104 protein-coding genes and 1 pseudogene (2 of these 105 running past the window's edge) are annotated in these 113,796 nt (G+C 65.7%); 36 read left to right on the forward strand and 69 right to left on the reverse strand.

Annotated elements, in window-relative coordinates:
* Positions 1–121, forward strand: the final stretch of a protein-coding gene (locus AC1Z32_RS29760) for an alpha-amylase family protein (RefSeq protein WP_483482416.1). It extends 1,544 nt beyond the left edge of the window; only the last 121 of its 1,665 coding nucleotides appear in the window; its start codon lies beyond the left edge, outside the window; the stop codon is at positions 119–121.
* A gap of 19 nt (positions 122–140) precedes the next feature.
* On the opposite strand, the gene AC1Z32_RS29765 is transcribed toward AC1Z32_RS29760, so the two are convergent.
* Positions 141–3,233, reverse strand: coding sequence for a hypothetical protein (locus tag AC1Z32_RS29765; protein WP_483482417.1), 3,093 nt, complete (start codon positions 3,231–3,233; stop codon positions 141–143).
* A 413-nt stretch (positions 3,234–3,646) separates the two neighbouring features.
* Here AC1Z32_RS29765 and AC1Z32_RS29770 point away from each other — a divergent pair, with 413 nt between their 5' ends.
* Together AC1Z32_RS29770 and AC1Z32_RS29775 are read left to right on the forward strand one after the other, a co-directional pair.
* Positions 3,647–4,399, forward strand: coding sequence for an eCIS core domain-containing protein (locus AC1Z32_RS29770; protein WP_483482418.1), 753 nt, complete (start codon positions 3,647–3,649; stop codon positions 4,397–4,399).
* Between the two features lie 275 nt (positions 4,400–4,674).
* Positions 4,675–5,346, forward strand: a complete 672-nt coding sequence (locus AC1Z32_RS29775) for a glycoside hydrolase family 19 protein (RefSeq protein ID WP_483482419.1) — start codon at positions 4,675–4,677, stop codon at positions 5,344–5,346.
* 33 nt (positions 5,347–5,379) lie between these two features.
* Here the strand turns inward: AC1Z32_RS29775 and AC1Z32_RS29780 are convergent, their stop codons facing one another.
* Genes AC1Z32_RS29780 through AC1Z32_RS29860 form a run of 17 tightly spaced genes read right to left on the reverse strand, consistent with a single transcriptional unit; the run spans position 5,380 to position 24,938 of the window.
* The gene (locus AC1Z32_RS29780) at positions 5,380–7,596 is read right to left on the reverse strand and encodes an ATP-binding protein (RefSeq protein ID WP_483482420.1); all 2,217 of its coding nucleotides are present in this window, start codon (positions 7,594–7,596) and stop codon (positions 5,380–5,382) included.
* A gap of 13 nt (positions 7,597–7,609) precedes the next feature.
* On the reverse strand, positions 7,610–8,617 hold the full coding sequence (locus AC1Z32_RS29785; RefSeq protein ID WP_483482421.1) for a hypothetical protein: 1,008 nt from the start codon (positions 8,615–8,617) through the stop codon (positions 7,610–7,612).
* Complete coding sequence (locus AC1Z32_RS29790; RefSeq protein ID WP_483482422.1) at positions 8,592–9,296, reverse strand: hypothetical protein; 705 nt, start codon at positions 9,294–9,296, stop codon at positions 8,592–8,594. Before AC1Z32_RS29790 ends, AC1Z32_RS29785 begins: the two co-directional genes overlap by 26 nt.
* Complete coding sequence (locus tag AC1Z32_RS29795) at positions 9,289–10,458, reverse strand: hypothetical protein (RefSeq protein WP_483482423.1); 1,170 nt, start codon at positions 10,456–10,458, stop codon at positions 9,289–9,291. Before AC1Z32_RS29795 ends, AC1Z32_RS29790 begins: the two co-directional genes overlap by 8 nt.
* Positions 10,455–13,514 carry a putative baseplate assembly protein gene (locus AC1Z32_RS29800; protein WP_483482424.1) on the reverse strand — a complete coding sequence of 1,020 codons (3,060 nt, stop codon included), beginning with the start codon at positions 13,512–13,514 and terminating at the stop codon, positions 10,455–10,457. Before AC1Z32_RS29800 ends, AC1Z32_RS29795 begins: the two co-directional genes overlap by 4 nt.
* Positions 13,511–13,924, reverse strand: coding sequence for a GPW/gp25 family protein (locus AC1Z32_RS29805; RefSeq protein WP_483482425.1), 414 nt, complete (start codon positions 13,922–13,924; stop codon positions 13,511–13,513). Before AC1Z32_RS29805 ends, AC1Z32_RS29800 begins: the two co-directional genes overlap by 4 nt.
* 22 nt (positions 13,925–13,946) lie before the next feature.
* On the reverse strand, positions 13,947–14,594 hold the full coding sequence (locus AC1Z32_RS29810) for a phage baseplate assembly protein V (protein WP_483482426.1): 648 nt from the start codon (positions 14,592–14,594) through the stop codon (positions 13,947–13,949).
* On the reverse strand, positions 14,591–15,661 hold the full coding sequence (locus AC1Z32_RS29815; protein ID WP_483482427.1) for a phage late control D family protein: 1,071 nt from the start codon (positions 15,659–15,661) through the stop codon (positions 14,591–14,593). The genes AC1Z32_RS29810 and AC1Z32_RS29815 overlap by 4 nt, the downstream gene beginning before the upstream one ends.
* Positions 15,658–16,374 carry a CIS tube protein gene (locus AC1Z32_RS29820; protein WP_483482428.1) on the reverse strand — a complete coding sequence of 239 codons (717 nt, stop codon included), beginning with the start codon at positions 16,372–16,374 and terminating at the stop codon, positions 15,658–15,660. The genes AC1Z32_RS29815 and AC1Z32_RS29820 overlap by 4 nt, the downstream gene beginning before the upstream one ends.
* Positions 16,365–19,502 (reverse strand): hypothetical protein, encoded by a 3,138-nt coding sequence (locus AC1Z32_RS29825; RefSeq protein ID WP_483482429.1) that lies wholly within the window; start codon positions 19,500–19,502, stop codon positions 16,365–16,367. The genes AC1Z32_RS29820 and AC1Z32_RS29825 overlap by 10 nt, the downstream gene beginning before the upstream one ends.
* The gene (locus AC1Z32_RS29830) at positions 19,499–19,957 is read right to left on the reverse strand and encodes a phage tail protein (protein ID WP_483482430.1); all 459 of its coding nucleotides are present in this window, start codon (positions 19,955–19,957) and stop codon (positions 19,499–19,501) included. Before AC1Z32_RS29830 ends, AC1Z32_RS29825 begins: the two co-directional genes overlap by 4 nt.
* A 6-nt stretch (positions 19,958–19,963) precedes the next feature.
* Positions 19,964–20,191, reverse strand: coding sequence for a DUF6760 family protein (locus AC1Z32_RS29835; protein ID WP_483482431.1), 228 nt, complete (start codon positions 20,189–20,191; stop codon positions 19,964–19,966).
* Positions 20,134–20,502: a phage tail assembly protein gene (locus AC1Z32_RS29840; protein WP_483482432.1), complete on the reverse strand. Its 369-nt coding sequence runs from the start codon at positions 20,500–20,502 to the stop codon at positions 20,134–20,136. Before AC1Z32_RS29840 ends, AC1Z32_RS29835 begins: the two co-directional genes overlap by 58 nt.
* Positions 20,499–20,945, reverse strand: coding sequence for a phage tail protein (locus tag AC1Z32_RS29845; protein ID WP_483482433.1), 447 nt, complete (start codon positions 20,943–20,945; stop codon positions 20,499–20,501). The genes AC1Z32_RS29840 and AC1Z32_RS29845 overlap by 4 nt, the downstream gene beginning before the upstream one ends.
* Positions 20,946–20,958: 13 nt before the next feature.
* Positions 20,959–22,260: a phage tail sheath family protein gene (locus AC1Z32_RS29850; protein ID WP_483482434.1), complete on the reverse strand. Its 1,302-nt coding sequence runs from the start codon at positions 22,258–22,260 to the stop codon at positions 20,959–20,961.
* 34 nt (positions 22,261–22,294) lie between these two features.
* On the reverse strand, positions 22,295–24,280 hold the full coding sequence (locus AC1Z32_RS29855; RefSeq protein ID WP_483482435.1) for a phage tail sheath family protein: 1,986 nt from the start codon (positions 24,278–24,280) through the stop codon (positions 22,295–22,297).
* A gap of 31 nt (positions 24,281–24,311) precedes the next feature.
* Positions 24,312–24,938 (reverse strand): Pvc16 family protein, encoded by a 627-nt coding sequence (locus AC1Z32_RS29860; RefSeq protein ID WP_483482436.1) that lies wholly within the window; start codon positions 24,936–24,938, stop codon positions 24,312–24,314.
* A gap of 561 nt (positions 24,939–25,499) precedes the next feature.
* On the opposite strand from AC1Z32_RS29860, the gene AC1Z32_RS29865 reads away from it, so the two are divergent.
* The 9 genes from AC1Z32_RS29865 (at position 25,500) to AC1Z32_RS29905 (ending at position 34,415) form a co-directional block, all read left to right on the forward strand.
* Positions 25,500–27,110, forward strand: coding sequence for an FHA domain-containing protein (locus AC1Z32_RS29865; RefSeq protein ID WP_483482437.1), 1,611 nt, complete (start codon positions 25,500–25,502; stop codon positions 27,108–27,110).
* Positions 27,111–27,177: 67 nt separating this feature from the next.
* A complete protein-coding gene (locus AC1Z32_RS29870) occupies positions 27,178–28,476 on the forward strand; it encodes a PP2C family protein-serine/threonine phosphatase (protein ID WP_483482438.1) in 1,299 nt (432 codons plus the stop codon).
* A 156-nt stretch (positions 28,477–28,632) separates the two neighbouring features.
* Positions 28,633–29,394, forward strand: a complete 762-nt coding sequence (locus AC1Z32_RS29875) for an FHA domain-containing protein (protein WP_483482439.1) — start codon at positions 28,633–28,635, stop codon at positions 29,392–29,394.
* Between the two features lie 10 nt (positions 29,395–29,404).
* Positions 29,405–30,373, forward strand: a complete 969-nt coding sequence (locus tag AC1Z32_RS29880; RefSeq protein WP_483482440.1) for a serine/threonine-protein kinase — start codon at positions 29,405–29,407, stop codon at positions 30,371–30,373.
* A gap of 50 nt (positions 30,374–30,423) precedes the next feature.
* Entirely contained in the window at positions 30,424–31,041 is a 618-nt protein-coding gene (locus AC1Z32_RS29885; protein ID WP_483482441.1) for a hypothetical protein, read from the forward strand.
* Between the two features lie 48 nt (positions 31,042–31,089).
* A complete protein-coding gene (locus tag AC1Z32_RS29890; RefSeq protein WP_483482442.1) occupies positions 31,090–31,521 on the forward strand; it encodes a hypothetical protein in 432 nt (143 codons plus the stop codon).
* A gap of 4 nt (positions 31,522–31,525) precedes the next feature.
* Positions 31,526–32,677 carry a S41 family peptidase gene (locus AC1Z32_RS29895; RefSeq protein ID WP_483482443.1) on the forward strand — a complete coding sequence of 384 codons (1,152 nt, stop codon included), beginning with the start codon at positions 31,526–31,528 and terminating at the stop codon, positions 32,675–32,677.
* Positions 32,678–32,680: 3 nt separating this feature from the next.
* Positions 32,681–34,003, forward strand: a complete 1,323-nt coding sequence (locus tag AC1Z32_RS29900) for a serine/threonine protein kinase (RefSeq protein ID WP_483482444.1) — start codon at positions 32,681–32,683, stop codon at positions 34,001–34,003.
* A 22-nt stretch (positions 34,004–34,025) separates the two neighbouring features.
* Positions 34,026–34,415, forward strand: a complete 390-nt coding sequence (locus tag AC1Z32_RS29905; RefSeq protein WP_483482445.1) for a DUF4280 domain-containing protein — start codon at positions 34,026–34,028, stop codon at positions 34,413–34,415.
* Positions 34,416–34,478: 63 nt separating this feature from the next.
* Here the strand turns inward: AC1Z32_RS29905 and AC1Z32_RS29910 are convergent, their stop codons facing one another.
* Together AC1Z32_RS29910 and AC1Z32_RS29915 are read right to left on the reverse strand one after the other, a co-directional pair.
* A complete protein-coding gene (locus tag AC1Z32_RS29910) occupies positions 34,479–35,786 on the reverse strand; it encodes an NAD(P)/FAD-dependent oxidoreductase (RefSeq protein ID WP_483482446.1) in 1,308 nt (435 codons plus the stop codon).
* Positions 35,787–35,801: 15 nt separating this feature from the next.
* The gene (locus tag AC1Z32_RS29915) at positions 35,802–35,999 is read right to left on the reverse strand and encodes a hypothetical protein (protein ID WP_483482447.1); all 198 of its coding nucleotides are present in this window, start codon (positions 35,997–35,999) and stop codon (positions 35,802–35,804) included.
* A gap of 138 nt (positions 36,000–36,137) precedes the next feature.
* Here AC1Z32_RS29915 and gcvA point away from each other — a divergent pair, with 138 nt between their 5' ends.
* The gene (gene gcvA, locus AC1Z32_RS29920; protein ID WP_483482448.1) at positions 36,138–37,058 is read left to right on the forward strand and encodes a transcriptional regulator GcvA; all 921 of its coding nucleotides are present in this window, start codon (positions 36,138–36,140) and stop codon (positions 37,056–37,058) included.
* A 22-nt stretch (positions 37,059–37,080) separates the two neighbouring features.
* On the opposite strand, the gene dhaK is transcribed toward gcvA, so the two are convergent.
* From dhaK to AC1Z32_RS29935, 3 genes are all read right to left on the reverse strand, one after another.
* A complete protein-coding gene (dhaK, locus tag AC1Z32_RS29925) occupies positions 37,081–38,070 on the reverse strand; it encodes a dihydroxyacetone kinase subunit DhaK (RefSeq protein ID WP_483482449.1) in 990 nt (329 codons plus the stop codon).
* Between the two features lie 21 nt (positions 38,071–38,091).
* Positions 38,092–38,730, reverse strand: a complete 639-nt coding sequence (dhaL, locus tag AC1Z32_RS29930) for a dihydroxyacetone kinase subunit DhaL (RefSeq protein ID WP_483482450.1) — start codon at positions 38,728–38,730, stop codon at positions 38,092–38,094.
* 64 nt (positions 38,731–38,794) lie between these two features.
* Entirely contained in the window at positions 38,795–39,019 is a 225-nt protein-coding gene (locus AC1Z32_RS29935) for a hypothetical protein (protein ID WP_483482451.1), read from the reverse strand.
* Positions 39,020–39,153: 134 nt separating this feature from the next.
* Here AC1Z32_RS29935 and AC1Z32_RS29940 point away from each other — a divergent pair, with 134 nt between their 5' ends.
* A complete protein-coding gene (locus AC1Z32_RS29940) occupies positions 39,154–40,758 on the forward strand; it encodes a Na+/H+ antiporter (RefSeq protein ID WP_483482452.1) in 1,605 nt (534 codons plus the stop codon).
* Positions 40,759–40,775: 17 nt separating this feature from the next.
* Here the strand turns inward: AC1Z32_RS29940 and AC1Z32_RS29945 are convergent, their stop codons facing one another.
* The gene (locus AC1Z32_RS29945) at positions 40,776–42,209 is read right to left on the reverse strand and encodes a hypothetical protein (RefSeq protein WP_483482453.1); all 1,434 of its coding nucleotides are present in this window, start codon (positions 42,207–42,209) and stop codon (positions 40,776–40,778) included.
* A 490-nt stretch (positions 42,210–42,699) separates the two neighbouring features.
* Positions 42,700–43,488 carry a TerC family protein gene (locus AC1Z32_RS29950; RefSeq protein ID WP_483482454.1) on the reverse strand — a complete coding sequence of 263 codons (789 nt, stop codon included), beginning with the start codon at positions 43,486–43,488 and terminating at the stop codon, positions 42,700–42,702.
* Between the two features lie 144 nt (positions 43,489–43,632).
* Between AC1Z32_RS29950 and AC1Z32_RS29955 the strand changes: the two genes are divergently transcribed.
* Positions 43,633–44,514, forward strand: a complete 882-nt coding sequence (locus AC1Z32_RS29955) for a LysR family transcriptional regulator (RefSeq protein WP_483482455.1) — start codon at positions 43,633–43,635, stop codon at positions 44,512–44,514.
* A gap of 73 nt (positions 44,515–44,587) precedes the next feature.
* Entirely contained in the window at positions 44,588–45,031 is a 444-nt protein-coding gene (locus AC1Z32_RS29960; protein ID WP_483482456.1) for an HPF/RaiA family ribosome-associated protein, read from the forward strand.
* Between the two features lie 36 nt (positions 45,032–45,067).
* On the opposite strand, the gene AC1Z32_RS29965 is transcribed toward AC1Z32_RS29960, so the two are convergent.
* Both AC1Z32_RS29965 and AC1Z32_RS29970 read right to left on the reverse strand, forming a co-directional pair.
* The gene (locus tag AC1Z32_RS29965) at positions 45,068–45,376 is read right to left on the reverse strand and encodes a DUF3574 domain-containing protein (RefSeq protein ID WP_483482457.1); all 309 of its coding nucleotides are present in this window, start codon (positions 45,374–45,376) and stop codon (positions 45,068–45,070) included.
* Positions 45,377–45,614: 238 nt separating this feature from the next.
* Positions 45,615–45,854, reverse strand: coding sequence for a hypothetical protein (locus AC1Z32_RS29970; protein WP_483482458.1), 240 nt, complete (start codon positions 45,852–45,854; stop codon positions 45,615–45,617).
* 269 nt (positions 45,855–46,123) lie between these two features.
* Here AC1Z32_RS29970 and AC1Z32_RS29975 point away from each other — a divergent pair, with 269 nt between their 5' ends.
* Positions 46,124–47,128 carry a hypothetical protein gene (locus AC1Z32_RS29975; RefSeq protein WP_483482459.1) on the forward strand — a complete coding sequence of 335 codons (1,005 nt, stop codon included), beginning with the start codon at positions 46,124–46,126 and terminating at the stop codon, positions 47,126–47,128.
* A 1-nt stretch (position 47,129) separates the two neighbouring features.
* On the opposite strand, the gene AC1Z32_RS29980 is transcribed toward AC1Z32_RS29975, so the two are convergent.
* From AC1Z32_RS29980 to AC1Z32_RS30015, 8 genes are all read right to left on the reverse strand, one after another.
* Entirely contained in the window at positions 47,130–49,517 is a 2,388-nt protein-coding gene (locus AC1Z32_RS29980; RefSeq protein ID WP_483482460.1) for a DNA polymerase II, read from the reverse strand.
* A 174-nt stretch (positions 49,518–49,691) separates the two neighbouring features.
* Positions 49,692–50,354, reverse strand: a complete 663-nt coding sequence (gene flhC, locus AC1Z32_RS29985; protein ID WP_483482461.1) for a flagellar transcriptional regulator FlhC — start codon at positions 50,352–50,354, stop codon at positions 49,692–49,694.
* An 18-nt stretch (positions 50,355–50,372) separates the two neighbouring features.
* Positions 50,373–50,690 (reverse strand): flagellar transcriptional regulator FlhD, encoded by a 318-nt coding sequence (gene flhD / locus AC1Z32_RS29990; RefSeq protein WP_014250878.1) that lies wholly within the window; start codon positions 50,688–50,690, stop codon positions 50,373–50,375.
* Between the two features lie 530 nt (positions 50,691–51,220).
* A complete protein-coding gene (locus AC1Z32_RS29995; RefSeq protein ID WP_483482462.1) occupies positions 51,221–52,300 on the reverse strand; it encodes a purine-nucleoside phosphorylase in 1,080 nt (359 codons plus the stop codon).
* An 83-nt stretch (positions 52,301–52,383) separates the two neighbouring features.
* Positions 52,384–54,942, reverse strand: coding sequence for a mechanosensitive ion channel family protein (locus AC1Z32_RS30000; RefSeq protein ID WP_483482463.1), 2,559 nt, complete (start codon positions 54,940–54,942; stop codon positions 52,384–52,386).
* A 160-nt stretch (positions 54,943–55,102) separates the two neighbouring features.
* Positions 55,103–56,029 (reverse strand): cation diffusion facilitator family transporter, encoded by a 927-nt coding sequence (locus tag AC1Z32_RS30005; protein ID WP_483482464.1) that lies wholly within the window; start codon positions 56,027–56,029, stop codon positions 55,103–55,105.
* Between the two features lie 16 nt (positions 56,030–56,045).
* A complete protein-coding gene (selD, locus tag AC1Z32_RS30010) occupies positions 56,046–57,101 on the reverse strand; it encodes a selenide, water dikinase SelD (RefSeq protein ID WP_483482465.1) in 1,056 nt (351 codons plus the stop codon).
* Between the two features lie 44 nt (positions 57,102–57,145).
* The gene (locus AC1Z32_RS30015) at positions 57,146–57,706 is read right to left on the reverse strand and encodes a putative glycolipid-binding domain-containing protein (protein ID WP_483482466.1); all 561 of its coding nucleotides are present in this window, start codon (positions 57,704–57,706) and stop codon (positions 57,146–57,148) included.
* 234 nt (positions 57,707–57,940) lie between these two features.
* Between AC1Z32_RS30015 and AC1Z32_RS30020 the strand changes: the two genes are divergently transcribed.
* The gene (locus AC1Z32_RS30020; RefSeq protein WP_483482467.1) at positions 57,941–58,363 is read left to right on the forward strand and encodes a BspC domain-containing protein; all 423 of its coding nucleotides are present in this window, start codon (positions 57,941–57,943) and stop codon (positions 58,361–58,363) included.
* 3 nt (positions 58,364–58,366) lie between these two features.
* Here AC1Z32_RS30020 and AC1Z32_RS30025 read toward each other — a convergent pair whose 3' ends face one another.
* Positions 58,367–58,891 (reverse strand): RrF2 family transcriptional regulator, encoded by a 525-nt coding sequence (locus tag AC1Z32_RS30025; protein ID WP_483482468.1) that lies wholly within the window; start codon positions 58,889–58,891, stop codon positions 58,367–58,369.
* Positions 58,892–59,299: 408 nt separating this feature from the next.
* Here AC1Z32_RS30025 and AC1Z32_RS30030 point away from each other — a divergent pair, with 408 nt between their 5' ends.
* Positions 59,300–59,518: a hypothetical protein gene (locus AC1Z32_RS30030; protein ID WP_483482469.1), complete on the forward strand. Its 219-nt coding sequence runs from the start codon at positions 59,300–59,302 to the stop codon at positions 59,516–59,518.
* 68 nt (positions 59,519–59,586) lie between these two features.
* On the opposite strand, the gene AC1Z32_RS30035 is transcribed toward AC1Z32_RS30030, so the two are convergent.
* The 6 genes from AC1Z32_RS30035 to AC1Z32_RS30060 all read right to left on the reverse strand — a co-directional run bounded on the left by AC1Z32_RS30035 (position 59,587) and on the right by AC1Z32_RS30060 (position 64,244).
* A protein-coding gene (locus tag AC1Z32_RS30035; protein ID WP_483482470.1) for an IS3 family transposase occupies positions 59,587–60,950 on the reverse strand; the annotation gives its coding sequence in 2 pieces (ribosomal slippage) (positions 59,587–60,479 and positions 60,479–60,950; 1,365 coding nt in all).
* Between the two features lie 90 nt (positions 60,951–61,040).
* A complete protein-coding gene (locus tag AC1Z32_RS30040; RefSeq protein ID WP_483482471.1) occupies positions 61,041–61,832 on the reverse strand; it encodes an anti-sigma factor family protein in 792 nt (263 codons plus the stop codon).
* On the reverse strand, positions 61,829–62,353 hold the full coding sequence (locus AC1Z32_RS30045) for a sigma-70 family RNA polymerase sigma factor (protein ID WP_483482472.1): 525 nt from the start codon (positions 62,351–62,353) through the stop codon (positions 61,829–61,831). Before AC1Z32_RS30045 ends, AC1Z32_RS30040 begins: the two co-directional genes overlap by 4 nt.
* A gap of 55 nt (positions 62,354–62,408) precedes the next feature.
* Complete coding sequence (locus AC1Z32_RS30050; protein ID WP_483482473.1) at positions 62,409–62,549, reverse strand: hypothetical protein; 141 nt, start codon at positions 62,547–62,549, stop codon at positions 62,409–62,411.
* A gap of 129 nt (positions 62,550–62,678) precedes the next feature.
* Entirely contained in the window at positions 62,679–63,059 is a 381-nt protein-coding gene (locus AC1Z32_RS30055; RefSeq protein ID WP_483482474.1) for a COG4315 family predicted lipoprotein, read from the reverse strand.
* Positions 63,060–63,245: 186 nt separating this feature from the next.
* Positions 63,246–64,244: an AraC family transcriptional regulator gene (locus AC1Z32_RS30060; RefSeq protein ID WP_483482475.1), complete on the reverse strand. Its 999-nt coding sequence runs from the start codon at positions 64,242–64,244 to the stop codon at positions 63,246–63,248.
* Positions 64,245–64,460: 216 nt separating this feature from the next.
* Between AC1Z32_RS30060 and AC1Z32_RS30065 the strand changes: the two genes are divergently transcribed.
* Entirely contained in the window at positions 64,461–65,516 is a 1,056-nt protein-coding gene (locus AC1Z32_RS30065) for an aldo/keto reductase (RefSeq protein WP_483482476.1), read from the forward strand.
* Between the two features lie 187 nt (positions 65,517–65,703).
* Positions 65,704–66,885: a 4-hydroxybenzoate 3-monooxygenase gene (locus AC1Z32_RS30070; protein WP_483482477.1), complete on the forward strand. Its 1,182-nt coding sequence runs from the start codon at positions 65,704–65,706 to the stop codon at positions 66,883–66,885.
* A gap of 52 nt (positions 66,886–66,937) precedes the next feature.
* Here AC1Z32_RS30070 and AC1Z32_RS30075 read toward each other — a convergent pair whose 3' ends face one another.
* Positions 66,938–69,196, reverse strand: coding sequence for an amylo-alpha-1,6-glucosidase (locus AC1Z32_RS30075; protein WP_483482478.1), 2,259 nt, complete (start codon positions 69,194–69,196; stop codon positions 66,938–66,940).
* Positions 69,197–69,374: 178 nt separating this feature from the next.
* Between AC1Z32_RS30075 and AC1Z32_RS30080 the strand changes: the two genes are divergently transcribed.
* Positions 69,375–70,169 carry a sulfite exporter TauE/SafE family protein gene (locus AC1Z32_RS30080; protein ID WP_483482479.1) on the forward strand — a complete coding sequence of 265 codons (795 nt, stop codon included), beginning with the start codon at positions 69,375–69,377 and terminating at the stop codon, positions 70,167–70,169.
* A gap of 272 nt (positions 70,170–70,441) precedes the next feature.
* On the forward strand, positions 70,442–72,139 hold the full coding sequence (locus AC1Z32_RS30085; RefSeq protein WP_483482480.1) for an acid phosphatase: 1,698 nt from the start codon (positions 70,442–70,444) through the stop codon (positions 72,137–72,139).
* 3 nt (positions 72,140–72,142) lie between these two features.
* Here the strand turns inward: AC1Z32_RS30085 and AC1Z32_RS30090 are convergent, their stop codons facing one another.
* Positions 72,143–72,535 carry a RidA family protein gene (locus AC1Z32_RS30090; protein WP_483482481.1) on the reverse strand — a complete coding sequence of 131 codons (393 nt, stop codon included), beginning with the start codon at positions 72,533–72,535 and terminating at the stop codon, positions 72,143–72,145.
* A 40-nt stretch (positions 72,536–72,575) separates the two neighbouring features.
* Positions 72,576–73,475, reverse strand: a complete 900-nt coding sequence (locus AC1Z32_RS30095; protein WP_483482482.1) for a LysR family transcriptional regulator — start codon at positions 73,473–73,475, stop codon at positions 72,576–72,578.
* A gap of 108 nt (positions 73,476–73,583) precedes the next feature.
* On the opposite strand from AC1Z32_RS30095, the gene AC1Z32_RS30100 reads away from it, so the two are divergent.
* A complete protein-coding gene (locus AC1Z32_RS30100; RefSeq protein ID WP_483482483.1) occupies positions 73,584–74,480 on the forward strand; it encodes an NAD-dependent epimerase/dehydratase family protein in 897 nt (298 codons plus the stop codon).
* A gap of 57 nt (positions 74,481–74,537) precedes the next feature.
* Here the strand turns inward: AC1Z32_RS30100 and AC1Z32_RS30105 are convergent, their stop codons facing one another.
* The 3 genes from AC1Z32_RS30105 to AC1Z32_RS30115 all read right to left on the reverse strand — a co-directional run bounded on the left by AC1Z32_RS30105 (position 74,538) and on the right by AC1Z32_RS30115 (position 79,899).
* Positions 74,538–75,647 (reverse strand): malate/lactate/ureidoglycolate dehydrogenase, encoded by a 1,110-nt coding sequence (locus AC1Z32_RS30105; RefSeq protein ID WP_483482484.1) that lies wholly within the window; start codon positions 75,645–75,647, stop codon positions 74,538–74,540.
* Between the two features lie 180 nt (positions 75,648–75,827).
* Positions 75,828–77,297 carry a M20 family metallopeptidase gene (locus AC1Z32_RS30110; protein WP_483482485.1) on the reverse strand — a complete coding sequence of 490 codons (1,470 nt, stop codon included), beginning with the start codon at positions 77,295–77,297 and terminating at the stop codon, positions 75,828–75,830.
* Positions 77,298–77,394: 97 nt separating this feature from the next.
* Entirely contained in the window at positions 77,395–79,899 is a 2,505-nt protein-coding gene (locus tag AC1Z32_RS30115; RefSeq protein WP_483482486.1) for a penicillin acylase family protein, read from the reverse strand.
* A gap of 131 nt (positions 79,900–80,030) precedes the next feature.
* Between AC1Z32_RS30115 and AC1Z32_RS30120 the strand changes: the two genes are divergently transcribed.
* Complete coding sequence (locus AC1Z32_RS30120) at positions 80,031–80,255, forward strand: oxidoreductase-like domain-containing protein (protein ID WP_483482487.1); 225 nt, start codon at positions 80,031–80,033, stop codon at positions 80,253–80,255.
* Positions 80,256–80,348: 93 nt separating this feature from the next.
* On the forward strand, positions 80,349–80,858 hold the full coding sequence (locus AC1Z32_RS30125; protein WP_483482488.1) for a DUF1993 domain-containing protein: 510 nt from the start codon (positions 80,349–80,351) through the stop codon (positions 80,856–80,858).
* Here the strand turns inward: AC1Z32_RS30125 and AC1Z32_RS30130 are convergent.
* The 3 genes from AC1Z32_RS30130 to mprF all read right to left on the reverse strand — a co-directional run bounded on the left by AC1Z32_RS30130 (position 80,851) and on the right by mprF (position 85,190).
* Positions 80,851–81,234 carry a VOC family protein gene (locus AC1Z32_RS30130; RefSeq protein ID WP_483482489.1) on the reverse strand — a complete coding sequence of 128 codons (384 nt, stop codon included), beginning with the start codon at positions 81,232–81,234 and terminating at the stop codon, positions 80,851–80,853. The genes AC1Z32_RS30125 and AC1Z32_RS30130 overlap by 8 nt on opposite strands.
* Before the next feature lie 69 nt (positions 81,235–81,303).
* A complete protein-coding gene (locus AC1Z32_RS30135; RefSeq protein ID WP_483482490.1) occupies positions 81,304–82,599 on the reverse strand; it encodes a virulence factor family protein in 1,296 nt (431 codons plus the stop codon).
* Positions 82,596–85,190 carry a bifunctional lysylphosphatidylglycerol flippase/synthetase MprF gene (mprF, locus tag AC1Z32_RS30140; RefSeq protein ID WP_483482491.1) on the reverse strand — a complete coding sequence of 865 codons (2,595 nt, stop codon included), beginning with the start codon at positions 85,188–85,190 and terminating at the stop codon, positions 82,596–82,598. The genes AC1Z32_RS30135 and mprF overlap by 4 nt, the downstream gene beginning before the upstream one ends.
* A gap of 381 nt (positions 85,191–85,571) precedes the next feature.
* Here mprF and AC1Z32_RS30145 point away from each other — a divergent pair, with 381 nt between their 5' ends.
* Entirely contained in the window at positions 85,572–85,913 is a 342-nt protein-coding gene (locus AC1Z32_RS30145; RefSeq protein ID WP_483482492.1) for a hypothetical protein, read from the forward strand.
* Positions 85,914–85,930: 17 nt separating this feature from the next.
* Here the strand turns inward: AC1Z32_RS30145 and AC1Z32_RS30150 are convergent, their stop codons facing one another.
* Together AC1Z32_RS30150 and AC1Z32_RS30155 are read right to left on the reverse strand one after the other, a co-directional pair.
* Positions 85,931–86,452 (reverse strand): hypothetical protein, encoded by a 522-nt coding sequence (locus AC1Z32_RS30150; protein WP_483482493.1) that lies wholly within the window; start codon positions 86,450–86,452, stop codon positions 85,931–85,933.
* Between the two features lie 163 nt (positions 86,453–86,615).
* Entirely contained in the window at positions 86,616–87,311 is a 696-nt protein-coding gene (locus AC1Z32_RS30155; protein ID WP_483482494.1) for a response regulator, read from the reverse strand.
* 196 nt (positions 87,312–87,507) lie between these two features.
* Here AC1Z32_RS30155 and AC1Z32_RS30160 point away from each other — a divergent pair, with 196 nt between their 5' ends.
* Positions 87,508–87,960 carry a histidine kinase gene (locus AC1Z32_RS30160; protein ID WP_483482495.1) on the forward strand — a complete coding sequence of 151 codons (453 nt, stop codon included), beginning with the start codon at positions 87,508–87,510 and terminating at the stop codon, positions 87,958–87,960.
* Between the two features lie 123 nt (positions 87,961–88,083).
* Here the strand turns inward: AC1Z32_RS30160 and AC1Z32_RS30165 are convergent, their stop codons facing one another.
* From AC1Z32_RS30165 to AC1Z32_RS30200, 8 genes are all read right to left on the reverse strand, one after another.
* Positions 88,084–89,019, reverse strand: a complete 936-nt coding sequence (locus AC1Z32_RS30165; protein ID WP_483482496.1) for an aldose epimerase family protein — start codon at positions 89,017–89,019, stop codon at positions 88,084–88,086.
* Between the two features lie 58 nt (positions 89,020–89,077).
* Complete coding sequence (locus tag AC1Z32_RS30170) at positions 89,078–89,986, reverse strand: ABC transporter permease (protein ID WP_483482497.1); 909 nt, start codon at positions 89,984–89,986, stop codon at positions 89,078–89,080.
* A complete protein-coding gene (locus AC1Z32_RS30175) occupies positions 89,986–90,849 on the reverse strand; it encodes an ABC transporter permease (protein ID WP_483482498.1) in 864 nt (287 codons plus the stop codon). Before AC1Z32_RS30175 ends, AC1Z32_RS30170 begins: the two co-directional genes overlap by 1 nt.
* Entirely contained in the window at positions 90,846–91,922 is a 1,077-nt protein-coding gene (locus AC1Z32_RS30180; RefSeq protein ID WP_483482499.1) for an ABC transporter ATP-binding protein, read from the reverse strand. The genes AC1Z32_RS30175 and AC1Z32_RS30180 overlap by 4 nt, the downstream gene beginning before the upstream one ends.
* A gap of 81 nt (positions 91,923–92,003) precedes the next feature.
* Positions 92,004–93,107, reverse strand: coding sequence for an ABC transporter substrate-binding protein (locus AC1Z32_RS30185; RefSeq protein WP_483483344.1), 1,104 nt, complete (start codon positions 93,105–93,107; stop codon positions 92,004–92,006).
* Between the two features lie 425 nt (positions 93,108–93,532).
* A complete protein-coding gene (locus AC1Z32_RS30190; RefSeq protein ID WP_483482500.1) occupies positions 93,533–94,462 on the reverse strand; it encodes a dihydrodipicolinate synthase family protein in 930 nt (309 codons plus the stop codon).
* Positions 94,463–94,594: 132 nt separating this feature from the next.
* Positions 94,595–95,287 (reverse strand): FadR/GntR family transcriptional regulator, encoded by a 693-nt coding sequence (locus AC1Z32_RS30195; RefSeq protein ID WP_483482501.1) that lies wholly within the window; start codon positions 95,285–95,287, stop codon positions 94,595–94,597.
* 172 nt (positions 95,288–95,459) lie between these two features.
* On the reverse strand, positions 95,460–97,556 hold the full coding sequence (locus AC1Z32_RS30200) for a YadA family autotransporter adhesin (RefSeq protein ID WP_483483345.1): 2,097 nt from the start codon (positions 97,554–97,556) through the stop codon (positions 95,460–95,462).
* On the opposite strand from AC1Z32_RS30200, the gene AC1Z32_RS30205 reads away from it, so the two are divergent.
* Positions 97,522–99,780 (forward strand): hypothetical protein, encoded by a 2,259-nt coding sequence (locus tag AC1Z32_RS30205; RefSeq protein ID WP_483483390.1) that lies wholly within the window; start codon positions 97,522–97,524, stop codon positions 99,778–99,780. The two genes, AC1Z32_RS30200 and AC1Z32_RS30205, sit on opposite strands and share 35 nt — an antisense overlap.
* A 470-nt stretch (positions 99,781–100,250) precedes the next feature.
* Here the strand turns inward: AC1Z32_RS30205 and AC1Z32_RS30210 are convergent.
* The 3 genes and pseudogenes from AC1Z32_RS30210 to AC1Z32_RS30220 all read right to left on the reverse strand — a co-directional run.
* Positions 100,251–100,382, reverse strand: a pseudogene (locus AC1Z32_RS30210) (ESPR domain-containing protein); the annotation flags it as partial.
* A gap of 913 nt (positions 100,383–101,295) precedes the next feature.
* Positions 101,296–102,816, reverse strand: coding sequence for a sensor histidine kinase (locus tag AC1Z32_RS30215; protein ID WP_483482502.1), 1,521 nt, complete (start codon positions 102,814–102,816; stop codon positions 101,296–101,298).
* Positions 102,813–103,544 carry a response regulator transcription factor gene (locus AC1Z32_RS30220; protein ID WP_483482504.1) on the reverse strand — a complete coding sequence of 244 codons (732 nt, stop codon included), beginning with the start codon at positions 103,542–103,544 and terminating at the stop codon, positions 102,813–102,815. The genes AC1Z32_RS30215 and AC1Z32_RS30220 overlap by 4 nt, the downstream gene beginning before the upstream one ends.
* A 186-nt stretch (positions 103,545–103,730) precedes the next feature.
* Between AC1Z32_RS30220 and msrB the strand changes: the two genes are divergently transcribed.
* From msrB to msrA, 3 genes are read left to right on the forward strand one after another with little or no spacing between them, the layout of a single operon-like run.
* Complete coding sequence (msrB, locus tag AC1Z32_RS30225) at positions 103,731–104,246, forward strand: peptide-methionine (R)-S-oxide reductase MsrB (RefSeq protein WP_483482505.1); 516 nt, start codon at positions 103,731–103,733, stop codon at positions 104,244–104,246.
* Positions 104,247–104,286: 40 nt separating this feature from the next.
* On the forward strand, positions 104,287–106,095 hold the full coding sequence (locus AC1Z32_RS30230; RefSeq protein WP_483482506.1) for a cytochrome c biogenesis protein DipZ: 1,809 nt from the start codon (positions 104,287–104,289) through the stop codon (positions 106,093–106,095).
* Between the two features lie 24 nt (positions 106,096–106,119).
* Positions 106,120–106,833 (forward strand): peptide-methionine (S)-S-oxide reductase MsrA, encoded by a 714-nt coding sequence (gene msrA / locus AC1Z32_RS30235; RefSeq protein WP_483482507.1) that lies wholly within the window; start codon positions 106,120–106,122, stop codon positions 106,831–106,833.
* Here the strand turns inward: msrA and AC1Z32_RS30240 are convergent.
* Entirely contained in the window at positions 106,797–107,924 is a 1,128-nt protein-coding gene (locus tag AC1Z32_RS30240; protein WP_483482508.1) for an aminotransferase class I/II-fold pyridoxal phosphate-dependent enzyme, read from the reverse strand. The genes msrA and AC1Z32_RS30240 overlap by 37 nt on opposite strands.
* A 94-nt stretch (positions 107,925–108,018) precedes the next feature.
* On the opposite strand from AC1Z32_RS30240, the gene AC1Z32_RS30245 reads away from it, so the two are divergent.
* Positions 108,019–108,912 (forward strand): LysR family transcriptional regulator ArgP, encoded by an 894-nt coding sequence (locus tag AC1Z32_RS30245; protein WP_483482509.1) that lies wholly within the window; start codon positions 108,019–108,021, stop codon positions 108,910–108,912.
* A 3-nt stretch (positions 108,913–108,915) separates the two neighbouring features.
* Here AC1Z32_RS30245 and AC1Z32_RS30250 read toward each other — a convergent pair whose 3' ends face one another.
* The 3 genes from AC1Z32_RS30250 to AC1Z32_RS30260 form a co-directional block, all read right to left on the reverse strand.
* Complete coding sequence (locus AC1Z32_RS30250; RefSeq protein WP_483482510.1) at positions 108,916–109,293, reverse strand: DUF427 domain-containing protein; 378 nt, start codon at positions 109,291–109,293, stop codon at positions 108,916–108,918.
* Between the two features lie 84 nt (positions 109,294–109,377).
* Positions 109,378–109,722 (reverse strand): DUF4148 domain-containing protein, encoded by a 345-nt coding sequence (locus AC1Z32_RS30255; protein WP_483482511.1) that lies wholly within the window; start codon positions 109,720–109,722, stop codon positions 109,378–109,380.
* 106 nt (positions 109,723–109,828) lie between these two features.
* A complete protein-coding gene (locus AC1Z32_RS30260; RefSeq protein WP_483482512.1) occupies positions 109,829–110,722 on the reverse strand; it encodes a ketopantoate reductase family protein in 894 nt (297 codons plus the stop codon).
* A 478-nt stretch (positions 110,723–111,200) separates the two neighbouring features.
* Between AC1Z32_RS30260 and AC1Z32_RS30265 the strand changes: the two genes are divergently transcribed.
* Together AC1Z32_RS30265 and AC1Z32_RS30270 are read left to right on the forward strand one after the other, a co-directional pair.
* Positions 111,201–111,911: a FadR/GntR family transcriptional regulator gene (locus tag AC1Z32_RS30265; RefSeq protein WP_483482513.1), complete on the forward strand. Its 711-nt coding sequence runs from the start codon at positions 111,201–111,203 to the stop codon at positions 111,909–111,911.
* A 206-nt stretch (positions 111,912–112,117) separates the two neighbouring features.
* Complete coding sequence (locus AC1Z32_RS30270; protein WP_483482514.1) at positions 112,118–112,591, forward strand: ferritin-like domain-containing protein; 474 nt, start codon at positions 112,118–112,120, stop codon at positions 112,589–112,591.
* Positions 112,592–112,658: 67 nt separating this feature from the next.
* Here the strand turns inward: AC1Z32_RS30270 and AC1Z32_RS30275 are convergent, their stop codons facing one another.
* The gene (locus AC1Z32_RS30275; RefSeq protein WP_483482515.1) at positions 112,659–113,315 is read right to left on the reverse strand and encodes a peroxiredoxin; all 657 of its coding nucleotides are present in this window, start codon (positions 113,313–113,315) and stop codon (positions 112,659–112,661) included.
* 459 nt (positions 113,316–113,774) lie between these two features.
* Here AC1Z32_RS30275 and AC1Z32_RS30280 point away from each other — a divergent pair, with 459 nt between their 5' ends.
* Positions 113,775–113,796, forward strand: partial view of an amino acid permease gene (locus tag AC1Z32_RS30280; RefSeq protein ID WP_483483346.1) — the 5' portion only. It continues 1,487 nt past the right edge of the window; only the first 22 of its 1,509 coding nucleotides appear in the window; its start codon is at positions 113,775–113,777; its stop codon lies beyond the right edge, outside the window.

Raw genomic sequence — 113,796 nt, forward strand, 5'->3', positions numbered from 1 at the left:
TTCCGACGACCACAGCCAGGGCAATGAGGCGGGACAGCATGCCGTGGTGCTGGAGCCGTATGGCTATCGATGGTATCGCGTCGGCGGGCTCGACTATCTGTTAAAGCGCAGTGAAGTGTGAGGCGTGACGACGCCAAGCCTCATAAAGCCGGCGCCGCGATGCGTTCGGCGATCTGTTTGGCGAGGTCGTTGAGATCCTTCGCCTCGATGCCGACGGACGTGGTCGTGAAGTCGACACCCTGGCCCGGCTTGGCCGGCACCGCCGGTTTGCCGTTCGCGGCCGGCTGGGCCGGCTGACCGGCGATCTTGTTCTGCAGCCGCGTTGCGCTGACGTCGTCGGGCATCACGCCGACGACCTTCGTCGACCCGAGTCCGCCCTTTGCGAGCCCGGCCGGCGCGCCATCTATCTTGAAGCCGACAGACACGAGCCGCTCGATGTCCTTGACCGCCTGTCCGGCCTCGGTCTTGACCATCCTGTCCATCACCTTCGCGATGTCGGCCTGCAGCTCGGGAGCGACATCGATCTGCTCGATGCTCATGCCCTTGCACTTCGCCGGATTGGCCCGCCTGAACTCGGTGATCGCCTCCCTGCGCCCTTCGATCAAGGCCAGTTCAGCGTCGGTCAGTTCCTTGATCTTCCGGTTTGCGCCGAGTTCCGCGAGGGACTTGTAAGTGCCGTCCTGCTTGAGCGGCGTGTATTCGCCCGCGAGTCCGCGCGACGACGCCCTGCCGGCCTTGGCCTCGAAGATCGCGACGACCTCGACCTTCTCTCCATCGCGCATGATCAGCATGCCGTCGGTGAACTGGCGCCCGTTGACATCGGTGACGCGGTGGCCGGCGACGAATTCGAGCTTCTCCACCGGCCGCCCGCCCGCGAGCGCCTCGAGACCCTTGCCCTCTGCGTGGATCATCTGTTGCACCTTCGATCCCATCAGTTCTTCGAGCAACTGGCCCTTGATGTGCTCGGGATTGCCCTTCTTCACGATGCGCTCGATCGCGTCGAGGCCGAGCGGATGCTCCTTGAGCACCGGATAAGTATCCTTGATCGTGTCGATCCAGCTGGCGATCTTCTTCGCACGGGTCTTGACGAGCGCATCGGCAAGGGCTTCTTCGAGCGTTTTGGCGCGCTCGGCGAGCGGCTTCAGTTCGGTGCCCTTCTTGCCTTCGCTGACGGCTTTCGCGGAATCCTCCTCGAGCTTTGTCAGATCGCTCATCAGCCCTTTGCCCTCGTCGCTCGCGAGCAGCTCGGCGTACTTGGCGCGCATCTCGGTGCATGGCGAGTTGCAGCTGAACACGCGCCCGTTGTTGGTGACGTGCACGTTGCCGGCCTGCGCTCCGGCTTTCACCTCGGCCTCGGCGGCCTTCTGCATCGCGGTATCGACGGCCTTGACCTCGTCCGACACCTTCGCGAGCCGCCCGTTCTCGTCGATGCTCTTGCTGATCCGCGCCAGCAGTTCCGGCTCGTGCTCGAGCGCCTCGGACATGGCCTTGCGCGCGGTCGCGAGTTCCTCGGCGGTCTTCGCCGCCTCGACCGCGCGCACCGCGCCCGACGCCGTCCGCCAGGTTTCGATCAGCTTCGCCGCCGCCCCCGCGCCCGCGCCGACGTCGGCGACCGCCGCGACGATATCGACCGCGAGCCAGAACAGCGACGGCTCGTCCTGCGACAGCGCGCGCGCCTTGTCGACATCGGTGCCCGCCATCGCTTCTTCGAGCATGTAGGTCTTCGCGTGTTCGACGGCGACCGCCGTGCTCAGGCCGGCGGCCGCGATCAGCGACGCGCCGCCCGTCGCGGGCGCGAGCAGCACGAGCGCGAGCTGCAGCAGCCCGATCGCGATGCCGATGATCGCGGAATCGCTGTGGAGCGCGGCGATGTGATCATCGACGATCCTGTTCTTCCAGTTGCCTTCGGCAATGCCCTGCCGACCCTTGGTGAGCGCGACGACCTTCGGGATCTCGTACGGGTTGGCATCGCCGCCTGGCTTGTTTGCGTCGCGCACGCGCCTGATCTTGCCGAGCGTATCGGCAATCTGCACGCCGATCAGTTGCGACGCCTCGTGCGTGCCGCCGGTGGCGAGCTTTTGCAGGCCGCTCAGGTCGTCCTTGTTGCCGGAGAACGAGCCGATGATCGGGAAGCGCTGCGCCAGGTCGTTCGCGACCACGTCGTAGCCGCGCTCCGCTTCGGCGAGCTCTTTGTCCGCCGCGAGGTGTTCGGGCGTTTTCGGCGGCACGTAGCCACCGCCCGGCGCGGCCGACCTCATGCGGCTGGCGTTGAAGTCGGCGAGCCTCTTTTTAATCGGCTCGATCTTCGTGCTGCGGATCTGCAAGAGCTGTTTGGCCGCCTCGGCGACACCCACGACCGCCGTCGATTTGGGATCGCGGAAGTCATAGGACGTCGTGGTCGAGGTCACCGTGTCGCCCGTCTCGGTCACCGTCGTTTCTTCGATCTGTTTCTCGGTCAGGCCGTACTTGATGCCTTCGGCCTTTGCGCGCGTCTCGGAGTCGGTCAGCGTATCGGCGAGCACGATGCGTCCATCGGACTCGAACTGAGCGACGAATGTGTCGATGTCGGTTTCCAGCTGCTTGACGACGCCCTGGAGCGTGTCGAGCGCCTCGCGTGCGTGCCCGAGTTCCGACTGGTTGTCCGGCACGCCCGCATAGGGCTTCGCGCGGTCGTAGGCGAGCTCGTAGTCGTCGAGGAAATCGCGCGGACCGGAGCGGCCTTTCTCCGCGACGAGCTGCTCCATGTCGCGCCGCTGCTGTTCGGCGGAGCGCGCGAGGCGCTTCTTCTCGAGCGTGACGTAGTTGACATCGGCGGCGTTCGGCGGCGCGCCCGCGTCTTTCGGATCGCCGCCCGGCGCACCGTTCGCGGGCGGCGCGCCGCCGTCGGGGTTGCGCATCAGCACCGTGCGCTCGGGCGCTCCGCTGTCGTCTTTGTCCGCCTCGTCCGCTGCGACCGGCGGCGATGCAGCCCGCTGCAACATGCGTTGCGTCGCGCGATTGCCCTCCGTGTGCTGCACGCGCCGGACGAGCGTATGCAGGGATGCGGCAAGACCGCGTCCCGGCGCATGCGGCCCGAGAAGCGCGTCGACGCCGCGGCGCTCAGACAACGAGAGCGGCGCCATGCCAATGCCCTCGCTCTCCGTGGAGCGCTTCACGTCCTCCGAACTGCGGCGCAGCCGCTGCTCGTCGGCGGCGGACGGGACACGGCTGCGAGTCGTAACGGTATCGCTCATCGTGCTGGCTGTATCGCGGTCGCGGGCAGGTTCCGATGAACCCCGGCGCGCGCTCCGGTGCATGTAAGCGCTCCCCGCAGCACGGCGGCGCTGCCCATGAAGCGCATTCTCGGTCGCGTGATTGCGATGAATCCGACAAGCCATCGACTTCGCACGCCAAAATAAATCGAATGCGTTCGTAATGACATACCGTCAGGAATGCTTTCAAGTTAGACATCGAATCCGCGCGATTCCACGACGCCCGGTCATGCTGTCCGGGCACGCGCGCCATACGTCCTTCCTATTCGGTCAAACGGCGCTGGGAAGCTTGACAAGGGAGGCGCCGTGACCTTTTCTGGAATCGTCGGGGGCCGCGAAGGCCCTGGGCAACCTGGACTGGCTGGCGCAAGTCCGGCAATCGACGGAGGATCATCGTGACGTACCAACGCGAACACGCAACGGACAACGGCAGTTCGGGCACACGCTTGTCGCGCCAGCCGGAAATGACGGAGGAAGAGAAGGACAAGGAAAAGGCGGCGGCGATGGCGCCCGCGGTCGCGCAACGCTGCGCGCTCTGCGATGCGGTCGCGAGGTCGCCATCCAAACCCTGGCGCGATCCCGCGAGCACGCTGCTGCAGATGCAGCGCATGGTGGGCAACCGCCGTGTCCAGGACGTCATTCAGACCAGGCTCGAAGTGAGCCAGCCGGGGGACGCCCACGAGCGGGAGGCGGAACACTTCGCCGATCGTGTGATGACCGCGCCCGAGCCCGGCATGGCATCGCCATCCCTGACCGGCGATGAACATCAGCGGAGCATCGACCGCGCGCCGTCAGGCGAGTCCGACGCGAACCTTCATCCCGATGCGGAGCATGCGGTGCATGCCGCATCGAACTCGGCGAGCGAACCATTGCCCGCGAAGCTGCAAAGGAAATTCGGCGACGCGCTCAACGCGGATCTCGGCGGCGTGCGTATTCATACCGGATCGCAGTCGGTCGAGGCGGCCAAGGCAATCAACGCGCGCGCCTACACCACGGGCGGCGACATCCACTTCAATCAAGGCCAGTACGATCCGCACAGTGCGGCAGGCCAGCACCTCCTTGCGCATGAACTCGCGCACACCGTTCAGCAAGGCGGCAGCCCGGTCCTGCAGACAAAGCCGGATGAGCGCGGCAAGACCGGCGAGTGACCGGGCACCGCAGCGGCGTGCCGGTGCTTCGATGTCCAGTGTGATGCAGCGCTCATACATCGGCATCCGAACTAAAACCCTCGTCGATTGCGTGCTACAACAGTATTCAGGCCGGCATTCGCGGCAATCCCGAAGCTTCATGCCGGCCTTCACACCCGCCCCGCAAAACAGCGCTCCCTTCGAACAACATTCCCGGCGGCATTTCATTTTCGGGCACGGCTCGCGCCATGCGCCAGGCCACCTGTTCCCGACGAGATTCGACGTGGAGATATTCGATGGATCAAGCAACGTTCATGGCTGCAACCGGTGCGCCTCAAGCGAGCGCCGCGTTCTGGCTCGGACCGGTCACCACCGCGATGGACCGGTTTCAGATCAACACGCCCGCGCGGCAGGCGGCCTTTCTCGCGCAGATCGGCTATGAGAGCGGCGGCTTTCCGCTGCCGCCCGTCTCGGAGAAGTTCAACTATGCGGCCGCCCGGCTCGACGCCGTGTTCTCGTCGCTGTCGCAGGCGCAATGCAATGCGCTGGGCCGTCAGCCCGGCGAGAGCTGCGTGCCGCCGGACCGGCAGCAGCAGATCGCCAACCTCGTTTATCAGAACAGGGGCGGCAACGGGCCGGCATCGAGCGGCGACGGCTGGCGTTATCGCGGCTCGGGCCTGATCCAGCTGACCTTCAAGGACAACTTCGCCGCGGTCGGCCGGGGCATCGGCATCGATCTGGTGTCGAACCCGGACAGCGTGCGCGACGACGCCGACACGGCCGCCCTCGCCGCCGCCTGGTTCTGGCAGTCGCACGGCTGCAACGAGCTCGCGGATCAGGGCAAATTCCACGAGATCACCGCGAAGATCAATCCGGCGCATGCGGGCGAGCAAGGCCGCGACAACGCGTACGAACTGGCGAGCAATGCGCTCGGCGCGGATGTCGCGGGCGGCAGCGCGATCACCTGATATCGCCATTCGTGAGCGCCGTCGCGGCGGCGTTCACGACGATGCGTCCGCTTCGAAGTCGCGCTCGCCGACGAGCTTGCCCATCTTCTGATACTCGCGCTGCGTGGCCGCGATCAGATGCGTCATGCGGATCATGTCGCTGTCGTCTGCGGCGAGGAAGGCCGCGGCGAGCGCCACATTGCGGATGTTGCCGCCCGTGAGCGTGTAGCGCTTCGCCATCATCGCGAGATCGAGCGCGGGATCGCGCGGCGTGCTCTCGGGCAGGATGCCGGTCCACATGCGATACCGGTCGGCTTCGCCCGGCAGCGGAAAATCGACGGTGAACTGCAGGCGCCTGACGAATGCTTCGTCCATGTTCCGGCGAAAGTTGGTGGCGAGGATCGCGATGCCCTCGTAATCCTCGATGCGCTGAAGCAGATACCCCACCTCGATGTTCGCGTAGCGGTCGTGCGAGTCCTTGACCTCGCTGCGCTTGCCGAACAGGGAATCCGCTTCGTCGAAGAAGAGGATGGAATTCGCGGTCTCCGCTTCATCGAAGATCTTCGCGAGATTCTTCTCGGTCTCGCCGATGAACTTGCTGATCACGAGCGACAAGTCGATCTTGTAAAGGTCGAGGCCCAGCTCCGCCGCGATGATCCCCGCCGCCATGGTCTTGCCGGTGCCCGACGGGCCGGCGAACAGGAACGACAGTCCCTTGCTCGATGCCAGCTTCGCGTCGAAGCCCCAGTCGTTGAACACCCGATTGCGATACTTGATGTGATTGCAGATCTCGCGCAACTGCCTGATGCGGTCCGCGGGCAGGACGATATCGTTCCAGCCGAAACGCGGCGTGATTTTTTGGGCGAGTGTCGAGAGCGTGCGGTTCGAATGCGCGCGGCAGGCGTCGTAGAGGTCCGGCGACGCGATCCGCGCGTGCTTCGGATCGCGCCATGCGGAGAGGCTCGCGGCCGTATGCATCGACTCGACGATCTGGCCGGGCGTGAACCTGAACTTCGTCGCGATGCCGACGATATCCAGTTGCGCGGCATCCACTTTTTGCTCCGCAGCCGCCTTTTGCCAGAGATGGATGCGCGCCGGCACCGAAGGCCGTTGCAGCCGCACGTTGATGAAGCGCGCGTCGCCGAGCGCGCCGCTCTCGAACCACGGCGATTCGCCGGCGAGAAACGACATCCCGCGCGCGCGCTTCACGACGCGCAGGCACGCGCGCAGGTCGCTCTCGCGGCCGGCGGCGAGCAGCGTGTCGAAGCCGCGCCAGCAGAGCGCCGCGCCCGCGAGCCGCGCTTCGCGATCGATGAGTTCGAAGTGCGGCGAGCTTGCCAGTTCCGATCCGGCATCGGCGACGAGACGTTCGAGATCGACGATGAGGAGCGGCTGCCGCCGTTCGTGGCACAGTCCGCGCGCGACGGCGCGCCGCCCCGAGCCCCGCGGCCCCTGTAGATGCATGACGAGCGGCGGTACATTCGTGGCGTCGTTGGCGCGCGCGAGGCCGACGAGACCGCGCCGCGTGTCATCGTCGAGCAGGAGCGCATCGATGCCGGGGCCGTCCTCGTGCAGTTCCACATACGGCGCGACCCGCGCATCCGGCCGGCCGGAGCCGAGCAAGAAAGCGGCGATCCGCGCGTCCGCCTTGAGCGCCTTGCCGATGAACGGCGTACAGACGCGCGCGGGGTCGTCGAACAGGTCGAGCATGTGCGCCGCGCGCAGCGGTGCATCGGCGGCGAAGCGCTCGCGCGCTGCGATGCGCTGGAGCGGATCGTGCACGAGCAGCGCAAGGACGAGATCGATGCTCGGGCGCGTGCGCGTCACATCGTCCTGAAGATACGCGTAGAGCTTCTCGTAGCGCGTGTCCAGTTCGACCGCGAGACAGACGAGCAGGATATCGGCATCGGTCTCGTCCAGTCCGAAGAGGCGCGCGAGCCGTTCGAGCCGCAGATCCGTGCCCGCTTCCAGCGTGAGCCGCGTGCGCTCCGCATTGCGGCGCGCGAGTTCCGCCAGGCGCCCCGCCATGGCATCGGCCGTGTCGAGGGCGTCGGCGGCGAGCCACGCGGGCTTGCCGAGCGGCGCGGCCAACAGCGCATCGACCTGCTGCTCGGAGACATAGAGCCCGCGAAACTGCTCGTCGCCGGACTGGCACGCGCGGAAAGCGGCGACCCGCGAACGGATCAGCAGATCGATCCGCTCAAGCTCCGCGAGCAGATGATCGAGCGAGCCGGCGAAGGCCTCGACGGCCGGGCGATGTGTCCTGGGCATCGCATTCCCCGCTTCAGCCGAGCGCCGGCGCGATCTGCAGGAGCGCCGGATCGCAGGTCACTTCGACGGCGACGAGCGATACCCGCGCGTAGCCATCGGCGCGAATCGCGATGGAGAGCGTCGACGACTCCAGATGAATGTCGCCTTTGGAGACGTCCCAGATCTCGTCGAAGGGTCCGCCCTTCACTTCCTCCGCCAGCACGACGTCCGCGATATGCCGCTTGTGCTCCGCGTCCCAGCCGCCGATATACAGCTCGACCTTCAGCCGCCCGTCGTTCTCCGCGCCGGCAACGCGCAACTTCAATACGCGCGTGACGCCGGGCGCGAGCGAGATCGCCATCGTTCCGCCCGCGCCTTGCGTGTTCGGCTCGTTCTTGATCTCGCGATGCGAGCGCGCTTCGGTCGGGCCGACGCGAAACGGCGGCGGCGCATCCTTCTCGTCGGAGGGCCAGGCGGTCGGCCGGAACGGCATCCTGAGCCAGCCCGTGCGCAAGTGCGGATCGAGCGCGCGCGCCGTGACGCAGCCCGGCGACAGCGGCGTTTTCAGATTGCGGCGGTTGGTCGTCTTGATGCCGTGCGCCGTGACGTGGCTGTGCTCGTCCAGCTCGACGCTCGCGAGCACGACCGCCGCTTCCGGCACGCCCACCGTGAGCGACAGCACCGCATAACACTTGCGCGTGCGGCGCTCGCTGTCGGCGGCGGGCGAATCGTCCTCGTCGTAGACGAGGCTCGCCATGAGCGTCGAGTTCGCCGAGTTCGATGGCACTTCGAGCTTCTCTTCCTGCAGGAGCTCGATTTCGTGGCCACGTCCGTCGATCGCGAAGCCGGGGCTCACGACGATCTCGTTCGTGCCCGCGTGCCGCACCTCGAGCCCGCGCACGACGCCCCAGCCGTGCAGGTTCAGCGAGTGCCGGTAACGCGCGTTCGCGTGATAACGCTGCTCCGCGATGAAATCGTCCTCGAGCAGCAACTGGCCGCGGTAATACGCCGGCTTCTTATTGATGAGCAGTTTCTTGTGCATGACTCGTGCCTCTTCGTAGCACCAACTCGTACTCGGTATGCGCCGGCCGGGCAAAATCGACGATCACGCGCACACGCTTCTCGAATGCTTCCCACGATTCGCCCGACACGGCCGCCCCGCGCTCGCGCACAACGAGCGCCACGCGGAAGCGGAAAGGCTCATCGGCGGCCAGCACGGTGTCCGTTCCGAGTCGCGCACGCCCGATCAGGAACCCGTGCAGCGGTTCCTCCTCGATCTCGATCTCGGACTCGATCACTTCGTCGAAACAGAGCGCGAGCAGCTTCGCGAGATAGCCGCGCGTGCCCCGGCTGCCATAGAGCGGCACGATGCCGGCGATGATCTCGCGCAGCCGTTGCGGCGGAAAGAGCGCGTACGGACTGAACGCGACCCACTGCGCGAGCCACGCGAGGAAGCGCTCGGGCGCCGCGCCCCGCTCGTGCGCCTGGATGCGATACAGACCGTTCGGCGTGGCGAGTTCGCCCGACTGCGCGACGCCGAGCGGCGCGAACGTCTCCGGAATGATGTCGATGTCTTCGGCGATGGCGGGCGCCGCGGCATCGCCGCTGTGCAGCAGCATCGACTCGAAGGCGCGCAGCAGCGCGCGCAACTGCCCCTTCTCGTCGGTGGCGCGGTATATGGCGGGCAGCGCCGCCATCATGCGGTCGGCGGGCTCAGTCACGATCGATGTCTCCGCTGCTGTCCGCGCTTGCCGCGCCATTGCCGGGATCGCCGCGCAGGACGAGCGCCGGTCGGTCGATCACGCGCACCGCGTCGGGCATCACGTCGAGCACCAGCACTTCCCATGGCCGCAGCATCACCGACGAAAGCGCGCCCGCGCTGTCGCGTTCGAGCCGCTCCTCGCCTGTGTCGTGCGGGCCGCCGAGCCGCGCGTCGATGCCCACGGTCGATGTCGCGCCGATCTGCACGCCGAGCTCCGCGCCCGCGCCGTCCGGCTCGCCGCCGACCGCGCGCACGATCACGTCCTCCACGTAGTCGACGCCGTCCACGTCGTCGATGAGCGCGGCGACTTCCGACAGGTTCAAGGGCTGGCCGAAGATCCGGCCTGCATCGGCATCGGCGTTCATGCCGGTGTGGTCGTCCGCGCCGAAGAGCGCATAGCGGCGGCGCAAGGCCGCGCGGATCTCATCGAGGACGCGCTCGCGCGACGCCCCCGGCAGCAGCGCGAGCGCAAAACCGATGCGCGCCCGCATGGCAGGCGGCGCGAGCACATGCAGGCGCGTTGTGAGCAGACAGCGCGGCAGCAGGTCGGCGCGCACGGCGTCGCGCACGCGCGCGGCTTCATGCGGCGGCACGTCCTCGGGCAGCGCGATCAGCAGGCTCACGTGGCCGCGCGCATCGGTTCGTGACGCGCGCAGGTGCCCGGCGCTCAGATCGGCGTTCGCAATGCAGTGCGCGTACGCGCGCCGGCCCGGCAGTTCCCGGCCGATCACCGCGAGCGCATGCCGCTCGAAATCGTCCGGCGTCACCGCGCATTGCAGATGAGAAAGCTCGCGCACGGCGTCGCGGATCTCGCGCGCGAGTTCGTCCATCGGATCGACGGTGCGCGACGGCTGGCCCTCGGCATCGGCGAAGCGCTGGCTGAAGTCGTAGTCGCGCGAGCCCTTGAGCAGGCGCAGGAACTGCAGCTTCGCGGCAGGCGTGACGCGTCCGATGCGATAGAGCAGGATGTCCGCGAAATAGGCGAGCAGCTCGATCAGCGTGACGCCCGGGTCCGACGGATTGTGATCGGTCCACTCCGGCGCGTAGATCGGCAACAGTGCCAGGCCTTCGCGAACCAGGTCGTCGAAGTCGCGGTCATCGAGATGAGGGGTCTGCATCATCGTCCGCTCGCTCGAATCATGTGGTCGCCCGCGCAGACGAGAAAGTCGCCGCGCTCGCGCAGGCCCGGCTCGCGGGCATCGAAGAAGATGCGCAGTCCGCGCACGTGATCGATGCCCTGCACCGTGCAGAGCGCCGCGAGCAGGTCGGACGCGTGCGGGACTTCGCCGAACGCCCAGCCCTCGCCGCGCGCGTTGCCCGTGACCGGATGCAGGAACGCGTTCACGCGCGCCTCGCACGCCGCGGCGACGCGCACCGGCGATGCATCGGATGCCGCCACGATCTGCGCTTCGACACTCGCGCGCAGATACGCGGGACCGAGCACGATCACATCGACGCCAGCCGCGCAGCGCGCGAGCAGATACGTCCTCACGCGTTCGAGCAGCGCGCGCGCGGGCTGCGGTTGCGGCTCGGCGCTGTCCGGCACGATCAGCACGCTCACGACGCCCTGCGCGGGCTGAGCCGCGTCGCCCGCCTTCGAAAGATCCCGGGCGCCCCGGCACAAGGCGCGCGCCACTTGCGGCGATGCGCGGCGCGCGAGATCGGCATAGTCCTCGGCGCACACGGCGCGGTCGCGATGGCGGATGCGGGCGAGCGCCGCGCCGCGCAGCCATGTGTCGTCGACGGCATCCTGGCCGCCCGTCGCGGCGTCGCAGTTGGCGGCCGACTGGATATACGGAATCGTCGTGCGCAACTGCGCGATGGCCGCCGCCGGCCGGTTGCCGCGCGCCCCGCCGCCCGCGCTATAGCTCGCGCGCAGGCCGTTGCCGCCCGCGGGCGGGATGCGCCCTTTCCGGCCGTCGCCGAAACGCACCGTGCCGCTCGCGCGGTCGAGCGTGAACACCCGCGCGTCGTGGCTCGCGTCCGTGAAGTCGCCGATGCACGTCCAGCGCACCCAGTCGCGCGCGTCGCCCTCCTGGCCTTCGCGCACGTCGAGCAAAAGCTCGCCCAGCACCGGGCTGCGCGCGAGCCGGAACGACTGCGCCGGCCGGCCGTTGCTCGATCCGAGCAGCTCATGTTCGAGCCGGATCGCCTGGATGGCGCTCACCGCGTTGAGCGCAAGGAGCCGCACGGCGAGCATCGCGCTGTCGTCGCACGGCGCGGACGCGGCCCGTCGCACCGATGCCCTCGCCGCCGCCAGCGCGTCCGGGTCCGGCAGAGGCGCGAGCGCGCCGGCCTCGCGCCGCATGTCCGCGGATGCCGCCAGCATGACGCGCAGCCAGACGAGCGCGGGGCTCGCCTCCAGCGCGGTGCTGCTCCAACGCGCCACGTCGTCGCCGATCGTCACGCTCACGATGCCCGCATGTTTCAGCCCGCCCGTGCGGTCGGCCGCCGTGCAATCGCGCCAGCCGGCCACCCCGCGCACCTGCCAGCGCAGCACGGCCGTGGGGTCGTCGGCGCGGCAGACCGGCCGGGCATCGCTCGCCGCGGGCGCGACATAGACGTTCAGCGTGTGCCCGGCGAGTTGCGCCGGATCGGCGGCGAGTCCCAGATAAAGCGCGCGGCCTTTTGTGTCGTAGGGATCGAACAGGCTGAACGCGGGAAACGGCGGCAGCGCGGGGACGATGACATGGCGCGCTTCCAGCCCGTCCTCGATCACGACGCGCTCCGGCAGAACCGGTCCGATATGCAGCGACACCGACACGCGGATGCGCGCGATCGACGGCGGCGCATCGCCCGGGGTGATGACGGCGTCCGTCGCGCGGGGTTGCGCAACGTAGCTGCCCGACACCAGGCGCACGCGCAGCCAGTTGCCCGTCACGCCGCCGATCGAGGTCGGCGCGACGTCGGCGGGAATCGCGAAACTGACGGCGCCGTCGCGGGTCAGCGCGTGCGTCTTGTCGTCGACCGGCAGCGGACGCCAGCCGGTGCGAGTGTGCATCTCCCATTGAACGCGCGGATCGCCCGCGCGGCTCACCGGCGGGATCGGCGAGGCATCGGGCGCGGCGCCCGCGGGATTGGTCAACTCGATCGCGAGCAAGGCGTGCGCGCTCGCGATCGCGAACCCGCCGGACGCGAGATAGAACACATCGCCGAAGCGCGGGCGCTCGCCGAACGGATAGAAGTCGCGGGTCGCATCGAGCGGCATGCGGCCGAACAGCGCCGCGTCGACGGGCGCAGCCTCGAGCGCGCGGTCCGCGAACAGGCGCAGCGCCGTGATGGTGACGGGCGATGATCCTTCGGGCGCGGCTGGCGTTTGCGTCGGCGATTGCGGCCCGGATGCCGCGGCGGCAGGCACGATGCGGCACGTCAGCCAGCAGTTGGTCGCGCCGCGCAGCGCGGCCGGCTCGATCTTCACGCCTTCGGGCGGCGCGCCGAAGCGCACTTCGCCGCTTTGCGCGAGGCCGTCGGTCGTGTCGAGCACGGGCGTGAGCGGGACGAATCCGCGATCCGTGGTGAGGCCCCAGCTGAGCTGCGTGCCCGGCTCGCGCGCACCCGCATGCGCGATATCCGCCTGCAACGATAAGCCGATGAGATCGCTCTGCGCCCACAGCGACGGATGGCCGATATGCATCGCCCGGACGAGCGGCACCGCGTGCGTGAAGGGCGTGACGCCGGGCGGCAGCCCCGCTTCGGCGATCATGCCGCCCGCCTGAGCGACGACGCAACGCGCCGTATCGACGGCGACGACGCGCGTGAGATCGGCGCGCAACACGTCGAGATCCGCCTCGGTCTGGTACACGACCGCCTCGGTTTTGCCCGGCGCGGGCGGCGCCGCGACCTCGGTGTAGCGCGGCACCACCGGCACCGGCGCGTTCGCGGCCGCGCGCGCGGCCTTGAAGACGAGCGGCGCGCGTGCCGGCACGGCGGGCTCGGACGCCGCGCCGAGCAGTTGCGCGAAAGCGAACAGATGCGCATCGGGCGCGCGGTTGAGACGATCGGTCAGGATGTCGCAGTAATGCGCGAAGACCTGTCCGAGCGCTTCACGCAACGGATCGCGCACCCGCTCGCCAACGGCGGGATCCGCCTCCGGTTCGAGCGCCCGCGCCAGCGCCGCGCCGATTCGCGAGGCGCTCAGGCGCTGCAGCCGAACGAGGGGGGCGTTGTACGGTGTCACGCGAGCGGCCTGTCGAGATAGAACGGATAGACGAGATTGAACCGGCTGTCGGTGAGACGCACGCGGTAGTCGATCTCGATCAGCAACTGCTCGTCGAGATCGCCCGCTGCGTAGGCCTCCGTGTTCAGCACGTCGATACGCGGCTCCCACTGCTCCAGCGCCTCGCGCACATGGAACGCCGCCATGCCCTGCGTCGCGCTGCCGTTCACGGCGAAGACGAGATCGTGCAGGCCGCAGCCGAAATCCGGGCGCATCACGCGCTCGCCCTTCGCCGTCGAGAGAATGATCAGAATCGAATGCTTCACGCACGCTTCGTAGCGCGCGATCGAGATGCGCGACTCGCCGTCCGCGTCGGCGGCGAGCCCGACCGGAAAGTCCCAACCGACTCCGAGCACTTCCAGAGGCATCATCGGCTCCCTTGTTCGCGGCGCGCTAGTTCAGGTTGATCAACGCGCCCTTCAGATTCATCGTCGCGGTGGCGGTCGCGTCGATGGTCGTGTTCGCGCTCACCTTGACCCCGGCCTTCGAATTGATCTCCACGCCGACCGCTTCTATCGTCACCTTGCCGGTCTGCGAGCGGATCGCGATGTCGCCCTGCGCTTCGATCGAAATCGAGTTGTCCGACGCGCTGATGACGACGCGGTTATGCCCCGTCTTGTCGATGATCTCGATCTTCTCGCTGCCGGCCTTGTCCGACATGCGGATCACGTGCCCGCTGCGCGAATGGAATGCGCGGTTGTCGTTGTTGCCGTCGGCGTTGGATTCCGGCGCCGAGTCCTTGCCGTTCCATAGCGCGCCGATCACATATGGATGCTCGACGCTGCCATGCTCGAACGCGACGAGCACTTCGTCGTCCACTTCCGGCAGGAAGTAGGCCCCGCGCCCGTTGCCCGCCATCGCGCTGGCGACACGCGCCCAGTTGCTTTCGTCGTCCAGGTTGAGCCACGGAAAGCGCACCTTGACCCGGTGCATGTCGTCGGGGTCGTGGTTGTTCGTCACGATCCCGACCACCACGCCGAAGTAGCGGCCGTCGCCATCGGTGCGCGCAAGCAGGCTGCGCAGCAGTTCGTCGTGCATCATGTCGCGTTCCTCCTCGCGGCGAAGCGCGTGCGGTAGCCTTTTTTCGGGGAAAAGCGCTGCTCGGCCGACGTGACGTAATAGAGGCCGCTGAAGCGCTCGCCGACCCCTTCGATCTTCACGACGACGCCCGCGCGCAACTTGGGTTCGCCGATGCACTGCCCGTCGCAGCGGATGTAGCCGAGCGCCATTTCGCCGAAGCGTTGCCGCGCCACCGCGTCGGCGTCGTCCTGGCTCTGCACCGCGGAGACCACGCTCGCGCTGCCCGACTTGCCGAAGAGACGACTCACGCTCGATGCGCCCGACGCCTTGCCCGCCATCAGGCTCTTCACATCCGACGTGCCCGCGCGGCCGACGATCTCCTTCTTGTCCTTCGCATTCCAGCCCTTCACGAGCAGTTCCTCGACCTGGCCCATCGTCGTCATGCGCGGGCGGAAGTCCAGCAGCTCGATCTCGCGGCGCAGCGTGAGGGCCGCATCGCGATCGATCCTGCGCGGCCGGAAAATCAGCGTGCGGTCATCGACGACGATTTCATGGTCGATGCGCCGCGCGCGGGAGAGCAGGAACTCCAGGTCCGTCTGGTTGTGCTGCAGCAGGTACGGCAGCGTGACCTTCGTGTCGTCGGCCTGGGGCTTGAGGCCCGCCGCCGCCGCGAGCCGGCTTGCGATGTCGCTGTCCTTCACATTGGTGTAGGAGCGCGTCTTGCGCTCGCGCGCGAGCCGGTGACGGCGGTCGTAGCCGCGCACGGTGAGCGTCGGCGGGCTGCCTTCGAGGAAAGTCGGCTCGAGGCCGGTGATTTCGCCGCTGAAGACGGTGCGCTTGTTGTCGCGATAGCCGATCTCGATCTCCACCGGATTGCCTTCGCGAAAGAGCGCGTCGTCGACCCATTTCACCTTCATCTCCGCCGAGTCGTAGCAGGTGAGCGAGAACGTGAACATGCTCATTGCGTCGACATCCTCGAGGACGACGACATCGATGAGATCCGCCGCGGCCTCGGTCGGCAAGGGCGAGCCGTTGACGCGCAGCGAGAACTCGGGCGCGAGGGTATCGAAGTCACTGCGCGCGTTCACGGCTCCTCCCTCTTGCGGTGGCCGCCGGACGCGGGCCTTCCGGCAGGCAGCGCCGGCAGCAGCAAGGTCGTGCCGGGGCCGAGCGCGAGTGGATCGTCGATGCCGTTCGCCGACGCGATGTCACGCCAGTTCGCCGGATCGAGATACTCGTCGGCTGCGATGCTGGCGAGCGTCTGGCCGCGCCGCACGGTCCAGAGCTTGGCTACGTCGGCGGACATCAGGTTCTGCTTTTTCATGTCGGTCGCGTTCGCGCGCCATTGCAGGAACGTGCATTTAGCCGTGGCCCGGACCGGCACGCCGTTCTCCAGGAACATCGTGTAGCTCTGGTCGATCTGCTGCAGCACGCCCTGAAAGATCATGCCCTGCTTGCCCCAGAAGAGCTGGCACACAGGCGGCCGATGCTTGTCGCCGCGCACGAGGGTGAGATCGGCGAGCTTCTTCGTATGGACGTACACGCTCGGCTTGTTCGCGTCCGCGCGGTCGTAGGTATCGAAGAACAGGTCGATGGTCAGCGTGGCGGGGCTGGCGGTCGTGTATTGCAGCTCGGGGCTGTCGCGCTTGGCTGCTTTCGCGCTTTCCCATTGCACCGAGCGGTTCACGCCGAGGCTCTTCGGGTTGAACATCGCCGGAATGTAATGAGCGTCGTCGCGCTGGTTGAATTGCAGCTTGCCCGCGTCGGCTTCGACCACGATCGTGAGTTTGTCTAGGGCCATGGCGCACCCCCGCGACGCTCGCGTTCGATGGCGAGCCTGTCCATGATGATCTGCCACGCCTGATCGGCGAGTTCGGCGGCGCCGGGCGCGGTTGCATCGGCGCCTTTTGTATCGGGCGATACCGCGTTTGCGCCGGGGCGCGTGTTTGGCTTCGCGGGCGTGGGCGGCGCTTCTGCCGCGTTCGGCTCGGCCTGCAAGGACAGCGGCACGACGCCGTAGGACTCGGCGACGGCGTCGGTCGATGCGGGCGCGGACGCGGCGGCGGAAGTCGCGTGGACCGGCTGGACGGCGCGTTGAAGTGGCAGAACCGCGGGTGCGCGCGAAATTTGACGTGCGGGCGCCGAATGGATGTCGGTTTGCGGGCTGTGCCGAAGCGGCGTTGCCGGGGTATTTGTGGCGCCGCTTTGCGTCGATTGCCACGGTGACGCGCCGATGGAAAGCGCCCTCGACGTCGTCGCGAAGGTCGATGCGCCGGGCGCGGCTTGCGACATCGTCCCGCTCACGAACGAACGACGTGGCTCGTTCAGGTCCGGGTGCGCTTGCGGCATCGGAGGACGCGTCACGTCGCGATATGCGGCTTCGTGCGAGGTCGTCGAATGGGTCATGGCGAAGCGCTGCACATCTGCACGTGCGGTGGCGGTTTCGATCGCGGTCGTGCTTGCGCGTGTCTCGCGCGAAGGCGTCATGCTCACGCCGTCGCTTCCGGGTGCCTGGCGCGAAGGCGTCATGTGCGCGCCGTCGCTGCTTCTTTGGGACACGAAGGGCAGTTCACTCAGGGTTCGCGCTGCATCCGGCGATGCGGCTCCGCCGAGTGTCGCGGTCGAGGTCGCGGGCGCGGGCGGGACGGCTTCGGGCAAGGTTTGCCGCGCCGTCACGGTGTCGCCCATCGCGTTTCGTAGTGCCGGCATCGCGGGTGCCGATGAGTCCCACGGTGTCTCGCGGACCTGCTCCGTCATGCCCGCGACATCGCGCTGCGGCGTGGGAGTGTGTTCTCCCGACGCGTGTTGCGATTCGCCAAAGGCGGGGAAGCGCAGCGCGTCGGGCTGCGTGGCGGTCGAGCGCGCCCGGCTCGCGATCAACGGCTTCATGGAAGCGGATGCGCTCGCGGCTGCACCGCGCACGGCAGGTGTGGGGACAGGTGCGGATTGCAGCGGTAGATCGGCGTGTGGCGCGCCTTGCGAAACAGGAAGCGCTGCCACGGACGCGATCGAGCGCATCGCCTGCGGCGCGGAAAGCGTTGCACTGGACGCGACAGAGCGCATCGCCTGCGGCGCGGGAAGCGCTGCCACGGACGCGATCGAGCGCATCGCTTGCGGAGCGGAAAGCGTTGCGCCGGACGCGACGGAGCGCATCGCTTGCGGCGCGGAAAGCCTTGCACCGGACGCGACGGAGCGCATCGCGGCGGCAAGCGGGCGTCGTGCCATCAGCGGTTCGGGCAGCGGCGAAGCCGCAGATGAAGGCAACGGCGAAGCCGAACCCGCATTCCCGATGGCTTCGATGCGCCGCGCATCAGCGCTTCGGGCGATCGGGCCGCTTGCGCTTGCGATGCCATCCGACCGCATCGATGGCGACGCCTCACGAAACCGCGCCCCCGGCCTGTCCGCGCCCATAGCCGTGCTCGACGGGACCATCGATAGCGGCTGCTGAACGACATCCGGTGCGACGACGGACGCCTCGGTCCGTGACGGTGTCTCGACCGCCGCCGATGACCGAGTCGCGGCGGACCCGCCCGCATCGCCGGCGGGCGTCTGTCCAGAAGCCTCTGCCGATGCACGCCCATGCGTCCGATCGTCCGATGATGCCGCCGCGGCGGTCGCGCGCGCGGGAGCCGTCGCTTCGGGAAACCGGCTGACCCGCACCTGACTCAGCGCCACTCGCAGCCGTTCCTGTAGACCTTCCGTTGCGCGGACCGCGGGCGCGACGGGCGTTCGTGCAGCCGCCATGCGCGATTCGGCGGGCCTCGGCGCATTCTCCGCAGTGCTGCCTTCCGCCGCGGGGCCCATCGATGCTTCGATGGCGCGCTCGGGTGCGGGCGAATGAGGTGTCGATATCGCCGGCATCGAAGGAGCAAGCGGTGCAGGCGGCGCATCGGCCGGGCCGCTCGTCGCCATGGTCGATCTCGCCTCACCCGAAGCGCTCGCGTGCACAGCCTCCGCCGCGCTCTGCCTCGACACATGATGCGGATGACTAAAGACTTCCGTTCCCGCGTGCGCGGAGACAGGAACCGTCGCGGCAGCCGATGCGAAACTTCGAGCCTCATCCACCTTCGATGCCAGTTGCCGTACCGGATCGCGCGCCACGACCGCTTCGTGCTTCCGGTGCACGGCGTTCAGCGCGCGGGCGACAGGCGCGAGCGCCGGCAGCGCCGCCGCCGTCTCGCGCGGACGCCGCTCGGCAGCGGGTTGCGTCCGCGTTAGCGCAGACATCGGTGCATGACTTTCGCTGTCGGCGGAAGGATTCGCGCGAAGTGCATCCGCATGAGATGCCATAGGCGCACGCATGACCACATCGCCCGGAGACAGCGGCCGCGTTGGCGAAGCATCGACGGCCAGCGGCGCCGCGGAAACAGCGGCAGCCTGCACCGGCGCATCATGCGCCCCGCCCGCGCCCTGCGATGCCGCCTGCGCGGTGCCGTCACCCGGCGACTGGCGCTCGTTCGCTTGCATCGCGTGCAACGGCGAAGCCGCGATAGACCGGTGCTCGTTCGCTGGCGTCGCGTACACCATCGGAAGCGCGATATCCCGGCTTGCGTTCGAAGCCTGACCGGTCTCTGCCCTTCGCAGGCTCGCCGTCCGGGCCACCGGCACGCCCGAGGCATGCGAACCGCTTGCCACCGCCGCGTCCCCCGCCGCGCCGCTGCTCACATGACCATCGCCGGCCGGCTCCAGCTCATCGGCAATTCTTCTCGCGATCACGAACGGCCCGCTCGCGCCACCCGAGTACGTGCCGCGGCCCGCGCCGCGCCGCCGGATCATCGATTCGGCGAAATCGCTGTGCCTGCCGAAAACCGTCGCGCCCAGCCCATCGCGATGCGCTTCGCGCGCACTCGAAATGAGCGGCGTGCCCGCATGGCGCTGCCAGATCGCATCGCCGAGGGCAAGCCGGGAGGCCGTGTCCGCTTCGTTCACCGTCTGGCTCCCAGATCCACGCCGCGATGAACCAGTTCGATGGACTCGAACGCGACCGCCGACGTATTCGCGCGCAACTCCGGCCCCGTCCATTTGACCGGGCACGCATCCAGAAACACCCATTTGATGCCGGGCTTGCCCTCGCGCGTCAGCATCGTGATGGTGACGTCCCGCCGCTCGATCCTGGCGCCGAGTATCCCCGCGTACCAGTTCCACAGATGCGCGAGATCGCCGATGCCCCGCTTGAGCACGAGCCGCGACGGGTACTTCGTCGCGCCAGCTAACTGATGCTCGCGGTCGTTCATGCCGCCTTCGCGCAGCGTCTCCACTTCCGTCTCGATGGTGAGCCCGGAGACTTCGTTGAAGCCGGCCACCGGTTCGGGGGCATTCTTGAGCGTGACGGAATAAAGGAAGCCGGAATACAGGCTATCCGCGCCACGGACGTCGAGAGACATATCGGTTCACTCCAGGCTGTTGGTCTGCGCGTCGTTGATCCGGTCCACGATCCTTGCTGTCTCTTCGACCCAGCGGCGGCGCTCGAGATGATCGAGCGTCATCAGCTGCGTATGAGGCCAATGGAAGTGATAGGCAAGATAGGCTACCTCCTCGAAGATCTGCTCCGGGTGGTAGCCTATTGCTCCCCCGAGGTCTCGACCTCCACCTCGAACTTCTTCTCGCAGCCGGGGCACACCACATGAAGGCGGCTGTGTCCCTGCGTGTTGATGCGCCGGTACAGATCCTCCAGATGCGCGAAGTCGGCGGCGAACAGTTCCTCGATCACGCGCGGATTGACCTGCGGCAGATCCCCGAGACGGGTCACCACGCGCGACAGCAGGATCACCGCGAGATAGCCGGGGTTCACCTGCACGCGCGGATCCTTCATCGGCGCGATCTCGTCGCTCGCGGTCGCGAGGCGCATCACGCCTTCGCGATGCACGTTGCCCTCGCCGTCTATATAGCCGCGCGGCAGCGTGAAGGGAAACTCCGTCTGGATCTTCATTTCGTGCGATCCAGGCCTTCATGCACGAGCTCGAGCGTATCGATCGCGACTTCGTTCGCCGTCGCGTTGAAGGTCGGGCCTGTCCACTTCGTCGGCCATGCGGCGACGAAATCCCACTGCGCGACATCGTTGCCTTCGTCATCCATCAGCACGATCGAGCCGTTCTTGCGCGCGTCCTTGATCTTTCCGTCCATGACCTGCTTGCGCCATTTCCAGAGATCGAGATCGTCCGTGATGCCGCGCTTCAACGTGATGTTCGAGAACTTCTTGAGGCCCGGCAGCTTGTGTATCGTCACGGTCTTGTCGTCGCCCTCCCGATAGTCGATCGCATCGGTGGCGGCATCGAGCCCCGACGCTTCACGAAAGCCCGCCCGCTGGATGCCGTCCAGCTGCACCCTGAACTTGAAGCCTCGAAAAGGGTCTCTGCGATCTCCGGTTGCCATGGTGTTTCTCTCCTTACGCGTGCATCGCGGGTCCGCCCAAGGTCACGCCGTTTGCACTCTGCGTGATTCGAACGATGACGAATTCGGCTGGGGCGCTTGCCGCCAGGCCTATTTGCGCGACCAGCATGCCGGCGTCGCGCCCTTCCACTGCATTGGTTTCGGCATTGCACTCGACGAAGTACGCTTCCGACGCATCGCGGCCCTTCAGCGCGCCGCTCGCATGCAGATCGCGCAGATAGCCGCGCACGCGGTCCTCGACGGCGCCCCAGAGCGCCGTGTTGTGCGGCTCGAAGACGAGATCGCGCAGATTGCGCTCCAGCTCGCGCGTGACCGCGAGCACGAGCCGCGTCACGTTCACGTAACGCGCGGCGGCCCGGTCGCTCAGGGTGCGCGCGCCCCATACGCGCAATCCGCGCCCCGGCCATTCGCGCAGGCAGTTGACGCCCGCATCGTTGAGATCGGCCTGGTCGCGATCGTTCACCTGCACGTCGAGATCGAGCACGCCTTCGAGCAGTTCGTTGGCCGGCGCCTTGTGAACGCCTGCGCGCCGGTCGCTTCTCGCATACACGCCCGCGATATGCCCGCACGGCGGCACCAGCACCGTCTCGCGCGCATCGGCGTTCGGGCGCGGCGAACGCACGCGCACCCATGGAAAATAGAGCGCGCCGTGATCGGCGGGCAAAGCCTGCCATTGCGTGATTGCGTCGCGCATCGCGCCATTCGGCTGGCCCTGCGCGCTGCCCGTGGACGCGGCCGGCGCCGGCATCGTGTCGAGAATCGCGAAGCGGTCGCGCAGCCGCGCGCAGTACTCGACGATCCGGCTCTGCACATCGAACACATACTCGGGAAAGGCGCGCAGTTGCGGCGCGAGCGCATCGGGCATGCAGACGAGATCCACATATTCCAGATCGCGCAGCACGCCCGACTCCGAGAACGGCGAGATGAGCATATCGGCGAGCTCGCGCGCATGCGCGCGGTCGGGCTTTTCCGCGTAGGCATCGAGGCTGGTCTGCACCGGCTGCACGACGCAGCGCTCGCCGCCATTCTCGAAAAAGCCGCGCACGGCGCAGGCGAGAAGATCGCCGGGCGCGGCGTCGCGATACGCCGCCGCGAAGCGCTCCCAGCGGTCGAACTGCCGCGCGTGCCGCTCGCCGGGGCCGAACGATCCGGCCTTCACGAACCCGGCGAACACCGGCACGCTCGAGGCGAGCCGCCTCGATCCGACGAGCCCTTGCGGGACCCAGTCGAGATACAGTCCGGGCGCGCCATAGGCATCGTGGCGGCCCAGCGCGGCGGATGTCGGGGCGGCTCTCATGGCGTGTCGCAGGCTCGGTCGTTCATGGCGCGGCTCACGCGTTGATCATGCCGGTCGACTGCGTGATGCGGAAGATCACGAACTCCGCCGGCCGCACGATCGCCACGCCGATCTCCGTCACCACCTGACCGACATCGCGCACGGCGGGCGGGTTGAGCTCCGCGTCGCACTTGACGTAGAACGCCTGCTCCGGCGTCGTGCCGAACAGCGCGCCGGTTCTCCAGACGTTGGTCAGGAATGCCGTGATGTTGAGCCTGATCTTGCCCCACAGCGCCTCGTCGTTCGGCTCGAAGACGATCCACTGCGTCCCCTCCTCGATCGACTTCTGCAGGAACAGGAACAGACGCCGCACGTTGATGTACTTCCACTCGCCGTTCTTGTCGCCGCCCATGGTGCGCGCGCCCCACACGGTGACCGTGTTGCTCATGATGCGGATCGCGTTGACGCCGTGCGGATTCAGCATTTCCTGCAAGGGCTTACTGATGTAGTACTTGACCTCGAGCGCACCGCGCACCGCCATGTTCGCCGGCGCCTTGTGCACGCCGCGCTGCGTGTCGGTGAGCGCGTAGATGCCGGCCAGATGCCCGCTCGGCGGCACATAGGTGCGTCCGCGATACTTCGCCGCGACCCGGCGGCCCGGATCGGTGTCTTGCAGTTCCTTCGCGGGATCGCTGACTTCGATGTGCGGGAAATACAGCGCCGCGCTCTTGCACACGCGAGGCAGGATCGAGTTGGTGCCCGAGTATTCGAGCTGGCCGATATCGAGATCGCCGCGGTCGTCGGCCACTTCCTCGGGCGTGTCGAGGATTGCGAAGCAGTTCTCGCGGTTCTCGGCATGCGACATCAGCGCTTCCCACGTGCCGGACGCTCTTGGCAAACCGGGCGCGGCGATGATCGCGATGTCATCGATCGATCTGAAGTTCTGCAGCACGCGATCGAGCTGGTCCATGCGCTCGATGCGCGCGACGAATGCCTTGGTCCCGCCGTTCTTGAAGAAGCCGTTGACCGCGTGCGTGAGCGCATGATGGCCCGGATGGCACGGACGGAAGATCCACTTGTCGGGGTTGTCGGGCGCATCGGGATGATCCGGGTCGGCGGGCGGGCGCACGGGATCGTCGCGATAGGCGGAGAACGTGCCGAAGCGCTCGGTGTACTCGGTGAAGTTGGTGCAGAGCTTGGTGTCGCAGGCGTCGGCTTTCAGCGTGAACGCCTGCAGGATGTACGGGCGCAGGATCGACGGCGCGAGCGCGCTGTCGTCGGGCTTCGCATCGGCGTCGAAATAGGCCAGCTCCTTGGCGAGCGGATCGCTGTCGGCCGGTGTAGTGGACACGGCGGCCGTTTCCGTGCCGCCCGCGGGCGTCGACGGAGCGGCAGCGGCCTCGCCCGGCTTCGCCGCCGCGCCGTCTGCGCCGGGCTCGGCGGGCAGCAGCGCCGACGTCTCATCGAGCTCGCGCTGTAGCCGCGCGATGTCGTTGTCCGCCGCGGCGTGCTTCGACGTGATCTTGCGCAGCGCCGTCTCCTTGTTCGCCAGCGTCGTGCGCGCGGCTTCGAGCGCCGTCTGCTTCGCCGGCTTGTCTTCGGCGGACGCGGACTCGAACTCGGTTTCGAGCGGCTGCAGCGCCTTTTGCGCATCGTCGCGTTCGGTCGTGGCCTTGTCCAGGTCGGCTTTCGCGGACGCCAGCCTGGTTTGGGCGAGTCCGAGCTTGGTCTTCAACTCCTGCGCGGTGCCCCGCAGGCTCGCAATGCGCCGCTCGCGCTCTTCGTCGAGCGTCGCTATCTCGCCCGCATGTTCCGGCTTGCCCGGATCGAGCGCCGCCCGCCTCGCGCTGATGGCTTCCAGTTCGAGCGCCGCGCGCGCCGCGACGGGATCGTAGTCGGGATTGGGCACAGGAAGATAGATCGTCGCCGGCACGATGCCGATGAGACCGACCACGTTGGTTCCCACGCCCGCGATCGGCTGCTGCGCGGAAGGCACTTCTTCCACGTAGACGCCAGGGGCAAGATAAGTAGCGCTTGACATAGACACGTCCCCTTACAGTCGATACCCGCCATCAAGATTGACTTCCCACGCGAGCGCGCACGACGGCGCTGCTCATCCAGGCGTCGTAGCGGAAAACTCTTTCCGTGACGAGCCTCACTTCTTTCGGAATACTCACGTCCACAGATAGCGTGACCGTATAGTTGATCGCCGCCTTCGGCTTTCCGCCCATCGCCTGCCAGAATTCGCCGAGGCTCTGCAGGCGGCCGGGCTGCAGCGCGCTCACCGGCAGCGGCAGATCGCTCCCGGCGAGCCGGCCGCGCAGCAGCTCCCTCGGCAGCGTGCGATGCCTGAGCAACGCGCGCATCACTTCGCCGAGCAGACGATGCTCGTCCTCGGCGGGACTCGCGAGTCCTTCGCGCGGCCAGGCGGTGATCAGGTAGGAGGCGTCGATACGAACGGGCGCCGGCATGCGCTCCGTCACGCCATCATTACGACGTTCGAAGTAGACATCGTTGCTGCGCAATTCGAGGTTCTCGCGAACGTCGTAGAGAAACAGATCGACGGCCGGTGTCGTGACGGATTGCGGCGGGAACTGATCGTCAGGCGCTTCGAAGCTGACCTGGATCTGCTCGGACAGGCCCGGCGCAAGCTCGCGCCTCAACAAAGCTGCGAGCGTCTCGTCGAGGTCATCGATCATGACTGGTTCCGTTCTGCGTGAAGCCGGGTCACTACTGCGTCCCGGCGGCGCCGGCCTGATGACCGGAGCAACGCGGATGACCGTAGATGCCGCTTGCTGAATGACTGAAAAACACATCGGTCAGGCGAGGTTCAACGATTCGCTTTCCCTTCGCCGCCGAACGACGATTAGAGGATTAGGCGACGCCCCTGGCAATGTCAAGGATTGCTACTAAAGCTGGCTGAATGAGCCAGTTCCTTGTCTTCGGGAAGATCCCTTTTTCGCCTTTAATACGTTGCAAGCGGGCAGGCCCGGATAACAAGCGCTAAAAAATGCAGTGAACGATGAATGCGCGTTCACGGGCTGCAAGCCGGTCTTATGGATTCTTTAACGAGGGCGCGTGATCGGCCAAGGTTCGTCGCAGACCACGACGAGTTCAGCCTGCCGTCACGCATTGGATATTCAGCATAGACATAACTGGGGATCGGCAGGCGTACCGCAAAGCGCGTTCACTCCAATGAACGCCTCTTCCGTCACGCCCACACGCCGCGCGATCTGCAGGGTCAGTCAGTGGGAGGCAACGTGAGCCTGTCTTCAATTCGTGCAGCGTGGCTGCTGACAGCCCTTCTTGCCGCGAACGTGTCCGTGCGCGCGGCCGAACTGCAGGCGGTCACCGTCGCGCAACCCGAACGCGGGACGGTTATCGTCACGGTGCGATCGCCTGACGAAGCGCCTCCCGCTTCCGCCTTCAATCTGAATCTGCAAAGCGGCGGCGTCGATACACACGTGCCTGCGAGCGCGGTCACGCCCGCGTCGAATCCCGGCCCCGATCTGGCGACGACGGTGATCATCTGCATCGACCGCAGCGGCTCCATGCAGGGCGCGGTCCGCGAGATCAGGAACGCGCTGCGGGACGTGCTCGCGACGCCGCGTCCCGATCTGCGCATCGGCATCATGGCATTCGGCTCGACCATCACGCCGCTGTCGCCGTTCACCTCCGATGCGAGCGCGTCGATGCGGGTCATCGACGGCATTCAGGGCGAGGTCGGCCACGACGGACAGACCAAGCTCTTCGACGCGATCGCGAGCGCAGGCGCGCGGCTCGCCAACGATCCGGCGCGGGGGCCGAAGCGGCTCATCGTGATCTCGGACGGCAAGGACGAAGGCAGCAGGATGTCGCGCGAGACACTCGTCGACATCGCGCATCAGCGTCAGGCGCCGCTCGATACGATCGCGTTCGGTCCGCTCGCGCCGCGCTGGTCGGGATCGCTCGCGTCGCTGTCCAGCGCGACGGGCGGGAAGTTCGAGCTCGTCGAAAGCGGACCGAAGCTGGCCGACGCGATCCGCAACGAGCTCGGCACCACGCAGCCGTCCGCCTACGATGTCAGGTTCGGCTACGAGTCGGACGCGGGTACCGCGACCGCGAGCACCGCCGCTCTCGCCTACGCGCCGCCCGGACGGCCGGTCGCGCTGATTCCGATCAACGTGGCCATCGCGGCGCCCGCCACGAACAAACCGGCACCGGTGCCGGTGCAGCCACCGGACCCGGAGCCGAAGCCTCCCGTCGTGGTGCCGCCGGAATCGCATTCGTGGCTCGACATGAAGTTCACGTTCCTGAGCATCACGATCGATATGAAGGGACTGTTCGCCGGATTGTTGACGCTCATCGCGGGACTGCTCGTGATGTTCGTCGCGCTGCGCCGCAGGCACGTGTCCGAGCCGGAGGCTCAGACGCAAGCGCCGGCGCAGAACCGTGCTCGCGCCGAGACGGTGCGCGAGCGTCAGGGGACGCGAGTCGGCGCCGTGTTCGCACCGCCCGCGCCGGGACGGCCCGCCGCCTTTCTGGTCAACACGAGCCAGCGCCATCCAGGCAAGCCTTATCCGATCGAGAAGACGGCGCTGCGCATCGGCGCGGACGATGACAACGATCTCGTCGTGCCCGACGACGGTTACGTATCGCGCCGGCATGCGGCCATCCGCTTCGATGGCGGCACGCTCTATCTCACCGATCTCAATTCGAGCAACGGCACCTGGCGCAACGATGTGCGTCTCGGCGACGGACCCGTCAGCCTCGCGCCGGGCGACGTGCTGCGTTTCGCGCGCACGACCTACGAAGTGCGCGGCGTCGATTATCAGGCGCCCCATGACGAAGCGGGCCGCGGCGAGAACCGCTACGAACGCAGGGTTCCGTGACGCGGCGCAAAGCGATGAACGGCACGAGTGAGATGAGCGCGGCAGCGCAGGCATGGCGATAGGCACTATGGATACATGGTCGGTTGGGCAACGTTCGGAAACCGGCTTCGTGCGCGCCGAGAATCAGGACCGCATGAGCTGGATCCGCGCGCGGGCCGCCGATATCTTCGTCGTCTCCGATGGCATGGGTGGTCATGCCGGCGGCGCGCTCGCGGCGCAGCTGACGGTGGAGACGCTGCAGCGGAAGCTGGCGGATTTCGCGTCGCTGGATGGCGCGGCCGCGAGCCTCGAAAGCGCATTCCAGGCCGCCAACGATGCCGTGTTCGTGCGCGGCCAGAGCAGCAATCCCGCGACGGCCCGCATGGGCGCCACCGCCGTTGCGCTCCTCGCGGCGGGCAATCAGGTCATGCTCGCGCATGTCGGAGACAGCCGCGCTTATCTGCTCGACCGGCGCGGCACGCTGCAACGTCTCACGAAGGACCACAGTCTCGTGCAGCGGATGGTCGACGCGAACGTGCTGTCCGAAGCGCAGGCGGCGAATCATCCCGACGCGAGCGTGCTCGAACGGGCGATGGGACAGGCCCCGCGCGTCGAGGTCGAGGTGAGCGGCTGGCTGCGCGTGCATCCCGGCGAGGCCTGCATGCTGTGCTCGGATGGCTTGTGCGGCTACGTCGAGGACGACGCCATCGCGAACGTGATGCGCAGCGGCCATGCGGCCCAGCAAACCGCGGACGAGCTCGTGCGGCTCGCGCTCGAGCGCGGCGGCGAGGACAACGTGACCGTGCAGGTGTTGCGCTATGGGGCGCGGCAGGCGCGGTGGCGCCGCTGGGCCCTGCGCGGCGCCATCGCCGGGGCGCTCGCGGCACTGGCGCTGGGATTCGGATGGTTCGCGACGCAATCGAAGCTCTTCGGCGCCGGTGACGAAGCGCGCCGCACCAACGATGCGGCATCGAAGGCTGCGTCGATGCCGGCGGCCGGACCTTCGCCATCGCCCGCATCGAAGACGGCGGCATCGGGCGCTTCGCCGCCCGGCGCGCGCCATGCGGCCCAAGCGCCCGCTTCGTCCGATGCGCGTCTCGTCGCGCTCGAATCGCGTGTTCAGGAGAACGCAGCGAATCAGCGCGCGGCCGATGCCGATCTCAATCGCAAACTCGATGAGCTGCGCGGACGCATCGACCAGATGGAGAAGCGGCTCGATGCCGGCAGTCACGCGAGCGCGCCCGCCGCATCGCGCGCGCATGGGGCGTCGCGCGCCGAGAGCGCGAGGACGAACGCGCGCACGACAGGCGCCAAGGTGGCGGCGTCGTCATCGCAACATCGGGCGGCGCCGGCCAGCGCGACGGACGCGGCCGAAGGTCCTCCATGAAATCGCACTGCCTCACGAACGGAGCCCTTCCATGATTTTCCAGTCGATCCACCACGCAGCGGATCACGCAAGCGAGCGCGCATGCATCGCGCGCGTCCCGTGGCCGTGGCGCATTTCCAACCGCGCCCTGCGCGCATCCCTCGAAGGCGGTGCCCAATGAGCGAAAGAACCCTCAAGTCCTTGATCGGCCGGCTGTGGGGCGGCGCACGGCCCACAACCGGCTATGGCAAGACGGAAACCACGTGTCCGCAGGGACATCCGATGGACCCGAGCTGGACCGAATGCCCCGTTTGCCGGGCGGAGAGCCAGTCGAAAGGCAAGACCTCGGCCGATGCCGTATCGCCGAACGCAACCAGGAGCGCAGCCATGTCACGCAATCCGACCGTCACGCCCGGCAGCACGCCGAACCGCGATTCCGGCGCCACCCGCATCGATCCGGGCGACGAGCGCATGGGGCAGCCGCGCGCGTATCAGTCCGCCGCGCGCCGCAAGATCACCGGCGTCGTCGTCACCTTCACCTGGGAGCGCCAGGGCGAACTCTTCGTCCTCTATGAAGGACGCAACGTGATCGGCAAGGGGGAAGTCGCGAGCGAAGGCGGCCGGCCCTGCGACGTGCTGCTGCAATCCGATCCGACGATGTCGAACGAGCACGCCATGATCCTCTGCCGCCAGGGCCGCTACGAACTGTTCGATCTGCGCAGCACGAACGGCACGTTCGCCGATGACGCGTTCGTCGAGACCACCGGCGTCGATCTCAAGGATGGCGCGAAGATCAAGACGGGCGACACGGTCTGGGTCTTCCGCAGGATCATGGCCGACGAAGGCGGCGCGCCCGTGAAGCATGCGCGCCGCGACGATCCGGACGATCCCGACGAACCGGACGACCCGCCGCTGCGCGATCGCTCCAGGGTGCTGTGAAGGCCCGATCATGAGTTTTCGCAGCGGACAACACGTCGGCGCTTACGTGATCGACGGCCTGCTCGGCCGGGGCGGCATGGCGAGCGTCTGGCGCGCGCGGGACAAGCGGCACGGCGATCAGGTGGCGATCAAGATCATCGCGGATTCGGACGGCGGCGGGCAGTTCGCCGACCGCTTCATCGGCGAGATCCGGCATCACGCGAGCCTGCGTCATCCGAACATCGTCCGGGTTCGCGAGGTGTTCAGCGTCGCGGGCCAGCCGTGCATGGTGATGGATCTGGCAGCGGGCGGCTCGCTCGCGGGACTGCTGGAGAAGAGCCCGCAGCACCGTCTGCCGGTCGCGACCGCGCTGCCGATCATCACCGAGATCCTCGGGGCGCTCGACTACGCGCATCGGCAGAGCATGGTGCATCGCGATGTCAAGCCGTCGAACGTGCTGCTGGATCAATCGCATCAGCATGCGTTCCTGTCCGATTTCGGCATCGCGCTGGCGGTCGGCGAGAAGCGGCTCACGCAATTCGGAAGCTCGGTCGGCACGAGCGCGTACATGAGCCCCGAGCAGATTCGCGCGACCGGCACGATCGATTACCGGTCCGATGTGTACAGCATCGGCTGCGTGCTGTACGAAGCGCTGACCGGCCGGCCGCCCTTCGTGGCCGAAGGCGCGGACAACGAGAACGACGACGCGGCCCTCGCCGCCGTGCTCTCGATGCACTTGAGCGCCGCGCCGCTGCCGCCGAAGCAGCGCGTGCCCGGCATCCCGGCGCACGTGAACGCGCTCATCATGCGCGCGCTGGAGAAGGACCCGGCGCGCCGCATTCCCGGCTGCGCCGAGTTCGCGAAGCGCCTCGCCGGCGGCGGCGACGGCGGCGGCCACGAGGTGCGCGCGGGCCTGCTCGGCTCGCCGATGCGCATCGCGATGACGGCGTTCGTGTTGGCGGTGATCGTCGCGGGCGTGGTGATCGTCATGAGCGGATGAACCTTCCTGCGGTGCAGGACGGATGCCTTTGAAAAATTCAGGAGCACGCAATGTTTCGGATCGTTTTCTTAAGCTTGCTCGCCGCGCTGACCGCGGCTTGCGCCACGCCTCAGCAGAACGCGGCGCTCGAATGCGGCGCGGGCGGCGCCATCGCGGCCGTGCTCCTGTGCAAGATCGCGGGCGGCGACACGGGAAAATGCGCGGCGATCGCCGCCGGCGTCGGCGTGATAGGCGGCGCCGGCTGCTATGCCTATTCCGACAAGATGGCCAAGCGTCAGAAAGAACTCGAGGGCCATGAGAACGATCTCGATGCGCGCCTCAAGTACGTCAAGGATGTGAACAGCGATACCGCCGCGTACAACGAACAACTCACGAAGGACGTCGGCACGGCGAAGCAGAAGACCGATGACCTCGTCGCGCAGATGCGGCAGAAGACGGTCGACCAGCAGAAGCTCGCCGATCAGCGCAAGGCGCTCGACACGCAGATCAGACTGGCCGGCGACAACATCGCGCTGCAACGCAAGCAGCTCAGTTCGATGCGCACGTTCCAGGCGCAGCAGACCGTGAAGTCGCAAGAACTGTCCGCGGAGATCCAGCGTCAGCAGATGCTGCTTGCGGAGACCGAGCGCGAGACCAGCGCCCTCGCGGCGCAGCGGCAACGCATCTAGCGCGACGAACAACGAATGGAAACCGCCATGCCAGCACCATGCAGATCGATGATGTTCGCTTCCCTGCTGATCTCGGCGCTCGCGGGCTGCACGCTCGTCGAGCAGAACAGGCAAATCGATGCCACGCAGGGGCGCATCGACACGAAGACCGTGCAGCTCACGCAGGCCGAGCAGGAACAGGCCGCGCTCCAGCAGCAGATGCAGGCGATCAGCGCCGATCTGCACCAGAAGCAGATGAGCAACAAGGACCTCGAACGGCGGCTCGCGAAGCTGCAGACCGCCAACCAGCAGGCGGCCACCGACAACGACGCGCAGCGCGCCCGCAAGCGCAAGCTCGATGCGGAACTGACCCAGGACCGCGCGGCGCTCGCGGCGCTCTCGCAGAACACGACGATGGACCCAGCCGAGCAGCAGCGCAAGATCGATCAATTGAAAGCCGACATCAAGAAGCGGCTGGAGCTGCTCTCGCAGATGAAGTAGCACGGTGAACCGCTCCTCGCGTCCGCTCAGGATCACGACGACCACCGCGCGCCGTGCGCTGGCGGCGCTCGCGGCAGCGCTTCTCGCCTGCGCGTGCGGCCAGACTGCCGACGACAGCGGCGCGCGCCACCCGGAAAACGCCGACGCCGCGGCGCGCCTCCTTGCCGACGCGCTCGCGGTGATCGCGCGGAAGGCGGCGTTCGCTCCCGCTGACAGCAGGCAGATCGTCGCGCGGATGCTGAGCGATTACCTCGGCGCCGAAGATCCGTACTCGGGTTTCATGACCCGCGACGAATACGCGAAATATCGGGAGCTTTCGAAAGGATCTTATGGCGGCATCGCCATGGACCTCGAACGGCGCCATTCCGGCGAGACGATCTGCTATCCCTACGCGCACGGCCCCGCCGAGCGTGCGGGCATCGAGGCGGGCGAACGGCTCGTATCGATCGACGGCACGCCCGTCGCGGGCAAGCCGCTGCCGGTGCTCGCCGCGCTCGCAACCGGCGCGGCGGGCACGCAAGTGCTTCTGCAGATCGCCGACGCGAAGGGCGCGACACGGACCGTGAGCGTGACGCGCGCGCGCGTCGACTCGCCCACGCTCACGCTCGACACGGCGGGCTCGCTCCAGGTCATCCGGATCGCGCGGTTCGCGCCGAACACGCGCCCGGAGGTCGAAGCCTTGCTGGCGCGCTGGGATGCGAAGCGTCCCGTCGTGTTCGACCTGCGCGGCTGCGGCGGCGGCGACTTCTACGCCGCCGTCGATACCGCAATGCTCTTTCTCGACAAGGGCGCGCCGATCGTGACGGTCACCGGCCGCGAAGGCGCGCGCCTCTATGCGAGCACGCTCGACAAAACGCCGCCCGCGCGCACACCGTACCTGTGGCAGGACGAAGCCACCGCCAGCGCGGCGGAGGTGTTCATCGCCGCGCTCACCGGCAACGGGCGCGGCGTCTCGATCGGCACGCCGAGCGCCGGCAAAGGCAGCAGGCAGGACATCTTCGAGCTGGCCGACGGCTCCGCGCTGATCCTGACCACGGGCTATCTCACCGCGCCCCGGGGTCTCGCCTTCAACGGCCGCGGCCTCACGCCGATGAAAGCGCTCGCGCCCGGCGCGGGCACGGCCGCGTTCGCGAGCGCCACCCCTTCGACGGAGTGATTCATGCGAGACGACGACAGTTTGATCGGCAGAACCATTCGTTCGAACATCTTCATCGAGAAGAAGCTCGGCGAAGGCGGCATGGGGCGCGTCTATCTCGCGCACAACATCGAGATTCCGGACCGCAAATACGCCGTCAAGGTGCTCAAGCCCGAACTCACGCGCGATCCGAGCTTCACCCAGCGGTTCTACGAGGAAGCGTGCCATCAGGCCGAGCTCGATCATCCGAACATCGTGCGGATGCTCGACTATTTCCATATCGGCGACGAATATTTCCTGATCCTCGAATACGTCGACGGCCAGGCGCTCTCCGATCTCGTCGACAGCAAGGGCGGGCGCGGACTGCCCGAGAAGCAGGCGCTGTCGATCATCGTCGGCGTGCTGGCCGGGCTCGACTTCGCGCATCAGCGAGCGATCGTGCATCGCGATGTCAAGTCGTCGAACGTGCTCGTGGACCGCGAAGGCCGCGCGCGCCTCACCGACTTCGGCATCGCGATGCGCGCGGCGGGTCTCGCCCGCACGCCGGAAGGCCGCGTCATCGGCACGCCCGAATACATGAGCCCGGAGCAGTTGCGCGACAGCGGCGCGATCGACCATAGATCGGATGTCTATTCGGCGGGCGTGATCCTCTTCGAGATGCTCGCGGGCAAGCTGCCGTTTCAGGGCGCGTCGTTTCAGACGGTGCAGGCGCAGCAGTTGACGAGCCCCGTGCCCGATCCGCGCGCCGCCAATCCGAAGATCAGGCGCCGCGTCGCGGACATGGTGAAGCGCGCGCTGCAGAAGAGCCCGGTGGACCGCTATCAGGGCTGCATGCAGTTCATCCGGGCGATCGAGGCGTATCAGCGCAGAGGCATCTGGAAGTACTACATGGTGGCGGCGAGCGTATTGGTGGCCGCGGGCATCTACGCGGGCCTTTCGATGATCCGCGACATTCCGCTCATCAACGACGCCGTGCGCACGACTTCGCACGACTTCAATCTGTTCTGCCGCGAGCAGCAGAACGTCGTCAACAACACGCGGCTCAAGCGCATCGCGGACGCCGAGGGGCTGTCCGGCACGTCCGATCTGTTCGCGAAGCGTATCGGCGCGAGCGCCGCCACGATGGATGCGAGCGTGAAGGAATATCGCAGCGTGATCCAGCACATGACGAAGTTCAACTCGTGGACGCTCGCGCGCGTGCTGAAGCAGGCCGATCCCGAGCCGAGCACGGCCGCCGTGCGGCCCGTGCTGCAGGCCGACTACAACCGTTTCGCGGCGCACGGCGAGCTGCCCACCCGCGACTCGATGCTCGCGCGTTGCGGGCCGCTCGGCTGGGTCACGCAATGAGGAACGTTAGAGGAGTCCAACCATGGCACAGCAAGTCAAAATGGGAGCCATGCTCCAGTGCACCTTCGGCATGGCGCCCGCCACGCTCACGGTTCTGCCTGTCAATCGCGTGAATGCCGAGGGCGCGCCCGCCGCGAATATCCAGGATCATGTGCCGCTCGTGAACATCGGCTCGTTCGGCGCGTGCATGTCGATCGCGAATCCCGCCGTGGCGAGCGCGACCGCGGCCGCGCTGGGCGTGCTCACGCCGATGCCGTGCATTCCCGCGACCGTCTCGCCGTGGGTGCCCGGCGCGGTGACGGTGCCGATCGGCAACATGCCGGCGCTCGACAACCTCTCGCAATGCATGTGCATGTGGGGCGGCGTGATCACCATCGCGAATCCGGCGACGGTGCGGACCAACGTGCCCTGACGCGGCCATGCGCCGGCAGGAATCGGGCGCGTCCCACGAGCCGGATCGCGCCCGGCGGCAGCATCAATGCAGCTTGACTCTCGGTGCAAGCAAACGCCCGAGCCCCTGCGCCGCAATCGCGAAAACCGTCCGGCGCAACCCCGACACGGCCACCAGATGCTTTCGATACAAAGCCGCGTACATCAGCTTCGCGACGAATCCTTCCACGAAGAACCGGCCGGAGCTGTTGATGCCCGCGACGCTGCCCACTGCGGTCGGCGAGCCCAGCGACACGAGCGAGCCGTGATCGATGTACCTGAATTCACCCACCGGTTCACCCTTCACGCGCGCGCGCAGCGCCTTGAACAGGAACATGGCCTGTTGATGCGCGGCCTGCGCCCGTGGAGGAACCATGACCCCGGCCGTCCATGAGCAGCTCGCGCAATCGCCCAGGGCGAAGATATTCGGATCGGTTTCGCTTTGCAGCGAGCTCGTCACCTTCACCTGGTTGATGTGATTCACGGCAACGCCATCGAGCGATGCCAGCACGCCCGGCGCCTTGATGCCCGCCGCCCAGATCGTGATGTCCGCTGCAATCGTCGCCCCGCCGTCCACTTCGACGCGCTCCGGTCCCACACGCGTGACGGAGGTCAGGACCTTCACGGCGATGCCCATTTTCTCGAGCGTCGCTTGTGTCGTATCGGAGACCCTTTGCGGCAGCGCCGGCAGCACACGGCCGCCTCGTTCCAGGAGCGTGATGCGCATCGCGGCGCGCGGGCTATCGGAAAGCAGCCTGAACTGCCTCAAGGTGTTTTCCATCCGTCGCAGCTCCGCGGCGAGTTCGACGCCCGTCGCGCCTCCGCCGATGATCGCCACGTCCACGGCCTCATGCGCTTCGGTCGCCCCCAGCGCGCGCTTTCTCTGGCAGACCTGGAGCAGCCGTTTGCGCAGCCGCTCGGCCTGCTGCAAGGTGTCGAGCGCGATCGCGTGCTCTTGTGCACCCGGCACGCCGAAGAAATGCGTGCGGCTGCCAAGGGCGAGCACCAGCGTGTCGTATTCGAGGTCGCGCGACGGAAGCACTTCGTCGCCGCCGTCCTCCGCTTCGAGCATCGGGCCGAGCCTGACGCAGCGGCGTTCGCGGTCGAGGCCCGTCATCTCGCCATGAACGAACGTGAAGTGATTCCAGTGCGAGTGCGCCGCGTAGGCGATTTCGTGCGCGTGGGTATCGAGGCTGCCCGTCGCGACTTCATGCAGAAGCGGCTTCCACACGTGCACCGCGCAACGATCGACGAGCGTCACGCGCGCCCGCCCGGTCTTGCCCAGGCGGTTTCCCAGGCGCGTGGCCAGTTCCAGTCCGCCGGCCCCGCCTCCCACAATGACGATGCGATGCATGCGCAGCCCTCCGGTTCAGTTGTAGCCCAGAATGGCGGCCGAATTCGCGTCCGAACGCTCGGGCACGTTGCAGGCCAAGACGGAAACGGGCCCTTCCAGCAGCTTCGAGTACGACGAGCCGCCCGTCTTGTCGACGACGCGCTTCGTCGTTGGACGGTTGCCTTGAACGATGGCCTGGAATGACAATGTGTCGTCGTCGGTGAAGTAGTTCATGTTCTGGTCCGGAGCGTTCTGTTGAGGATCCGATGGCGTCGCCACCGGGATAACGAAGTGTCCGGGCCATTCTCATGGCGCCGATAAAGGTCGGCAAACGATATAAACAATCAACGTTGTGCGTAACAGGAAGGATGTGTGAGACGCAAAATACCCAGCATCGACGCACTCATCGCGTTCGAGGCCGCCGCCCGGCACCTGAGCTTCACGCGTACGGCCGAAGAGCTGTCGCTCACCCAGAGCGCGGTGGGCCGTCAGGTCGCGAGCCTGGAGGAGTATCTCGGGACGCCGCTCTTCAACCGCTTCAAGCGGCGCATCAGCCTCACGGAAGCCGGCGAGCTCTACGCGAAGCGGGTGCGCGAGAACCTGGAGCGGCTTGAGCGGGACACGCTCGCCGCGATGGCGCATCGCAACGCGGGCGGCATCCTGGAGCTCGCAGTCATCCCGACGTTCGCCACGCGCTGGCTCATTCCGAGACTGCCGGCGTTCTACGCCGCCCACGGCGACATCGTCGTCAATCTGACGACGCGAGCCGCGCCGTTCCTGTTCAAGGACACGCCCTTCGATGCCGCCATTCACTTCGGCGACCCGGTCTGGCCCGGCTCGGTGGCCCAGTATCTGTTCGGCGAGGAAATCACCGCCGTCTGCAGCCCGCGATTGCTCGGCGGCAAAGCGAAGCTCGCGCCGCGCGACGTCGCCGGCTTCACCCTGCTGCATCAATCGGCGCGACCGGACGCATGGCGCCAGTGGCTCGCGCAGGCGGCCGTGCATGATGTCGACAGCATGAAGGGTCAGCGATACGAATTGTTTTCGATGTTGGTCGAGGCCGCGAAGGCCGGACTGGGACTGGCGCTCGTGCCCAGATTCCTGGTCGCGCACGAGCTTCGGTCGGGCGAACTGGTGAGACCGTTCGATCTCTCCCTGCCCAGCGACAAGGGCTATTACCTCGTCTATCCCGAGCGCAAGCAGAACTCGCCCTTGCTCAAGACATTCGAGGACTGGCTATTGAACACGGCGCGGGAATACGTCGAATCCTCGAAGCACGAGAGCCGCCGATGATGCGCGGGCTTCACCGCGAGTCTTACATCCCCCAGCGCAACCCCGCCGTATGCACGGGACTATCCCAGTGCCGCGCCATTTCGTCGTCGAGCGCGCAGAGCGTGATCGACGCGCCCGCCATTTCGAGCGATGTCGTCAGCGCGCCCACTTGCGAGCGCGCGACGCTCAGGCCGCGGCCATCGAGCCATGTGCGCGCCGCGTGATAGAGCAGATAGAGCTCCGACAGCGGCGTGCCGCCCAGGCCGTTGACGAAGAGGAGCAGGCGCGCATCGGCTGCGGGCTTCAGATCCTCGACGATCGCCGCAAGCAGCTCATCCGCGATGGCGTTCGCCGTCTCGAACTTCGCGCGCCGGCGGCCCGGCTCGCCGTGAATGCCCACGCCGATTTCGATTTCATCGTCGGCGAGCGTGAAGGTCGGCTTGCCCGCGGCAGGCACCGTGCAGCTCGAAAACGCGACGCCCATCGACGCGATGCGCGCCGCCACGCGTTCACCGAACGCCCTGCACGCCTGCAGATCGGCGCCGGTCTCCGCGAAACTGCCCACGAGCTTCTCGACGATCACCGTGCCCGCGACGCCGCGCCGTCCCGTCGTGAAGCTGGAGTTCTCGACGGCGACGTCGTCGTTGACGAGCACCGATGCGTTCGGCATCTCGCAAAGCTCCGAGGCCATCTCGAAGTTCATCAGATCGCCCGAATAGTTCTTCACGATGAACAGCACGCCCGCGCCGGTGTCCGCCGCCTGCGCCGCGGCCAGCATCTGATCGGGTGTCGGCGACGTGAAGACCTGGCCGGGGCACGCGGCATCGAGCATGCCGTGACCGACGAAGCCGCCATGCAAAGGCTCGTGGCCCGAACCGCCGCCCGAGATGATCGCCACCTTGCCCGGACTGAGCGACTTGCGCACGATGTAGAGCGGCTCGAAGCTGACCGTGACGAGATCCGCATGCGCGGCGGCGAAGCCCGCGAGGCTCTCGCTCAGGTAGTCATCGACGCGATTGATGAACTTCTTCATGTCCCCTGCTCCTCTTTGTGTTCAGGCGTAGTCCCGGGCGAGCTGCGCGCACACCGCCGCGATCATGAGCTGGCTCGAACGCGCGCCCGGATCGATATGGCCGCGCGAGCGCTCGCCGAGAAACGACGCGCGCCCTTTCGTCGCGAGCATGTCGCGCGTTGCGAGCATGCTTTCTTCGGCGACGCGCGGCAATTCGTTCAGGACTTCCTGCTTCGACGCGCCCGCATCGGCCATCGCGGTGAAGCGTCCGGCGACGGGGATGAGCACGTCCATCATCGTCTTGCTGCCGGTGCCCGTCTTGCTGCGCTGGCCGACGGCTTCGACGCCCGCCGCGAACGCGCGTGCGAACGCCGCCACGCCGGCATCGGCCGCATCGCCGGATGCGGTTTTCGCCATGCCGGTCAGCATCGAAAAGAAGAGCGGGCCGGACGAGCCGCCGACGGTCGAGAGCACCTTCGCCGCCGCGAGCTTGAGCGCGGGCGCGAAGGCTTCGGCTTCGATCTGGGCGCGCATGGCGGCGAGCGCATCCATGCCGCGCAACAGGTTGATGATGTGATCGCCGTCGCCGATCGCCTGATCGAGCGAGGCGATTTCGTCGGCATTCGTCTCGAGCGATGCGCGCGCCGCGTCGATGCACGCCATGACCGTCTTGCCGTTCATGCGCCGATCCTCCATTCGCTTGCAGAGTGAACGGAAAGGATACCGCGTCGCCGCACGCCGCGTTTTATCGCGCGGCCGTCTGCTCGCCCTGCGCCGCTTCGGGCGCTTTCGGCGCGATGCCGAAAGCCGCCGCGCTCGCGGCACCGTCCTGCGCGGCAAGCGCGGATGCCGCAGGCACCGGCGCATCCGCGTGATGCGACCTGCCGAAGCTCGCGATATACACCACGGCCGCGACGGCGACGCCCACCAGCACCGCCGCCACCGCCACGCCCGACGACTTTCGTCTCATCTTCCCTCCCTTTCGGATACGATGACCCCGGCTCGCGGCCCGGCCCCGCGTCGATGGTAGCAGCGCGAGGGCGCGAGCCTGCGTGGGCCGCCGCGCATTGCAACACAAGAAAATCACTCAACCGAGGACAATTCATGCACGCCGCCACGGCATTCAATCTGGTGCTCGTCTCGCTGATCGCGATCATCGCGCTCGAAGTGCTCGCCAAGCGGCTGCGGCTGCCGCCCGCTGCCGCGCTGCTCGTCGGCGGTGTCGCGATGGCCTTCGTGCCGGGCCTGCCGCCGTTCGAGCTGAACCCGGAGCTCGTGCTCGTCGTGTTCCTGCCGCCGCTCCTGATGTACGGCGCGTACTTCTTCGTCTGGGACGATTTCAAGCGCAACCTGAGCGGCATCCTGCTGCTCGCGATCGGCGCGGTGGCGTTCACGACGCTCGTCGTCGGCATCGCGGTGCATCTCGTGGTGCCCGCGCTGCCGTGGGCCGCGTGCTTCGCGCTCGGCGCGGTCGTCTCGCCGCCCGACGCCGTCGCCGCGAAAGCGGTGCTCGAGCGCGTCGCGCTGCCGCGCCGTCTCATGGTGCTGCTCGAAGGCGAAAGCCTGCTCAACGATGCGGCCGGCCTCGTGCTCTTCCGTTTCGCGCTCGTGGCCGCGATGAGCGGCGTGTTCAGCGCGCCGCGCGCCGTCGCGAGCTTCGCGGGCCTCGCGATCGGCGGCATCGTCGTCGGGATCGTCGCGGGCTTCATCACGGTGAAGCTGCTGCGCGCGCTCGAGGACGATTACCTCGTCATCACCACGTCGATGCTCGCGTCCTGGGTCAGCTATGTCGCGGGCGAGGAGCTCGGCGTGTCGAGCGTCATCGCGACGGTCACGTGCGGCATGGTGGTGGGCTGGCATCAGCACGAAGTCTTCACCGCCGCGCAGCGCATGCGCGGCACGGCGTTCTGGCAGGTCGTCGTGTTCGTGCTGGAGGCGCTCGTGTTCGTGCTGATCGGGCTGTCGCTGCGCGGCATCGCGCTGCGGCTCGGCGGCGTCGGCGACGCATTCTCGCTGCTCGGCCCCGCGACGGCCGCGGTGATCGCCGTCGTGATCGTGTCGCGCTTCGTGTGGGTGTTCGGCGTCGAAGCCGTGAAATCGGTCGCGTGGACCGTCACCGGCCGCAAGCGCGCACATGGCGATGAAGCCGCCGTCCCCGACTGGCGCGCGGCGACCGTCGTCAGCTGGGCCGGCATGCGCGGCGTGGTGACGCTCGCGGTCGCGCTGTCCATCCCCGAATCGATGCCGGGCCGCGATCTCATCCTGTTCGCCGGTTTCGCGGTGATTCTCGTCACGGTGCTGCTGCAGGGCGCGACGATCGGCCCGCTGATCGCGTGGCTCTCGCTGACGGGCGGGCACGAGCGTTCGTCGCGGCATCTCAGCGAGCCGCAGGCGTGGACGCGCATGGAAGCCGCGCAACTGGCCGCGATTCAGCCGCTCGTGCACGACGCGCAAGGCAACGTGATCCATCCGCGCCTGCTGGAGCAGTACACGTATCGCGCGCAGCTGACGAAGCGTTTCGAGGACATGGAGGAATTCCCGACTGACGCGCGGCACGCGCACTACGACGTCGTGTTAGCCGCGATCGCGGCCGCGCGCGCGGAGTTGCTGCGCATGCATCGCGCCGGTGAGATCCACGACGAGCTGTTGCACTCGCTGGAGCACGATCTCGATCTTCAGGAGATCATCGCGCTGCATTCGCGCGGCTGAACGAAGCCGGGCGCGCCTCAGGCATCGGCGTCGGCGTCGCGCTGCATCCATGCGGAGGCGGTCACGCTCGCGCGCCCGTTGTTCCTCAGGCGAACGAGCCACTCGCCCGCGCTCGCGCGGCGCATGCCGCTGCGCGTCGATGTCGGCGCGAGCGCGAGGAGGATCATGTGCCCATCGCCGCGCGCGCCCCGGCCCAGATGCACGACGGTGCAGATCGCGTCGACACCGCGCGTGTACGTGCCGATTTCGCCGAGCGTGAGCCATGGGCTCGCGATGCCGCCGGGGGGCACGATCTGCACGTCGATGCCCGGTGCGCCGCCGTCGCTTGCGAGCCAGATTTCCGCGAGACTCGGCGATGAAGCATGCGCGCGCACCGGCCAGCGCAATTCGGACAGCGCGTGCTCCGCGAGCGTCAGCACGCCGCGGCAGCGCGACAGATCCGCGTTGCCGGACGGCAGCACGACGGAGCAGGCGCCGGTGTCCATCAGTTCGTCGAGCGCGCTTTCGATGAGCGAGCTGCCGTCCGGCTGCCATGCCGCATTGCCCGCACTCATGCTTACGAGCGCATGACAAGCCGCGCCGCCGATGTCCTGCGCGCGTTGCACGATATAGCGCACGGCATCGAGCATGGTGGCGTCGGAAGAAGGGCCCAATGCGTCGCGCATCGTGCGGGTGCGTTTCCCGAGCTGCACGCCGATCATCGGCAAGGGCGCGTCCTGTTCGTCGCCATCTTGCGGCGTGCGCGAAGGATAGTCGAAGGGATACACGCGCGCGCCGCCGGCCGCTTGCGACGCTTCGGCGGACAGACGCGCGTCGTGCAGAAGCGCGTCCATCTGATGTTTGAGCAGCTCGCTTCCATAGCCGAGACCGGCAGCGGAATCGGCTGCATCGTTCTGATTCCAGAAGCATTGAAAGCGCGTGCGCGCCGGGGATTTCGCTTCGGCAAATCGCGGATGCGCGAACGCGAGATCCTCGTCGATCACGCCGACGATCGCGTTGCCGGACTCCGCGCGCATTGGCGCGGGCCCGAGTGGCAGCGGGCTCACGGGGACATCGGCATGCGGGGTAACCGCCATGGTTTCCGTGAAGCGCTCGAACCGGCCCGCGAGATCGGTGCCGAGTCGCGCGTAGAACTCGCGCGTTATCTGCGCGGTGCAGAAGCGCGTCGCATCGAGCGCGGGCGGCGGATCGCGATACATGGCCGGCATCCAGATCCAGTCGTGCCATGCGTTGCGCTCGATCGTCTGCGCGAATTGCCTGGCGGTCTCGCCGCCCTGCTTCATCTCGATCGCGATCGGAATACGGCCGCGCGGCATGCCGCCGAGGTCGCGATAATGCGTCGCGTTGGCCCACACGCTATACGGATCGATCCGTGTGACGGATGCGAGCGCTTGCGGCGCGATGGGTCCGAAGCCGTCGCTCGCCGTGCGGATCTCCCAATGCGGGCTCATTTCCCCTCCTGTTGCCTGCGTTCCGAGGGAGCGAGGACCGCGGCCTTTGCGCCTGACCGATCACGTTATTTCCGACGATGATTGATCGCAGCGACTACGCCATGCGCCTTCCTTCAGCTTAATATTTCGGGAACCGAAATGAATGAGGCGTCGGATATTGCATAACGTAGCGACTTGCCGGGGGAGACGCAAGGCTAATTCCCGCTCGGGCGGGGGCGGAGCGCGGGACGGCGAGCGGCGGGGACCAGATAGGCGAATGGTCATTTCGTATGAGGACGGGAGCGGGATTCTTCTGTCGCTGTGCGTTGACAGGTCGCGGCAGACGTGTTTGGCTCGACAGCGCGCCGGCAACGAAAACGCTCCAATGCTTTCAGGCAAGAACCCGACGTCATCTATTGCCGACTCACGTTCAGTTCACCGCAGTGATCGAGTATCACGCGGGCCTTTCGTTCGAATTGCGTCGGTTTCCTCTGCCGCGATTCATGTTCCCTCACCCCGACACGCCATCGAACCCCGCGCGGTCTTGCTTCTGCGCACCAACTTCCCTCTTGCCCTTCCCGCGCCGGGCCAGCAGATTCAACCCTTCGACAAACCCCGCAAAGCCCATCGCCGCATAGATATATCCCTTCGGCACGTGCGTGCCGAAACCTTCGGCGATCAGCGTCATCGCGATCACGAGCAGGAACGAAAGCGCGAGCGTCACGACCGTCGGATTGCGTTCGATGAAGCGCGACAGCGGTTGCGCGGCGAACAGCATGGTCGCGACCGCGAAGATGACCGCAATGAACATGATCGGCAGATGCTCGGTCATGCCGACCGCGGTGATGATGCTGTCGACGGAAAACACGAGGTCGAGCAGCAGGATCTGGCCGATCGCGGCCCACGCCGTCATGCTGCCCACGCTCGACGCGACGCCCGGCACCTCGTCGGCATCCCTTCTGACGTGATGGTGCATCTCCTTGGTCGACTTCCAGACGAGAAACAGGCCACCCGCCAGCAGAATGATGTCGCGCCACGAAAAGGCGTGATCGAACACGGCGAACACCGGCTCGGTCAGCCGCGCGATCCACGCGACGGTGCCAAGCAGCGCGAGCCGCATCACCAGCGCGAGCATGATGCCGATGCGCTGCGTGCGCGCGCGTTGCGCGACGGGCAGCTTGTTGCTCAGAATCGAGATGAAGACGAGATTGTCGATGCCGAGCACGACTTCCATCACGATCAGCGTGACGAGCGCGGCCCACACGGCGGGATCGGCTGCAAGCGAGAGTAGATATTCCATGAGCAGGGAAGCGTTCGATTGACGGGAAGTATCGCGTCATGATCGGCGCATCGTGCGCTCGTAAAAATCAGCGATAATCGAAGGCAAACTTCGGTTTTTTCGAAGCATCATCCGAACCGGCGAAACCGCGAGGACTCGGCGCGCATGCTCAACTATCGTCATCTGCACTATTTCTGGGTCGTCGTGAAGGAAGGGGGCTTCGCGCGCGCGGCGGAGCGGCTCGACATGGCCGTGCAGACCATCAGCGCACAGGTGCGCGAGCTGGAGAAAGCGCTCGGCCATCAGTTGCTCAAGCCCGCCGGACGCGGCGTCACGATGACGGAAGCAGGACAGGCCGCCTTCGCGCGCGCCGAGGAAATCTTTCAGATCGGCCAGCTGATCCAGGACGAAGTGCGCGAGGCGGCGAGCGGCACGCTCGCGCGTCTCGCTGTCGGATTGTCGGACGGCATCTCCAAGCTCGCGGCGCATGCACTGCTCGCGCCGGTGCTCGGCAATCCGTCGCTGCGTCTGCTCTGTCATGAAGGCGAGACCGACGAACTGCTCGGCGAACTCGCGCTGCACCGGCTCGATCTCGTGCTCGCGAGCCATGCCGCGCCGCACAACCAGAATCTGCGCCTGACGAGCGAACGGCTGGTCGCATCGCCCGTCGACTGGTACGGGCCCGCTTCGCTCGTGCGCAGAAGCGCGATCGACCAGTTCCCGCAGTGTCTCGCCGCACTGCCGATCCTTCTGCCGACGGGCCATTCGTCGCTGCGCGCCCGGCTCGACCGCTGGCTGGAGGCCCAAGGCATCGCGCCGCGCATCGTCGGCGAATTCGAGGACAGCGCGCTGATGGCCGTATTCGGCGCGCGCGGGCTCGGCGTGTTTCCGCTGGCGGAATTCGGCGCCGGCGATGCGCCGCTGTTGCGCGGCCTGCGCCGGCTCGGCCGTTCGCCCGACGTGAAAGAGGAAGTGCACGCGATCGTCTCGCGGCGCGGACGGCATCATCCATTGACACAACAGGTGCTCGCGCGAGCGGCGCAATAACTTCGGTTTTTACGAAGTTCGTGTCCCGTTCGTTCTGCTTTTTCGCAGTGCGCGGAGGCCTTACGCTGACTCCATGTTCAACGAGGAGGCGTCAATGAAAGTCCTGTTCAAGTCCCGCGACCCCGAAGCCATTGCGATGCACGAGCTCGCGCAGGCGCGCAGCGAATTCGTCTTTCGCCGCCTCGCGTGGCTGATCTCGAAGGCCACCGTGAGCCTGTCCGACATCAACGGGCCGCGTGGCGGCGTCGACAAGCGGTGTCAGGTCGAGGTGCAGGTGAACCGGGAGAACAAGGTCGTGGCCACTTCGATCGCGCGCGACTGGCGCGGCGCCATCGACCTCGCGCTCGCCCGCGCCGTGCGCACGCTGGTGCGCCGCCGACAGAACGTCAAGCCGACGCGCCGTGTCCGCGCGCGCGGCCTTGCGTGGCAGCTCGCACCCGAGCCCGAGCCGGCGCTGCAGGCGGCGGTCGCGCCGCGCGTGCGGATGCTGCGAAGGCTCGCGAGCTACGGCGCGTGAGCAGCCGGGCGTGCGCGCGTGCGCAGGCCCCGTTCCCTAGAACGATGCGCACGCGCCCTGCCTGAGCCGCATCGTCGACTCCTGCTCGAAGCGCGTCCTATAGCGCTCGCGGATTTCGCCGATGGCGCGGTCGCTGGCTTCGTCGCCGGGATGCGCGACGTTCAGCACATACGATGCCTCGCGCACGATGGAGCCATCCGCGGCGCGCCACTGCCCGCTCGCCCGCCACACGCTGAAGCCTTGCGGGAAACGCGGCGTAACATCGACGCGCAAAAAATCGTCCCATTCCGTTTGCGTCACGTCGCCCTGCGCGCGTCCCGTGCCGAAATAGACGACGTCGCTCACGACGCGCTGCTCGCCCGTTCGACACATCGGTCCGGCCGACGTCGCGCATGCCGATAGCATCGCGGCGAGGAGCCCCATCGAAATCGTTCGATATCCGAACATGGCTGCGATGAAATGAGCGACGAACGCATGCCCCGCGCATTGATTGCCGTCGAGCAACTGTCGAGGCGATCGGCGGTCGTCGCGGGTGTCGTCGCGGGTGTCGTCGCGTGTGTCGTCCGTGAACCCGTCAGCAATATCAGCCCGACACCGCGACACGCGGCCCCCGCCCGGCGAGGCCGCCGTCGAGTTCCGCCTTGGCGTATTCGATCGCGAAGGATTCGGCGGCGTGCGCCGTCGGAAATGCGCGAAAAGGCCCGAGCGCGCGCCGCACGCCGCCAGGCCGCTCGATGAGAAGCGTCGCGACGAACTCGCCGGCCAGGTGCCGGACGATGACCGAAATCTCGCAACCTCGATATTCGACTGGAGTGGAGTCCATCGCTGACCTCGCTTGCATGAATGGACGGGAGCATGCAGACAATCTACGCAAGGCTCGCCAACTACGTAACCCCGCGTGTGAGTGGCTGCGAACGTAGGCCGAACGATTGTCGGTTCCGGCTGCCGCGGAAAAGTCCCGCAAACGTTTGACACCGCACATTGCAGTGTCCGAAACGAGATCGATTTCGTGCAGAAATTTTTCTAAGCCGCTATTCTCGGACGGACGGCCTACGGCAACGACGCCGAGATCCCGCAACTCGGGTTCACAGAATGACAGCCAGCAAGAAAGAACGGCATTGCAGAACCGCCGCCTGGGTGATCGCCTGCGCCGCGCTCGGCTGCGCGAGCAAGGCGGCTCACGCGCAGGAGTTCTCCCTGCTCGGCGGCGCGCTCAAGAGCGGCGGCCAGAACACGTACTCCTGGGAAGCGAACTATCGCGAAGGGCTCGGACGCTATGCCGCCTGGAGCTTTTCGTGGCTGAACGAAGGGCATATCCCGGATCACCACCGTGACGGACAAGCCTTGCAGCTCTGGGGGCGCCTGCCGCTCCAGGGCGACCGGCTGGAGCTGTCGGCGGGCGCGGGGCCGTATCGGTATTTCGACACGAGCCAGGCGCGGGCCGGCGGCGACTATTCGAACACGCACGGCTGGGGCGCCATGTTCACGCTGCGTGCGGCGTATTACTTCGATAACCGATGGATCGGCGAGATGAAGCTGAACCGCGTGCAGGCGTTCGGCGGCCCCGACACCACCGCGCTGCTCTTCGGCATCGGCTATCAGCTCGACGCGCCCGAGGGCCCCGGACCGCGCGCGCGCCCCGTGCCGCGCACGACGAAGGTCACCAGCAACGAAGTCACGGTGATGCTCGGCACGACGATCCTCAACAGTCCCGATTCGGAAACGAACCTGGCGGAGAGCATCGAGTACCGTCGCGGACTATGGGAATACGTCGATCTCACCGCGTCGTATCTGCACGAGGGCGGGCACGAGCAGTCGCGCCGCGACGGCGTCGCCGCGCAGATCTGGGCGACGCGCGCGTTCTTCGACGACAAGCTCACGCTCGGCGCCGGCATCGGCCCGTATCTGTCGATCACGCAAAACGACGACCTGCCGCAGAACCGCACCGGCGATGGCCGCTTCTCCGGCCTGGTATCGGTATCGGCGAGTTACCGCTTCACGGATCGCTGGCTCGCGCGCGTCACTTGGAACCGCATGATCACGCGCTATGACCGCGATTCGGACATCATCGAGGCGGGCTTCGGCGTGCGTTTCTAGCCTAGAAGAGTTCTTTCTGCCCGGACATCAGCGCGGTGAAATCGTCGCGCATGAAAGGGAGGATGCCGTCCGCGACCGGCTGAAGCTGCTTGCTCACGTAATGCTCGTAGTCGATCGGCGCATGACGCGCTTCCACCGGCTCGGGACCGGCCGTCGTCATCACATAGCTGATCCAGCCGCCGTTCTGATATTGCAGCGGACGGCCGGCGCGCGCGTTGTATTCATCGGCGATGCGCGCGGCGCGCACGTGCGGCGGCACGTTGCGTTGATAATCGCCTAGCGTGCGGCGCAGACGTTTGCGATAAATCAGCAGCTCGTCCATTTCGCCGCGCCGCGTGCGTCCGACGTAATCGCGCACGTAATCCTCGTAGGCCTCGCCCTTGAACACACGCAAATAGAGCTCCTGCTGGAAGCGCTGCGCGAGTGGAGTCCAGTCGGTGCGCACTGTTTCCAGACCCTTGTAGATGATTTCCTCGCTGCCGTCGGCGCGTGTCGTCAGGCCTGCGTAGCGTTTCTTGCTGCCCTCTTCCGTGCCGCGGATCGTCGGCATCAGAAAGCGTGTGAAGTGCGTTTCGAACTGCAGCTCGAGCGCGCTGTCGAGACCGAACGCGTCGCGCAGATGCTCGCGCCAGTATGCGTTCACATGCGCGACGAGCGCGCGCCCGATGCGCGCCGCGTCCTCTTCGCTGCGGGCGCGTCTCAGCCACACGAAGGTCGAATCCGTATCGCCGTAGATGACGCTGTAGCCGCGCGCCTCGATCAGCTCGCGCGTGCGATGCATGATCTCGTGCCCGCGCATCGTGATCGACGACGCGAGACGCGGATCGAAGAAGCGGCAGCCGCTCGATCCGAGCACGCCGTAGAACGAATTCATGATGATCTTGAGCGCCTGCGACAACGGCTTGTTGCGCTGACGTTTCGCGGCCTCGCGCCCTTCCCACACTTGCGCGACGATCGCGGGCAGACAGTGCGTGCCGCGCGAAAAGCGCGCGCCGCGAAAGCCGGGCACGGTGGCGGCGTCATCGGGCGTGGCCATGCCTTCCGCGAGCCCGGCGGGATCGATCAGAAACGTGCGGATGATCGACGGATACAGGCTCTTGTAATCGAGCACGAGCACGGAATCGTAGAGGCCGGGGCGCGAGTCCATCACGAAGCCGCCGGGGCTCGCTTCCTCGGGCACGTCGCCGAGATTCGGCGCCACATAGCCCAGCCGATGCATGCGCGGCATGTACAGATGCGTGAACGCCGCGACCGAGCCGCCGCTGCGATCGGCCTGCAGGCCGGTGACGGTCGCGCGCTCGAGCAGGAACGGCAGCAGTTCGGTCTTCTCGAAGACCTTCGTGACGAGCTCGCAGTCGCCGAGGTTGTAATGCGCGAGCGCGGGCTTGTCCTCCTGAAACCGCCGCTCGATCTCGTCCATGCGCGCGTACGGACTGTCGATCGCCTTGCCTTCGCCGAGCAAGGACTGCGCGACGTATTCCAGGCTGAACGACGGAAAATTCCACGTCGCCGAGCGCAAGGCCTCGATGCCGTCGATCACGAGCCTGCCCGCGATGGAGATGAACCAGTGATTGCGGTTCATGCCGTGCTCGCGCCATTCGACCGCGCTGCCGTCGCGGCCGAGCGCGAGCGGCACGCCGTAGTCGTCGGCGTGCCGCTGGAGAATGCGCAAGTCGAATTGCACCACGTTCCAGCCGATGATCGCGTCCGGATCGTGCTCCGCGATCCATGCGTTGAAACGGCGCAGCATGTCGGCGCGGGTGTCGCAGTAGTCGAGCGCGAAACCGGGCTCGCCTGCGTCGCCATTGGGCGGCCCGAGCATGTACACCTGACGCGCGCCGCAGCCTTCGAGCGCGATCGAATAGAGATCGCCCTTGACGCTCGTTTCGATATCGAGCGACACGACTTTCAGCGATGGCCGGTAATCGGGCGCAGGCTTCAGTTCGCTCGACACGTAACCGTCGCGCTCCACACCCTCGAACGACACCGGCGCGGTGATGAAGCGCTCCATCAGATAGCGTTCGTGCGGCCGGATATCGGCTTCGAAGACGTTGACACCCGCGCTTCTCAGATTCTTTTCGAGCGCGAGCAACTGGCGGTATTGCGGGCAGTACAGGCCGAGCACCGGCTTCTGGCGAAAATCCTTCAGCGGCAGCTCGCGCAGATACGCATCGCGCGCGCCCGCGATGACCGGCTCGGCCTTCGCGCGATCCTCGGCGCGGATGAACGCGACGCTCGTCTGCAACGCGATGCGGATCTTCCTCGGGCCGTCGCCGGTGGCGAGCCAGAAATCGACCTCGGTCCCTGCCGCGGTATCGCGCCAGTGACGAGTCAGCAGAAAACCCTGTTGTGCGGGGGCCAAGCCCTTACCTTCGATAGCGCGTGCCATCGAAACATTTTACTTGGCGTGGAAATGAAAAACCCGGCGCGTATCGGCGCCGGGCTTCGGGAAAAATCTTGGAAATCGGGAAAAACAAAGCGGAAGTAAAACGCGGTAGCGGCGAGCCGGTCGTCCACCATCCTCGCGGACAGTCCCCGGAGAACGGCTGGCGGCCGCCACCGCCTAAGCGGCCTGTGCGACCAGGCCTGCCCGTTGCGGCTGTAACGCCGCTACGTTACCGAGTACCGTTTGCTCCGCATGCGCCGGCACTTCCTTCTTCGACATCACCACCTCCAGAGCGGCTTCTCGAGTGGCCTGTTTGGCGGCCGCCGCTTTCTTGGTCTTCCCCGCGCGTGACGGCGGCTGGCAGGCCCCGCACACCACGTTGTTCTGTAAATCATGTTTGTGTGCAACGAACTTCCCGGTGCAGCGGCAGCACGGCGTCATCTGCAGCATGCCCGCGTCGAAGAAGCGCACAAGAGTCCAGGCCCGCGTAAGGTCGAGTACCGCCTCGGCGCCGCTATGGTTGCAGTGCTCGAGATACAGCCGATACCCCTTGGTCAACGCATCGAGATGCGAGCAACCGGCTTCGTTCTTCAGGAACGTATAGGTGTTATAGAAAAGCGATGCGTGGATATTGGCGAGCCACGTCATGTACCAGTCGGCCGAGAACGGCAGCATGCCCTTCGGCGGCGATACGCCCTTCACTTCGCGGTAAAGGCGGATCATGCGATCGCGCGAGAGCGTGAGTTCGCTCTCCAGCACTTGCATGCGCGCGCCGAGCTCGATCAGCGCGATGGCGCGGAACACTTCCTGGGCGTCTTCGGTGAGGCTCTTCTTCAGCATGGCTCGCTCCGTCGTCCCTTAAGCGAACTGTTCGGCCGGCTGGCCAGCCAGCAGGATTGCCGCGTGCGTCGGCGCGATGTCCGCGTTCTTCGCGGGTTGCGTCAAGGCCGACAGCATCGTGTGATCGTTGAAGCGGAAAGCGCAAAGCAGGTTATCCGACGACGCGAGCTTGACGACCTGCGCGAGCGTGAGGCCCGACAGCAGATCGGCCAGTTCCGCCGAAAGACCGAGCCGGAACATGCCGATGGCGCGGTCCTCACGCAGGAGACGCTGCGCGAGCATGATGTACGACAGGTTGATTTCCCGGATCGATTCCAGCGTTTCGCGACCGTTCATGGTTGCAACTTCCAGTAAAACCCCGAATTTCCAGCCGGCTTTTTGCCGATATCTTTTTTATGCCTCACCGGGCTAGTTCTGCCCGGCTACGTACTGCGTAATCTTTGTTTCAGTGCGTTACATCTTGTAACAACCACTGTGAAACGGATTCTAAGTACGGTCTGAATCGAAAGCAAGGGCATCTCAATAATATTTTGTTGCAAACAACACTTTCGATCGGTAATTTTTTCGGTCAGTCGAATTTACCTTGGATTCACGCTCGCTTTCTATTTGTCATACGTTTGCGAGGTCCATCTGGCGCGGTTTCTTTTTTGGTCGGATAAATCGCTCGACGCCAGCAATAACGGGGCATTTCGGGATTTGGTTGACACTCGGAACAGCTATTTTTGAGATGATTTGTCAGATGAAAATAGCCGGAAAATGACCTAATAAACGGGCCTTACCGATGCACACTCAATGAGGTAATAATTACCTTTTACTTGTTACGTGCATGTAACGGCCTTTGTTACCCGAGTTTGTAACGTGCCGCGTTACCTTTTCGGGATGCCTTTGCCCCACGCATCCCAATGTGTAACAACCGTCTGCACGAAAGGATTGCCCGTTCGATACAGATTTTCGATGGCAGGCGCAAAACCGCCCTGCGCCGCGTAATTCAGCAGATTGTCGACGGCGCGCTGCCCCGCGTAAGGGCGATCGAAATCCGAGCCGGCGCGCAGCACGGCCACGCGGGACACATCCACCCGCCCGACGCTCGCCGCGCGCCTGAGCGCCTCGTAGGTCGCGTTGTCTTCCTGCTGCGTCGTGCAATAGACGCCGCGGCCATCGGTCAGAAGACGCGTCCAGGCACGCGCCCGCTCGCCGATGTACTTGCCCGACCACCACGTATCGCCGGCGAGCGTGTCGCACTGGATCACGCCGGGCGGCCGGTTCGCCGGCGCGTAAGCGAACTTCGCGCGCGCGGCTTTGGCCTCGTCGCTGTCGGCGAGCGTGACGTTGCGCGAGAGCGCATACGCGGTATCGGCGAGCGTCGCGTCGAGCGCGAACACTTCGGTGCGATAGTCGAGCGACGGCTTCTCGTCCGGGCGTTTCGTGTTGATGCCGGTGAACCCGCTCGGCCACCTCGCGGGCTTCTCGCGCGCGTCGAGTTCCCATTGCGGGCCGAAATCGACGAGATACTTCGCCCACGCCGCCGAGCCGACCGTGCCCTGCGCCGGATCGATGCCCGCGATGCCGGCGATCAGAAAGTACGCGCGGCGCAAGTCGAAGCGGTCGGAGAACGCGAGCGCCATCATCGACGCGGCCGCGTTGGTGTGGCCCATGCCCGTCGTGACGACGCACACATCATCGCGATTGCAATGCACGGCGGGATAGTCCGGCGAAAGCCCCGGCACCGCGATCGCGTCCCACGGCCCGAGCCTGTCGAGCCAGACCTTGCCTTCGGGCGCGAACATCGTGACGATCATGACCTTGACTTCGCGCGAGCCGCTGGCGGAGTCGAATGAACGCGGGGCGGAGGCACATCCCGCGAGGCTCGCCGCGAACGCCATTGCGACGATCGCGCGGCGGAGCTTCTTCGGGGTCTTCTTCGATTCCGATGCGGCGGCTCTCATGGCAGGCGTGACCCTCGTAAAAGTTCGACCTTCGAAAGAAAATCGCGCCCGCGCGGGCGCGATCCGGCCGAACGATTATAGGATCACGTGCCGCTCTGCGATGCCCGCGGCGGCGGCGCATTCGATGCGACGTTCGCCGAGCCCGCGGCTTCGCTGGTCGGATGCTGCGCGGCCTTCGAAGGCTCGCCGCGCTGGTCCGCGCCGGCTTCCTGCGCATCGGGCGCGGCATCCTGACTGCCTTCCTGGCCGCCGCCGTTCACGATCACGAAGTTGCGCTGCGGATTCGCGATCTCGATGCCCCGCGCCGTGAACTCGTTGAGAATGCGCCGGTTGAACTCGCGCTGCACCGGCCAGCGCGCGCTGTCGCGGCATTGGATCTGGCCGGCGAGCGTGACGGTCGAGCCGTCGACGGCATCGACGCCCCAGAAGCTGAAATCGGACAGGATGCCGTCGCGGAACGCCTCGTCCTCGCGCAGCGCCGAGCCGATTTCCTTCAGCGTGGAGATCGCGAGATCGACATCCTGGCCGAGCGCGATCGACACGCGCACCGCCGCATTGCCGATACCGCGGTTCGTGTTGTTCACCGTCGAGACCGAGCTGAACGGCACCGTGTAGAGCGAGCCGTCGCCGCCGCGCAGACGCACCGTGCGAATCGATAAATACTCGACCGTGCCCGACACGCCCGCGAGCGTCACCCAGTCGCCCACCTGCATCGCGTTTTCCATCAACAGGAAGATGCCTGTGATGAGATCCTGCACGAGCTTTTGCGAGCCGAAGCCGAGCGCCACGCCGAAGATGCTCGCGCTCGCGAGCAAGGGCGCCGTGTTCACGCCGAGCTCCGAGAGGCCCGTCAGGACGACGACCATCGCGATCACGATGAAAAGGCCGGAGCGCATCATCGGCAACAGCGTGCGAAGGCGCGCGGCGCGCAGACGCTCGCCGCTCGCGGTCCACTGCTCGAGACGCCGCTCGACGACGATGTTCGCCGCCTCCCACACGAGCACGGCGAACACGGCCGCGATCACGATCGTGACGAGCGCCGACGCGAGCCGGTTGCCGACGCCGCCCGACGTGAAGAAATGCACGATGTTGACGCCCCACACTTCCAGCAGCGCAACGACCGTCACGACCGAGATCAGCGCCTGCACGATGCGCCGCAACGCCGGATAGTAGCGATACGCGCGCCGGCGCGCGATCGATTCGTTCGCGAGATCGTCCTCATCGTCCTCATGGAACACGCGGCCGAGCGCGCCGAACGCGACGATCGCCAGCACGCGCGTGCCGACGAGCACGAGCAGCGACAGGCCGCCGAGATGGAACAGCGTGCGATAGCCGTTCTGCACGTCGAGCGCCCACACGAACCACAGTGCGATCACGAAGAAGATCGCGACGCCCGCCCATATATCGGCGATCCAGTTGCCGAAGAGTTTGACGGAGCGGTTCGCCCGCGCACGCGCGCGAATGCGCTCGGCCACGGGCCTGCGGCATTCGAAGATCACGAACGCGATCATCAGATGCACGATCAGCAGGACGGCCTTCGTAATGGCGATATGCGCTTCGCCCGACAAGCCGAGCGGCTCGGCGGCGTTGGCGAGCGCGAGGCCCGCGCCCGCGACGCTCACGATGCGCCGCACCCAGCGATGCGTGTACACGGCGTAGACATCGCGCATCTGGATGAGGCGCAGGCCGGGCGCGCGCGGCGCGACGAAGAAGCCGCTCACGATCACGATCGCGCGGCATACCAGATAGACGTCGATGAGCGAGCCCGCGACACGCGCTTCGGGCGTGTCGTCGTTGATGAAAACCGACATCAGCAGCGTCACCACGCCGATGAACACGACGAGCGGAACCAGCGCGAGGAAGCCGTAGAGCAGCGCGCTCGGCAGGCGCTGCAACAGTGTCCAGTGACGCGCCGCATGACGCTGGCCGCGCGCGTCGTCGGCCTTGCGCTCCGCGAGATGCATCGCGGTTTCGTCGCCGCTTCGCGCCGCGGCGTCTTCCGCGCGCTCGGCGGCATGCTGCTGGCGCACGAGGTCGGGGTCCTGTGCCTCGGCATCGGCGATGCCGCGCGCCGCGATTTTCGCGCGCGGCTTCCTCAGGAAGCGCGAGCACAGGAATTCGAGCAGCAGCGCGGGCAGCAGCGACGCCAGCACGGTCCACGTGACATGACCGATGAGCGCGCGCCCATCCGCGCTCGACGTGCGGTCGCGCCACCACGAGATCACGGAGCCGAAATCGAGCAGCGTCGCCGCCGAGCGCCGCATGCCCGCGCCGAACTGCACGAGCCAGTGGCCCGCCTGCCGCGACAATTGGGAAGCGAGACCGTTCGCGGTCAATGAATGCGCGAGCACGCCGGACGCGCCCGATGCGGGTGCCGCCGCCGACGATGCAGCCTGCGGCGAACTCGCGGGCGCGGCGAGCGCGCCCGCCGCCGCGATGGCGCGCAGCGTATCCGCGACCTGCGTGCGGCGCGCGGGATCGTTGAGCACCGCGAGCGCATCGCGCGCCTGTTGCGGCGTCAGCGCGACGGCCGGCTGCGACGCGTGCTGCGCGGGATCGGCTGCGGCGAAGGAGGACTGCGAAAAGATCGGAAGAAGGCTCGACACGGCGACGAGCAGCACTGCCAGGAGCAATTTGCGCATGGGTCGGATGAAGATCACGAAATGTCAGGGACTCGATGCGGACGACGCGCACGACGTATGTTAACGCGATGCCGTCAGCGCGGCAGAAGCGCTCACGCACGACCCTCAGGGCGCTAGCACGCGGCGCTCCTGCCCCGCCATGAATTGGCGCGAATCGAGCCTACAGCGTCGCGGGTTCGCCGCGATCGCGTGCGATGTCGGGTTCGAAGAACACCCAGCGCACTTGCGGAAACGCACGTTGCAGATCTTCCTCGATGATATTGATCGCATCGATCATCGCGCGGCCGCTGGCGTAGTCGATCATCTCGGCCTGGACCGCGACGACCACGTGCTTGCCCCATTGCAGCGTAATGAGGCTGATGATGCGCGTGATCTCGGGACGCGCACGCAAGTGCGCATCGATCGCCTTGCGTACTTCGGGGCTGGCGGACTCGCCGACGATCATCGACTTCACTTCGCGCGCGACCAGATACGCGATGACCATCAACAGCACGCCGACGCCGATAGAGCCGGCCGCGTCATACGCCGGATTGCCGGTGAGCATGGTCAGGAGCACGGCGGCGAAGGCGATCGCGAGACCGAGCAGCGCCGCGACATCCTCGCCCGCGACGACGAGCAGCTCCGATTCGCGCGTTTCGCGGAACCATCGCCATAAGGTCTTGTCCGGCGCGCCCTTGCGGATTTCGCGTAACGCGCCCGCGAGCGAAAACGCTTCGAGCACGACGGAGACGCCGAGAATCACGAGCGCGACGATAGGATTCGACAAGGGCTCGTGATGCAGCAGCCGATGCGCGCCTTCATACACAGAGAACGCCCCGCCGACGAAAAACAGCAGCAGCGCGACGATCAGCGCATAGAAATAGATCTCGCGCCCCGAGCCCAATGGATGAAGCGCGTTCGCCGGCTTCTGCGCGCGCTTCAGGCCGAAGAGCAGCAGCAACTGGTTGCCGCAATCGGCGGTGGAATGGATGGCTTCGGCGAACATCGCGCCCGAGCCGGTGAAGGCCGCCGCCCCGAACTTGCAGACGGCGATGCCGAAATTCGCGGCGAGCGCGTAGAAAATGGCTTTCGGAGATTCTTCCTTCATGCCTTTTTATGTTGGATCAGGACACGTCGACGCGGCTCGGGCCGTCGGCCATCTCGCCGATCACCGCCGCATCGTCGAAGCCGTCGGCGCGGAAGATCGCGAGCACGTCGTTCACCGCTTCCGGCGCGCACGATACGAGCAGGCCGCCCGACGTCTGCGGATCGGTAAGCAAGGCGCGGGCCTCAGCGTCTTCCTTGCCATCCACGTTCAACGTGATGTCGTGGCCGTACGCTGCCCAGTTGCGGCCCGAGGCGCCCGTGTAGATGCCCGCGCGGACAAACTCGCGCACCTGCGGCAGCCACGGCAGGTCCGCATAGCGGACGCGCGCCGTGAGTTGCGCACCGCGTGCGAGTTCCAGCGTATGGCCGAGCAGGCCGAAGCCGGTCACATCGGTCAGCGCGTGCACGCCGTCGAGCTGCGCGAGCTCTGCGCCCGGGCGATTGAGCTTGGTCGTCGCGTCGATCATCGCCCGGTAGCCGGCGGCGTCGAGCTTGTCCTTCTTCAGCGCCGCCGACAGCACGCCGACGCCGAGCGGCTTGCCGAGCACGAGCACGTCGCCCGCGCGCGCGGCCGCGTTGCGCTTCACGCGCGAAGGATGCACGATGCCGAGCGCCGCGAGCCCGTAGATCGGCTCGACGGAATCGATCGAATGGCCGCCGGCGACCGGAATGCCCGCTTCGGCGCACACCGCTTCGCCGCCCTTCAGCACTTGCGCGATCACCTCATGCGGCAGCACGTTGATCGGCATGCCGACGAGCGCGAGCGCGAGAATCGGCTTGCCGCCCATCGCGTAGACGTCGGACAGCGCGTTGGTCGCGGCGATGCGGCCGAAGTCGAACGGGTCGTCGACGATCGGCATGAAGAAATCGGTCGTCGCGACGATCGCCTGCTCGTCGTTGAGTCTGTAGACGGCGGCGTCGTCGGCGGTGTCGTTGCCGACGAGGAGATTCGGAAACGCGGGCAACGGCGTCGCGCGCTTGAGCAGATCGGCGAGCACGCCGGGCGCGATCTTGCAGCCGCAGCCGCCGCCGTGGGACAGGCTCGTGAGACGGGGGGAAGTGGTGTCGGTCATCGTGGAATTCGTTGGAGCGAGAGTCTGCGTATTATCGCCCTTGCTCATGCGATGCGTTTGAAGAGCCCCGGATAGTCGAGCACGAGCCCGCTATCGTCGACGGTGATGTCCGCCGTGAAGCCCGTATCCAGCCCCTCGTAACGATAGCGATGATTCGGCTCGATGCACGTGTAGGCCTGCTCCACCGCGCTCACGGAGAGCTCCGGCACGCGCACGTAAGCGACGCGAATCACGCGCCGCTCGCCGCGCTCCAGTTGCAGGCGGCGGATAGGCAGCGTGTTGGTGAAGGGCGTCGCGGTGATATCCACGTCGATGCAGCCGCGCAGCGCTTCCTGCGGATTGCCGTTCGCGTCGCTCCACGCGTGCGCGTCGCCGTTGTTGCCTCCCCTGCGATGCAGATCGAGCGTCGCGCCGCCCGCGAGCTTCAAGGCAAGACGCGTGACCTGCCAGCGCGCATCGCATTCGATCCGATACACGAGGCCGAAGGCATGCGCTTCGTCCTCGCCCACGACCGCGCTCTCGATCACGATGCCATCGGGCGCCTCGTGCAAGGCGAGATGCTCGAGCCCCGTGCCTTCCTGTTGCGACCATCGCACCGTTTTCATCGCGCACCTCGTGTGTGTTCGTCCGCATCGAAGGATACATCGCGGGCGCAATGCTTTCGATCAGCATTCGACATGCGCGATTTTCTCGACGTCACAAAACGTCACACGGTATACTCCGCGCCATTCCTGCGCAGGCGCGCGCACCGCACTCACAGCGCCATTCACGCGATCCGTGCCCCGGCGATCCGCGCTCTGCCCGACCATCCCGAACGCCCCTTTTTCATCGCCCATCGCATGAAGCCCATTCTTGCTCCCGCCTTGTTCGCGCTCGCGCTGTCGGCGTCGATGTTTCAGCTCGTCGCGGCACAGGAAACGCCGGACCTGCCCGAGGATTATTCGTACCTCGCCAAGCTCCATGTGCCCGATGCCGTCGCGCAATGCGTCGCCGCGTTCGACCGCTGGGTGGAGAATGCGCCGAAGTACGACACGCTGATCGTGCCCGACCGGCGCGTGCTGTCCGCGAAGATCGACGACGATACTGCGATCTTCAGTGTCGGCAACCCGATTCCCGTTGACAAGGTCATCGTGATGCGCGCGTTCGCGAAGGCGCGCGGCACGGCGCAATGGACGCGCGTGGACAGCCGCTGCGGCGTGCGCGACGGTCACGTGGTGGGCGTCTCGCTCACGCCGAACATGAAGCCGAAGATCGTGCGTTGAGTGTCAGCTTCGGGCGGCGCGCCGCTGGCTGGTGCGCTCGTCCAGCCATTTGACGACCTGAGGCCCGAACGTGCGCGGCGCCTTCGCGTGAACCCGGCCCGCGAGATCCGATAGCCGATCCGCGGCCAGCGCCTCGCGCATGCGCTTCTCGGCGTTCTTCATGACCGCGTGCACCGCGCACACGCCGCTCGTCGCCCAGGGCGGCGCGTCGTCGCCGAACACCGCGCAACGCGCGCGAATCTCCCTGCAATCGAAGAGCGGCTTATCGCCGTCGATCGCGTCGACGACATCGAGCACGCTGATTTCCCGCGACGGCCGAGCGAGCGCGAAGCCCCCGCGCGCGCCTTCGGTCGCCACGACCAGCCCCGCCTTGTGCAGCTTCGTGAAGAGCTTGGCGACGTATTCCGCCGGCACGCCCTGCAATTCCGCGAGATCGCGCACGCTCGCCTCGCGCACGCCGTGCGGCGGCTCCGCCAGATAGAGCATGCAGTGCAGCGCGTACTCGACGCCCGTGCTGATGTGCGACATATCCACTCCGACAATATAAATCGTAGTTCAGGATAACGTGTCGCACGGCCGCGTGCAACGCATCAGATGCGCCGCGCCGGACCCTTACGGGTCCCGATCGTAAATATTTCACGTTACACGTTTGCTTACAAACGAACACGGCTTGTCATTTTGCGAACCGCTACATTGGTCTCCATGGATTCACAGGGAGAAAACCATGAAAAAACTAGCGATCCTTGCAGCGTTGGGCGTGTTGCTGAGCAGCGCGCTATCGGGCTGCATCGTCGTGCCGGACGGTGACGGGTATCACCATCACCACGGCTACTACCGCGACTGAGCCCATATTGAAACACGCACCGGATTTCGGCATAACTGCTACCACGTGAATCGTGGTTTCGACCGCAAGCATACGAACAAGGAGCCAACATCATGAACAACACGAAAAAGAGCCTGCTGATCGCCACCCTCGCCGCCGCGCTCGGCATGGGCCTCGCCAACGTCGCTTCCGCCGACGTGCATCACTACGCGCCGCATCACGTGACCGTGGGCTGGCATGGCGATCGTTACTGGGACGGCCATCGCTACTGGGAGCGCAAGGAGTGGGAGCGTCATCATCACGTCGCGCCGCCTGCGCATCGCTACTATTGAGCCCATGAGGCATGAAAAAAGCCGCAGCGGATCGCTGAACTGACCCCGCAAAGTTGGACAGTTTTGGGCTAGGCCGCTAAGGGCTGAGTTCTGTACATCACAGGACTCAGCCCTTTCAGCTTCAGCTTGATGCGGTGGTGATTGTAGTAGTGAATGTAGCGTCTGATTCCGGCCTGAAGGGCTTCGATGCTCTCGAAGTGGTTGGGGTAGAAGAACTCCGACTTCAAAGTGCCGAAGAAGCTTTCCATGGTGGCGTTGTCGTGGCAGTTGCCCTTGCGCGACATGCTTTGCGTCAGGGCTCGTTGCGAGAGCAACGCCTGGTAAGCGCCCATCTGATAGTGCCAGCCTTGATCCGAGTGCACCAAGGGGCGATCATCGACTTCCAGCCTTCTGAACGCCTTTTTGATCATGTTGGCGACCATCGCGAATGCCGGACGAGTGGCCGTCTCGTAGGCGATGATCTCGCCGTTATACAGATCCAGCACCGGCGATAGATAAAGCTTTCGCTCGCCCACCCGGAATTCAGTGATATCGGTGACCCACTTCTGGTTCGGCCCCGCGGCATCGAACTGTCTTTGCAGCACGTTCGGCGCAACCCGTCCCACCGTCCCGCGGAAGGCCTGAAACTTCTTCGGGCGCACCAGCGACTTCAGTTTCATGAGGTGCATCAACCGCTGGACGGTCTTGTGATTCACAACCGTGCCCAAATGCCGGACTGCGTGAGTAATGCGTCGATAGCCATAACGCCCTTTGTGCTGCTCGAAGACAGAACGAATACGCGCCTTGAGCTGCGCGTGTTTGTCCGCCTTGCGTGAAGCCTTGCATTGGTAGTAGAACGTGCTGCGCGCCAGGCCGGCCACTTTCAGCAGGCCGTCGAGCGCAAACTCATGCCTCAACCCGGCCACTACTTGCGCTTTTTGCGCTGCGCTGTAGGGCTTTCCGAGCGGATCAAGGCATCGAGTTTTTTTAGGTACGCATTCTCCATGCGCAGATAGTTCAGCTCCTTCAGGAGCTCTTCCTTCGTGCGGGCCTCGTCGGGTTTGGACGAAACAGCTGGCGCAGATGACTTGGGTTGCTTCACGGAGCGTCCTCGGGGGCGCGGCTCAAGGGCCTGCATACCTCCCGAATCATACCGGCGCTTCCAGACATTAATCGCGCTCGGATTGCGGATATCGAAGATCGCGGCCGTCTCTCGGCACGACAGGGCCTTGGTGTGCATGAACTGCAGCACCTTCAGTTTGAATGGGCCGTCGTAGAAACTGTACTTCCTCTTAAGCGCCGCCTCGCCATGCGCCCGCCACGCCGCCACCCATTTACGCACCGTGCCATGGCCCACGCCATGTTGACGCCCCACCTCTGCGAAACCACCGCGCTCGCCTGACAAATAGTCTTGAACGACTCTGCGCTTGAGTCGTGCGCTGTACTTGCTCATGAAAAAACACCCCAAATCGTTGAACGGGTGTCCAACTTTTGGGGTGCAGTTCATCGCTCCGCTGCGGCTTTTTTCTTTCTGATGGACGAATCACCAGCCCTTGGGATCGCCGCCGAGTTCCTTGCACGCGTCATAGGCGATCGCCTGCAGCTTCGCCTCGCCGATCTGCCCCGAGAGCGCATAGCCGACGCGGTCCCACGCCCAATAGAACGTCGTGCGCTGCCCGTCCTTGAGCGTTTTGATCTTGCTGTCGTTGCGCCGGATCGTTGCGGTCGTCATGTAGAGCGTGAGGCGTTCGCCGGCCGCGTTCTGGTACATGAACTGCGCGGCGGGCCCCTCCTCGTCCGGCAACAGGCGTCCGCCGACGAGCTGGAACCCGTACTCGGCCAGCGACGGAATCGTCACCGCGCGATTCAGCCGCTTCGACAGCCACGTGACGAGATGATCCTGCTGCGACGCCGCCACTTCGACCGCGTGCCGCTGCTCGGGCGCATACACCGCGTAGGCGATATCCGCGCGCTCCGCGAAGCGCGGCTTCTCGCCGAACTCGGGCAGGAGCATGTGCATCAGGAATCCGCACGCCACGCCCACGACGAGAAAGCACGCCGCGATCAGATAACGTTCGCGCGCGGGCGGCCGCAGGCGAACGACCTGCGGCTCGCGCTGATCGGCGAAGAGCGCGCGCAGCGCATTGTCCTGCGCGCGATACGCGGCGACAGTCGCCTCGCTCGCGGGATCGTTGGCGATGCGCGCGGCCACGGCGTCGCGCTCGTCGCCGGTCAGTTCGTCGTCGATGAAGGCGGACAGCGCCTGCAGATCGCGATCGGGCTTCGGCGGCCCCATATGGTCGCCGCCTTCGGTAGGACGGTCTTGATTCGTCATGAGCGGCTCACCACTTTCAGCGACGACGGCGATGCCTTGCGGCCCGGTTCCTCGCCGAGCAGAACCCGCATGTGCTCCCGCGCTCTCGATAAGCGCGACATCACGGTTCCGGTCGGCACGTTCAATACCACGGATGCCTCCTGATAACTCATTTCCTCGACACACACGAGCAGCATCACTTCACGCTGCTCGACCGGCAGACAATAGAGCGCGCGCTGCACGTCGCGCAGCACGAGGCCGTCGACTTCGCCGCGCGGCGCGGCCATCTGCCGCCAGGGGGCGGTTTCGTCATCGACCGCGATATCGCGGCGCCCCCGCAACTGATCGATGTACAGATTGCGCATGATCGTGAACAGCCACGCGCGCAGGTTCGTGCCGGCATGAAACGATTTGGCGCGATTGAGCGCGCGCTCGGTCGCGTCCTGCACGAGATCGTCGGCCCACGCGCGATCGCCCGTCAGCGCGCGCGCATAGCGGCGCAATTGCGGGAGATGCGCGAGAAGATCGCTCTCGAAGCTCAAGGCCGTGCGCCCGTCTGCATGCCCCGAACACTGCGGGCGATCGTGGATTGCGCCATCAGTAGCTTCCTCCGCCGGACGACCCGCTCGGCGCGCCAGACGAATTCGGCGCACCTTGCGTGCCGCTCGCACAGCCCGCCGCACCCAGCGCGAGGCCGAGCGCGACCAGGAGCACCGTCACTCCGATCGATCTTTTCATGATCGTCACCCATTGATTCATAGACCGGCGGGCTCATGGATTTATTCCGCGAGCCCGCCACCTTGCGAAAGATTTCGGATCCTCACGCCCGCGGAAACGCGGCGTGCGATCCGGCATTACCCGAAGCGCTCAGGGCTTCGCGACGTGCCAGACGTCGCGGAAGTTGTCCCCGTTCTTGTCGCCGGGCTTCGTGTCCTTCGCGAAGCGATAGACGCGCTTGCCGTCGTAGGCCCATTGCTTGCCGCCTTCGGCGGCTTCCATGGTCCATTTGCCGCTCGGCTGGTCGGAGGCGCCCGCCATCGCGGCGGGCCACGCCTGCGCGCAGCCGCCGGTGCAGGCGCTCGGGCCGCCCTTCGTGTCCTTGTCGAACGTGTAGAGCGTCATGCCGTTTTCATCGACGAACATGCCGCTCGCCTCTTTCGGCGCCGCGGCATGGGCGGATGAAGCGATGGCGGCAAAAGCGGTTGCGACCGTTGCGGCAGCGGCGAACATCTGGATGCGCTTCTTCATTTCATCTTTCCTTGTTGTAGAAGTATCCGTAGAACGTTCGGGAGCGCTGCACTATTCCGCGGACGATGAAATAAGTCGATGCGGCAGCGCCGTCGCATCGCGGCTCGGCAATCCATTCAAGACCATTCGCGCGCGCGTTGCCAGAGGTTCATCGAAATTTCGCCGGCGGGACGGTGAAACCCGCGTTCAGACGCCTGCCGCGGCCGCGGTGGCATCCCGCCAGCGCCGCGTGTCGCGCAGCGGCGGCGCGCCGAAGAGCCGGCTGTACTCGCGGCTGAACTGCGACGCGCTCTCATAGCCCACGCGATGCGCGGCGGTGGCGGCATCGACGATATCGAGCATCATCAGGCGGCGCGCCTCCTGCAGACGCAACTGCTTCTGATACTGCAGCGGGCTCATCGCGGTGACGGCCTTGAAATGATGATGCAGCGACGACACGCTCATGTGCACGTCGCGGGCGATGTCCTCCACGCGCAGCGGCTGATCGAAATGCTGGCGCAACAGCTGAATGGCCTTCGCGATGCGCTGCGTCTGGCTGTCCTGCAGCGCGATCTGCCGCAGCCGCGCGCCGGAGCCGTTCATCAGCAGCCGATAGAGAATCTCGCGCTTCACGAGCGGCGCGAGGATCGGCACGTCGTCCGGCGTATCGACGAGACGCAGCAGGCGCAGCACGGCGTCGAGCATCGCGTTGCCGAGGCGGTTCACGTACAGGCCGCGCGAGGCGTCGGCCTGCGTCGCCGGCGGCAGGCTTTCGTCCTGGATCAGCGAGGTGATTTCCTCGACGTCGAGATCGAGCCGCAGGCCGAGATACGGTTCCGACTCGCTCGCCACCGACACCTGCCCGCACACCGGCAGATCCACCGACGACACCAGATAGTGCATCGGATCGTAGATATAGACCTCGTCGCCGACCATGAGGCGCTTGCTGCCTTGCGCGATCAGCGCGAGCGCGGGCGTCTGGATGCCGTGCTTCGGTCCGCCCGGATTCATGACGCGATGCAGGAAGAGCCCCGGCACCGGCGTTTCGACCGAACCCTCGCAACCGGCGGTGAAACGGTCGAGCAGCGCGACGAGATCGAGGCGCGCCTGATCCAGGGCGGCATCGGGCGCGTCGCCGTGGCGCGGCTCCTGCGGCTGGTCGTGACTGTCTTTTCCGGCGAGGCCGGGCGTGTCGTTCAGAGCCATGTTGGACTGATTCGAGATGGAGGGTGAGTCCGCCTAGCTTACTCGCGCGGGCGCGGGATTGCTCGCGGCCGCCCCCCGCGTTTGCAGGAACAGGCAAGGATTGAACAGGATCAGGCTATGAACCGGGCGCGCGCCGGAACGATACTGCATTGCCGGCGCGGATCGTCTCGCATGGGTCGTGCGATGCCGCGCCTTTCCAGTCACTCGGGAGCAACCATGCGCTACAGGAAATTCGGCAATACCGGTCTTTTCGTCTCCGAACTGTGCTTGGGCACGATGACCTTCGGCGGCGGCGGGACCGGTGGAATCTGGGACAACATCGGCCAGTTGCAGCAGACGGACGCGGACAAGCTCATTGGCCGCTCGCTCGATGCGGGCATCAACTTCATCGATACCGCCGACGTCTACGCCGACGGCCAGTCGGAAATCATCACCGGCCAGGCGCTGAAGAATCTGAAGGTGCCGCGCGAGAATGTGGTCGTCGCGACGAAGATCCTCGGCGAAACCGGCACCAAAACCACCAACTCGCGCGGCGCGTCGCGCTATCACATCATCGATGGCGTGAAGGCGAGCCTGAAGCGCCTGCAGCTCGATCACGTCGACCTGTACCAGATTCACGGCTTCGATCCCGCTACGCCGATCGAGGAAACGCTGCGCGCGCTCGACAATCTCGTGCAGCACGGGCACGTCCGTTACATCGGCGTGTCGAACTGGGCGGCGTGGCAGATCATGAAGGCGCTCGGCATTTCCGAGCGGCTCGGGCTCGCGCGCTTCGAATCGCTGCAGGCGTATTACACGATCGCGGGCCGCGATCTGGAGCGCGAGATCGTGCCGCTGCTGCAGAGCGAGAATGTCGGGCTGATGGTGTGGAGTCCGCTCGCGGGCGGGCTGCTGTCGGGCAAGTACACGCGCGAGGGCGCGAAAGAGGAAGGCAGCCGCCGCACCAAGTTCGATTTTCCGCCGGTCAATGTCGAGCGCGCGTACGACTGCGTCGACGTGATGCGGCGCGTGGCCGAAGCCAAGGGTGTCTCGGTCGCGCAAATTGCGCTGGCGTGGCTGCTGCACCAGAAGGCGGTGTCGAGCGTGATTATCGGCGCGAAGCGCGTCGAGCAACTCGATGACAACATCGCCGCGACGAAGGTCAGCCTCAACGAGGACGAACTCGCCGCGCTCGACGAAGTCAGCCAGTTGCCTGCGGAGTATCCCGGCTGGATGCTCACGCGGCAGGGGGAATACCGGCGCAATCAGTTGAAGGAACAGGCGGCGGAGTAAGGTCGCCCCGGGCGCGGGCGTCCGCTCGCGCCCCGTAGGGATTTACCCGCAGTTTTCGCTGTTTTCGCCCGGTTTGAGGCCTTTATCTCGAAATCAGATAGACCTTATCCTCCCTATCGCGTTGCGGCATAAGGCCGCTCTGCCGACACTGTACGCACAACATCACCACTGCCTCCCGGAGACAAACATGCGTACTCAAGTCGGTATCGTCGGCGCGGGCCCCGCCGGGCTTCTTCTCTCTCATCTGCTTCATCTGCGCGGGATCGAATCGGTCGTGCTCGAAGCGCGCAGCCAGAACGACATCGAATCGACGATTCGCGCCGGCGTGCTCGAGCAAGGCACGATGGACACGCTCAATCAGGCCGGTCTCGGCGCGCGCATGCAGGCGGAAGGCGCGCTGCATCACGGCTTCGAGCTCGCGTTCGAAGGTCAGCGCCGCCGCATCGCGCTGACCGAGCTGACCGGGCACTCGATCACGGTCTATGCGCAGCACGAAGTCATCAAGGATCTCGTCGCGGCGCGTCTCGCGGCCAACGGCGCGCTGAAGTTCAACGTGTCGAACGTGTCGCTGCACGATTTCCAGGAAGGCAGCGACCGCAATCCGCGCATCAAGTACCAGCACGAAGGCCGCGACGAAGAGCTCGAGTGCGACTTCATAATCGGCTGCGACGGCTCGCAGGGCGTCTCGCGCCAGTCGATTCCCGAAGCGGTCCGGCAGGATTACCAGCGCATCTATCCGTTCGGCTGGTTCGGCATCCTGGTCGAAGCGCCGCCCTCTTCCGATGAACTCATCTACGCACGCCACGACCGCGGCTTCGCGCTCATCAGCACGCGCTCGCCGGGCGTGCAGCGCATGTACTTCCAGTGCGACCCGAAGGATTCCGTCGATGCCTGGTCCGACGACCGCATCTGGGCCGAGTTGCATGCACGCGTCGATACCGCCGATGGCTGGCAGATCACGGAAGGCAAGATCTTCCAGAAGAACATCGTCGGAATGCGCAGCTTCGTTTCCACGCCGATGCAGTCGGGCAAGCTCTTCCTCGCCGGCGATGCCGCTCACATCGTGCCGCCGACCGGCGCGAAGGGGCTGAACCTCGCGGTGTCGGACGTGCGCGTGCTCAATGCCGCGCTCCTCGACTTCTACAAGGAAGGCAGCAGCGAAAAGCTCGCGCGCTACACCGACACGGCATTGAAGCGCGTATGGCGCGCCGAGCACTTCTCGTGGTGGATGACGCGCATGCTGCACAAGCTCGACGACACGTCGCCCTTCGAGCAGCGCCTGCAAGTGGCGGAACTCGAGCACGTGACGACGTCGCGCGCGGCGGCCACCGCGCTCGCCGAGAACTACGTCGGCAGCGTGGCGGTTTAAGGACGGCAGCCCCAGAACGCACGGCGCCGCGATGGCGCCGTGCGTTTTCGCATCAAAGCACCGCGACGACCCGAGCGTCTCCGTCCACTGACGGCACCACCTGCCCGCCCACGCGCCGGAACGTGATCGTCACGTTTTTGTCGCCGAGGCGAAGATCGCCGATTTCCAGCCAGTCAATGCCCTCCGGCAACTCCGGCCGGTCGATCCGCACTTCATTATTGACGGCGTCGACGGTCACGCCGAGACACGCTTCGAGAATCATGAACGGCGCGCCCGCCGCCCAGGCCTGCGGCAGGCACGCGACCGGATAAGCGATCGGCCGCTCGCCGCGCTGGCGCGTGAATCCACAGAAGAGCTCGGGCAGGCGCATATCGAAAGTGACGGCGGCCTCGAACAACGACTGCAGCAAGGCGACCGCCGCGCCACGATCGCCGTAACGCGCGAGACCGCGCGCGCACAGCGCCGTGTCGTGCGGCCATACCGAGCCGTTGTGATACGACATCGGATTGAAGCGCGGCTGCCCCGCCGCGAGCGTGCGTACGCCCCAGCCGGTGTGAAAGAGCGTCGATTCGAGCTGGCGCGCGACGGCCTCGCCGCGCTTGCGTTCGACGAGATCGAAGGCGAGCAGATGTCCCGCGTTCGACGACAGCACGCGGCACAGCTCCCCCTTGCCGTCGAGCGCGATGCCGTAGAACTCCATGTCCGGCATCCAGTACATCTCCTCGACGCGTTCGCGGATATGGCGCGCGCGCCGCTCGAAGTCGCGCGCGCTCTCATCCTCGCCGCGCTCGCGGGCTAGGCGCGCCATGGTCGAGAACGCGGTCGACGCGTACGCCTGAACTTCGACGAGCGCGATCGGGCCGATCGGGAACCGGCCGTCCGCGTGGAACACCGAATCCTGGCTGTCCTTCCAGCCCTGATTCGCGAGGCCGTGCTCCGAGGCACGCTGATAGTCGAGCAGGCCTTGCGGATTCTCGTCGCAATGGCGCGCGACCCATTGCGTCGCGAGCTGCAGCGCCGGCCAGATTTCGTCGATCAGCGCGCGGTCGCCGGTGCGTTCGGCATAGGCGCCCGCCAGCACGATGAAGAGCGGCGTGCTGTCCACGCCGCCGTAGTAGAGGGCGAACGGCACCTCGCCTGTCGCGGCCATTTCGCTCTTGCGCGTCTCGTGCATGATCTTGCCGATTTCGGCATCGCGGAACGCCGAGTCCTCACGCGCCTGATTGGCGGCGAGAAAGCGCAGCACGCCGCGCGCGAGCGTTGGATGCAGCCAGAGCATCTGGAGCGAGGTGATGATCGCGTCGCGGCCGAAGGCGGTCGAGAACCACGGGATGCCCGCGTACGGGTACGGGCCGGTTTCGAGATCGGTGGTGAGCAGGCCGAGGTCCGCGAGCGAACGGTCGATCCATTCACTGAAAAGCGGATTGCTCGACCGCACGCGCGCACTCGCACGACGCCTGTCGCGCATGCGCCGATGCGCATCGACGAGCGCCTCGCGGATCGCCGGCCTGCCCGATTCGGGCGCGCATTCCGCCGCTTCGGCGGCGTTGCGCTTGCTTTCCTCGCTGGCGTCGCTGAGCGCGAGCGTGACCGCCGTCACCGACAGATACACGGAGATCGCCGTCTCCGACTGGATATGCAGAGCGTAATCGGCGCGCGTCGGCGAGAGCACGTCAGGCGCGGGCGTGAACTGGATGCGCGCGGTGCGCTCGACTTCGTCCAGGCCGACATAGCGCAGCACGACTTCGCCGTTCTCGACCACCGGCGGCCGCAAGGTGCCGCGCTTGCCGCGCTTCGCGCCGCGCACCTCGAACATATCGAGAAAATCCGCGGCGAAGGAAATGGAAAGCGGCACGGTGGACGGCTCCATGCCGTAATTGGTGAGCACGATGCTCTCGTGCAGCACGTGGCCCGACAGCACCCGCTTGCGCTCGACGTGGATCACGCCTTCGGGCGTGCGCGCCCCGCCGATAGGCGGCAGCGGACGATTGGTGAGGTGCGCGGTGAACACGGCGTTGTCGCTCGACACGCTGCCCGAGAGCAGCGACGGCGCGCGTCCGCCGAAGGTCAGCACGAGTTCGGATAGCACCCGCGTGTCGTTGACGAAGAGGCCGTCGTCGCCGCCGCGGATGTCGCCGTTCGCGTCATACACGGCAAAGGTATTGCCGGACTTCAGCACGAACTGGCGTTCGCTCGCCATGTTGGCGTGCTCGGTCGGAATGAACGCATCGTCCGCGACCTTCGCCGGCGACTGATGCGCCTGTTGCTGCTGCTGTTGCGTCTGTTCCTGGGTCTGTTCGTGATTATCCATTGCACCTTCCTGAAAGTAATCTGAAGGGTGTTCGTGAGCCGCTCCGGAGCGCGCCCGAGGTCCCGGCACAGCGCTTCTCGCCCGGTCGTGCGTTGCTTTCATGCAGCAAGCGGGCCGCTTACCCGCTATCATCGACGGTTTTTCGACCCAACCACGCCTGACGGGTTCTCCGCGCGCAATGTCATTTCCGCATATCGATTTACTCTATTCTGCCTCAGGGCTCGCGGTGGGCTTCCTGGTCGGCCTGACGGGCGTGGGCGGCGGCTCGCTGATGACGCCCTTGCTCGTGCTGCTGTTCGGCATTCACCCGGCGACCGCCGTGGGCACCGACCTGCTGTACGCCGCCGCGACCAAGACCGCCGGCACGCTCGTGCACGGCATCAAGGGTTCGGTCGATTGGCGCATCACCGGCCGGCTCGCGGCGGGCAGCGTGCCGGCGGCGGCGATCACGCTGTATTTCCTGCATGCGCACGGCATCACGGCGCCCGGCACGGCGCGGCTCATCCAGCTGATTCTCGGCACCGCGCTTCTCATCACCGCGATTTCCCTGATCTTCCGGCCGCAGCTCGCGCGTCTCGCCTACAAGAAGGGCCACGGCCGCCCCGAACACCCGGTACGCACCGCCGCCTGGACGGTTCTCACCGGCGCGATACTCGGCGTGCTCGTTTCGATCACGTCCGTGGGCGCCGGTGCGATCGGCGTGACGGTGCTGCTTCTGCTCTATCCGCGCCTCGCGACGGTGCGCATAGTCGGCTCGGACGTGGCGCACGCGGTACCGCTCACGCTGATCGCCGGCGCGGGCCACTGGATGCTCGGCTCCGTCGACTGGTCCCTGCTCGCCTCGCTCCTCGTGGGCTCGATTCCGGGCATCGCCATTGGCAGCGCGCTGTCCACCAAGGCGCCGGAAGCGCTGCTGCGCCACGTGCTCGCCGCGACGCTGGTTCTCGTCGGAGCAAAGCTCGTGTTCAGTTGATGTTAGTCACGGTCGTTCGCGCTTTCCAGTCGGCCAGAAGACATAGGCCGATTCACTCGTCGTTCCGTTTTTTTGCCTATGCCGTTCGGCCGGGTTTCACCCGGACTGGCGATGCGGCATCATCCCCACTCAGCTAGCCGCACGCAGCAACGCGGCCGAGCCGGGGCGCCGGGTAATTGGCAATGGGGCCAATGGGCGCGTCATCTTTCGGCGTCGATAATGCAGGCGCGCGTCATCGGGGCGTGCGCCGCGTGTTCACGAGGAGTCAGGCGATGAATGAGAACGACCATCCGCAAAACGAGCTTCCCTCCAGCCACGACACACCGGCCAGCGACGCACCGGCAGACCCCGCGCGGCGGCGGCTCCTCGCGGCGGGCGTCGGCATCGCGGGCCTGTCGCTCGGCGGGTGCAACCTTTTCGAACAAAAGCCTGCCACGCCGAAAACCACCGCCGATCTCGCGCTCGACCGCACGCTCGCGACACAGGTGAAGCATATCGTCGTGATCTACGCGGAGAACCGCAGCTTCACGAATCTCTACGGCAACTATCCGGGCGTGCAATCTCCGCTCTCGGCCGTGCCGGCATCGCTTTACACGCAACTCGACCGCGACGGCCTCACGCCAATGCCCACGCTGCCGAAAATCTGGGGCGGGCTCGTGCCGCAGGCGCAGGAAATCGACGGCAAGCGCTACGCCATCACCGAGCAGCAGATCGGCAATCTGCGCAATGCGCCCTTCCAGATCATGGACGCGCATGGCGCGCCGCTGCCGAATTCGGTCATTACGCGCGATCTCGTGCATCGCTTCTATCAGAACCAGATGCAGATCAACGCCGGGCGCAACAACCAGTTCGCGGCGTGGGGCGATTCGGGCGGGCTCGTCATGGGCCATTACCAGAATTCGCCAGACACGCTGAAGCTCTGGGGGCTCGCGCAGCAATACACGCTCTGCGACAACTTCTTCATGTCCGCGTTCGGCGGCTCGTGGCTGAACCACATCTTCCTGATTTCCGCGCAGGCGCCCTTCTATCCGGATGCGAAGGGCAGCCCGGCGGCGAAGCTGCTCGCGGTCGTCGAAGGCGACGATCCCGCGGGCTCGCGTCTGAAACTCGCGCCGGATTCGCCTAAGTCCGCGCTCGAAGGCCCGCCCAAGTTCGTGCGCGACGGCGCCCTCACCGCCGACGGCTACGCGGTCAACACGATGTTCCCGCCCTACCAGCCGAGCAACGTGCCGCCTGCGCAAGGCGGCGACCCGCGCTATGCGAACCGGTCGAACGCGCTCGTGCTGCCGCCGCAGACTTACGCGACCATCGGCGATCGCCTCTCGGACAAGAATGTCGACTGGGCGTGGTACAGCGGTGCCTGGCAGTACGCGCTGGAGCATCGCGACACCGGCGCAGTGCCCGATTTCCAGTACCACCATCAGCCGTTCAATTACTTCGCGAATTTTGCGCCGGGCACGGCGGCGCGGGCCCAGCATCTGCGCGACGCGGGCCTCGGCAATGATCCGACGACCAACAAGCTGCTCGCCGACATCGACGCGGGCCGCCTTCCCGCCGTCACGTTCTACAAGCCGCAAGGCAATCTCAACATGCACGCGGGCTACGCGGATATCGCGTCGGGGGACCGGCATATCTCGAACGTGATCGAGCACATCCAACGCTCGCCGCAGTGGCAGAACACGGTGGTGATCGTCACTGTCGACGAGAACGGCGGCTGGTGGGACCACGTCTCGCCGCCGAAGGGAGACCGCTGGGGGCCGGGCTCGCGCATTCCGGCGCTCGTGATCTCGCCGTTCGCGAAGAAAGGCTATGTCGATCACACCGTCTACGATACGAACTCGATCCTGCGCTTCATTTCACGCGTGCACGACCTCGCGCCGCTCGATGGCGTCGCCGCGCGGGATCGCGCGTTCGCCGCGAGTGGCCAGGCGCCGCTGGGCGATCTGACGAAGTCGCTGGATCTGGCGTAGCGGCTACTCGCGCTCGACCCACGCGCGCGCCGAGATTTCCAGCAGGTAGCCGTAATGCAGCGCGCCGACGGGCACGACGGCGCGCGCCGGCTTCCACTCGCCGAAGTGGCGCGCGTAGATCTCGTTGAACGCTTTCCAGTGCTCGACGCCGACGAGATAAACCGTCACCTCGATGCAGTCCTCGAAGCTCGCGCCCGCCGTTTCGAGCACGGTGCGCAGGTTGGAGAGCGTCTGCTCGGCCTGCTGTTCGAACGGCAACTCGCCGGTATGCGTGCCGTCCGGGCGGATCGGCAACTGACCGGACACGCAGACGAGATTGCCGGCGCGCGTCGCGTGGCTGTAGTGGCCCGCCGGGATGGGCAGGTCGGGCGCGTTGATGAGTTCGATCGGTGGCATGGTCGGATGTGATCCTGGTAGGTGGAGAACAGGTGGAGAACTAAAGCGCGAGCCGGCTCGCGAGAAAATCGAGGAAAGCGCGCGAGCGGGCCGCCATCGCCTCGCTCTGGTAAAAGACCGCGTTGATCGGCTGGCGCACGTCCTCGAGGATATCGTCCAGGATCGTGCGCAAGCGGCCGGCGCGCACATCGTCGGCGGTCATGAACTCGGCGAGGCACGCGATGCCGCCGCCCTCGAGCGCAAGTTGCCGGATCGTCTCGCCGCTCGATGCCGCGACCGCCGGGCGTATCGACACGAAGGAAGCGTCGCGGCCTGCGCGCGTGTCGGAGAGCGGCCAGTCGTTCAGGCTTTCGGGCGCGGTGAAGCCGATCAGGCGCGCGCGCATCAGGTCGTCGACATCGCGCGGCTCGCCGTGCTCCGCGAGATACGCCGGACTCGCCATCACCCGCAGACGGCTCCTGCCAAGCGCGCGGGCATGCAACGTGGAATCCTGCAACGCGCCGATGCGAATCGCGATATCGACGCGCTGCTCCAGCAAATCCACGATGCGTTCGTTGCTCGTCAGCTCCAGCGTGATCTCGGGATACAAGGCCGCGAACGCCTTCACGTGCGGCACGATGCAGTGAAGCACGAAGGGCGACGCCGCGTCCACGCGCAGCCTGCCTGCCGGCCGCTCGCGATGCCGCGCCATCGCTTCCTCGGCATCTTCCATCGCCGCGAGAATCGCCCGGGCGCGCGCAAGGAAGAGTTCGCCCTCGTCGGTCAGTTGCAGGCGGCGCGTCGTGCGCCGCACGAGCGTGGCGTCGAGCTTCTTTTCCAGACGCGTCAGCGTGCGGCTCACGCCCGAGACGGTCTGCTGGAGCGCCTCGGCCGCGGCTGTCATCGAGCCGCTGTCGATCACCGTGACGAAGACGAGCAGTTCGTCCGTGTTGGTTTTCAAATTATTGACTCTGAGTCAAGGTTCATTTGAGACTACCACTGTTTTTGCGAAAGTCGAAGCGGACCATACTGTGCTCATCGCAGTTTGAACACTCAACGGAGCAGGAACATGAACATCTTCATCACGGGCGCGGGCGGCTTCATCGGCGGATCGATCGCGGCGGGGCTTGCGCGCGACGGCCATCGCGTGCGCGGACTCATCCGCCGCGCGGAGCAGGCCGACGCACTGAAGCGCCTGAATATCGAGCCGGTCATCGGCAGCCTGGACGACACGGCGCTTCTCGCTAGCGAAGCGCGCGCGGCCGACGCGGTCATCAACGCGGCGAGCAGCGATCATCGCGGCGCGGTCGAAGCGCTGATCGGCGCGCTCGAAGGCTCGAACAAACCGTTCCTGCATACGAGCGGATCGAGCATCGTGGGCGATGCGTCGGGCGGCGAGGCATCGGACAAGATCTACACCGAGGACGATCTCCCCGAGCCGACGCCCGACAAGGCGCCGCGCGTCGCGATCGACAATCTCATCCTCGGCGCGGCCAAGCGCGGCGTGCGCTCGGTCGTGCTCTGCAACACGCTGATCTACGGCCACGGCGCGATGCCGGACACGGCGAGCGTGCAGTTGCCGCGGCTGGAGCGCCAGGCGAAGAAGAGCGGCATCGTGCGCCACGTGGGACGCGGACTGAACATCTGGTCGAATGTGCATATCGACGATGTCGTCGATGTCTACCGCCGCGCGCTGGAGAAGTCGCCAGCGGGCACGTTCTACTTCGTCGAAAGCGGCGAGGCGCAATTCCGCGACATGACCGCGGCCATCGCGAAGGCGCTCGATCTGCGCGGACCGGAAGACTGGCCGCTCGAGGAGGCAATCAAGGAATGGGGCTACGAGATGGCGTCGTACGGTCTCGGCTCGAACAGCCGCGTGCGCAGCAAGCGCACGCGCGAAATCCTCGGCTGGCAGCCGAAGCGCACATCCGTGATCGAGTGGATCGCGAAAGACCTGGTCGCCTGACAAGAAAAGCGCGGCAAACTGGCTTGACCAATTTGCCGCGCCCGCGCATCCGAAAAATTACTTCAGCGCGCTCGCGAACTGCTCGATTTCCGCTGCCGGCATGCCCGATGTGACCGCCGAATCGCGGATCTGCTTCCACGTCGTCGGATCGATCGCGATGCCGTTCGCGGTGCGCTCCGCGCGGCGCGCCTCTTCCGGCTCGCCCGGTGCGTAGATCGCGTCGATGCCCTCGGCGCGCGGCGAGGCCTTCATCCACTCGAGAAACGCCTCGGCTTCCCGTTGCGCGGCGGGCGCGTCGAACGCGTTCGGGTCGACGATCACCGAGGTCATGCAGTTGATGATCGCGCTCGACTTCTCCAGCGTGTCCTCGTGCGTCGTATAGCCGCCCGAAAGCGCGCCGCCGAAAATCTCGCACAGCGCCGCGAGCCCCGAGCCCTTGTGCAGGCCGAACGCGGTCAGCGAGCCGAACGGCTCTTCGTGCATCACCTTCGGCTCGACCGTCGGCCGGCCTTCGTGATCGAGCAGCATGCCCGGCGCGACCTTCACGCCCTTGTTGTACGCGACGCGCGTCTTGCCGTACGCGATGCCCGCCGTCGCGAAGTCCAGCACGAGCGGCGTCTTGCCGTCACGCGGATAGGCCGCGCAGAACGGGTTCGTGCCGAAACGCCGGTCGATGCCGCCGAAGGGCGCGACGAGCGGATCGCCCGCCACGTTCACGAAGTGGAACGACACGAGCCCCGCCTTCGCGCACTGCTCCGCCCAATGTCCGATCCGCCCGATGTGATGCGCGTTGCGCAGGCCCACCGCGCACACGCCGAGCTTCTTCGCGCGCTCAATGCCGTGCTCCATCGCCTCGTAAGCGACGACCTGGCCGAAGCCCTTGCGGCCGTCGACGGTCAGCACCGCGCCCGCGTCGCGCACGATTTCGGCGTGCGTGTTGAGCTTCAACTGGCCTTCGCCGAGCGACGCCACATAACGCGGGATCATGCCGACGCCGTGCGAGTCGTGGCCCGACAGATTCGACATCACGAGGTGGTCCGCAACCAGCTCCGCCTCGCGCGACGCGCTGCCGGCATATTCCCAGATCGCGCGGACATAGGCGTGCAGCGTGTCGGCGGCGATGCGCTGTTCGGTGGCGGAATAGGTGGACGTGGGGGATGCGTTCATTGCGGCACTTGTCTCCGTGGTTGATGGCTCGCGCGTTCCTTTTTTCGGGACGCGCGCGGGCCTATCACTTTACAGACGATCAACTGGCCTTACCAGTTCGTTTTTATAAAATCGCTGAAAACGGGCGAAAAAAAGCCCGGACGAGCCGGGCTTCCTGAATCACCGAAAGGTCCGCGCCGCTCAGGGCGCCGCCGCGATCACTTCCGCGACGGAGGCCGTCAGCTTTTTCGCATAGGGCACGTGCAGGAATTCGTTCGGGCCGTGCGCGTTCGATTTCGGGCCGAGCACGCCGCACACCATGAACTGCGAGCGCGGGAAGCCTTCCTTGAGCGTATTCATCAGCGGAATCGTGCCGCCCTGTCCGATATAGGCGACATCCGCGCCGAAGTGACGCTTCGATGCCTCGTTCAGCGACGAACGCAGCCACGGCGCGAGATCCGGCGCATTCCATCCGGTGGCCGCGCCCGCTTCCGGCTTGAACGTGACCTTCGCGTTGTACGGCGGCTCCGTTTCGAGCAGTCTTCGCAACTGGAGCACCGCCTTCGCCGCGTCGACGAGCGGCGGCAGGCGCAGCGACAGCTTGAACGCCGTGCGCGGCGCGAGCACGTTGCCCGCATCCGCGAGCGGCGGCAGGCCGGACGCGCCCGTCACCGTCAGCGAGGGACGCCAGGTCGAATTGAGCAGCGCTTCGCGCGGATCGGTCGTGGTCGGCAGGACGCTGCCGCCGTCCTGGCCGCAGCTCCACGGCAGCTTCTTCCAGACGTCGTCGCCGAGAATGCGCGCCGTCGCTTCGGCCTCGCGCCGGCGCAGCATCGGGATCTGGCAGTGAAAGCCCTCCGGCAGCAGATTGCCGGTGCTGGAATCTTCGAGGCGCTCGAACAGTTGCCGCATGATGCGGAATGCCGATGGCGCGATACCGCCGTAGCCGCCCGAGTGAATGCCCTCGTCGAGCACCTGCACTTCGAGATCGCCCGCGACGAGACCGCGCAGCGAGGTCGTAAGCCAGAGCTGATCGTAGTTGCCCGCGCCGGAATCGAGGCAGATCACGAGTCCGACATCGCCGAGGCGACTGCGCAGCGCGTCGATGTACGGCAAGAGGTCATAGCTGCCCGATTCCTCGCACGTCTCGATGATGCCGACGCAGCGCGGCCGCTCGACGCCCTGCGCGTCCAGCGCCGCGAGCGCGGTGATGCTGGCGTAGGTGGCATAGCCGTCGTCGGCGCCGCCGCGGCCGTAGAGCTTGCCGTCCTCGAGCTTCGGCGTCCACGGGCCGAGATCGCTGCGCCAGCCTTCGAATTCCGGCTGCTTGTCGAGGTGACCGTACAGCACGACCGTTTCCGTGCTGCCGGAGCGCGTGGCGGGCGCTTCGAAGAAGATCACCGGCGTGCGCTCGGGCAAGCGCACGATCTCGACCTTCAGACCTTTGACCGGCTGCGTTTTGATCCAGTCGACCGCATCCGTGACCACGCGCTCGATGAAGCCGTGGCGCGCCCAGTCGCTGTCGAACATCGGGCTTTTCGCGGGCACCGCAATGTAGTCGGTCAGTGCGGGCACGATTTCGTCGTTCCATTTGCGATCCACGAAATCCCGCAGCGCGGCGGAATCGAGGCGTACCGCTTCGCCGTGTTGCGTGCTGTCGCCGATAGTCATGACCGTAGTTCCATTCGAGCAAACTTCAATGATAGACGGGATTTGCCTTCGGCTCGACCGGTCGGGCAGCGCGCCTGCACCTTTTGGGTGAATTTCTTCAGCGTGCGGGCGCGCTCGACCCGTCATCACGCGCGCCGGACACGACGACACGCGTCACCGCCGGATCGGCATCGATGGCCTGCTCGGTGAACGGAAAGCGCGACCAGCGTTTTGCCGCGAACGCGCGCGTCGCGTCGCCGGAGTGCGGCGAGGCCGGATCGTCCGATTCGGAATGCGACAGCATCGTGTCCGCTTCCACGCCGTTCGCACCGAACGTGACGACCTGCACGTAGCTGTCGCCCTGGCCGCTCGCGTCCATCGGATAGCCCTTCGCATCGAGCGGACGCCGCGCGCAGACGATCGTGAAGTAGCCCGCCTCGTCGCAGCCGCCGTAGAGCGGCACGCGCGCGCCGCGGCGCTCCGTGTAGAGAATGTCGCCGCGCCGCGAATCGAGGGCGAAGCCGTTCAGATTCAGCGCGAGCGCCGCGCCGCCGAGCGCCTGGCGCAAATCCTGAAGCACGGCCGGATTGTCGACATTGAAACCGCCTGGCGTCGCGAGCGGCTTGCCCGGATCGAAGCCGGACTCGTACAGCCGCTCGGGCGCGATGCGCGTCACCCGCAGCCAGAACTCGTCCCACAGGTTCGCGCCGCGCGCATCGATATCCGCCGTGCCGTTCCAGCGGCGCAATACTTCGCACGGCTCGTGCAGCGGACCGACTGCCTCGTTGACCGTGCAGACGGCGTCGAGCAGCGGCTTGCGAAAGAGCCGCTCGGACATCGAGTTGGTCTCGAGCACGGTCGATTCGAGCACCTCGCGCGTCACGCCGCCGCGCTCGCGCTGCAGGCGCGCGGCGAGCAGATGGCCGTAGCGCGTGCGCAGCGACTGCTCGACGCGCGTCGCGCCCACGATGCGCGGATAGCCCGACAGCGGCGCATTCGCGTTCGTGAGCCAGTAGCTGTCGTTGAAGTTGCCGACGTAATCGCCGCGCACGATGTTCGGCAGCTGATCGACGGGCAGCGCGCCCGGCTGCGCGCTCGCCGGGTCGACGCGCCACGCGCACGCGCTCTTCGAACCGTCGAGGAACGGCACGCCCGGCACGCGGCCCGCGAACGCGCGGCCCGCCGGCGTCGTGCACGACTCCGCGAGCGCATCGGGCACATTGGGAATCGGGCCGATGTCGGCGAACCAGACACGCTCGTCGCCGCGCCCGATCGCGAAGGTGTTCGCCCACGGCGTCGCGGCGTAGCGCTTCTGGATCGCCATGAAATCGGCGAGCGAGCGCGCCTGATTCCACGCGAACACATTCGGGAACGCGCGCGTGTTGTCCACGTTCACGTCGGCGAGCGCATAAGCGCGCTGCGCGCTCCAGCCGAGGCCTTGCGCCATGGAGGACAGATCGACGACCGGCCCGAAGCGCGTGCGGTACAGCGTGCGCGACACGGATTCGTACGAGCCGTCGGCGCGGCGCGAGCGCACGGTGAGCGCGACGGGCGTCATCGCTTCGCCCTGACCGTCGACGAGATAGCGCGTCGGATCGGCGGGATCGAGCGTCAGTTGAAAGATGCCGAAGCGCCGCGCGCTCGACACCGTATGCGTCCACGCGATGTTCTCGTTGAAGCCGAGCACGATCAGCGGCATGCCCAGAAACGACACGCCCGCGACGTTCAACTGGCCGGGGATCGTCAGTTGCGCCTGATAGAACCGGTCGGGGCCGCGCCAGAACCAGTGCGGATTGCCGAACAGGATGCTGTGTTTGTCGCGCGTGATCGGCGCGCCGAACGCGAGCGCATTGCTGCCGATGCCGGGATGCTCGCCGATCGGATAACGCAACGCATCGAGCGCGGTTTGCGATGCTTCGGATGCCGCGGGCGCTTCGCCGCCGCCGCCGCCGCCGCGCGGTGCGGCTGCGCCCGGCTTCGGCGGATGCGCCGCCGCGATCGGCGTGACGAAGCGCGCCGAGCCGCCCGCGAGATTGGCCGCGATGAGCCGCAGGTAGATGTCGTCGGCGCCGATTTTGCCGACCCACGGCTGGCCCCGGCACGCCGCATGCGCGTTCGGAGCCTTGCCCGCGTTGAGATCGTCGAGATAGCGGTTGTAGCCGCTCGCGAAGCCGTCGATCAGATTGCGCACCTCGGGCGGCTGCGCGGAACGGTAACGCTCGATCGCGGCCTGATCGCCGAGGAGACGAAAAAAGAAATCGGCGTCGATGTTGCGCGGCTGGCCGAAAGTCGCGGCCGAGGGCGGGCGCGCGTCCGGCCCGAAGTAAGCCGAGCGCTCGCCGCGATACGTGATGAAGCCGTCGGCGAGCGTGCACAGGTTGTCCTGCGCCTGCGCGTAGCCGAAACCGAAGCCGAGGCTGCCCCAGTCGGCGGCGCGGATATGCGGAATGCCGTCCTGCGTGCGGCGGATTTCGGCGCTCCACGCGCTCGCGGCACGCTGAGCGGCCTGATTGCCCTGGCCCGTCTCGCCGAAGCCGCCCGGCGTTTCCGGCGGCACGACGCAGCCGGCCAGCACGGCGCTCGCGAGCGCGCCGGAGATCGCGAGCTTGACGATCTGATTCATCGCGGGAATTCCTCGGTCCGATCGACGTGATGACGGGCGGGATCGCCGCCCCGCGCAGTATCGCATCGGGCGCGGTGCGATCCGCAGCCAAAGTCTAGCCGCTCGCGTCCGTCCGGCGAAGCCGATGCACAATGAAGCGATCACGCCTTCCCGTTCCGATGACCGATAACGACGCCCCCGCCGACGATCCGCGCCCGACGCCGCCCGTGCGTCCGCTGCCGGAGGACTGCTGTCAGAGCGGCTGCAATCCGTGCGTCTACGATCTTTATGAGGAAGCGCTCGAGCGCTACGAGGCGCAGTTGCGCGCCTGGGAAGCGCGGCACGCGGCGCCGTCCGGTTCCGGTTCCGGTTCTTGAATCGGAACCGCCGAATCGAGCAGGCTATTCGGCCCGGCGCTATGCTTGTGTCCCCTGTCGCTGTCGAAACGAAAACTCAAGGAGCGCAATCCCATGTCTCTCACGATGTATCGCGCATCGATTCCGGTCTTTATCCGTGGGCTCGAAGTGTGCGCGGATCTGCTCAAAAAGGGCGCCGCCTTCGCCGACGAAAAAGGCCTCGCCCACGCCGATGTGATCAACGCGCGCCTCGCGCCCGACATGCTGCCGCTCGCCGCGCAGATCCAGCGCGCGAGCGATACCGCGAAGCTTTCGGCGGCGCGGCTTTCGGGCGTCGAGGCGCCGCGCTTCGAGGACGACGAGGACAGTTTTCCGGCGCTGCAGGCGCGCATCGAGAAGACGGTCGCGTTCCTGAAGAGCATCGACAAGTCGGCGCTCGCCGGCTGCGAAACGCGCACCGTCACGCTGAAGTTTCCGGACTTCTCGCCGTCGTTTTCGGGCGACGATTATCTGTTCGGATTCGGGCTGCCGAACTTCTATTTCCACGTCGTGACGACGCACGACATCCTGCGCCATCTCGGCGCGCCCATCGGCAAGCGGGATTATCTCGGCCCGCTCAAATGAACTCGGAAATCTCGATGAGGTTGTAGTCCGGGTCGCGCACGTACACGGAGCGCAGCTTGCGCGTCGCGCCCGTGCGTTCGACCGGACCTTCGATGACCGGCACGTTCATCCGCGCGAGCCGCTCGATCACCTGGTCGAGCGGCACCGCTGCGATGAAGCACAGGTCGAGCGCGCCCGGCACCGGCAGATGCGCTTTCGGCTCGAACTCCGAGCCTCGCACGTGCAGGTTGATTTTCTGATTGCCGAAGCGAAACGCCATGCGGCCGTTGCCGAAGGTTTCGAGCTTCATTTGCAGGACGTCGACGTAGAAGCGCTTGGTCGCCTCGACGTCGACGCAGGTGAGCACCACGTGGTCGAGATGGTCGATCAGGGACATGCCGGACTCCGTTGGGCGAGTGCGGACATGGTACAGCGGATGTTCAAGCCCGCGTGTGGCTCGGTCTCCTTACCCCTGCCGCGCCGCGATCTGCTTTCTCCATCCCGCGAGAATGCGCCGTGCGAGTGCATCGTAATCGCCGCCGAAGTGATGATCGCCGGGCAACTTCACCACTTCGATCCCCGTCTTCGTAAGCTGCGGACACAGCGTGTCCTCCTCCTTCTCGCCGTAGATGCATTGCACCATCGCCGGCGGCAGCTTGTCGAGTTCCGGCCGCACCTTCAGCGCCTTGTCGCTCGCCGGCATGCCGAGCCAGCCCGTCACCCGGATCTGGAAATCCGCCGCGGGCGAGAAGCCCATCAGCGAAATATACGAAACCTGCTCGCGCACCGCGTCCGGCAGACGGTTGTAGGCGAACGGCATCACATCCGCGCCGAACGAATAGCCGAGGAGCGCCACATGGCTCGTATGCCAGCGCGCGTTGTACGTGCGGATCACGCGCGCGAGATCGTTGGCCGTCTGCTGCGGCGTCTTTTCGCTCCAGAAGTAACGCAGCGAGTCGATGCCGATCACCGATACGCCGTCGCGCTGCAGCGCGAGCGCCATGGTCTTGTCGAGGTCGCGCCAGCCGCCGTCGCCGGAAATGACGATCGCGAGCAGATCGGTCGGCTGCGCGGCGCGCAGTTCGATCAGCGGCAGATCGGAGACATCGTTCTCCGTCGCGGGCTCGGCCTTCTTCAGATGCGGCGCCGTCATCGCGACGAGCGCATCGGCTTTCGAGCGGTTCGGTTCAAGCACCGCGGTGTATTCGAAGAAGCCCGGCAAACCCTTCGCGTGGATGATGGTCGAATCCGGCGCGCACGGATTGAAACGCGCGTCGAGCATGGGATCCGCCGCGAGCGAGACCGCGCCCGCGACCGTGTTGTCCGGCGCCTGCTTCAGCGCGCTTTCCGCGAGGATCGCGCCCTGCCCCGTGCCGACGAGAATCGGCGCGTAATAGTGATTCGTCTGCACCGTGCGTTCGAGCTGATGGCTCATGTTCTCCGCATCGCCGACGAGGTTGTGGCAAGCCTTCTCGGTCTTGTCGGCCTTGAGTTGCGCCGCGTACTTCATCGTGTCGACGCCGACGACCATCGCGCCCTTGGCGGCGAGCGCGTCGGCGGCCTGCTGATCGGCGGGCGTCCAGCCGCTTTTCTCGGAGAACAGCACGACGAAGCCGGTCATCGCGCCGGTGGGCTTCGTGAGCATGACCTGACCGTAACGGCCGCCGGAAATCGTCTCGGCGCCATGCGCCATGCCGAGCAGAGAGAGACCGCACACGGCGGCCGCGAACCGGGCCGCCGCTTTCTTGCTAAGGAATTTCATGAACGCCAACCGCCCGCGAGGAGCGAAAGATCCGCCAAAGTGAAAAATACGCCGACCGAACCGGACGCCGCCAGATAACGCGGCTCCCAGCGCGGCTGGAACTTGCTTTTGAATCCGCGCAGTCCGCGGAAGTTGTAGAACCGGCCGCCGAAGCGCCACACGAGCCCGGCGAGACGATGCCAGTGCGACGCGAGCGGCGTAGGCTCCATCCCCGACAGCGGCGCGATGCCGAGCGACAGCGACTTGAACCCGGCTTCCTTCAGATGCAGCGCGAGCTTCGTGAAGAGGTATTCCATCGCATACGGCGATGCTTCCGCGACATGGCGCATCACGCCTACGGTCGCCTCGGTGTTCATGTCCGTCGTCATGAAGGTGACGAACGCGACCGGCTCGCCCTGCTGACGCACGAGCAGCACCGATTGCGCCGCGAGATATTCCTCGTTGAACGCCGCGACCGAGAAGCTCTTTTCGCGCGCGGAGCGGCTTTCGAGCCAGTCGTCGGAAATCTTGCGCAGCGTCGGCATGCTTTCGGCGATGCGTTCCGGTCCGATCACTTCGGTATCGAAGCCGTCGCGTTCGCCGCGCTTCAGCGCATAACGAAGATGCGAGCGGTGCGAGCCCTTCAGGTCGAACTCGGAGAGCGCGACGTGCGCTTCCTCGCCGAGCTTCATCAGCGTCAGGCCGGCGTCGAGGTAAAGCGGCAGCGCATCGGCGCGCACCTGATAGAACGCCGCGCGGCCGTTGTGCGCGTGCGCGAGTTCGACGAACTTGCGGATCAGTTCGGCCCATTCGCTGCGCGGACCGACCGGATCGTGCAGCGCGGCCCACGTGCGGCCATGTTTCGCGTACATCAGGAAAGCTTCGCGCGATTCGGAGAAGAGAAAGCTCTTGTCGCCCATCATCGCGAGGCCGGCGTCGCTGCGCTCCTGTGCGCGGAAGATACGCGCGGCATCCGCGAGATCCTGCGGCGCGGGCTTCACGAAACGGCCCGCCGCCGGGCGCAGAAGCTGCCAGAGCGCGAACCCTAGCGCAACCACCGCCGCCGCCAACGTCGCGCGCAGCGCACGCGGGGCACGCTCGTCGAAGGCGAACTGCCACCAGAGATCGCCGCTATACGGCACGTCGCGGAAGGCGAAGAACATGATCCAGACGGCGAGCGCCATCACGACGCCGATCGAGATCAGCCACGTCGCCGTGAAGCGCTCGGCGAACAGCGACGAGCGGCGGTTGAAGCGCTCGCGCGTCAGGACGAGCAGCACGATGAGGAACGCCAGCACGCCCACTTCGACGAACGCGAGCCCCTTCGCGAGCGACAGCGCGAGGTTCGCCACGGCGAGGATCAGCGCGAGCCACCAGGCGGCATCGAGCCGGCGCATCAGGCCGCGCGCGACGAAGAGCAGCAGCACGCCGAGCACGGAGCCGAGCAGTTGGGAGCTTTCCAGCACCCACAGCGGCACGATGGTCTGCAAAACCGCGATGCGCATCTTGAACGCGGGCGTCGCGCCCGAAATGACGAGCATCGAGCCCGCCGCGAACGTGACGATCGAAAGGAAAAGCGGCGCGAGCTGCGACATGTGGCGCGGCTTCAGAAAGCCGAAGCGCCCTTTCAGCGCGCGGCCTTCGAACGCCGCCATCACGCCGGCGGACAGGATCAGCGGCAGGCCGAAGTAGATCGCGCGATAGGCGAGCAGCGCGGCCAGCACGTCCGGCGTCTCTGCGCTCCCGCCGAGCGCGAAGACCATCGCCGCCTCGAACACGCCGACGCCGCCCGGCGTATGGCCGATCATCCCGAGCAGCATCGCCGCCGAGAACACCGTCATGAATTCGCCGAAGCCGACTTGCGAGCTCGGCAGGAGCGCCCAGAGCGCGAGCCCGGCACCGAAGACGTCGATAACCGCGAGCGCGGCCTGCGCGACAAAATCGCGGCGCGCGGGCACGGTGAACGCGAGCCACTTCCAGCGCGAACGCAGCGTGCGCGGCTCGCGGCCGCAGAGCAGGACCATCGCGGCGAACACGCCGAGAAGCGCCGCGCCGGTCACGCGCAGCGCGGCCGGCGGCAGGCGCATCATGTCCGAGAGCGTGCCCGCGCCGAACAGCATGCCGGCGGCGGCCATGAACGCGAGGGACAGCGCGAGCGTCACGCTCGTGAAGATCGTGAGACGGCCGACCTGCGCCGGCGTGACCTCGGCCGCGCCGTACACGCGGCAACGCACCGCGCCGCCCGTCAGCGCGCCGAAGCCCGTCACGTTGCCGAGCGCCGAGCCGACCGTCGCGCCGACCCACAGCAGCGAGCGCGGCACGGCCGCGCCGATGTGACGCAGCCCGACCGCATCGCGCCCGACGAGCGCCGCGAAGGAAAGCGCGGTCGCGAACAGCGCCGCGAGCCAGGCTTGCGGCGTCATCATGCGCAGCGAGTGGATCACGGATTTGTAATCGACCGAGCGCGACAGATGCTGGAAGACCACGAGCAGCAGCACGCAGATGACGACCGTGAGCACGGGCGCGGCGAGCCGCTGAAGATCGGAGCCGCCGGACGGGCGTCCGGAAGCGGAAATGGCGCGAAGCCGGGCGAGCAACTTTGTGCGAGACATGCGTTCTATCAAACTGGCTCACGTTGCGTTCCGGCCGGGAAAGGTCGAAGGCAACGATTACATCACGGTTATCGGGGACCCGCGCACCACACGCGGTCGGAGAGCGCCACTTCGGCTCCCGCCGCCCGCGCTCGCGCCATACAAAAGGCTTCAAGGCATGAAACGCCTATATAACGGCGAAGGTTGACCCGACTTGACTAATATTGGGAAAACTACGGATCGAAAGCTTGTATCCAGACTTGGCGCCACTCTCCGGGCGCGCAAGATTGCACGAACGATCGGTCGTGCTGTACTTACGTTTTGTCAGAAAGAAATTGCGAGCGGAAAATTTGACACAGAGCAGCAGATTAGGCGGATCCCATAAAAAGAGGCATCGGAACTATGAGAAAAATCATCGCAGTCTTGTGCGCCGCCTTGAGCGCATGCGTGTCGACCGACGACGCCCTGCTCCGGACCGTGCCGATCGGCTCGGGCACATCGCAGTCCAAGCCTTACGATTTCATCCGCTGCGTGAAGGAGAAATGGACGCCGATCGCCGGGCGCGTGCGTGAATACTCGCCGAGCGCCGATACGCAGGCGGTTTCGGTGCCGAGCGGCGGTTACACGAGCCAGTCGGTCGTGCTGGTGATTGCGCAGGCGTCCGCCAACGGAACCGGTTACACGATCTACGGCGACGTCGCCATCGGGAGCCGCTACGTCACGGCCACGCACACCTGCGACTGACGCCGCTTCCCGGGCGTTCAGGAAGGTTTGCCGTTCTTCATGTCGACGCCGGCGAGATGCGTCCCGACGACGCGTCCGATCAGATAGCCGTCCGACGCGCACGCGTTGACGCGCTCCTTGCCGTTCCACTGGATCTTGTATTGATCGTCCTGGGAATGGAGCGTCGATGCGTCGAATTTGCGCTTGGGCTTGCCGCCGTTGCGCACATCCTCGCCGACCAGGCGGTTCCACGTCAGCGCGTAGCCGTAGCGCACGCCGTCGGCGAAGGCGTCGTTGTCGCAGACCTGCGACGGCGGCGTCGTCTTGACCATCAGGTGGTAGCCGTTCGCGGTGCCGACCATGATGCGCTGCTCACCCGGCGGCGTCGGCGGCGCGGGCGGTCTGGCGGCCGCCTGCGCGGCTTGCGCCGCCGATGCGGCGGAGGCCGCGGCGGCCGCGTCAGTGTCGTTCTGCTGCGGAAGGGGCGCGCATGCGCCCAGGATCAGGGCCGCCGACACCGTCAATGCCGTGCCGGCACCTTGCATTTTTATGAACGTCATCCTGCGAATCACCTACGCCGACCTCATCTCAAAATTAGTCCGGACTCTACCTTACCATCCCGACGCGCATTCCTCGGAACGATGAGAAAAACGCCGCGCACATGCAACGACGCGGACGCCCTTCCGGTGCGCCCGCGTCGAGAAAAAGGAGCTGATCCGGCGCTCAGGACGCCGACGAGGTATTGCTCATCGGCATTTCGATCCCGCGCCGCGCCATCTCGACGATCAAAAACGTTCGCCGCGTGACGTGAAAGCGCGCGAGCAGATCGCTCGAATATTCCTTGGCGGTGTTTTCACTGATGTTCATCTTGCGTGCGATCGCCTTGTTCGAGAGCCCCTGCAGCAGATAGCGCAGCGTCTCGGTGAGGCGCGGCGGCAGATCGAGCGATTCGACCGTCACGGCCGCATGCGGCGAGACCGGCTTCGGACTGTGGCCGCCCTTGCCGAGCACGGTGTTCGGCAGATACACGCGGCCATTGAGGATGGTCTTGAGCGCCTCGCGGAACACGCCCGCGCCCTGCTCGCTGCCTTTGGAAATGAAGCCGCACGCGCCGCTCTTGATGCACTCGAGCACGGTGTCGCGGTCATCCTGCGCCGACAGCATGATCGTCTGCACCTCGCGCTCTTCCTCGCGGATCCAGTTGAGCAGATCCATGCCGGTGGCGTGGCCGCGCAAATGGTAGTCGAGGAACATCAGATCGTAGTTGTTGGCGGAAAGCTTGGCTTTCGCCTGCTCGAATCCATCGGCTTCGTCGATTTCGAGCAGGGGCTCGTTCGCCAGGATGAGGCTTTTCATGGCGCTCCGGGTGAGCCCTTCGTCCTCTACCAGCAACACTGTTTTGAAATAGCCATTTTCCATTGCGACGCTCCGAGAACGGTTCCGATATTACGCGCGCCTTGCGTGACTTCCACCCCTCTTTCGCAGGGATACGTTCGGCAGTCTCCCAGAAATTCCCGGCTTCCCCTCCCGTGCCGGGTTTAGCGAAATGCCTGTCCGCCGGACACTGGTGGCAATCGAATCAACCACGTAACCCAATACGAGACTGGAGGATGAGATGTCAAGCCGTCTGGCCGACAACGAAAGCGAGTTCGCGTTGTGGCGTATCAAGCGGGCCCGCACCGGCGATGCATCGCGCCGCGTGCTCATCGCCCACAAGGACAAGTCGATCGGCGATTCGCTCGCCGTGCAACTCCGGCTAAAAGGCTTGCAGGTCATCCATTCGCAGGATCTGAAATCGGTGCGCGCGCTGGCGCATAGCTGGCAGCCGCACGCGCTGCTTCTCGATACGAGTCTCGACAGCGATTCCGGCTACGTCTTTCTGCGCACGCTGCGCATGGACGCCGACGTCACCGGGCGCCTGCTCGTCGCGATGAGCAACGTATGGCCGGCCGATCCGGTGCAAACGCTCAAGGAAGCCGGCTTCGACGCCCACTGCCGCCGGCCTTGCGCGACCTGGCGCATCGTCGATCTCGTCGAATCGTTCTTTTCCATGCCGCTCACGCGCTGATACGCAAACTGGATGGAGGTGCCGCCATGAACAGGGATGCCTGCCTCGTCGCCGGGGGGAGATTGCCGGCGAATGCGTCGCGCTTCCCGGCGCCCCGCGAGCGCGCGTGCGTCGAGGCGCGCGTCAGGCGCCGCCGCCGCCGCGCCGGGCCGGGTTCGCGCCGGCTGCCATCACGAGCGACGCCTGTATTTCACTACCTGGCTCGATGACCGCGATGCCCGTGCCGGGCAGGCCGCGTGCGGCGAGATTGAAGCCGTCGCTGACGTGCGAGACCGGCTCGACGCACAGATAGCCCGCTCCGGCCGGGCAATGCACGACGACGTGGCTCAACGCGTCGTCGGCTTTCAGTTCGAGCGTGCGGCCATCCGCGTAGCGCAGCGTCGCGCGGCCGTTCCAGCCGCCCAGATAGCGTGTGTAGCCCTCCACTTCCCGCACATGGCGACGCGCGGGCCGCTCGGCGGTCGGCTCGATCGCGATTTCCGCTTCGTGACGCCAGTGCGTCGTCGTATGGAGTTCGGCTTCCTGCGCGCCGAAGTACGGATGAAAACCGAGGCCGACCGGCATCGGACTCGACGAGCGGTTGGCGACGCGCATCGATAGTCTCGCTCCGTCCGCGTTCGCCTCGATCATCTGCACGGCCTCGAACGCCCACGGCCAGCCGTGTTCGCCCTCGCCGTGCACATAGCGCAGCACGACGCAATCCGCTTCCTGCAATTCGACGCCCCACGCCGCGAACTGGCCGAAACCATGCAGCGCGTGCACCGTGCCGGGAAAGACCGCGAGTTCGACCGCGGAACCGTCCGGCGCCGCAAAGCGCGCGTCGCGCACGCGATTGGAAAACGGCACGAGCGGATAGCTCCCGCCCTTCGGCCACGCGTCGCATGGCCAGCTCGCGGCGGTCACCGGCGCGAGCCAGTCGTGCAGACCGCGCTCGTCCCGCGTGGCGAAGCGCGTCACGCGCCCGCCCGCCGCCGGCGCGATTTCGATCAGATGCGGCCCGTTCGAAATGCTCAGGCGCGGCTCGGCGTTCAACTCTACGACTTCACGGATTTTCGTCACGACACGGCTTCGGTATGAAAATAGTCTGCGCGGCCACATCGCGCGGCCGCGCCTGACATCACTGCTTCTGTTCCTTCACGCGCGATACGAGCTGCGTCGGGCTCACGAACTGCAGCGCGATCAGCACCCAGATCATTGTGATGGCCATGTAGATCATCGCCATCGCGTCGATGGATTGCGGCGCGCGCACGCCCGTCGAGAACACCGCGTAGTACAGCGCGACGACGAGCGTCTGGGTCGTCGGACCGGCGGTGAAGAAGGTCAGCTCGAACATGCCGATGGTCCGCACCAGCACGAGCAGTCCCGCCGCGAGCATGCCCGGCACGAGCAGCGGCAGCAGCACGTAGCGGAAATAGCGGAACGTGTTCGCACCGAAAATGCGTGCGGCCGATTCCAGATTCGGATCGATCTGCTCGATGAACGGCGTCATCACGAGAATGACGAACGGCAGCGCGGGCACCAGGTTCGCGAGAATCACGCCGGTCAGCGTGCCCGCGAGATGGAACTTGTACATGACCGTCGCCATCGGGATGCCGTAGGTCACGGGCGGCACCATCAGCGGCAAAAGGAACACGAGCATCGCGAAACGCTTGCCGGGAAACTGCACGCGTGCGAGCGCATAGGCGGCCGGCACGCCGAGCGCGATGGACAGCAGCACCACCGCGCCCACCACTTCGAGCGTCACGAGCAGCACGCTCGAAAGCTGGAAGTCGCTCCACGCCTGCGCGTACCAGTGCAGCGTGAAGCCCTGCGGCAGCAGCGTGCCGAACCAGCGCGTGGCCACCGAATTCACGGCGACGGTCGCGATCAGAAGCAGCACGTTGACGAGAAAGAAGCCCATCGTCGTCCAGACGAAGAACTTCCATAGCCTGTCGCGCAGGCTCCTTTGCTGTTTCATGTTCTTGCCGGTGCTTGGAGTCAGCGCGCCGGCCTGCCAGCCGGACGCCGCGCGGTTATCGGTCGTCATTATCCCTTGCCTCCCGTCACCGGACCCGTGTAGAAGAAGCGGCGCGCGCCGAGCATGCCGCCCACGACGAGCAACTGCACGAAGCCCATCACGATCGCGATGGTCGAAGCGAGCGCGTAATCGTAGTTCTCGAACGCGGCCTCCGAAGCGGCGATCGAGATCACGCGCGTCGGGCCGGCCGGCGCGCCGAGCAGCACCGCCGAAGGAAACACCGAGAACGCCTGCACGAACGAGAGACACGCGGTCATCGTGAGGCCGGGCAACAGGAGCGGCAGATAGATCTGACGGAACTGCTGCCATGGGCTCGCGCCGAGCGTCGCGGCGGCGCGCGCGAGCGTCGGATCGATGCCGGTCACATACGATAGCGTCAGCAGGAACGCGAACGGAAAGCCCGACACGATCAGCGAAATCAGCACGCCCCAGTAGTTGTGCGTGAGGCGCACTTCATCGCCGTAGAGATGCAGCGCCTGCAATGCCTGCGGGAACCAGCCGTTCGGGCTGAAGTAGGTCAGCATGCCGTCGGCGATCAGCACGGTGCCGAGCGTCACCGGCACGACCAGCAGCGTCGTCACGAACTTCTGCCACGGCGACGTGCGGCGCAGCGCGAACGCGACCGGCACCGACACGCCCACGTTGATGATCGTCGCGGGCACGGCGAGCTTCAGCGTGACGATGATCGTCGGCCACATCGACGAATCGGTGAAGAACGTGATGTAGTTCGCCCAGATGCCGCCGCCGTTCATCGGGTTGAAGGACAGCATCAGCCCGTACGCGAACGGATAGATGAACAGCGCGAGGATGAAAATGAGCGCCGGCGCGACGAGCCAGCCCTTAGGATCGCGCTGCGCGGGAAGCGCGATCATTTTTCTTCTCCGTAGACGAGCGTCTTCGAAGGCGCGACGCGAAGCGTGATGCGCTCGCCTTCGCTGCATTCGCCCGCGATGCGCGCCCACAGCTTGCCGAACGCCGTGTTCACGATGATGAGCGAATCGCGGCCGCCGTATTCGACGACTTCGACGTGGGCATCGAATGCGTTTTCGGCGCCGGGCGTCGCGCGCTCCATGTCTTCGGGACGCAGCGCGATGGACACACGCTTGCTGTCGAAGCCTTCCATCGGCGTGCCGAGCAGCTTCACGCCATTCGCGTTCACCGCGACCGATTCGCCCTGCGTGCCTTCGAGGGTCGCCTGCACGACATTGCGAAAGCCCATGAAACGCGCGACGTGCAGGTTCTTCGGCCGCGAATAGACTTCCTTCGGCGACGCCACCTGCTGCACGACGCCCTCCTTCATCACGACGATGCGATCGGCCATCGAGAGTGCCTCGTCCTGATCGTGCGTCACGTAGATGGTCGCGCGCTCCAGCTTGCCGTGGATACGGCGGATTTCGGCGCGCATCTCGATGCGCAGCTTGGTGTCGAGGTTGGACAGCGGCTCGTCCATCAGCACGAGCGGCGGCTCGATGACGATCGCGCGCGCGATAGCCACGCGCTGCTGCTGGCCGCCGGAAAGCTGGCCGGGCAGCTTGGCGTCGTGGCCGATCAGCTGCACGAGTTGCAGCGCGGCCTTCGCGCGCTTCGTCGCTTCCGCTTTCGGCATGCCGCGCATCTTGAGGCCGAAGCCGACGTTATCCAGCACCGACATATGCGGAAACAGCGCGTAGTTCTGAAAGACCATGCCGAAACCGCGCTTCTCGGGCGGCAGCACGTCGATACGCTTGTCGTCGAGCCAGATGCCGCCGCCCGTCAACGGCTGCAATCCGGCGATGCAGTTCAGCGCGGTCGACTTGCCGCAGCCCGACGGCCCGAGCAGCGCGATGAACTCGCCACGCTGGATATTCAGATCGAGGCCCTTCAACGCGGCGAGCTGCTGCCCTTCCGCATTGGTGAAGCTGCGCGAGACCGAGTCGAGGCGCAACTGCTCAAATGTGTGCTTCATGACAATTTCCTGCGCTTTTTTGTACAAGCGGCGACGCTCCTCCGAGGGAACGTCGCCGTCTCATCACAGCGATACGCCGACTTACTTGGTCTTGGCCGCGCCGACTTCGCGATCCCACTTCTGGAACGCCGCGACCATAGCCTGCGCGTTGAGCGGCAGCACGTGCGGACGGTCAGCCAGCAGCTTCGCGTACTCGGGCCGGCCGAACTTCTGGATCACTTCCTGGCTCTTCGCAGGGGCCATCGAGAGCGGCACATCCTTCACCGCCGGACCCGGATAGAAGTAGCCATCGTCATAGGTCAAGGCCTGCTGCGCCGGCTCGAGCATGAAGTTCATCAGCTTGTAGAGCACGTCGAGCTTTTCCTTCGGCACGCCCTTCGGAATCACCATGTAATGAGCGTCGTTGACCCACGTCATGTTGTCGAACGCGGCGACCTTGAACTCCGCCGGCACGATGCCGAGCGCGCGCGGGTTGATATCCCAGCCCGTCACGGTGACGGTCATGTCGCGCGTGCCTTCACCCAGTTCCTTCATCACGGCAGACGTGCCGCCCGGGTAGTACGGAATGCAGTCGTTCAGCTGCTTGAGGAACGCCCAGGTCTTGTCCCAGCCGTTGACCGGGTCCATCGGGTCCTTGTCGCCGAGCACGTACGGCAGGCCCATCAGGAAGGTGCGCCCCGGACCGGAGTTGGCCGGACGCGCATAGATCAGCTTGTTCGGATGCGCCTTGCACCACGCAAGCAGTTGATCGGGCGTCTTGGGTACGTCGGTGACCTTGGCCGGGTTGTATTCGAGCAGCGGACCAGCCGGCATGTAGGTCACTTCGAGACCGTAGCCTTGCGCGATGTCCTGCATCTTGCGCGGGCCGGGCGCGTACTTGTCGAGCACGCCAGGGAACGCCTTCGACTGATCCGGCAGCAGCTTTTCCCACAGGCCTTGCTGAATGCCGGCCGCGAGGGCGTCGGTGCCGGTCACGACGAGGTCGATATCCGAGCGCCCCGCCGCCTGCATCGCCTTGATCTTGCCCGGCAACTGCGGTGCGGGCGCGTTCGTGAAGGTGATGCTGGACACGAGGTTGGGGTACTTGGCCTTGAACGCCTCGAAGCCCTTTTGCGTCAGTTGCAGATTGCCTGCGACGTCGACGATGTTGATCGATACGGGATCAGCCGCGCGCGCCGCGCTCATGCCGAATGCCGCGCTCACGGCGACGCAAACCGCCGCCAGTTTTACTGACAGTCCTGCCTTGAAAGCCATTTTGTCTCCTCACTTCTCTCGCAACCGTGGGTTGGGAAGAGGTCCGGTCGTATCGTCGATGTTGTCGATTGTGTCGATCGCCGGCCTGATTTTGCTTCGTTCTGTTTTATCGCGTGTCTTCGTGCGCGTGCGTCCTCGTTGCGACTGGATGCTGAAAAATAGCCAACGCGGTTATAGGATGTCAAGCAAATCAGATGACGCCGAGGCTGTTACCGAAACAGCCCGAACGCGCTTTTTCCTCTGCCGATAGCGCTTTGCAAGCTGTCTCGGGATATACCCCGAGCGCGTGTTACCTCCCTGTTTAACCGCGTTTAACCGCGTTTAACCGCGGGTTTCCCGCTAGTTTTCGTTGGCTGTCATTGCTTGCCGACGGATTCGTCGAATGCGAGGAGTCTGCGCGCTTCCCGTGCGATGGCGGGCAGCGAAGCTTCGGGCGACGCACTCAGCAACGGCAGGATCGGGCCCATGTCGGCGATGCCGGAAAGCGTCACGGCATCGTGCAGCACGCGAATCAGGGAGATGTCGTCGCGCAGCGTTTCGAGCGGAAGGAAGTGGCCGTACAGCGCTTTCGCTTCATCCATGCGGCCTTCCTTCGCGGCGCGCAGAAGCGCCAAAACCGCGTGCGGCGCGATGCATCCCGAGCCGGTCGTCCACGAGGCGAGACCGAAATCGCGCGTGTGGATCAGCGCCGGACGCTCGCCCATGCCCGACACGACCTTCGATGCCGGCACGCATTCGAGCAGGCGACGCAGATAGCCGTCGTCGGCCGGATCGGCGCGGACGATCGCATATTTCACCGCGAGCAGCGTGCCTGCGTCGACGAGTTTGGCGAGCGTGTCGACGTCGATATAGCTCTCGCTCTTGATATAGAGGGTGAACGGCATGCCCGCGATATCGACGAGGCGCCTGAGACCATCGGCGACGCCCTGCGATGTCGTGAAGCCCGCGAGCGGGAGAATCATCGCGGTGCGATAGTCCGTCTGCGCGAGGATGCGCGACTGATCGAGCATCTTGCCGTAGTCCGGGCCGATGGCCGGAATGACGCGCGTGCGCGGACCAGCAAGTTCGGCCAGCATGTCAAGCAACTCGCGATATTCGCTAACGGCGACGTGATACAGATTCGCGTTGCCGCCATAAAGCAAGGTGCGCACGCCGCCCGCCTCGATATGAGCGATGAGCTTGCGGTTTTCGTCCGGATCGAGCGAATGGTCCGCGCGCCGCGCCAGAGGCGGCACGGCCATGACGGTTTCGGAGAACTCGCTGACTACGATGGGATCGATGTTCATGGCGCCTCGCTGGAGCGGTGAGAGATCCGGTGAAATTAGCGATTCAGAGCGAAGTTGTCAAACAACTTCGGTTCAACCGCAAATTCCAGGCACGCTGCGGGCAAGGTTGTGTGACAACTGCCGCAGACCTTGCTAGTTGCCGAACATGCGGTCAACGGCATTCTCGAGATGCGCTCTCATCGCCTTTCCGGCGCGGGCGGGATCGCGCGCGCGGATCGCTTCGAGCACGTCGAGATGCTCGCGCTGCACGAGCCGCTGGCGTTCCACTGTCTTGACGAACGAGAGATTGCGCGACAGGTTCATGCTGAACTCGACCTGTTCCTCGATGAACGACAGCACGGTAATGAAAAACTGATTCTTCGACGCCCGCGCGACGGCGAGATGGAACGCGAAATCGTCCTTTGCGCCGATGCCCTGCTGCGTTTCGACGACCCGTTCGAGCCGGTCCCACGCGTCCTGGATCGCGCGGATGTCTTCTTCGTCGGCCTTGATGGCGGCGAGCTCGGCCGCGCCGGACTCCGTGACCACGCGAAATTCGTAGCAACGGCGGATGTCGGACAGCGTTTCGAGCGGCGCGAAGCGGCGCACGTCCGGATCGGGGCGGCGTCCGACGATCGTCCCGGAGCCGCGCCGCGTCACGATGATGCCGTCCGCGCGCAGCCGCGCCAGCGCCTCGCGCACGGTCGGGCGCGAGGTCGCGAAGCGTTCGGCGAGTGCGTGCTCGGTGAGGAGCCGGTCGCCCTCCTTGAACTCGCCTTCGATGATGCTGTTGAGGATGTCGCTGTAGATCCGGTCGGCGAGTCCGGATGACTTACGCTCGTTCATGTTCGCGCGGGACGTGCTTGTCAGGGTGGTCAACGATTGTAAGGCAGATTTTTACCGCGAGGACCCGCGGCACGGCGGCCGGACGCGCGCCTCAAAAAAAATCGGTCGACGCAATCGCTGCGTCGACCGATTTCGGATCGCCCTGATGCTACGTCAGGCGATTACTCCGGCATTACCACTGATGACCAGCCCCGATGGTGAAGCCGACGTTGCCGGAACTGCTGGTATTGCCCGATGCCTTCACGACCCACTTGTCGTCCTGCGTGACGTACGAGATGCCGATTGCCGCACCGGAGGCGCCCGCGTAACGCGCACCCGCGATAGCCACCATGGTCCTGCCGGGAGCCGTAGGCTGCGGCAATCCCGCAGCGGCCATCGCGGCGGCGATACCGCCGTAGGCCGTTTTCGACACGTCGTTGATCTGGCTCTGCACGCCGGCGATGCGCGAATCCGTATAGCTTTGCGCCTGCGCCGCCGCCAGATTCAACTGACTCATGTTCACCGCGTCGGTGGGGGCCTCGCCTGCCTTCACGTTCGTGATTTGACGCTCGTTGCCCGCCGAGCCGACCGACACCGTGTTCACGCGGTCCGCCACGGAATTCGCACCCAGCGCCACGGAGTTGTCGGCGCTCGCGCTCGCGTTCGCGCCCATCGCGGTGGCGTGCGCCCCCGTCGCGCTGGCGGCCTCGGTGTCGCGATTGCCTTGTGCGGCGAACATCGGATTGCCGCCACTCTCGGCGATGTTCGTCACGCGAGCGATCGCGTCGTTCATCTGTTTCAAGTTCACTGCGTCCGTGCCTTTGGCGCCTTCCGCGACGTTGTGGATCGTCGTGGTGACGCTGCCGTCGCCGAGCGTGAGGCTCGAGTAGTCGGTGGTGCCGTCCGGCTTGGTGTCGTACGTCACGGCCGTCTTCGACGAGCCATCGTCATTGACGAGCCCGGCCTGCTTCAACTGGGACACGTTGACTGCGTCCGTATCCTCCTTGCCGGCCGCGACATTGGTGATCTGACGCTCCGCGCCCTTCGCACCGACCGACACGCTGTTGTCCCGGTCCGCCACCGAGTTCGAACCCAGCGCGATGGCGTTGTTCGCCGTGGCCTGAGCGTTGCCCCCGATCGCGACGGATTCCGTCCCGGTCGCCAGCGAATCGTTCAACGTCGAGTTGGCGTGGAAGTACTTGATGCCCCCGCCGTTGTTGATGTTGTCCAGCGTGTTGTTGATCGTGGCGATGTCGGACGTGTTCTGGGTCACGCGGTCGTCGAGATTCGTGAGCGCGTCGCCGACGTTGTTGTACGTCGATTCGTCCTTGAACGTGTAGGTCGGTTTGGTGACCTTGCCGTCTGCGTCCACCGATGCGCCGCCGCCCAGTGCGTCCGCGGTGCTTTCCGCGGTCGCGAAGAGCTGCGAGCCGTTGATTGCTTCGTGACTGTCTTTGTTCACGGCGCCGGCGGCCACGTTGTCGATCGTCACCTGGGCCGCGGGATCCTCGGCATGCAGCGTGATCCTGCTGCGCGTCGGGCCGTCGTAGGTCACCGTGTTCGCGAGGCTAGTCGAGATCGTCGAAGTCAGTTGCGAGACATTGACGGCGTCCGTCGAATCGATGCCTGCTGCGACGTTCGTGATCCGGCGCTCCGCGTTCGGCGCACCGACCGATACCGTGTTCGCCTGATCCGCCACCGAGTTCGAGCCGAGCGCGACGGAATTGTCCGCCGACGCCACCGCTGCGCCGCCGATTGCCACCGATTCCGCGCCCGTCGGGGACGAATCCGTCAGGGTCGAGTTGGCGTGGAAATACTTGATGCCGGTGTTGTAGATGGTGCTCAACGACGTGTTGATGGTGGTGATGTCGTTGGTGTTCTGCGTCACGCGGCCATCGAGATTCGCGAGGGCATCGCCGACGTTGTCGAACGTCGAGTTGTCGTTGTCCGTGAACGTGTAGGCCGGCTTGACGATCTTGCCTTCACCGTCCACGGATGCGCCGCCGCCCAAAGCCTCCGCGACGCTCGTCGTGGTTGCATGAAGTTGCGAGCCGTTCACTGCTTCCAGACTGTTCTCGTCCACCGCGCCGGGCGCCACGTTCTTGAGCGTCACGGGCGTTCCGAGCGTGCCGAACGTCACACTCGTGTGACCCGGATCGTCGTATTGAACCGTGTTGTTCAGCGCGACCGACAGCGAACTGACGCCCGTCGATAGGGAGCCGACGGCGGTCGAGGTCGATGTCGATAGCGTGTCGATGCCCGTCGACAGGGAAGCGATGTTGGAGCTCACCGTGCTCAGGCCAGTCGAGAGCGAACCCACGTCCGACGTCACCGTGCTCAGGCCGGTCGACAGTGAACCTACGTCCGACGTCACCGTGCTCAGACCCGTCGAGAGCGAACCTACATCGGACGTCACCGTGCTCAGGCCGGTCGAGAGTGAACCCACGTCCGACGTCACCGTGCTCAAGCCGGTCGAGAGTGAACCCACGTCCGACGTCACCGTGCTCAAGCCGGTCGAGAGCGAACCCACGTCCGACGTCACCGTGCTCAGGCCGGTCGACAGTGAACCCACGTCCGACGTCACCGTACTAAGTCCCGTCGATAGCGAACCTACATCGGAGGTCACCGTGCTCAGGCCGGTCGAGAGTGAATTGACGCCCGAGGTCACCGTGCTCAAGCTCGTCGACGTCGAAGTCGACAGCGAGTCAAGGCCCGACGTCACCGTGCTCAGGCCAGTCGAGAGCGAGCCTACATCGGACGTCACCGTGCTCAAGCCGGTCGACAGTGAACCCACGTCCGACGTCACCGTACTAAGTCCCGTCGATAGCGAACCTACATCGGACGTCACCGTGCTCAGGCCGGTCGAGAGTGAATTGACGCCCGAGGTCACCGTGCTCAAGCTCGTCGAGGTCGAGGTCGACAGCGAAGCGAGGCCCGATGTAACGGTGCTCAAACTGGTCGACGTCGAAGTCGACAGTGAGTCAAGGCCCGACGTCACCGTGCTCAGCCCCGTCGATAGCGAACCTACATCGGAGGTCACCGTGCTCAAGCCGGTCGACAGTGAATTGACGCCCGAGGTCACCGTGCTCAAGCTCGTCGAAGTCGAGGTCGACAGCGAAGCAAGACCCGATGTAACGGTGCTCAAACTGGTCGACGTCGAAGTCGACAGTGAGTCAAGGCCCGACGTCACCGTGCTCAGCCCCGTCGATAGCGAACCTACATCGGAGGTCACCGTGCTCAAGCCGGTCGACAGCGAACCCACGTCCGACGTCACCGTGCTCAGGCCGGTCGAGAGTGAATTGACGCCCGAGGTCACCGTGCTCAAGCTCGTCGAGGTCGAGGTCGACAGCGAAGCAAGACCCGATGTCACCGTACTCACGCCCGTCGACAGCGAACCCACGTCGGACGTTACCGTGCTAAGACCGGTCGACAGCGAGCCCACATCGGACGTTACCGTGCTGAGACCCGTCGACAGCGAACCCACGTCCGACGTCACCGTACTAAGTCCCGTCGAGAGCGAACCTACATCGGACGTCACCGTACTAAGTCCCGTCGAGAGCGAACCTACATCGGACGTCACCGTGCTAAGTCCCGTCGAGAGCGAACCTACATCGGACGTCACCGTGCTAAGTCCCGTCGAGAGCGAACCTACATCGGACGTCACCGTGCTAAGTCCCGTCGAGAGCGAACCTACATCGGACGTCACCGTGCTCAGGCCGGTCGAGAGTGAATTGACGCCCGAGGTCACCGTGCTCAAGCTCGTCGAGGTCGAGGTCGACAGCGAAGCGAGGCCCGATGTCACCGTACTCACGCCCGTCGACAGCGAACCCACGTCGGACGTTACCGTGCTAAGACCGGTCGACAGCGAGCCCACATCGGACGTTACCGTGCTGAGACCCGTCGACAGCGAACCCACGTCCGACGTCACCGTACTAAGTCCCGTCGAGAGCGAACCTACATCGGACGTCACCGTACTAAGTCCCGTCGAGAGCGAACCTACATCGGACGTCACCGTGCTAAGTCCCGTCGAGAGCGAACCTACATCGGACGTCACCGTGCTAAGTCCCGTCGAGAGCGAACCTACATCGGACGTCACCGTGCTAAGTCCCGTCGAGAGCGAACCTACATCGGACGTCACCGTGCTCAGGCCGGTCGAGAGTGAATTGACGCCCGAGGTCACCGTGCTCAAGCTCGTCGAGGTCGAGGTCGACAGCGAAGCGAGGCCCGACGTCACCGTACTCACGCCCGTCGACAGCGAGCCCACATCGGACGTTACCGTGCTGAGACCCGTCGACAGCGAACCCACATCAGACGTCACCGTGCTGAGACCGGTCGACAGCGAACCCACGTCTGAGGTGACCGTGCTCAGCCCCGTCGACAGCGAACCCACGCCGGACGTCACCGTGCTCAGACCCGTCGACAGCGAACTAACATTGGACGTTACTGTGCTCAGGCCGCTGTCCAGGCTGCTCACTGCGTCACCTACGTTATTGACCGGGATGCCATTTACCTGATACTGGGGCATCGTGATCCCCGATGTCGCCGGATCGAGGTGAGCTCCGCCGCCCAACGCTGACGCCGTGGTTGAGAGCGTGTTGTACAACTGGTTGCCGTTGATCCCTTCCTTGCTGCTAAGGGTAACCGCACCCTTCTGAAGATTGATGATCTTGTTGTTGCCGCCCATGTCAAGCGTCGAGTTTGGGGACATCACGATCCCAGCCGATGTGACCTTGAAGCGCTCGGCCCCTCCCGCACCGAAGTTGAGCGTGTCCGGACCGGTCGCTAAGGCATACGCGCCTACACTGCCATCAGAGTTGTACGCAACGACACCCGCCCCAAAGACATCGTTGTAACAGGACGTGGAGTCCGTTACTAGATTGGCCGCACCGTTCTGAGCAATGCACTTGATCGGGTAACCCGAAGGCCCTACTAGACCGACAGAAAAGGTATCGCCGATGCCTGCCGCCTGTGCCCCCCCGGCCCCCAACGCCGCCACAGCAGCACCAACCGCCACCACCGACTGCCGCGTGCCCTTCCCCCTTGTCCGGGTATTTTCAGACACAACGACCCATTCTCCCTGCGCCTGACTCCAAACCACCTTATGCGTTCTATTCACAAAAAAGCCTCAAAAATTCAATTCTCAAAATTCAATATCACGGCGTGAGACGCCTGCTCGTCTGCAGAGACAAACAGTTTGTCGCGGAGAACGTACCTGTTCCGATGTCAAAGAAACGATGCAAACCCGGGCTTAAATAACTGCCAGAGAGCACCAACCCAACACCGTGTTTGGTATTGCCGGATCTAAGAAAGAGCGGGCTATCCCGACCGAGAATTGATGCAGCACAAATTGCCGCCCAATTTTTGGTTTTTCTTTGAAAACTTTCAATTGATGAATTCTGAAAATCGAGGCGACAACGCTCGATTACCCGATGGTTGCAAGGCTGATCTATCGAAAACCGAATACCTTTAGCTGCTCAATCGCAATCAAAATATTTAATTCGTGCTTTTAGCAATCAGTTGAGAATTTAAAATGCCAATAAGCAAACAAACAGTTGGAGAACTGACGCGACGAAAAAAGCCATCGCGATTTATAAAATTATGAAGTCGAGAAACGTGTTGGTTTTCGTTGGAGTGCATCATCAGGACTCAACAGAGGCGGCCATGTAATTGCGCAAAGGCAATAAAAAATGCCCGCGGTCGTATTGCTGACGTGATAAGCCACGCTGTCTGTTCAGCGCATGTGGCAGCAAGCTAGTCGCCCGTCAGGTGTTGGGGCGAATCGCCATAAAATGGCATCCCCGCGTCGTGAGCCTGCTCGATCGATAGTCCTGGCGACTCGAGAACCCAAGCCGCTCTACGACAAGGCCTGCGTGGCTTAAGCCCATCTGGCAAGCAACACGTACACGCAAGACCACACCGGCAATTCGTCAGCCACGGTCCGTCGATTCCGCCAGCATTGAGGCAACCGGCGACGCGCTCAGGCAGCGACCCGAAAAAACCTAGGGGGTTCAGAAAATCGACCCGGGCGCCTAAGCTCCGCGCCCCACATCGCCCGAGCGCGCCATGGCAGCCGGCAGATCGAACCAAAACGTGGTGCCCACGCCGTTGCCATCGATAAGCCGGATCTGGCTGCCATGCAACTGCAGCATGCGCTGCACGATCAGCAAGCCCAGCCCTCCCCGATGCGCGCCACCCGATGCGAACGGCCGCTGAAAGAGCGCATCGCGCATCGCGGGCGGAATGCCCGGTCCCGTGTCGCTGACGGTGACCTCGACTCTGTCGGCATGCCCGCCCGCATTCGCGAGCGTCACTTCCACGAGGCCTTGCGCGGGCGTATGCCGGATCGCGTTGTCGAGCAGGTTCGTGAGCACGCGCTCGATCATGCCCAGGTCCGCCGTCACGACGGCCAGGCGAGGCGCGATCCGCGCGCTGAGTCGCACGCCTCGCGATTGCGCCGGCAACTCGAATTTCTCGAAGACATCCTGCACGAGATCGGCCAACGAGAATGGCTCGGCTTCCGGCGCGACCATGCCGTGTTCCAGCTTCGCAAGCTCGAACAGCGACTGCGCGAGACGGCCGACCTTCGCGCTCTGCGCGAGCGCGATCGACAGATAGCGGCGGCGGTCCGCATCGCCGAGCGTGTCCGACTTGAGCGCAAGCGTCTCCAGATAGCCATGCAGCGACGACAGCGGCGTGCGCAGATCGTGCGAGATATTGGCGACCATCTCGCGCCGCTCGCGATCCTGCCGGCCGAGCTCGCGCCATTGCTCGCCGATGCGCTCCGCCATCTGCGCAAACGCAGTCTCGAGCACGACGATTTCATCGCGCTCTTCGGCGCGGGCATCGGCGCCATCGGTGCGGTGCATCGATGGCAATGGCGGTTCCGTGGGCGCGCCGCGTGCGTCGAACTTGCGCATCGCTTCGGTCAGACGGCGCAGCGGCCGCGTGACGAGCCCGAATGCGACCACGCCCGCGACGAGGCCGAGCAGCGTGACGAGCCCCATCGACGCGAGCGTGGTGCGCAACACCGTGCTCGCCGATGCCTTCGCCGCGAGCGCATCGTGCTCCTCGCCGAGCAGCACGACATAGACGTAGCCGAACGGCGGCTTGCCCGGCGCGGCGAGCGGCGCGGCGCTGAAGACCTTGCGTGTGTCGACGCCGCGCGGATCGTCGCCCGGAATCGGCAAGGGATCGCCGTTCAGGAACGCGCGCACCGGTGCGAGATCGACGTGATCGCGTTTCAGGTGCCCGGGCGGCGCATCGTCGGCGCGGATGCGGCCCGTGGCGTCGAGCAGATACACCTCGACGCTCGGATTCACCACCATCAACTGACTGAAGAGACGGCGCACGGCGGGGGCGTCGATATCGTTCGCATCGGCGAGCGCGCCATCACGCGCGATATGCGCCGCGAGCCCGCGCGACAGGCTCTGAATGACTTCCTTCTCGCGCAGATCGCTCGCGCGGATCTGCAACCACGCCGACGCGCCGCAACAAGCGAGCAGCAGCACGCAAAACACCGCGAAGAGCCGTTGCGACAGCGTGAGCTTCACGGCGCCGAATCCTTGCCTTCAGGCGCCTGGGCCGCGAGCTTGTAGCCGTGGCCCCACACGGTGAGGATGCGCTTCGGGTCAGCCGCGTCCTTCTCCACTTTCGCGCGCAGCCGGTTGATATGCGTGTTCACGGTGTGCTCGTAGCCTTCATGCCGATAGCCCCACACCGCGTTGAGCAGGTCCATGCGCGAGAACACCTTGCCCGGATGACGCGCGAAGTGATAGAGCAGATCGAATTCGCGCGGCGTGAGCTCGATGCGCGCGCCATCCACCCATGCTTCGCGCGCGAGCGGATCCATCGCGATGCCCGCTACTTCGATGCGCCCCGCGTCGAGCCGCGAATCTTTCGCGACCGCATCGACACGGCGCAACAGCGCCTTCACCCGCGCGACGAGCTCAAGCACCGAGAACGGCTTCGCGAGATAGTCGTCCGCGCCGAGCTCGAGACCGAGAATGCGATGCACCTCGCTCGAACGCGCGCTCGTGATGATGATGGGCGTATAGCGCGTCATCGCCCGCGCGCGGCGGCAGATTTCGAGGCCGTCCACCCCCGGCAGCATCAGATCCAGAATCAGCGCATCCCAGCCGCCCTGTTCGAGCAGACGCAGACCTTCGGCGCCGTCGGCGCTATGCACGACTTCATAGCGCTCGTCGCGCAGATTGAGACTCAGCACATCGGCGATATGCACGTCGTCTTCGACGATCAGAATGCGTTTCGGATGATCCATGAGCGAATGTCATCGGCGGACAGGGAACGATGCGCGCGCCATCCGCAGAACAAAACACGCGCGTATGTGCCATTGTGCAGAAAAGCGCGCGGCCAAGTATCACATTTAATTTAACTTTCGGTGAGGACTCGGGGATACACGCGCGCCTACGATGCGGCTAATCCACTCGATAACGAGGTTCGCATCATGCCGACACGCCGCCGTTTTCTCCTGACGGGCACCGCGGCCGCCGCCGCCGCGTTCGCACTGGGCGGCCGCCTGCGCGCGCTCGCGGCCGGCGCACAGCCGGGGGCATCGTCGCAGGAGCAGTTCGACGTCGTCCATCCCGATGACGAATGGCGCCGCCTGCTGACGCCGGCGCAGTACGACGTGCTGCGCCGCGAAGGCACCGAGCGACCTTACACGAGCCCGCTGAACGGCGAGCATCGCTCGGGCACGTTCAGTTGCGCGGGCTGCAAGCTGGCGTTGTTCTCGTCGCGCACCAAGTTCGACAGTCACACAGGCTGGCCGAGCTTCTGGGCGCCGCTCGATCACGCGGTCGCGACGCGCATCGACAGTTCGTTCGGCATGGCGCGCACCGAAGTGCACTGCCGGCGCTGCGGCGGTCATCTGGGACACGTCTTCGACGACGGTCCGAAGCCCACCGGCCTGCGCTATTGCATGAACGGCGTCGCGATGAATTTCACGCCGGACGCGGCCTGAACCGCGTTCATACGACGATCAACCTCGACCCGACCTCATCATGCTGCTCATCGTTCTTGCTTACCTCGGCGGCGCGCTGACGATCCTCAGTCCGTGCATCCTGCCCGTGCTCCCGTTCGTGTTCTCGCGCGCGGATCAGCCCTTCGTGAAAAGCGGCCTGCCCTTGCTGGCGGGCATGGGCCTGACTTTCGCGGCCGTGGCGACACTCGCTGCTGTCGGCGGCGGCTGGGTCACGCAGGCGAATCAATACGGCCGCTGGGCTGCGATCGTCCTGCTCGCGGTGTTCGGTCTCACGCTGCTCTTGCCGCGCTTCGCCGATCGCGTGATGCATCCGCTCGTCAGCGCGGGCAATCGGCTCACGGCATTCGCGCAACGCGGCGATGGGCAACCCCGCCTCGGCGGATCGTTCCTGCTCGGCATCGCGACGGGCCTCTTGTGGGCGCCTTGCGCGGGCCCGATCCTCGGCCTCGTGCTGACGGGCGCGGCGCTCAACGGCGCGAGCGCCGGCACCACGCTGCTGCTGCTCGCCTATGCGGCCGGCGCGGCGACGTCGCTCGCGGTGGCTTTGCTGATCGGCGGACGCGTGTTCGCCGCGATGAAGCGCTCGCTCGGCGCGGGTGAATGGGTGCGGCGCGGCATCGGCGCGGCCATGCTCGTCGGCGTCGTTGCGATCGCGCTCGGGCTCGACACCGGCGTGCTCGCCCGCGTTTCGACTGTGGCGACCTCGGGCATCGAGCAGCAGCTCGTCGACAAGCTTTCGAATAGCAGTGGCGCGATGATGATGTCGGCAAATAAGAGCAATGACGCACCGTCCATGATGCGCGCAAGCACCGAACCGCCGAAATCCGCGAACCCCGCGCCGCTGCCCGTGGAAGGCACGCTGCCGCCGCTCGACGGCGCCGTGCAATGGCTCAACTCGCCGCCGCTCACGAAGGAAGCGCTGCGCGGCAAGGTCGTGCTCGTCGATATCTGGACGTATTCATGCATCAACTGTCTGCGCACGCTGCCCTATCTCAAGAACTGGGCGCAGAAGTATCGGGATCAGGGGCTCGTCGTGATCGGCGTGCATGCTCCGGAGTTCGCCTTCGAGCGCAACGTCGACAACGTGAAGCAGGCCGTTCACGATCTCGGCATCGACTATCCCGTCGCAATCGACAACAACTATGCGATCTGGCGCGCGCTGAATAATCAGTACTGGCCGGCGCACTATTTCATCGACGCGCAGGGCAACATCCGCTATCACCACTTCGGCGAAGGCGATTACGCGCACTCCGAGCACGTCATTCAGCAATTGCTCGCCGAAGCGGGCCACGGCGCGGCGCCCGCCATGACGATGACCGAGAAGAGCGCCGGCGAGCGCATCGGCGAAGGCGCGATGATGCAGGCCGATAACGCGGACATGCGTTCGCCGGAAACGTATATCGGCTATGAGCGCGCGGAACAGTTCATGTCGCCCGGCGGGGAAACGCGCGACCGCATCCACGACTATGCCGCGCCGAAGTCGCTCGACGTCAACGACTGGGGTCTCGCGGGCGCGTGGAAAGTCGGCGCCGAGCATGCGACGCTCGAAGGCGCAACGGGCCGCATCGTGTATCGCTTTCACGCGCGCGATCTGCATCTCGTGCTCGGGCCCTCGAAGGACGGCAAGCCTGTGCGCTTTCGCGTGAGCATCGATGGCGCTGCGCCGGGCGCATCGCACGGCAGCGACGTGCAGGCCGACGGAAGCGGCACCGTGACCGAAGAGCGCCTCTATCAGCTCGTTCGGCAAACGGGTCCTGTCGCGGACCGCACTTTCACGATCGAATTTCTCGATCCCGGTGTTCAAGCGTACGCATTTACGTTCGGTTGAACGAGACTTACGGAGCAAGCAGATATGTCCAAAACCATCAGCATGACTTTCAAGGTCGCGAGCGTGGCCGTGCTGTTCGCAGGCGTGTTCGCGTTGCAGCGCGCCGCGCATTCGAGCGAGGAAGCGGTGAAGATCCCGCCGCCCGCACGCGATGAAACCGCGGGCGCCGTGCACACCGAAACCGCCGTGTTCGCGGGCGGTTGCTTCTGGGGCGTGCAAGGCGTGTTTCAGCACGTGCGCGGCGTGAAGGAAGCGATGTCGGGCTATGCGGGCGGCGCTGCGAGCACCGCGCAATACGATCGCGTGAGCGAAGGCGACACCGGTCACGCCGAATCGGTCCGCATCACCTACGATCCGGCGCAAGTCACCTACGGCAAGCTACTGCAGATCTTCTTCTCGGTCGCGCACAATCCGACCGAGCTGAACCGTCAGGGCCCGGATCATGGCACGCAATACCGCTCGGCCGTGTTTCCGACGAACGCGGCGCAGCGCGATATCGCCGACGCGTATATCGCGCAGCTCGACAAGGCTCACGTGTATGGCGGCAAGATCGTCACGAAGATCGAGGACTACAAGGGCTTTTATCCGGCGGAGGGCTATCACCAGAACTATTTGACGGAGCATCCGGAAAGCCCGTATATCGCGATCAACGATCTGCCCAAGGTGGCGAATCTCAAGCACATGTTTCCGGATGCGTACCGTCAGGATGCGGTGCTCGTGGCGGTCGCGTCCAAATAGGCATCGAGGATCGCGAGCGCGTCGGGCATGTTGCGTCTGCCGAAGCCGAGACGAAAGTGCGCGTCGCCGTGATCGATCAGCGTCGAAGGCAGCAGCAAGACGCCGGTGCGTTCGAGCAGTTCGGCGCAGAACTGCTTCGCGTGCCCGCACTTCAACCGCACGAAGCCGATCGTGCCCGCGCGCGGACGATGCCATTCGAAGCGGTCCTCATGACGCGCGAAGAAGTCATCGAGCAGGCTTAGATTCGCGCGCACGATCGACACATTGCGTTCGATGAGCGCATCGCTGTGCCGCACCGCGATCGTCGAAAGATATTCGCTCGGCGCGCTATTGCTGATGGTGAGATAGTCCTTGAATGTGCTCATGCGCTCGAGCACATGCGCGCTCTTCGTCGCAATCCAGCCGAGGCGCAGACCCGCGAGCCCGTGCGTCTTCGAAAGCGCGCCGAGCGAGATCGCGCGTTCGTACACGTCGCAGGCGGCGGGCAGGCGATTGGCGGGATCGTGCTCCAGCCCGCGGTACACCTCGTCGCTGAAGAGCCATAGTCCGTGCCTCCGCGCGAACGCGACGATCACGTCGAACACATCGCGCGACGGCAGATAACCGGTCGGGTTATGCGGTGCGCAGATCACGAGCGCACGCGTCGCGGGCGTGACCAGCGTTTCCAGTTCGTCGGGATCGGGCGCCCAGCCCGCTTCCTCGCGCGCCTTCCACGGCGATACGCCGACGCCGAGCGCCTCGGCCACCGAGTAATGCGACTGATAGCCGGGCATATGCACGATCACGTGATCGCCCGGCGCGAGCATCGTGTTCATGAACGAATAGATCGCCTCCTGCGCGCCCGTGTGCACGATGATTTCATCATCGCGAATGTTCTCGTACAACTTCACGAGCTCGCGACGCAGCGCGCTCGCGCCGGGATATTCCGTGTAGCCGAGCCAGGTCTCGCGCAATCCGTCGAACGCGTTCGGCTCGTGGGCGAGCAATTCGCCGATCGACATCGATTCGGGGTCGGAGCTGCACAGCAGATGCCGGGCGGTGAATTCGTGCCCCGCAAAGTAGCGTTCGAGCTTGAAGGGATTCGGTTGCATGGCGTCGCTTGATCGTGAAAGAAGAAAGGCTTAGTCTGCACGTGGCCTGCGCATTAAGACAGCTAAACTTTCTAATTTCGATTAAGGAACGCTAATGCTCGACTACGCCCTGCTCGATGCGCTCGCCGCTGTCGTGCGCACCGGTTCCTTCGAACGCGCCGCGCGGGAGCTGAACGTCACGCCATCGGCCGTGTCGCAACGCGTGAAGCTTCTGGAGGAACGCGTGGGAAGCCTGCTCGTCAAGCGCGGCCAGCCGTGCGAGGCGACGGCATCGGGCGCGCTCCTGTGCCGCCACACCGAACGCGTGCAATTGCTCGAAGCGGAACTCGGCGGGCGCATGCCGGCCTTGCCGGGCACGCCGGGCGAGCGCCGCGCAAAGCTGCGCATCGCGGTGAACGACGACAGCATGAGCACCTGGTTCATCGATGCCACCGCGGATTTCTGCATCGAGCGCGAATTGCTGCTCGATCTCGTCGTCGACGATCAGGACCACACCGCGCAGCGCATCCGCGAAGGCGACGTGCAAGGCGCGATCACCACGCTAGCCGAGCCCGTTCCCGGCTGGCGCTCGATGAAGCTCGGGCGCATGCGCTATCGCGCGGTGTGCTCACCCGCGTACTTCGCGCGTCATTTCGCAGACGGCCTCACGCGGGACGCGCTGCGCCGCGCGCCGTGCGTGAATTTCAACGAGAAGGACGAGTTGCAGAAGCGCTTCATCAGGCGCGTGAGCCGTGCGGATATCGAGCCGCCCGCGCATATCGTGCCGCATGGCGAAGGTTTCCTGCGCGCGTGCACGTCCGGTCTCGCATGGGGTATGTGTCCGCAAGGACTCGTCGCGCGGCAGCTCGAAAGCGGCGAGCTCGTGGAAGTGCAGCCGGGTTCGCGGTTCGACGTCGATCTCTACTGGCAGAGCTGGCGTCTCACGCTCGGCTGGCTCGACGATTTCAGCGCGATACTGAAGCAGCGCGCCAGATCGCTTCTCGATTGAGCGTCACGCCTCGGTGGTCTCGAACGAGTCCACCCGATCGCGATAGAACGCCAGATGATCTTTTATAGACCCGACAGCTTCGTATGGCGCCTCATAGGACCACACCGCGTTGGTCGCCTTCTGTCCGCCCGCAGGGATGCTGTAATAGCTGCATTCGCCCTTGTAAGGGCAATATGTGCTGTGCGACGTGCGTTCGAGCCGCGACATGTCCACGTCCTTGCGCGGCACATACAACACTTCGGGATACGATGCCTCGCGCAACGACAGCGCTTCGGTCGTATCGGCGATCACGTGCCCGCCTGCTTTCACGATCACGCGCGAGGGACTGCGCGCAATCGTGATCGGATGATCGGGGCCGGGAATCCTGACGGCTTTATCCATGAGTGTCTTCCTGCGCAACGAGCGAAAAAAACGATGGTAGCGCCGTTGCGCATCGCGCGCAGAACTCAACCCGGCCCTGCGGCGTCAGCGGCCGAAATAGACCGGCTTGGTGCCGTCGTCGTTCATCGGCCGCGTCATGCGCATGCCCTTGGCCGACGTGCCGCCGGCAGCGCCGCCGTATGAGTTCATGTCGGCGTTGTAGGCGTTATCGGCCTGGCCGTTCTGGCGCGACGCACGGCCTTCGGCGGACTGGATATCCGACGGATACGATGTCTGGTCCGAGCGCGACGGATCATAGCCCGCCGCTTCGACCTGCCGCAGATCCTCTTTCACCTGACCACGCGTGAGCGACGAATCGGCTTGCGCATATGAGAGCGCCGGCGCCACCACTACAGCGGCGATGGCCACGGCCTTGACGAACGATTTCATGGTGAACCTCCGGTTTGTTGGGCTACGCACAGTGTTTTCTGTGCGCGCTCCATAAATCAGCATCGCGCGTGCCCGACCGCGCCCGGTTCACCACTGCATGCGCGTGCTACGAAGCCTTGTTCTCGATCGCCTTCACGAGCGCGTGCAGCACGCGGTTCGCGGGCGTCGGCACGCCAAGCGCTTCGCCGCGCCGCACGATCAGTCCGTTCAGGTGATCGATCTCGCTCGTCTTGCCGCGCGCGAGGTCCTGCGCCGTGGACGAGTACTGGTTCGGCATCGTCTCCGCGATGCGGCGCACGGCGGCATCGACATCGCCGGGAATCGTCACGTTGTCGGCCTTGGCGACCGCGAGGCATTCGTCGACGACATCGCGCATCGCCCGCGTGATGCCCTCGCCCTGCACGAGCTTCCCATACGGCAGTTGCGTGATGGCGGACAACGCGTTGTAAGCGCAATTCAGCACGAGCTTCGCCCATAGCGCGCCGCGCACGTTGTCGGATATCTCGGTCGGCACGCCGGCAGCGGCGAGCTCGCGCGCGACGTTCTCGCTCTGCGTCGACGGCTCGATCACGAGCTCGCCACGCCCGTTATGCTTCACGTGTCCCGCCCCCGCCATCTCGGCCGCGACATACACGACCGCGGCCGCCGCTTCCTGCGGCAAGAGCTCGCGCAGACGCTCGGCATTCTCCACGCCGTTCTGCAGCGAGAGGACCAGCGTGTCGGGTTCGAGATATGGCGCGAGCGCGTGGGCCGCGCTGTCGGTATCGGTGGATTTCACGCAGAAGAGCACGAGTTGCGCGCCCTTCACAGCGCTTGCATCGGTGCTGGCGGACACGCGCACGCGCTCGTCGAAATGCTGGGTGTCGAGACGCAGGCCGTCGCGTTCGATCGCTTCCACATGCTGCGGCCGCGCGATCAGAACGACCTCGTGACCCGCGCGCGCGAGCATGCCTCCGTAGTAACAACCGACCGCGCCCGCACCCATGACGGCGACTTTCATGTTTCGCTTCTCCTCGTTGCGTTGCTGTGGCTCGCAAAGGTAACACATGGATGCCGCATCGACCGACGCGAACGATGCTTCGTATAACCGATGACGCGCAAACGCTTGCGTGCATCGACGAAAAATGCGCCGCGTGCCGACCCGTTCGGATTTTGTGGGCCGACGCACCATAGTCAGTCGAAATGGCGGTGAACCATATTGTTAAACCGGGGCGCACGGATATACGCTTCCTTTCAGCGGATCGACGGGGTTGTCCAAACAAATGCCGACCGCTGCGGGGTGTGCGGCTCATGCCGCATCGGGTAGCTTGAACCGGGGACCAAATACACGGCGTGACGGAAAGGGAGAAGCGCTGCGCGCGAGCGTTCGGCCGCGCGGGGCAACGACGCGCCGTGATCTTAGACAGCGTACGGGCATCTCCGCTCGGCAACGAGCGGCGACGAGCCTCGAGCGTGGGCGTTATCACGAGAACAAAAACATGAATCATGGCTATGAAGCATCGCTCGTCAAACGCGTGGTGAATCAGCTGGTCGCGGGCATAGTGAGCGGTGAATACCAGGACAACGTGCTGCCGCCACAAGTCATCCTTTCGAAGAAGCACGGCGTGAGCCGCACCATCATGCGCGAGGCATTGAGCATTCTCATCTCGCGCCGCATGCTCGACGTGCGGCCCAAGACGGGCACGCGCATCAAGCCCGCGCGGGAATGGCTCATCATGGATCCCGAAGTCGCCGAGTGGCGGTTGCGCGCGTTGCACGATCCCGATTGCATCCGCAGGCTGATCGAGTTCCGCTCGCTCGTCGATCCGCCCGCCGCCGCGCTCGCCGCCTTGCGCTCGAACCGGCATCAGCGGATTGCGATCAACGCGGCCTATCAGCGGCTCTTGCATGCGAGCCCGTCCGAGCCGCTGCAATCGGCGGCCGAAGAGGCGTTGCAGGCCGCCATCGTCGATGCGAGCGGCGACGAGCTGCTGCGCCAGATGGGCAGCATCGTGCGCGTCGGCATCAGGACGATGAAAGCCGCGCTGCGCACGCAGCCGCATGCGCTGCCGCGCGTGCCCGAATTGCAGCTCGGGGATTACGGCAAGGTCGTGCGCGCCATCGATACCTCCGACAGCGACGGCGCGCGTACGGCGATGTCGCAAGTCCTTACGCGCACGGCCTCGCTCTGGATCGAGGAAATCGCCTGAACGCAGGATTTGGCACGCGATGCGGCGTCCGTGCGGCGCCGCATGGCCTCCATGTCCGATCCGGGAGCGCATCTTGCGCGCCCCGACGCCGCAGTTTCGCCTCGCATGCGCCGCTCACGTGACTACAATGAGTGAAGCCGGAGCATGCGATGACTCGTGGCCCATCCGTCCCACGGAGCGCCTGGCGTTGGAAAACGGAGGCAGGAATGGCAGAGCTCGATAAGGAAAAGGTCGTCGGCGTCCTGAACAAGATTCTCGAATCCGAACTGGCCGGCGTTGTTCGTTACACGCACTATTCGTTTCTCGTGTTCGGCTTCGGACGCATCCCGATCGTGTCGTGGCTGCGCGCGCAGGCCGACGAGTCGCTCACGCACGCGCACCAGGCGGGCGAATGGATCACGACGCTCGGCGCGTATCCGTCGCTGGCAATCGGTCCGCTGCTCGACAATCACACCTTCGACATCGCGACGATCCTGCGCGAATCGTTGCAGGCGGAGAACGTCGCGCTCGGTCTGTACCGCGACTTGCTGGCGCTCGTCGAGGACCGCTCCGTCGCGCTGGAGGAATATGCGCGGCAGATGATCGAGGTCGAAGAGATGCACGCGGGCGAAGTGGACAAGATGCTGCGCAGGCCCGGCGAAGTCGAGACGTCGCCGGAGCGCCGCACGGGCCACAACTGAGCCGGAATGGAAAACGCCGGTCCGCATTGCGCGGGCCGGCGTCGGATCGTCCGGTAACGCGCGTGCGTTACTTCGGCTGCGCCACCGTGCGCAGATACGGCTTGAGCGTCTTGAAGCCGTCCGGGTACTTCTTCTTCGCGTCTTCATCCGACACGGACGTCGGGATGATCACGTCGTCGCCCGGCTTCCAGTTCACCGGCGTCGCGACCGTGTGCTTCGCGTTCAGTTGCAGCGCGTCGAGCAGGCGCAGCACTTCGTCGAAGTTGCGGCCCGCGCTCATCGGATACGTGAACGTGGCCTTCACCTTCTTGTCCGGACCGACGATGAACACCGCGCGGATCGTCGCGTTGTCGGCCGCGGTGCGCGGATTCGCGCCGCTCGCGTTCGGATGGATCATGTCGTAGAGCTTCGCGACGTTGAGGTCCGCGTCGCCGATCATCGGATAATTGACCGCGGTGCCCTGCGTTTCCTCGATATCCTTGGCCCACTGCGAATGATTCGTCACCGGGTCGATCGAGAGGCCGATTACCTTCGTGCCGCGCTTGTCGAACTCGGGCTTGAGCTTGGCCATGTAACCGAGTTCGGTCGTGCAAACCGGCGTGAAGTCCTTCGGATGCGAGAACAGGATCGCCCACTTGTCGCCGATCCATTCGTGGAAGCGGATCGTGCCTTCGGTTGTCTCTGCCGTGAAATCGGGAGCTTCATCACCAATGCGTATAGCCATATCAAATCTCCACGTAAGGAAAGTCCGGTGAACGTTGCGCGAGCGATGCGCAACGGTTTCCGGGTTGAAAAGCAAAACTGTGCTTTCGATTATAGTGTGCCGCGCAACTGTCTCCGGCGCAGGCCCGGTAAGCCCCTGAACCCCATGGGGTCTTGAGGGAAGCGCGTGGCAAGACGGCGGCACGCTTCGTGCTGCCACCGCTCGCCGTGCACGATCCGTTCGCGCATATTTTCGCCGCCGCATGCTTTGCGCACAGGATCGCGCTCGAATTCCCCGGCAAAATCTGCTATCACGGAACGGCAATACGTCAGAACGAACGTGCAAGTGCGAAGCCGCACGCACGCGCAACATGCCGCACTTGTCCTGCACTTGTCCCGCACTTGAACGGGCGGACAGACTGCGCCGCGCCACGGTGGGCGCGGCCACGCTGCCGCCGCACAGGAGGCGATCGTGACCGTCATGCAAAGAAAATCCGTCGCAG

The organism is Caballeronia sp. 11_S32 (assembly GCF_056930355.1).

Coding starts and splice junctions, on each gene's coding strand:
- AC1Z32_RS30220 (WP_483482504.1), bottom strand. CDS start 103,544: ATGGATCATCCGAAACGCATTCTGATCGTCGAAGACGACGTGCATATC.
- AC1Z32_RS30125 (WP_483482488.1), top strand. CDS start 80,349: ATGTCTCTCACGATGTATCGCGCATCGATTCCGGTCTTTATCCGTGGG.
- AC1Z32_RS29950 (WP_483482454.1), bottom strand. CDS start 43,488: ATGGAATATCTACTCTCGCTTGCAGCCGATCCCGCCGTGTGGGCCGCG.
- AC1Z32_RS30230 (WP_483482506.1), top strand. CDS start 104,287: ATGCTGCTCATCGTTCTTGCTTACCTCGGCGGCGCGCTGACGATCCTC.
- AC1Z32_RS30000 (WP_483482463.1), bottom strand. CDS start 54,942: ATGCGCAAATTGCTCCTGGCAGTGCTGCTCGTCGCCGTGTCGAGCCTT.
- AC1Z32_RS30270 (WP_483482514.1), top strand. CDS start 112,118: ATGGCAGAGCTCGATAAGGAAAAGGTCGTCGGCGTCCTGAACAAGATT.
- AC1Z32_RS30260 (WP_483482512.1), bottom strand. CDS start 110,722: ATGAAAGTCGCCGTCATGGGTGCGGGCGCGGTCGGTTGTTACTACGGA.
- AC1Z32_RS30025 (WP_483482468.1), bottom strand. CDS start 58,891: ATGTCGCACATCAGCACGGGCGTCGAGTACGCGCTGCACTGCATGCTC.
- AC1Z32_RS29810 (WP_483482426.1), bottom strand. CDS start 14,594: ATGATGCACGACGAACTGCTGCGCAGCCTGCTTGCGCGCACCGATGGC.
- AC1Z32_RS29860 (WP_483482436.1), bottom strand. CDS start 24,938: ATGATCGATGACCTCGACGAGACGCTCGCAGCTTTGTTGAGGCGCGAG.
- AC1Z32_RS29890 (WP_483482442.1), top strand. CDS start 31,090: ATGATGTTCGCTTCCCTGCTGATCTCGGCGCTCGCGGGCTGCACGCTC.
- AC1Z32_RS30055 (WP_483482474.1), bottom strand. CDS start 63,059: ATGAAGAAGCGCATCCAGATGTTCGCCGCTGCCGCAACGGTCGCAACC.
- AC1Z32_RS29880 (WP_483482440.1), top strand. CDS start 29,405: ATGAGTTTTCGCAGCGGACAACACGTCGGCGCTTACGTGATCGACGGC.
- AC1Z32_RS29830 (WP_483482430.1), bottom strand. CDS start 19,957: ATGTCTCTCGACGTCCGTGGCGCGGATAGCCTGTATTCCGGCTTCCTT.
- AC1Z32_RS29820 (WP_483482428.1), bottom strand. CDS start 16,374: ATGGCCCTAGACAAACTCACGATCGTGGTCGAAGCCGACGCGGGCAAG.
- AC1Z32_RS30020 (WP_483482467.1), top strand. CDS start 57,941: ATGAAGCCCATTCTTGCTCCCGCCTTGTTCGCGCTCGCGCTGTCGGCG.
- AC1Z32_RS29945 (WP_483482453.1), bottom strand. CDS start 42,209: ATGAGCCCGCATTGGGAGATCCGCACGGCGAGCGACGGCTTCGGACCC.
- AC1Z32_RS29850 (WP_483482434.1), bottom strand. CDS start 22,260: ATGAGAGCCGCCCCGACATCCGCCGCGCTGGGCCGCCACGATGCCTAT.
- AC1Z32_RS30160 (WP_483482495.1), top strand. CDS start 87,508: ATGTCAAGCCGTCTGGCCGACAACGAAAGCGAGTTCGCGTTGTGGCGT.
- AC1Z32_RS30065 (WP_483482476.1), top strand. CDS start 64,461: ATGCGCTACAGGAAATTCGGCAATACCGGTCTTTTCGTCTCCGAACTG.
- AC1Z32_RS30195 (WP_483482501.1), bottom strand. CDS start 95,287: ATGAACGAGCGTAAGTCATCCGGACTCGCCGACCGGATCTACAGCGAC.
- AC1Z32_RS30005 (WP_483482464.1), bottom strand. CDS start 56,029: ATGAAGGAAGAATCTCCGAAAGCCATTTTCTACGCGCTCGCCGCGAAT.
- AC1Z32_RS30175 (WP_483482498.1), bottom strand. CDS start 90,849: ATGATCGCGCTTCCCGCGCAGCGCGATCCTAAGGGCTGGCTCGTCGCG.
- AC1Z32_RS29885 (WP_483482441.1), top strand. CDS start 30,424: ATGTTTCGGATCGTTTTCTTAAGCTTGCTCGCCGCGCTGACCGCGGCT.
- AC1Z32_RS29910 (WP_483482446.1), bottom strand. CDS start 35,786: ATGCATCGCATCGTCATTGTGGGAGGCGGGGCCGGCGGACTGGAACTG.
- dhaL (WP_483482450.1), bottom strand. CDS start 38,730: ATGAACGGCAAGACGGTCATGGCGTGCATCGACGCGGCGCGCGCATCG.
- AC1Z32_RS30060 (WP_483482475.1), bottom strand. CDS start 64,244: ATGGCTCTGAACGACACGCCCGGCCTCGCCGGAAAAGACAGTCACGAC.
- AC1Z32_RS30245 (WP_483482509.1), top strand. CDS start 108,019: ATGCTCGACTACGCCCTGCTCGATGCGCTCGCCGCTGTCGTGCGCACC.
- AC1Z32_RS30110 (WP_483482485.1), bottom strand. CDS start 77,297: ATGACTATCGGCGACAGCACGCAACACGGCGAAGCGGTACGCCTCGAT.
- AC1Z32_RS30070 (WP_483482477.1), top strand. CDS start 65,704: ATGCGTACTCAAGTCGGTATCGTCGGCGCGGGCCCCGCCGGGCTTCTT.
- AC1Z32_RS30180 (WP_483482499.1), bottom strand. CDS start 91,922: ATGAAGCACACATTTGAGCAGTTGCGCCTCGACTCGGTCTCGCGCAGC.
- AC1Z32_RS29855 (WP_483482435.1), bottom strand. CDS start 24,280: ATGTCAAGCGCTACTTATCTTGCCCCTGGCGTCTACGTGGAAGAAGTG.
- AC1Z32_RS29805 (WP_483482425.1), bottom strand. CDS start 13,924: ATGATGCCTCTGGAAGTGCTCGGAGTCGGTTGGGACTTTCCGGTCGGG.
- AC1Z32_RS29795 (WP_483482423.1), bottom strand. CDS start 10,458: ATGATGCAGACCCCTCATCTCGATGACCGCGACTTCGACGACCTGGTT.
- AC1Z32_RS30275 (WP_483482515.1), bottom strand. CDS start 113,315: ATGGCTATACGCATTGGTGATGAAGCTCCCGATTTCACGGCAGAGACA.
- AC1Z32_RS29975 (WP_483482459.1), top strand. CDS start 46,124: ATGACAGCCAGCAAGAAAGAACGGCATTGCAGAACCGCCGCCTGGGTG.
- AC1Z32_RS30170 (WP_483482497.1), bottom strand. CDS start 89,986: ATGACGACCGATAACCGCGCGGCGTCCGGCTGGCAGGCCGGCGCGCTG.
- AC1Z32_RS29960 (WP_483482456.1), top strand. CDS start 44,588: ATGTTCAACGAGGAGGCGTCAATGAAAGTCCTGTTCAAGTCCCGCGAC.
- msrB (WP_483482505.1), top strand. CDS start 103,731: ATGCCGACACGCCGCCGTTTTCTCCTGACGGGCACCGCGGCCGCCGCC.
- AC1Z32_RS30120 (WP_483482487.1), top strand. CDS start 80,031: ATGAAGCGATCACGCCTTCCCGTTCCGATGACCGATAACGACGCCCCC.
- selD (WP_483482465.1), bottom strand. CDS start 57,101: ATGACCGACACCACTTCCCCCCGTCTCACGAGCCTGTCCCACGGCGGC.
- AC1Z32_RS29995 (WP_483482462.1), bottom strand. CDS start 52,300: ATGAGAGCCGCCGCATCGGAATCGAAGAAGACCCCGAAGAAGCTCCGC.
- AC1Z32_RS30015 (WP_483482466.1), bottom strand. CDS start 57,706: ATGAAAACGGTGCGATGGTCGCAACAGGAAGGCACGGGGCTCGAGCAT.
- AC1Z32_RS29785 (WP_483482421.1), bottom strand. CDS start 8,617: ATGCACAAGAAACTGCTCATCAATAAGAAGCCGGCGTATTACCGCGGC.
- AC1Z32_RS29875 (WP_483482439.1), top strand. CDS start 28,633: ATGAGCGAAAGAACCCTCAAGTCCTTGATCGGCCGGCTGTGGGGCGGC.
- dhaK (WP_483482449.1), bottom strand. CDS start 38,070: ATGAAGAAGTTCATCAATCGCGTCGATGACTACCTGAGCGAGAGCCTC.
- AC1Z32_RS30080 (WP_483482479.1), top strand. CDS start 69,375: ATGTCATTTCCGCATATCGATTTACTCTATTCTGCCTCAGGGCTCGCG.
- AC1Z32_RS30075 (WP_483482478.1), bottom strand. CDS start 69,196: ATGGATAATCACGAACAGACCCAGGAACAGACGCAACAGCAGCAGCAA.
- AC1Z32_RS30130 (WP_483482489.1), bottom strand. CDS start 81,234: ATGTCCCTGATCGACCATCTCGACCACGTGGTGCTCACCTGCGTCGAC.
- AC1Z32_RS29775 (WP_483482419.1), top strand. CDS start 4,675: ATGGATCAAGCAACGTTCATGGCTGCAACCGGTGCGCCTCAAGCGAGC.
- AC1Z32_RS30255 (WP_483482511.1), bottom strand. CDS start 109,722: ATGAAATCGTTCGTCAAGGCCGTGGCCATCGCCGCTGTAGTGGTGGCG.
- AC1Z32_RS30135 (WP_483482490.1), bottom strand. CDS start 82,599: ATGAAATTCCTTAGCAAGAAAGCGGCGGCCCGGTTCGCGGCCGCCGTG.
- flhD (WP_014250878.1), bottom strand. CDS start 50,690: ATGAACGGTCGCGAAACGCTGGAATCGATCCGGGAAATCAACCTGTCG.
- AC1Z32_RS30040 (WP_483482471.1), bottom strand. CDS start 61,832: ATGACGAATCAAGACCGTCCTACCGAAGGCGGCGACCATATGGGGCCG.
- AC1Z32_RS30155 (WP_483482494.1), bottom strand. CDS start 87,311: ATGGAAAATGGCTATTTCAAAACAGTGTTGCTGGTAGAGGACGAAGGG.
- AC1Z32_RS29840 (WP_483482432.1), bottom strand. CDS start 20,502: ATGAAGATCCAGACGGAGTTTCCCTTCACGCTGCCGCGCGGCTATATA.
- AC1Z32_RS30090 (WP_483482481.1), bottom strand. CDS start 72,535: ATGCCACCGATCGAACTCATCAACGCGCCCGACCTGCCCATCCCGGCG.
- AC1Z32_RS30115 (WP_483482486.1), bottom strand. CDS start 79,899: ATGAATCAGATCGTCAAGCTCGCGATCTCCGGCGCGCTCGCGAGCGCC.
- AC1Z32_RS29870 (WP_483482438.1), top strand. CDS start 27,178: ATGGATACATGGTCGGTTGGGCAACGTTCGGAAACCGGCTTCGTGCGC.
- AC1Z32_RS29940 (WP_483482452.1), top strand. CDS start 39,154: ATGCACGCCGCCACGGCATTCAATCTGGTGCTCGTCTCGCTGATCGCG.
- AC1Z32_RS29955 (WP_483482455.1), top strand. CDS start 43,633: ATGCTCAACTATCGTCATCTGCACTATTTCTGGGTCGTCGTGAAGGAA.
- AC1Z32_RS30150 (WP_483482493.1), bottom strand. CDS start 86,452: ATGACGTTCATAAAAATGCAAGGTGCCGGCACGGCATTGACGGTGTCG.
- AC1Z32_RS30190 (WP_483482500.1), bottom strand. CDS start 94,462: ATGAACATCGATCCCATCGTAGTCAGCGAGTTCTCCGAAACCGTCATG.
- AC1Z32_RS30145 (WP_483482492.1), top strand. CDS start 85,572: ATGAGAAAAATCATCGCAGTCTTGTGCGCCGCCTTGAGCGCATGCGTG.
- AC1Z32_RS30185 (WP_483483344.1), bottom strand. CDS start 93,107: ATGAGCGCGGCGCGCGCGGCTGATCCCGTATCGATCAACATCGTCGAC.
- flhC (WP_483482461.1), bottom strand. CDS start 50,354: ATGCTGAAGAAGAGCCTCACCGAAGACGCCCAGGAAGTGTTCCGCGCC.
- AC1Z32_RS30265 (WP_483482513.1), top strand. CDS start 111,201: ATGAATCATGGCTATGAAGCATCGCTCGTCAAACGCGTGGTGAATCAG.
- AC1Z32_RS30100 (WP_483482483.1), top strand. CDS start 73,584: ATGAACATCTTCATCACGGGCGCGGGCGGCTTCATCGGCGGATCGATC.
- AC1Z32_RS30205 (WP_483483390.1), top strand. CDS start 97,522: ATGCCCGTCGACAGGGAAGCGATGTTGGAGCTCACCGTGCTCAGGCCA.
- AC1Z32_RS29935 (WP_483482451.1), bottom strand. CDS start 39,019: ATGAGACGAAAGTCGTCGGGCGTGGCGGTGGCGGCGGTGCTGGTGGGC.
- AC1Z32_RS30240 (WP_483482508.1), bottom strand. CDS start 107,924: ATGCAACCGAATCCCTTCAAGCTCGAACGCTACTTTGCGGGGCACGAA.
- AC1Z32_RS29900 (WP_483482444.1), top strand. CDS start 32,681: ATGCGAGACGACGACAGTTTGATCGGCAGAACCATTCGTTCGAACATC.
- AC1Z32_RS30250 (WP_483482510.1), bottom strand. CDS start 109,293: ATGGATAAAGCCGTCAGGATTCCCGGCCCCGATCATCCGATCACGATT.
- msrA (WP_483482507.1), top strand. CDS start 106,120: ATGTCCAAAACCATCAGCATGACTTTCAAGGTCGCGAGCGTGGCCGTG.
- AC1Z32_RS29970 (WP_483482458.1), bottom strand. CDS start 45,854: ATGGACTCCACTCCAGTCGAATATCGAGGTTGCGAGATTTCGGTCATC.
- mprF (WP_483482491.1), bottom strand. CDS start 85,190: ATGTCTCGCACAAAGTTGCTCGCCCGGCTTCGCGCCATTTCCGCTTCC.
- AC1Z32_RS29780 (WP_483482420.1), bottom strand. CDS start 7,596: ATGCCCAGGACACATCGCCCGGCCGTCGAGGCCTTCGCCGGCTCGCTC.
- AC1Z32_RS29905 (WP_483482445.1), top strand. CDS start 34,026: ATGGCACAGCAAGTCAAAATGGGAGCCATGCTCCAGTGCACCTTCGGC.
- AC1Z32_RS29765 (WP_483482417.1), bottom strand. CDS start 3,233: ATGAGCGATACCGTTACGACTCGCAGCCGTGTCCCGTCCGCCGCCGAC.
- AC1Z32_RS30050 (WP_483482473.1), bottom strand. CDS start 62,549: ATGAAAAGATCGATCGGAGTGACGGTGCTCCTGGTCGCGCTCGGCCTC.
- AC1Z32_RS30085 (WP_483482480.1), top strand. CDS start 70,442: ATGAATGAGAACGACCATCCGCAAAACGAGCTTCCCTCCAGCCACGAC.
- AC1Z32_RS30030 (WP_483482469.1), top strand. CDS start 59,300: ATGAACAACACGAAAAAGAGCCTGCTGATCGCCACCCTCGCCGCCGCG.
- AC1Z32_RS29915 (WP_483482447.1), bottom strand. CDS start 35,999: ATGAACTACTTCACCGACGACGACACATTGTCATTCCAGGCCATCGTT.
- AC1Z32_RS29845 (WP_483482433.1), bottom strand. CDS start 20,945: ATGGCAACCGGAGATCGCAGAGACCCTTTTCGAGGCTTCAAGTTCAGG.
- AC1Z32_RS29980 (WP_483482460.1), bottom strand. CDS start 49,517: ATGGCACGCGCTATCGAAGGTAAGGGCTTGGCCCCCGCACAACAGGGT.
- AC1Z32_RS30105 (WP_483482484.1), bottom strand. CDS start 75,647: ATGAACGCATCCCCCACGTCCACCTATTCCGCCACCGAACAGCGCATC.